Source organism: Candidatus Pelagibacter ubique HTCC8051, from assembly GCF_000472605.1.
Lineage (GTDB): Bacteria > Pseudomonadota > Alphaproteobacteria > Pelagibacterales > Pelagibacteraceae > Pelagibacter > Pelagibacter communis_B.
This window is the reverse complement of the sequence record NZ_KI421440.1, coordinates 631520-746862: the sequence shown is the minus strand read 5'-3', so window position 1 is coordinate 746862 and position 115343 is coordinate 631520. Positions and strand designations below refer to the sequence as shown.

The window sequence follows — 115343 nt, the reverse complement described above, 5'->3', positions numbered from 1 at the left end:
TTAGCCCAAACTTTAGCAAGAATTTTAGATGTCCCTTTTACAATGGCAGATGCTACAACATTAACTGAAGCAGGTTATGTTGGGGAAGATGTTGAAAATATTATTTTAAAACTGCTTCAAGCTTCTGATTATAATGTTGAGAAAGCTCAAAGAGGAATAGTTTATATTGATGAAGTCGACAAGATTAGTAGAAAATCAGAAAATCCATCAATAACTCGAGATGTATCTGGTGAAGGTGTTCAACAGGCTTTATTGAAAATTATGGAAGGAACTGTTGCAAGCGTTCCGCCTCAAGGAGGAAGAAAGCATCCACAACAAGAATTTTTACAGGTAGATACAACTAATATTTTATTTATTTGTGGAGGAGCGTTCGCTGGACTAGATAAAATTATTTCTCAAAGAGATAAAGGAACATCTATAGGTTTTGGGGCTGATGTTAAAAACACACAAGATAAAAAAACTGGTGAATGGATGAAAACACTTGAGCCAGAGGATTTATTAAAGTTTGGTTTAATTCCAGAATTTATTGGAAGACTACCTATGATTGCTACTCTTGAAGATTTAGATGAAAAATCATTAATTAAAATTTTACAAGAACCAAAGAATTCACTTACAAAACAATATCAAGAATTATTTAAACTAGATGGAGCCAAACTAACTTTTAAAGAAAATGCTTTAAAAGAAATTGCTCATAAAGCAATCAGGAAGAAAACAGGTGCTAGAGGTTTAAGATCAATTCTAGAAAATATTTTATTAAAAACTATGTATGATTTACCTAGCCAAGAAAATATAGAAGAAGTTATTGTTGACGCAGGAGCAGCTAAAGGCCAGTCTCAACCTATCATAGTTCATTCTAAAGATGCTGTTAAATCAAAGTCTAATAAGCCATCAGCGGCTTAATATCCTAAATAACTAACAAAAACATATTGCAATATAAAATATAATATCCATATTAAAGCTATGGATGTTAAAATTACTTTACCCTTATTACCTCTAAGAGACATTGTTGTCTTTCCAAGTATGGTAATTCCTCTTTTTGTTGGAAGAGATAAATCTATTTCAGCATTGAACGAGGTAATGAAAAAAGATAAAAAAATAATTCTAGTTACACAAAAAAACTCAGAAATTGATGATCCAAAAAAAACAGACATATTTATGTATGGATGTGAAGGAAGTATTCTTCAACTTTTAAAACTTCCAGATGGAACTGTTAAAGTTTTAGTTGAAGGTGTTAAAAGAGTAAAAATATTAGATTTTAAAGATAATGACAAATTCATAACATGTGATTATGCTCATTATAATGACATTATCACAAAGGATGAAGATTTATATCCACTTGCAGCAACTGCCTTAAGAAGATTAGAAAAATTAACCTCTATCAATAAAAAAGTTTCAACTGAAACTATTAATACTATTAAACAACTTAAAAACCCTTCTCAAATTGCGGATAACATAGCATCTCATATCAACGCAACTATATCAGAGAAACAACAAATCTTTGAAACAATAGATGTAAAGAAAAGATTAAATGCCATTATTAAAATAATGGAAAATGAAACTAGTATCATAGGTGTAGAAAAGAGAATTAGAGGAAGAGTTAAAACTCAAATGGAGAAAACTCAAAGAGAATATTATTTAAATGAACAGTTAAAAGCTATTCAAAAAGAATTAGGTGAAATTGAAGACGGTAAAGATGAGACTGCTAGTCTGAATAAAGCTATTACAAAAGCTAAAATGCCCAAAGAAGTTGAAAAGAAATGTCTTCAAGAGTTAAAAAAATTGAAGAACATGAGTCCAATGTCAGCTGAGGCGACTGTTGTAAGAAACTATCTAGATTGGATGACTGAACTTCCTTGGTATAAAAAAAGTGAAGTTGATATTGATTTAACAAAAGCTCTTAACATTTTAGATAAGGACCACTTTGGTTTAGAAAAAGTTAAAGAAAGAATCATAGAATTTCTTGCTGTCCAAAAAAGAATGGAAAAAATAAAAGGACCAATATTATGTTTAGTTGGACCTCCAGGTGTTGGTAAAACTTCATTAGGTAAGTCTATTGCAAAAGCAACTAACAGAGAGTTTGTTAGAATGTCTGTTGGTGGAATGAGAGATGAAGCGGAGATTAGAGGCCATAGAAGAACTTATATTGGATCTTTACCTGGAAAAATTATTCAAATGATGAAAAAGGCTGGAACTAAAAATCCACTTATTTTATTAGATGAAATAGACAAAATAGGAAATGATTATCGTGGAGATCCATCATCTGCTTTATTAGAAGCTTTGGATCCAGAACAAAATACTACGTTTAATGATCATTATTTAGAGGTTGATTATGATTTATCTGATGTAATGTTTGTAACAACTGCAAATACACTAAATATTCTTCCACCGCTTTTAGATAGAATGGAAGTAATTAGACTTGCTGGTTACACAGAAGATGAAAAAATTAGTATTGCTGATAAATATCTTTTACCTAAACAAATTAAAGATAACGGTGTGAAAGATGCGGAAATGAAATTAGAGAACGATATTATTAAAGAAGTTATTAGAGGATACACCAAAGAGTCTGGCGTAAGAAATTTAGAAAGAGAGATTTCAAAATTAGCTAGAAAAGTAGTAAAAAAAATAGTTGCTGGTGAACAAAAAGAAGTAAATATTAATAATAAAAACTTATCTGATTTTCTTGGTATTCCAAAATTTAAATTCGGTGAATTAGAGTCAGAGAATAGAGTGGGTATTGTAACTGGACTGGCATGGACAGAGTATGGTGGAGAAATTTTAAAAATAGAAACAGTAACAATGCCAGGTAAAGGAAGAATGCAAATTACAGGTAAACTTGGTGATGTAATGCAAGAGTCTGTTAAAGCTGCCAAATCTTTTGTTAGATCAAAATGTTTAGAATATGGAATTATTCCTCCATTGTTTGAAAAAAAAGATTTTCATATCCATGTACCTGAAGGAGCCACTCCTAAAGATGGTCCTTCAGCAGGTATTGGAATGGTAACTTCTATAGTTTCATCAATCACTGGAATTCCAGTTAGAAGAGATGTTGCAATGACTGGCGAGGTTACTTTGACAGGACAAGTATTGCCAATTGGTGGATTAAAAGAAAAACTATTAGCAGCTCATAGAGCAGGAATAAAAGAGGTACTTATACCAAAAGAAAATGAAAAAGATTTAGTTGATATGCCCAAGAAAATTATAGACGATATCAAAATCACACCAGTTGAATATGCAGATCAAGTTTTAAAAGTTGCTTTAACAAAAGAACTTAAGAGAACAGAGTGGGTTGAGGTCGATATCTCTAAAAAAGACGACAAATCTCAAGCTAGTATTCAATAAATTTTAATTTTATAATGGAAATATATCTTGTTTTGATCGTTGTTATATTAAGTTTATTATATTTGTTAAAACCTATAACTAAGTCAGAGGTAGATGATTTTAAAAACAAAAATAATTGGCGTGGTGGTTTTTGATTTAAAGGTTATAAATTAATCATTATTTTCAAATAAAAAATATCAAAAATAGTTATTATGGCTGATTTTTGGAATATTAATAGACCTTGACGTAAGTGTACTAAAAGATATAAAACACTGTACTTTTGGGTAATGGGTGGTTAGCTCAGTTGGTAGAGCATCTCGTTTACACCGAGGGGGTCAAAGGTTCGAGTCCTTTACTACCCACCAAAAGTAAATAAAGTGGGGGTGTAGCTCAGTTGGTTAGAGCGATCGCCTGTCACGCGATAGGTCGAGGGTTCGAGTCCCTTCACTCCCGCCACTTAAGTCTCGATTCGGCTAACATAATACTAAACTACTGATTTTGTTAACTTTTTTAGCTTACTAACTGTAAATAACTGATTTTGTTATCTTTTTTTTTATCAAAAATGTGACGTATCAACGCTTCAACATAAAATAAAAACTGCTATACAAGCATCCATGTTATCTGAATTTTTAAAAGATTACTTACCAATTATAATATTTTTAATCATCGCTCTAGGATTGAGTTGTGCATTTGTGGTAATTAATTTTATTCTCTCGCCAAAAAAACCTGATCCTGAAAAACTATCAGCTTATGAGTGTGGTTTTGAACCCTTTGAGGACTCTAGGATGGAGTTTGATGTAAGATTTTATCTGGTAGCGATACTATTTATAATTTTTGATTTAGAAATTGCATTTTTATTTCCGTGGGCAATCTCCCTTGGAAATATTGGATTATTAGGTTTTTCATCAATGATGATCTTTCTATTCATTCTAACAATTGGTTTTATTTATGAATGGAAAAAAGGCGCTTTAGACTGGGAATAAAATTATTAATTACAATGAATAATCAAATAGATCAAGTTCCAGAAGAGTTTAAACAACTTGCAGACGACTTCAGTAAAAATGGATTTATAACTACATCACTAGATAACTTGATAAACTGGTCAAGATCTGGATCACTGCACTGGATGACTTTTGGACTTGCATGCTGTGCCGTTGAGATGATGCAAACTGCCATGCCTAGATATGATCTTGAAAGATTTGGTGCTGCACCAAGAGGATCACCAAGACAATCTGATGTTATGATTGTAGCTGGTACTCTTACAAACAAAATGGCACCAGCTTTAAGAAAAGTTTACGATCAAATGCCCGAACCAAGATATGTGATATCAATGGGTAGTTGTGCGAATGGAGGTGGCTACTATCATTATTCATACTCAGTTGTTAGAGGATGTGACAGAATTGTTCCTGTTGATGTTTATGTACCAGGATGTCCACCCTCAGCAGAAGCTTTATTGTATGGAATACTTCAATTACAAAAAAAAATTAGAAATAAAGGTTCGTTTATTAGATAGATATGAACAGTTTAGAAGATTTAGAAAAAAAAATTAATTCAGAGTTAACTACTAAAATTAATAACACTGAAGTTAAACATGATCAGTTATATATTGAAATTGATAAAGATGATTTAATTGATGTAACACTTTTTTTAAAAACAAATCAGGAAACTAAATTTAGACAATTAATTGATGTTACTGTTGTAGATTATCCAGATAATCCACAAAGATTCAAAATGGTTTATCTATTTTTAAGTCATGAATTTAATCAAAGAATTATTTTGACTTATTCAATAAATGAAAATGAAGTAATTTCATCGTTAACAAATATATATCCAGCTGCTAATTGGATGGAAAGAGAGGTTTTTGACATGTATGGTGTATCCTTTAAAGATCATCCAGATCTTAGAAGAATATTAACCGATTATGGTTTTGAAGGTCATCCTTTAAGAAAAGACTTTCCTTTAACCGGACATAGCGAGGTCAGATATAGTGAAGATCAGAAGAAAGTTATTAGTGAACCAGTTAAATTAGAACAGAATTATAGAAATTTTGATTATGAAAGTCCTTGGGAAGGAACAAAGTATATCAAAGAAGAAATAGACAATAATGACAAAAAAAATTAAAAATTTAAATTTAAATTTTGGGCCTCAGCATCCAGCTGCTCACGGTGTTTTAAGATTAATTTTAGAACTTGATGGTGAAGTTGTAGAAAAAGCCGATCCACATATAGGTTTACTTCATAGAGGAACTGAAAAGTTGATTGAAAATAAGACTTATATGCAAGCAGTACCTTATTTTGATAGATTAGATTATGTTGCCCCCATGAATCAAGAGCATGCATTTGCATTAGCTATTGAAAAAATATTAGATATAGATGTACCAATCAGAGCTCAATATATAAGAGTAATATTTTGCGAAATAGGAAGAATTTTAAGTCATATTTTAAATGTTACTACCCAAGCACTTGATGTAGGTGCCCTTACACCTTCTTTATGGGGATTTGAAGAAAGAGAAACATTGATGACTTTTTATGAAAGAGCATCCGGATCAAGATTACATGCAAATTATTTTAGAGCTGGAGGTGTTCATCAAGATTTACCTCATGGATTAGAAAATGATATTGGTAAATTTTGCGAGTCATTTCCAAAAATTATTGATGATCTTGAAAGTTTATTAACCGATAATAGAATTTTTAAACAGAGAAATGTTGATATTGGAATTGTAACTAAAGAAGATGCTTTAGATTATTCTTTTTCTGGAGTTATGGTCAGAGGATCTGGAATACCTTGGGATTTGAGAAAATCTCAACCTTATGATTGTTATGATCAGCTAAATTTTAAAATACCTATTGGAAAAAATGGAGATTGTTACGATCGTTATTTATGTAGAATTGAAGAAATGAAGGAAAGTGTCTCTATTATAAAACAATGTTTAGCAAGGATGGAAAAAGGACCAATTAAATCATTAGATGGAAAGATAAGTCCACCATCAAAAAAAGATATCAAACAGTCTATGGAAGCATTAATTCATCATTTTAAACTTTTTACAGAAGGTTATAGAGTTCCTAAAGACGAAATTTATACAGCTGTTGAAGCTCCTAAAGGTGAATTTGGTGTTTATTTGATTTCAGATGGATCAAGCAAACCCTATAAATGTAAAATTAGAGCCCCAGGTTTTTCACATCTACAATCGATGGATTATTTAATTAAAGGTCATATGTTGGCTGATGTCCCGGCAGTTCTGGGTTCTTTGGATATTGTATTTGGGGAGGTGGATAGATGAGTTTGAGAAGACCTGCAAAAGAACAACCGGATACATTCGAGTTTAATTCTTCATCTTTAGAAGCTGCAAATACAATAGTTTCAAAATACCCTAAGGGTAAACAACAGAGCGCTGTTATGGCTTTACTTTATATAGCGCAAAGACAGAACAATAATTGGATACCACTAGCTGCAATGAAATACATAGCTAAATTTTTAGAGATGCCTTACATCAAAGTTTACGAGGTTGCCACTTTTTATACAATGTATAATTTATCTCCTGTTGGAAAATTTTTTGTACAAGTTTGTACAACTACCCCATGCATGATTAGAGGAGCTAATAAGCTTGTTGAAGCTTGTAAAGAAAAAATTTCTGAACATGAGTCAGAGTTATCAACTGACAAGAGCTGTTCTTGGATGGAAGTAGAATGTCTAGGAGCTTGTGTTAATGCTCCAATGATGCAAATTAATGATGATTATTACGAGGATCTTGACAAAGAAAAAACTTTAGAAATTTTAGATAAGATTTTAAGTGGTGAAACGCCAAAACCTGGTTCTTACAGAGGTCGTGTGAATAACGAACCTGAAAATAACAGAAAAACACTCATGGATTTAAAAAATGCTTAAGGATAAAGATAGAATTTTTCAAAACTTATACAACGATTTAGGGTCAGATGTTTCATCATCTCAAAAAAGAGGTGATTGGGTTAATACTAAAGGATTAACAGATAAAGGAAGAGATTGGATAATCAATGAGATGAAAACCTCTCAACTAAGAGGAAGAGGTGGTGCTGGATTTCCAACAGGATTGAAGTGGTCTTTTGCACCCAAAGAAGTTGGATCAAGACCTCATTATTTAGTAATTAATGGTGATGAGTCTGAACCAGGTACCTGCAAAGATAGAGATATCTTAAGATTTGAACCACATAAATTAATAGAAGGTTGTCTTATCGCCTCATATGCTGTTCAAGCTCACGTTTGTTATATTTATATCAGAGGTGAGTATTTTGTTGATGGTCAAAAACTTCAAGAAGCAATAGATGAAGCTTACGAAAAAAAATTAATTGGAAAAAATGCTGCTGGTACTGGGTGGGATTTAGATATTTACATTCATTATGGAGCTGGAGCATATATTTGCGGAGAAGAAACGGCCTTACTTGAAAGTATTGAGGGAAAAAAAGGGCAACCAAGATTAAAACCACCTTTCCCAGCTTTAATTGGCCTTTACGGATGTCCAACGATTATTAATAATGTAGAAACAATAGCAGTAGTACCTACTATTTTAAGACGAGGGGGAGCGTGGTTTGCCTCACTTGGCAGAGAAAAAAATACTGGAACTAAAATTTTTTGTATTTCAGGAAATGTAAATAACCCATGCAATGTTGAAGAAGAAATGAATATTCCTCTAAAAGAATTAATCGAAGTTCATGCGGGAGGTATTATTGGAGGTTGGGATAATTTACAGGCTGTAATACCTGGTGGATCTTCAATGCCACTTATTCCTAAAGAAAAGTGTGAGACATTAACTATGGACTTTGATTCTCTTATGGCTGAAAAAAGTGGACTAGGTACTGCTGGCATAGTTGTAATAAATAAAGACCAAGACATAATTAAATGTATGGCCAGAATTGCTAGATTTTATAAGCATGAAAGCTGTGGTCAATGTACACCATGTAGAGAAGGATCAGGATGGATGTGGAGAATGTTAGAACGTATGGCAAAAGGTGAGGCGACAAAAGATGAAGTTGATATGTTAGGTGATGTCACTAATCAAATCGCAGGTCATACAATATGTGCTTTTGGCGAGGGTTCTTCTTGGCCTGTTCAAGGTCTTTTAAGACATTTTAAAAAAGAAATTGAAGAAAGAAATAACTTAGAACTTGTAGTAGAGAAAAAAAATACAATTCCATACTTGGTAGACCAACACTTACTAGATAAAAAAAATGCTTAAATTAAAAGTAAACAACATTGATGTAGAAGTTGAAGAGGGTTTAACTGTTCTTCAAGCATGTGAAAAAGCAGGAGTTGAAATTCCAAGGTTTTGTTATCATGAAAAACTCTCAATAGCAGGAAACTGTCGAATGTGTTTAGTTGAAATGGAAAAATCTCCTAAACCAGTAGCTTCATGTGCTATGCCTGCTGCAGAGGGTATGAATATTAAAACAAATACAGCCTTTGTTGAAAAAGCAAGGAAAGGTGTAATGGAGTTCTTACTTGCTAACCATCCTTTAGATTGCCCAGTTTGTGATCAAGGTGGAGAATGTGATCTTCAAGACCAATCAATGTTTTATGGTGTAGATAAATCTAGATTTAAAGAAAATAAAAGATCTGTACCTGAAAAAAATATGGGTCCCTTAATTAAAACTCAAATGACAAGATGTATACATTGCACTCGTTGTGTAAGATTTGCAACTGAAGTAGCAGGAGTACCAGAACTCGGTGCAATTGGTAGAGGTGAAGATATGCAAATCACAACATATTTAGAACAATCAATGCAATCAGAGTTATCAGCTAATTTAGTGGATTTATGTCCAGTTGGAGCACTGACATCAAAACCTTATGTATTTGAAGCAAGACCTTGGGAGCTTAAAAAGACAGAAACCATAGATGTTATGGATGCAATTGGATCAAATATAAGAGTTGATACTTATGATTGGGAAGTAAAAAGAGTATTACCAATTATAAATGAGGATATTAATGAAGAGTGGATTTCTGATAAAACAAGATATGCTTGTGACGGTTTACTAAATCAAAGATTAGACACACCTTTGATAAAATATAATGGTAAATTTGAAAAAGCTTCCTGGGAAGAAGTTTACAAAATTATAAAGTCAAAATTTGAAAATACATCCAAAGAAAAAGTATGCGGTTTTGTTGGAGATCTTACCAATATGGAAACTGGTTATATTTTTAAAGAGTTTTTCGATCGAACTTTAGACTCACAAAACTACGAGTCTAGACCAGATAATCGATTTTCTGATTTCAAAAAAAGAGAAAATTATCTATTTAACTCTACCATAAATGGTATCGAAGAATCTGATTTAATTTTTTTAATTGGAGCTAATCCTAGATATGAGGCAACAATTTTAAACGCAAGAATAAGAAAATCTTATTTAAATAATAATACTAAAATTATTTCACTAAATGATTTGGGAGATTTAACTTATCCTTATGAATCCTTTGATGGAAAGACTGAAACATTAAAAGATATTTTTGATGGTAATCATGAAATCTCTAAAAAAATAATTGGTGCAAATAACCCCACGATTATTATTGGTGAGTCATTATTAAATTTAGGCTCATCTAAATATTTCTTTAATAGTATTAAAAATTTTCTTACACAAAATAAAAAAATTAGCGAAGAATGGAATTCTTTTAATATTTTATCATGTGATGCATCAACTGTAGGAAATTATGATCTTGGAATAATAAATGAAAGTAATAATTTATTAGAAGATTTGCAAAATCATAAATTTGATATTGTGTATTTGATGGGTCAAGACAATTTGAATTTTGACAAGAAAGATGAGTTTATTATTTATCAAGGTAGTCATGGAGATAAAGGCGCTGAAATAGCTGATATTATTTTACCCGGTTCTGCTTACACAGAACAAGATGGATATTTCACAAATTTAGAAGGCAAGCTACAAAAGGCGTACAAAGCTTCATATCCACCAGGTGAGGCAAAAGAAGATTGGCAAATCATTAATGAACTTGCTGAATTAATGAATAATAGAAAATTATTTAACGATAAGGAAGAATTAGAAAGTAGCATGCTAAACTTTCTTAAATTACAGAAAGAAAAACAAGATAACAAAATTGACGATTATACTGAAATTGATGAAAATGAATTTAAGAGTGAAATTTTAAAAGTTACTGTTAAAGAATATTATTTTTCTAATGTTGTAGCTAGATCCTCTAAAACTATGATTGAATGCAATAATTCAAAAATAAACTTAAAATCTACAGGTACCGAAGGATAAATGGAATATTTAAACATTGCTTTCCAAGAAGTTTATAAAATACTATTTTTGTTAGTTCCTGTTCTTGTGTCTGTTGCATTAATAGTTTGGCTTGATAGAAGAGTTTGGGCGTTTGTACAAAAAAGACAAGGCCCAAATGTTGTTGGACCATTTGGTTTACTTCAATCACTTGCTGATGCATTAAAATATATTTTTAAAGAAATTATTATTCCATCTAGCTCAAACAAAGTAATTTTCATCTTAGCACCTATTGTTACAATGACCTTAGCTTTAATTGCCTGGGCCGTAATACCATTCAGTGCAACTCAAGTTTTAGCTGATATAAATGTTGGAATTTTATATTTATTTGCAGTTTCTTCATTAGGAGTTTATGGAATTATTATGGGTGGCTGGGCATCAAACTCAAAATATCCATTTCTTGGAGCCATAAGATCTGCTGCCCAAATGGTTTCTTACGAAGTTTCCATTGGTGTTATAATTATTAATGTTTTACTTTGTGTGGGTTCATTGAATTTAAATGATATAGTTAAAGCCCAACAAAGCCTTTGGTTCATTATTCCATTATTTCCAATGTTTGTAATTTTCTTTATTTCTGCATTAGCGGAAACAAACAGACCTCCATTTGATTTACCTGAAGCAGAAGCAGAATTAGTTGCTGGTTATCAAACTGAATATTCTGGAATGATGTATGCAATGTTTTGGTTAGGTGAGTATGCTAATATCTTATTAATGTGTGCAATGGGAGCCATTTTGTTTTTAGGTGGATGGATGTCTCCAATTGAAATCTTTCCATTCACAGTAGTACCAGGTGCGATTTGGCTTATATTGAAAATATTATTTTTGTTTATCTTATTTGCTCTAGTTAAAGCTATCGTTCCTAGATATAGATATGATCAGTTGATGAGACTTGGATGGAAAATCTTTTTACCTCTATCTTTAATTTGGGTAGTGTTAACTGCAAGCTACTTGTTTTATTTCAATCTTTTACCAACTAATTAATTATGAAAATATCAAGATTTTTTAAAACAATATTCATGACAGACTTTATTGGAGGTTTGTTGATTGCAATTAAAGAATTATTTAAACCAAAGAAAACGATCAATTATCCTTTTGAAAAAGGTAAAATAAGCCCACGTTTTAGAGGAGAACATGCTTTAAGAAGATATCCAAACGGAGAAGAAAGATGTATCGCTTGTAAATTATGTGAGGCTGTGTGTCCAGCTCAAGCAATTACAATCGAGTCTACTGCTAGGGAAGATGGTAGCAGAAAAACGACTAGATATGACATTGATATGATGAAATGTATATATTGTGGCTTGTGCGAAGAATCTTGTCCAGTTGACGCAATAGTTCAAGGCCCAAATTTTGAATTTTCTACCGAAACTAGAGAGGAACTTTATTACACTAAAGAAAAACTTTTAGATAATGGAGATAGATGGGAGAATGTTTTAGCAGCAAATATCAAAGCTGATAATCCATATAGATAGATCCATGATAGCTCATTCAATTTTTTTTTATACTTTTTCAATCATAGCTGTGATTTCAGCTATAATGGTTACTGCATCAAAAAATACAGTTCACTCAGTTTTCTTTTTAATCTTAGATTTTATTAGTATTTCTTGCCTATTTATAATGATAGGTGCTGAATTTTTAGGAATGATAATGCTGATTGTTTATGTTGGGGCAGTTGCAGTTCTATTTTTATTCGTAGTTATGATGTTGAATGTAGCTCAACAGAAAAATCAATGGTTTGCCTCAAAAGAAAGTTCTAAACATATACCTGTTGGTTTAATTATTGGCACAATAATTTTTTTTGAATTAATAATAGTTATTGCTGGCTGGAAATATAAACCTGATTTATTTAATATTAATAATTCATTTAAAGCTTTTAGTGTAAGTAATACCCATTCATTAGGACAAGTACTTTATACTGATTATATCCATATTTTTCAAATAAGTGGAATGATATTATTAGTAGCTATGGTTGGTGCCATTGTTTTGACTTTTAGAAAAAGAGAAGGTGTTAAAAAACAAAGTTACATAAAACAGATATCAAGAGAAAGATCAGAGGGTGTTCAAGTGTTAGAAGTTGAAACCAACAAAGGAGTTAAGATTGATGAATGAAATTGGTTTGGGACATTATCTAACTTTGGGAGCAGTTATTTTTTCAATTGGAATTATAGGTATATTTTTAAATAGAAAAAATATCATTGTAATTTTAATGAGTATCGAATTAATTCTCCTTGCGGTTAATATTAATTTGGTAGCTTTTTCAATTTTTTTAGGAGATCTTGCTGGACAAGTATTTACCCTATTTATTTTAACAGTGGCAGCTGCTGAGGCCGCAATTGGGTTGGCAATTATCGTAGTTTATTATCGAAATTCAGGAACTATCCGAGTTGAAGAAATAGATAAGTTGAAAGGGTAATTATGGAAATTTCTATTTTATTTCTTCCACTTATTGCTTCAATTATTTCAGGTTTTTTTGGAAAATATATTGGAGATAGAAACTCAGAAATTGTTACTAGCGCTCTTGTTTCAATATCTGCGCTGTTATCAATTTTTGTATTATATCAAGTAATTATAAATCAATATGAAAAAAATATTGTTATAGCTACTTGGATAAATTCAGGGTCATTGGATGTAAATTGGTCGATGTTAATTGACCCATTGTCAGCTGTGATGTTGGTAGTAGTAACTTCTGTTTCGTCTTTAGTTCACATTTATTCAATCGGTTATATGTCTCATGACCCTCATAAGTCGAGATTTATGGCATATCTGTCGTTATTTACATTTGCAATGTTAATGTTAGTTACTTCAGATAACTTTATTCAACTATTTTTTGGCTGGGAAGGGGTTGGACTTTGTTCATATTTCTTAATTGGTTTTTGGTTTAAAAAAGAAAGTGCAAATGCCGCAGCAATTAAAGCTTTTGTTGTAAATAGAGTAGGTGATTTTGGTTTTGCACTAGGAATTTTTTTAGTTTTTTATTTATTTGGTACTGTTAATTATTCAGAGGTATTCCAACAAATTCCAACAGTTGTAGATAAAAATTTACTCTTTTTAGGTTTTGAAGTTAAAGCTATAGATTTAATTTGCTTATTATTATTTATTGGTGCAATGGGTAAATCGGCCCAAATTTTGTTACATACGTGGCTACCAGATGCAATGGAAGGACCAACACCAGTATCTGCATTAATTCATGCTGCTACAATGGTAACAGCTGGTGTTTTTTTGGTTGTTAGATGTTCACCAATTTATGAATACTCACCTCTAATATTAAATTTGATAACTATTATTGGAATGACGACAGCTTTTTTTGCTGCAACAGTTGCATTAGTTCAAACTGATATAAAAAAAATAATTGCATATTCAACTTGTAGTCAATTAGGCTACATGTTTTTTGCAGCTGGTGTGGGTGCTTATAATGTTGCAATGTTTCACTTATTTACACATGCATTTTTTAAAGCTTTATTATTTTTAGGTTCTGGTTCTGTAATTCACGCATTTAAAGATGAGCAAGATATTAATAATATGGGAGGTGTATGGAAGAAACTTCCTTACACTTATGCTTTGATGATTATAGGAACATTAGCATTAACAGGTTTTCCTTTTCTTTCAGGTTTTTATTCTAAAGATGCAATTATTGAATTTGCATATTTAAAAGGAAACACTACTGGATATTATGCTGCTGGAATTGGGATTTTTACAGCATTTCTAACCTCAATATATTCATGGAGACTAATCTTTAAAACATTTCACGGTAAATATAATAATAAAGAGGTAAAAATTGAGGAGACACACGAGTCCCCATTAGTAATGTTGATACCCTTAATAATATTATCTATTGGAGCTATATTTGCTGGTTTTTTATTTAAAGATTTATTTATTGGTCATGGAAAAGACAATTTATTTTGGGCAGAGTCTATCAAATTTTTAGAACCATTAAGTACTGAACATCCACCAACATGGTTTTTGCTAATGACACCTTGTTTGGTATTACTGTCTATACCAATTGCTTATTACTTATTTGTCAAAAATAAAGAATTACCAAATGATATAGCTAATATGAATAAGCCATTATACAAGTTCCTAGTTAATAAATGGTATTTTGATGAATTGTATGACGTCATTTTTATAAATCCCTCAAAAAAATTAGGATTATTTTTTTGGAAGTTTTGTGATGGAAAATTAATTGATGGTTTTGGACCAGATGGAATTTCATCATTTATAAAAAAATGCTCAATAAAAGCTAATAAATTTCAAAGTGGTTTTATATATCAGTATGCTTTTGTCATGTTATTAGGCTTTTCAGCCTTGTTAACTTTTTTAATAGTCAAATAATGAACTTTCCGATTCTTTCGTCTTTAATTCTACTCCCTTCAGTTGGAGCACTTTTTTTATTTTTTACAAAAGATAGAGAAGGAAATAATTCAACAGCAAAATATGTTGCCTTATTCACATCAGCTGTAAATTTTTTTATTTCTATTTATTTATGGATCTCTTTTGATCAATCAACATCTAATTTTCAATTTATTGAAGAAAGAATATGGATTGAAGGTTTTATTAATTACAAAGTAGGTGTAGACGGAATTTCTATTTTATTTATCATATTAACAACATTTATAACTCCTCTATGTATCATTTCAGTAAATAATTCAGTCAAAACAAGGTTAAGAGATTTTTTAATAGCAATACTAATTATGGAAAGCTTTATGATTGGAGTTTTCTGTGCACTTGACTTAGTTGTTTTCTATTTATTTTTTGAGGCTGGCTTAATTCCAATGTTTTTAATTATAGGTATTTGGGGCGGACCCAAAAGAGTGTATTCAGCTTTTAAATTCTTTTTATATACACTTCTGGGCTCCGTACTGATGTTAGTTGCAATTATTTCAATTTATTGGATCTCAGGCACTACTGATGTGATTAAACTTTATGAACTTGGTATTGATGCAAAGTATCAAAATTTATTATGGTTAGCTTTTTTTAGTTCATTTGCAGTAAAAACACCTATGTGGCCAGTTCATACTTGGTTACCTGACGCTCACGTTGAAGCTCCAACTGCTGGGTCAGTATTACTAGCCGCAATTTTGCTTAAAATGGCTGGATATGGATTTATTCGATTTTCATTAGGACTTTTTCCAATTGCATCAGAAATTTTTACTCCTTTAATTTATACTTTAAGTGTAATAGCAATAATTATCACATCTTTAATTGCGTTAATGCAAGAAGACATGAAAAAGCTTATTGCTTATTCATCAGTAGCTCACATGGGCTTTGTGACATTAGGAATATTTACTCTTCAACAGCAAGGTATTGAAGGAAGTATAATTCAAATGATTAGTCACGGTTTAGTATCAGCTGCATTGTTCTTATGTGTTGGGGTTGTCTATGATAGGATGCACTCAAGAATGATCAGCACTTATGGAGGAATAGTGACAATCATTCCTAAATACTCAATTTTATTTATGTTATTTACTCTTGCAGCACTAGGTTTACCCGGGACAAGTGGTTTTATTGGAGAATTTTTAATTTTAATGGGTGCTTTTAAAGATAATTTTTTAGTCGCTGTCTTAGCTAGCTTAGGTGTAATTCTTGGAGCTGCTTATATGTTATGGCTCTATAAAAGAGTGGTTTTTGGAAAGTTAATCAACGATGATCTTAAGAGAATGATTGATCTAAATAAATCAGAATATTTTATTTTAGCTTGTTTGGCAGTACCAACATTATTTTTTGGTTTCTATCCTGATCCATTAATTAATACAATAGAGGTTTCGGTTAAAGATCTAATTAATATGTATAATTTAAATATTATAATTAAATAAAATGGATAATCTTAATTTAGTATTACCTGAAATATTTATCTCACTATCAATCATGTTTTTATTAGTTTTAGGTGTTTTTAAAAATGATAGTTCAAAAATTATTTTTAACATTTCATTATTGGTTCTTTTAATAACAGCGATAATTACCTTTAACGAAACTTCTAGTATTAATCGAGTAACTTTGTTCAATAATAGTGTTGTAATTGATTATATGTCGTCACTGATGAAAATTATTACATTGTTTGGTGCTTTTTTAGTTTTAGTTATCTCGTCAACTTATCTTAAAACTTTTAAAATTTATAAAATTGAATACCCAGTTTTAATATTAAGTTCGGTCTTAGGTATGATGGTAATGATCAGTTCAAATGATCTAATGGTATTCTATATGGGTTTAGAATTACAGTCTTTAGCCCTTTATGTATTAGCAACTTTTAACAGAGATCAATTAAAATCATCTGAGGCAGGCTTGAAATATTTTGTATTAAGTGCTTTATCGTCAGGATTGTTGTTATACGGCTGCTCATTAATTTATGGTTTTTCAGGATCAACAAACTTTAATGTAATTTCAGATCAACTTAATTCAAATGAATATGTTTTAACTTTTGGTATTGTATTCATACTTGTAGGACTAGCATTTAAAATTTCAGCTGTGCCTTTTCATATGTGGGCTCCAGATGTATATGAAGGATCACCAACATCTGTTACTTTATTTTTCACAATGGTACCTAAAATTGCTGCATTAACAGTATTTATAAGATTTTTATATGTTCCGTTCTTAAGTTTAATCGATCAATGGCAAATGATAATAGTATTCTTATCTTTAGCATCTATGCTTTTTGGTGCAATAGCAGCTATAGGTCAAACTAACATTAAAAGACTTATAGCTTATAGCTCAATTGGACATATCGGTTATACCTTAGCTGGTTTAGCAACAGGTTCTAACGAAGGAATTCAAAGTTCAATAATTTACATATCAATTTATGTTATTATGAACTTGGCTTTATTTTCTTGTTTGTTAATGCTGAAAAGGAATAATAAATATTACGAAGATATAGATGATCTTTCGGGATTATCTAAAAACCACCCTCTACTATCTTTATCTTTATTAGTTATACTATTTTCTTTAGCGGGAATTCCACCATTAGCTGGTTTTTTTGCTAAATTTTACATCTTTAAGGCGGTGATTGAGCAATCAATGTACTTCTTAGCAATCGTAGGCTTGTTATCCACTGTTATTGCAGCATTTTATTATTTAAGAATTATAAAAATAATATACTTCGACAAAGAAAAAGAAAAATATGATGAAGACCACAGTCTTTGGTTAAAATTTTCACTTACATTTTCTACAATATTGATTCTTTTATACTTCATTTTCCCAAGTCAACTAATTGATGTGGTATCAAGAATTAATATTATCTGATGAGACTCAAGAAATTTAGATTTAAAAAAGTTAATAGCACAAATAATACAGCAATTAGAATTATTAAATATTCTAATTTTAAATTTGGTATGGTCACAGCTGACACACAATTAAGTGGTAAAGGTCAATACGGAAAAAAGTGGATTTCTAATAAAGGAAACTTATTTGTAAGTTTTTTTCATGAAATTAAAAATATCAATATATCTCTTTCCACTCTAACAAAAATAAACTGTTTGTTAGTTAAAAAAACTATAGAAAAATATTACAACAAAAAGATAGTATTTAAAAAACCTAACGATTTATTAATTAATAAAAAAAAAATTAGTGGAATTTTACAAGAAATAATTTCTGTTTCAGGAAATGAATTTTTAATAGTGGGAATAGGCGTTAATCTAATCAAAAGTCCTAAAATTAAGAATTATCCAACAACAAATTTATCTGAATTGATTAATAAGCCTATAAATAAGATTAATTTTGAAAATGAATTGAAAGTAATTTTTGTAAAAAATTTATCAAGAATGTATAAAATTAATAATAAAGTTAATAAAAGATAAATGCATATACTGGGTGATATTGGAAACACAGATACTAAACTCTGTTTAGTTTCTTCAAAAAATAAAATAATTAAAAAAATAACTTTTTCATCGAAAAATTTAAGTCAAAAAAAATTAAGTAAATATTTTAGTTTACTCAAACCTAATTACCAAGAAATTAATAAAATTTTATTTTGTAGTGTTGTACCAAAATCTTTTAATTTAATTAAGAAATTTCTTTCTAAAAAAACTAAAATTAATTGTTACGAAGTAAAAAATTTAAATTTAAAATCTTTAATTAAAATAAAAGTTAATTATAAACAAGTTGGTTCAGACAGAATAACCAATGCAATAAGTCTGATTAATAATAAGAATAATTTTATTATTCTTGATTTTGGAACAGCAACAACATTTGATGTATTGATCAAAGACACTTACACTGGAGGAATTATTGCTCCTGGTATTAGCCTTTCTTTAGATACTTTATCTGACAAAGCGACACTAATTCCTAAAATTAATCTTAAAATGATTAAAAATGTCATAGGGAATGACACTGTATCAGCAGTTAGATCTGGTTTTTTTTGGGGTTATGCAGGTTTAATTGACAATATTGTTAAATTAATTAAGAAAGAAACTAGAAAGTCTTTTAAAGTAATAATAACTGGAGGATTTTCTAATTTATTTAAAAAATCAATAAATACGAAAGTTTATCACAATAAAGACATTACAATTAACGGTCTAATCAAAATTTCAAAATTAATTAAATAACATGAAAGATGAATTATTATTTTGTCCACTAGGTGGATCTGGTGAAATAGGTATGAACATGAATTTGTTTGCTTATGGTAAGCCAGGTGAACACAAATGGATAATGGTTGATATAGGTGTTACCTTCGCTGATGATACACTTCCAGGTATTGATTTAATCTATCCTGATCCAGGATTTATAGTTGATAAGAAAGAAGATCTTTTAGGAATTGTTTTAACTCATGCTCATGAAGATCATATTGGGGCTATAGCGCATCTGTGGCCACAACTTGAGTGCAATATATTTGCTACTCCATTCACGGCAGTTCTTATTAAAGAAAAATTTAAAGAAAAACACATAGATATAACCAAACATCTTAAAATAGTACAATTAAATGGAACGATTGATTTAGATCCTTTTAAAATTGAATACATAACATTAACTCACTCAATTCTAGAACCAAATGGCTTAAGAATAGAAACACCAGCTGGGGTAATTTTACATACAGGAGATTGGAAAATTGATCCAGAACCTTTAATTGGTGGAAAAATAAATTCAAATAGACTTAAAGAAATAGGTAAAGAAGGTGTTCTAGCAATGATATGTGACTCAACTAATGTTTTTAGCTTGGGTAAAGCTGGCTCAGAACTAGATGTTAGAAAAAGTATGTTAAATATCATGAGTAGTTTGAAAAAAAGAATTATTATTGCTTCTTTTGCTTCAAATGTCGCTAGACTAGAAACAGCTTTTTATTGTGCTAAAAAAACTAACCGACAAATATCTTTAGTTGGAAGATCAATGCATAGAATATTCAAAGCAGCTAGACAATGTGGTTATTTAAAAGATGTTATTGAGCCCATTGATGCTAGAGAGGCTAAAAATATTGCAAGAGAAAAAATAGTTTATCTTTGTACGGGTAGTCAAGGTGAGCCAATGGCTGCACTAATGAGAATAGCTAAATATACTCATCCAGATGTATTTATAGAAAAAGATGATACTGTTATATTTTCATCTAAAATTATTCCAGGTAATGAAAAAAAATTATACAATTTACAAAATCAATTAGTTAAAGATGGTATTGAAGTAATTTCTGAAGAAAATGAATTTGTTCACGTCTCAGGACATCCAAATAGAGATGATCTTAGAGAAATGTATGAATGGGTAAAACCACAGTGTGCTATCCCTGTTCATGGAGAGCACAGACACATGATAGAACATATGAAGTTTGCAAAAGAAATGAATGTACCCAACCCTGTCCAGGTAGAAAATGGTGATATTGTTAAGTTATATCCTGGAAAACCTGAGGTATATGACAAAGCACCAAGTGGCAGACTTTATGTTGATGGCAACATTAGTGTTGTTGAGGATGCTCCTTCCATTAAAGATAGAAAGAATTTGAGTGCAAATGGATATATTGAAGCCACTATATTAATCACACCAAAAGGCAATATTCACAAAAGACCAGTTTTAACTTTTAGGGGTATTCCAGTTGATGATACTGAAGAATTTGTATACGGTTTAGAGGATGCGATCGAAGAAATTACTAGAACCTTTAAACTAGGAAGCAAACAACAAGAACATAATCTAATTGATGCACTCAAGATAGCTTGTAGAAAATTTTCAAAAGAAAAAACTGGAAAAAAACCTTTTACAAATATTAATTTGATAAGAATTTAATGAGTGTTACCGGTTTAGCTATAATTTATATAATCATATGGTGGATTGTTTTTTTTGCTATTCTTCCAATTGATGTAAATAGATTAAAAACAGTTAAAATAGAAGGTGAAGATCCTGGATCACCAGAAAATCCTAAAATGCTTAAAAAGTTCTTATATTGTACTGGAATTACAACAGTTATTTTTATTATAATTTATCTATTAATTAAATTTGAATATTTAAATTTAAGAAATATTATTAATTAAGATGCTTTTATCAAAATCTTTTATTCCAATATTAAAAAATAACCCCTCAGAGGCTAAAATAAAATCTCATCAGTTAATGCTGAGAGTAGGAATGATTAAACAAGCATCTGCTGGTATTTACTCATGGCTTCCACTTGGTTTTAAAGTTATGAAAAAAATTGAAGCCATTGTAAGACATGAACAAGATAAAATTGGTGCACAAGAAATTTTAATGCCAACAATTCAATCAAGTGAAATTTGGAAAGAAAGTGGTAGATATGATGATTATGGAGAAGAAATGCTCAGAATTAAAGATCGTCAGGATAGAGAAATGCTTTATGGCCCAACTAACGAAGAACAAGTAACTGAAATTTTTAGATCTTCATTTAAATCTTATAAATCATTACCTCAACTTCTTTATCATATTCAATGGAAATTTAGAGATGAGATTAGACCTCGATTTGGAATAATGAGAGGTAGAGAATTTTATATGAAAGATGCATATTCATTCGACATTACAGATGAGGATGCATTTTATTCTTATAACAAATTTTTCTTATCATACTTAAGAACTTTCAAAAGATTATCTTTAACAGCCATTCCAATGGCTGCTGACACAGGTCCCATAGGTGGAAATTTATCACATGAGTTCATAATTTTAGCTGATACAGGTGAAAGTAAAATTTTTACAGATAAACGTATTTTTGACTTAACTAGTGAAGGTACTAATTTAGAAAAATCTTCATTGGAGCAGATGCGTAAAAAATATGAGCAGTTCTATTCAGTGACTGATGAAAAATTTGATAAAGGTGAATTTGAAAAAATGGTCTTAGAAGAAAATAGATTAATTACAAAAGGTATAGAAGTAGGACATATTTTTTATTTTGGCGATAAATACTCAAAAGCTATGGACGCTGCAGTTGATTTACCAGGAGGTAAAAAAGATTTTGTTAAGATGGGTTCCTATGGAATTGGAGTATCAAGATTAGTAGGGGCTATTATTGAAGCTAAATACGATGAAAAAAATGAAATCATGAAATGGCCATTGTCTGTTGCTCCATATGATATTGCGCTTATTCCAATGATAAACAAAAACGATAACTCAGCTCTTGAAAAGGCCAATAATATCAACTCTGAACTAATTAAAAATAATATTGAGGCTATCATTGATGATACAGATGAAAACTATTCATCAAAAATTAAAAAGATGAATTTAATTGGAGCTCCATATCAAATTGTTATTGGAAAGAAATCTGAGGGTGATCTACTAGAATTTAAAGAAACTGGTAGTGAAACTCAGAATTTAAGCTTAGATAAAATTATAGAAATTATAACAAAACAAAAAGTTTTAAATTGATTTCTACGTTAGAAAAAGAAATTACTTTTAGATTTTTAAAAGCTAGAAAAAAAGATGGTTTTTTGAATGTCATATCTATTTTTTCTTTTATAGGAATTAGTCTTGGCGTTGCAGTCCTAATAATTGTTATGTCTGTCATGAATGGATTTAGGACAGAATTAGTAAATAAGATAGTAGGATTTAACTCACATATAACTGTAAAATCTTACGATAATGATGGAATTCAAAGAGATAAATTAGATAATAATAATTTAAAACTTATTAGTAAAAATTTAATTTTTAGCAACTCAGGTGAAGCTATTATTTTAAAAAATAATACTTCAAAAGGAATTGTTTTAAGAGGCTATCAACCTGAAGAATTTTCTAAATTATCAATAATTCAAAATGATAAATTTAAGGGTGAAAGTTCGATATTAGGAAAAAATTCAATTTCTATAGGTAGCGAACTAAGTTTTAGTTTAGATCTTAAATTAGGAGATAAAATTACTCTTATGTCACCATCAGGTGTTGAAACAATTATTGGAAGCATGCCAAAGCAAAAAACTTTTGAAGTAACATCAATCTTTAATAGTGGATTAGCTGATTTTGACAACAATATAGCTCTTATTAATTTAGATACATTAGATGATTTTTTTGGCTTTGAAAAAAAAGATAGAAACTTAGAAATTTATTTAAAAGATCCTAAAAATATACAAGATCAAAAACAAATAGTTCAAAAAATTTTTGATCAAGAATTTATTTACACTTGGGCGGATATGAATAGTTCTTTATTTTCTGCATTAAAAGTAGAGAGAAATGTTATGTTTATAATCTTATCTTTGATAATTATTGTAGCTGCATTTAATATAATTTCTGGATTAACAATTTTAGTAAAAAATAAAACAAAAGACATAGCAATATTGAAATCAATTGGTGTTTTAAATAAATCGATTGTTAAAATATTTTTTTTAGTAGGTGTTATAATTGGAACTTCAGCAACAATATTTGGGATTTTTTTAGGTGTTACATTTTCACTATATATAGAAAATTTTAGACAATTTTTAAGCTCGACTTTTAATATTAGTTTATTCCCTGAGGAAATTTATTTTTTAAGCACGATGCCTTCAGAAATTAATCCATATTCAATCTTGATGATATCAATATGTTCAATATTAATAACGATCATAGTTTCGATATTTCCTGCATTTAAAGCAGCTAATTTAGATCCAATTCAAGCCTTAAAATATGAATAATTTTTTAAAATTAAAAAATATTTCAAAGCACTTTGATACTGAAAATAAAATTAAAGTCTTAAAAAATCTTTCTTATAATTTTAATAAAGGAAAAATATATGCATTGATGGGTCCCTCTGGATCAGGAAAATCAACATTATTGAATTTAATTTCTTTAATAGATAGACCAACACTAGGGTCTATTAGATTTGATAATGAATTAGTCAATTTCTCAAATAATAAAAAAAATGATACTTTTAGAGCTAAAAAAATTGGAATTGTCTATCAACAAAATAATTTGCTATCTGATTTTACAGCATTAGAAAATGTTTATTTAGCAAACCTATCTATAAATAATGATAAAGATTTAGCTAGAACTAGAGCAATTGATTTATTAAAAAAAATTGGATTATCAAATAGATTAAATCATTTTCCTTCTCAATTATCTGGTGGAGAGTGTCAACGAGTAGCAATTGCTAGAGCAATTATTAATGATCCAGAAATAATTCTTGCTGACGAACCTACAGGAAGTTTAGATCTAAATACTGCTAAAGAAATATTTCAACTTTTAAATAATCAAAAAAAAGCTAATAGACTAATAATATTTGCAACCCATAATAGATTTTTTGCTAATAAGGCAGATTGCCTTTTGGAGATGACAGATGGTAGTATAAAAACTATTAATGCATGAGTCTTCTAACCAAAATTTTAATCATCTAAAAATACACTCACAATACTCGATTTGTGAAGGTGCTGTTAAAATTGATAATTTACAAGATTTTTCAAAATCAAATAAAATAAAAGCATTAGGTCTTTGTGATACATCAAATTTATGTGGAGCATTAGAATTTGCTGAAAAAATTTCTAAAGTTGGAACACAACCAATTATTGGTACACAAATTAATTTTAAATATGGTGAATGCTCTGGTTTACTACCTTTATTTGCACTCAATGAAGAGGGCTACAAAAGAATAATTAAATTATCATCAATTTCATTTCTTGAAAATGATGAACTTTCTGATCCACATATTGATTTTAAAGAACTATTAGAAGACAACATTGGTGTTGCGGTTTTTTCTGGATCTATTTTTGGATTGTTTGGTGAATTGTTTAATAAAGGAAAATTTAGTGAAATTCTTGAATTGTATAAAAAACTTAAATCAAATTTTAGTGATCGATTTTATTTAGAGATACAAAGACACGGTGATCAAAATGAATTAGGTTTTGAAAAATTTAACTTAAATAAATCCTTAGAATTAGAAATTCCCTTAATTGCAACAAACGAAGTTTTCTATTTAGATAAAGAAATGCATGAAGCGCATGATGCATTAATATGCATTGGTAATAAAACTTATATTAATGAAAAATCTAGAATTAGACTAAGCAATCAACATTATTTTAAAGATAATTCAGAAATGACTGAATTATTTGCAGATTTACCTGAGGCTTTAGAAAATAATTATAATTTCCCTTTAAGATGTAATTTCAGACCACTATTTTCAAGTCCAATTTTACCTAATATAAGTTCTGAAAAAGGAGGAAATGCAGATGATCTTTTAAAAAAAGATTCATTGCATGGTTTAAGAATTAAATTTGACAAAGTTTTTGGCATCAAAGCCAATGAGCTTGAAAACAATCAAACATACATAGATTATAAAGATAGATTAGAACATGAATTATCAATTATAATTGAAATGAAATACTCAAGTTACTTTCTTATTGTTTCTGATTATATTAAATGGGCAAAAAATAATGATATTCCTGTTGGCCCTGGCAGAGGTTCAGGAGCTGGATCCCTTGTTGCATGGTGCCTTTCAATTACGGATGTTGACCCAATTAAATTTAATTTAATTTTTGAGAGATTTTTAAATCCTGACCGTATTTCAATGCCAGACTTTGACATCGACTTTTGTGAGGAAAAAAGAGATCTTGTGTTTAAATATTTAACAAAAAAATACAAAGATAGTGTAGCTCACATTATTACTTTCGGTAAATTAAAAGCAAGAATGGTTATTAGAGATGTTGGTAGAGTACTAGGCTTACCTTATGGTTTTGTTGATAGTATCTCAAAAATGATACCGTTCGATCCATCAAGGCCTCAAAGTTTATCTCAATGCATCGCTGGAGAACCAAGATTACAAAAACTTGTAAATGAAGATCCTAGAGTTAAAAAATTAACTAATCTTTCTCTAAAACTTGAGGGTTTAAATCGAAACGTAGCAACACATGCAGCCGGCGTTGTTATAGCTGACAAAAAACTTACAGAGATAGTACCTTTATACAAAGATATTTCAGCAAATCTGTTATTACCATCTACGCAATTTGATATGTATTCTGCAGAAAATGCAGGATTGGTAAAATTTGATTTTTTAGGGCTAAAAACACTGACTGTTATTAATAATACTCAAAAATTAGTTAAAAAAATTGATAAAGATTTTGATATTGAAAATATCAGTTATGAAGATCAAAAAGTATTCGATTTATTGTCTAGTGGTAACACAGTTGGATTGTTTCAGGTTGAAAGTGCTGGAATGAGAGAGGCACTTGTTCAAATGAAACCAAATCATATCGAAGACATTATTGCATTAGTTGCACTTTATAGACCAGGACCAATGAGCAATATACCTACCTATAATGATTGTAAACATGGGAGACAAACTCCAGATTATCTTCATCCTTTACTAGAGGATATTCTTAAACCAACCTATGGAGTCATTATATACCAAGAGCAAGTAATGCAAATTGCTCAAAAATTATCTGGTTTTACTGCTGGTCAAGCTGACCTTCTCAGAAGAGCAATGGGAAAAAAGAAAAGGGCAGAATTAGAAAAACAAAAACAGGGTTTTATTGCAGGTGCATTAAAAAATGGCATAGCAAAAGATGTAGCCGCTGGTATTTTTCTAAAGATCGAACCCTTTGCAGAATATGGTTTTAACAAAAGTCATGCTGCTGCTTATGCAATTATATCTTATCAAACGGCTTTCCTAAAAACTTATTACCCTAAAGAGTTTATTGCAGCATCAATGACAATGGATATTTCGAATCAAAACAAATTAAGTGAATTTTATGAAGAATTAAAAAGATTAAACGTTGATGTGGTAAGACCCGATATCAATGATTGTTTTGCAGATTTTAGAACAATTGATAATAAATTTTATTATGCTTTAGGAGGCATAAAGGCTGTTGGGTATGAAGCTATTTCTAATGTTGTTAAGGAAAGAACTGATAATGGTAAGTTTCAATCTATAAATGATTTTTTAAATAGAGTTAATCCAAAAGATATGAATAAATTACAGCTAGAGGGTTTAGTTAAAGCTGGAGCATTTGATAATATAAATAAAAATCGACAATCACTTTTTGACTCTATACCGAATTTTATTCTTAAAACTAAAAATATATTTGAAAATAAATCTGCAAATCAAATAGATCTATTTTCTGAAGATGAAACTTCAGAAAATAATATCATTAATAAAACAGATGATTGGAAGTTTGAAGAACGTTTATCTAAAGAATTTGAAGCTGTTGGTTTTTTTATATCAGATCATCCTCTTAATCAATTTACAGAAATTTTTGATGATTATAAAATTATTGAATATTCTAATTTTAACTCTAATGATGATACAAGAGAAGCTAATATTGCTGCAACTTTGCTAAAAGTCCAAGAAAGAAAAACTGCAAAAGGTAATTCTTATGCAGTACTAAAATTAACTGACTTGAGTAGTGTTTTTGAATTATTTATCTTTTCAGATGTTTTAGAATTAAACCGAGAAATTTTAAAAGAAGGAAGTTCTTTGTTATTAACTTTAGCTAAAAGTATTTCAAATGATGAAAACAGATTTAAAAGAATTAATGTGCAAAAAATGGGGTCATTAATAGAACTTTTTAATAGCCCAATTAAAGAAGTTTCTTTTAATGTTAATTCTGATGAAAATTTAGATTCTATTTCAAAAATTCTTGTTGAGGTTGGTAACACAGAGGTTAATTTTAATTTGTCTCATGATGATAAAACTTTGAAATTTAAACTTAAAAAAACAAGGAATCTTGACCGAAAATCACTTAATCTGTTTAGAAAAAGAGAAATTTCTTGCACTATAAACTAAATAAAACTTGTTAATTTCACTAATTATTAGTAAATAAGGCCTAATTTTAATTAACACGCACACAGTTGTTGGTTTTATACCTCCGGTCCTTAATTGGAAATTACTGTGGTGGCTTAACCGGGAATAAATATGAAAATACCTAACATAACAATACAACAATTATTAGAAGCAGGCGTTCATCTTGGACACAAAACGTTAAGATGGAACCCAAAAATGAAAAAATACATTTTTGGAAAAAGAGACTCAATCCATATAATGGATCTAACTCAAACATTGGAATTAACTAAAGTTGCTTTAGAGAAGATTTATACAACTATAGCAAATAACGGAAAAATTTTATTTGTTTCTACAAAAAAACAAGCTTCAGAAGCTATTGCTGAAGTTGCCAAAGAAACAGATCAGTATTTTGTAAATTACAGGTGGCTTGGAGGTATGCTTACTAACTGGGGAACTATTTCTGGCTCTATAAAAAAAATGAAAAAATATGAAGCTGATCTAGTCGCTGAAAATAGAGGTTTTACAAAAAAAGAACTTTTAAAAATGAATGTCAAAAAAGATAAACTTGAAAGATCATTGGGAGGTATTGCTGAAATGAAAAAAACTCCTGATTTGGTTTTCATAATTGATACAAATTATGAGTCACTAGCGATTGCAGAGTCTGTAAAATTAGGAATTCCTATAGTTGCCATTCTTGATAGTAACTCAAATCCAGATAATATTGATTATCCAATCCCTGGCAATGATGATGCACGTAGATCTATAGATTTATATTGTAATCTAATTAAAGAAACTATCAATAATGCAAAGAACTCAATTCCAGCTCCTGAACCTAAAAAAGAAGTTGTCCAAGATAATAAAGAAATATCTCAAGGAAAAACACTTCAAGAAATTGATAGAGAAAAACTAGAAGAAAAATTTTCTAAAGATAAAAAGGAGACCTTAAATTAATATGAGTGATATTGAAAATGTTAAAAAATTAAGAGAAGCAACTGGTGCAGGATTTAAAGATTGTAATCTTGCAATAAAAGAGTCTGGTGGAGACATAGAAAAAGCTATTGAAATTTTACGAGTAAAGGGAATTTCGAAAGCATCAAAAAAAATGTCTAGAGATGCAAAAGAAGGTGTTGTTGCTGTAAGTGGTGACGAAACTAAAACATCAGTTATTGAGGTTAATTGTGAAACAGACTTTGTTGCAAAAAATGAAGATTTCACAAATTTTGTTAAAGAACTTAGTGAATTAAATAATGAAAAAAACTCTAATTTAGAGGATTTAAAAAATTCTAAAATGAAAAATGGCAATACAGTTGAAGATAATGTTGTATCTTTAATCGCTAAAATTGGAGAAAAAATTACAATAGGTAAAGCAAAAACAATCGAAAATTCTGGAACAGTAAATAATTATTATTTACATACAGTTGTTAAGGATAATATTTCAAAATTAGCAGTGATTGTTTCTTTAGAAACAAAAGATAGCTCTGATACTGTTAAAAATTTTGGAAAGCAATTATCCATGCACATTGCTGCCTCAAATCCAATAGCACTTACTTCTGATTTAATTGACCAATCAGTTATAGATAAAGAGCAAGAATTAGTAACTGAAGAGTTAAAAAATTCTGGAAAACCCGAGGATATTGCAAAAAAAATTAGCTTAGGTAAGATGAATAAGTTTAAAGAAGAAAATTCTCTTTTAACTCAAGCTTGGGTTATGGAGCCCAAAAAGAAGGTACAAGATATAGTTAAAGAGCTTTCAATTGCTGATTTAAAAATAAAAGAATTTTATAGAATAAAGATCGGAGAGTAAATGTTTGACGAAAAGTCATACAACATCAAAATGGATAAAGCCATTGAGGTTTTTTTGAAAGAACTATCATCTCTTAGAACTGGTAGAGCTAATGCTGCAATGTTAGATTTAGTTAAGGTTGACGTCTACGGCCAACAAATGCCTATAAATCAAGTTGGCAGCATAACTACACCTGAACCTAGAATGATAAATATTCAAGTTTGGGATTCAAACAATGTGTCATTAGTTGATGCTGCAATTAAAAAATCAGATTTAGGTTTAAACCCTCAAATAGATGGTCAATTAATTAGATTACCAGTACCTGAACTTAATGAAGAAAGAAGAACTGAATTAAAAAAATTAATAAAATCAATTGGTGAAAAATGTAAAGTTTCAATAAGAAATATTCGAAGAGAAGCAAATGAAGAATTAAAAAAACTATTAAAAGCAAAAGAAATTGGTGAAGATGAAGAAAAATCATCTGAAAAAAATGTTCAAACAATTACGGATGAACATATTAAAGTAGTTGATGAAAAGGTTTCTTTTAAAGAAAAAGAAATAATGACTATATAAAATGAATCCACTTAATCATGTGGCCATTATAATGGATGGCAATGGAAGGTGGGGTTTAAAAAATGCAAAATCGAGGAATGCTGGACATAAAGCGGGATTAAAAACTGTAGAAAAAATAATAAAACAGACAATCAAACAGAATATAAAGTATCTTACCTTATACGCATTCTCTACTGAAAATTGGAAAAGACCAAAAAAAGAAATAAATTATTTATTTAATATATTAAAAAATTTTTTAACTAATAAAATAGGTGATATTTACAATCAAGATATTAAACTTAAGATAATTGGAAAAAAAAATTTTTCTAAAGAATTAAATAAACTTTTAAAATTTTCAGAAAAAAAAACATCAAAAAATAAATCACTTCAAATTAATTTAGCACTAAATTATGGTTCAAGATCAGAAATAATCAACGCCATAAAACTAATAACAAAAAATAAAGAAAAAATTAATAAAAAAAATATATCGAAATATTTGCAAACAAGAAATATTCCAGATCCAGAAATTTTAATTAGAACTGGAAATACAAAAAGATTAAGTAATTTTTTGTTGTGGCAGGTAGCTTACACTGAAATTTTCTTTGAAAAGAAATTATGGCCTGATTTTAATGAAAAAGATTATATCAAGATAATTAAAAAATTTAAAAAAATTAAAAGAAATTTTGGTAAAATTTAATGTCAAAAAATCTATTTAAGAGAATAGCAACTTCATTAGTATTATTTATTATATTATTAATAGTAATCTTTAGTCATAATATAATATTCATTATCTCTTTATTTGCATTATGTGGTTTAGTTTGCTTTGAAGCCTATAGTATTTTTAAAAAGATGATAAACAAAAACAAACCTAAAATTCATAAAAATAATAAAAAGAAGGAATTTAATAATAACCTTTTATTTTTAAATGTTGTGACTTTTTTATATGTTTTTTTAATATTCTTTTATTTATCATATCAAATTTACATAACAGAGGGTCAAATTTTTTTTCTATTAATAATATCTGTATGTTTTTTTTCAGATATAGGAGGGTATGTAGTTGGTAAGTTAATTGGTGGAAAAAAATTAACTAAAATTAGTCCAAATAAAACTATCTCAGGAACTATTGGTTCTTTTATATTTAGCTTAATTCCATTATTTATCATCGTTCAGCTTAAATATTTTGATCTAGAGCCAACATTTAATACAATTGTACTAATTATTTTAATTTCTTTTGTTAGTCAGTTGGGCGACCTATTTATTTCTTATCTTAAACGAAAAGCAAAAATTAAAGATACTGGTAAAATTTTACCTGGTCATGGTGGTGTACTTGATAGAGTCGATGGTATAATATTTGCATTACCATTTTCATATTTCATACTAAAGATAATTTAAATGAAAAAAAAAATAGCTATTCTTGGTTCTACAGGATCAATTGGTGATACTTTGATTAAAATTATTAATCAGAATAAAAAAAATTTTGAAATTAAACTTTTAACTGCAAATACAAACTATAAAAAATTGTTAAAACAGGCTAATCAGTTTAATGTTGAAAATATAATTATTACCAATAAAAAAAATTTTTTACTTTTAAAAAAAATCAACAAAAATAAAAAGATAAAAATTTTTAATAACTTTGACTGTTTAGATAAAATTTTTAATAAAAAAATTGACTATGTAATGAGCTCAATTATTGGTATTCAAGGTTTACTACCCACTTTTAAGATTATCAGATTTACTAAAAATATTGCAATTGCTAATAAAGAGTCAATTATTTGTGGTTGGAAATTGATTGAAAAAGAATTAAAAAAAAATAAAACTTTATTTGTACCAGTGGACTCAGAGCACTTTTCATTATGGTTTGGATTAAATAAAATTAAAGTTGAAAATGTTGAAAAGTTTTTTTTAACAGCTTCTGGTGGACCATTATACAAGACATCGTTAAGTAAATTTAGAAATATAAATAAATCTCTTGTTTTAAATCATCCAAATTGGAGAATGGGAAAAAAAATTACTATTGACTCTGCTACAATGATTAATAAAGTTTTTGAAGTTATAGAAGCAAAGAATATTTTTAATATTTCATATAAACAAATAAAGATATTAATTCATCCAAATTCTTATGTTCATGCATTAATAAAATTCAATAATGGAATTACAAAAATTATTATTCACGACACAACTATGAAGATCCCAATTTTTAATACTCTTTTCCTTTATAATAGTAAAAAATTACCTTCTAAAAATTTAGATATTAAAACTTTAAACAATCTAGCTTTTAACAACGTTGATAAAAAAAAATATCCTATGATTAATATTTTAAATTTATTACCTAAAAATCATTCTTTATTTGAGACCGTTATTGTTTCAGCTAATGATACTTTAGTTGAACTTTTCTTAGCAGATAAAATTAAATTTAAAGATATTTATAAAATGTTAATGAAAATACTTACTTTAAAAGAATTTAATAAATTGAAGAAAAGATCTCCTCAAAGTATTAAAGAAATTCTTGATTTAGATAATTATGTTCGTTTAAAAATTATAAAAAAAAGTATATAAACTTAAAATGACAATTCGTTATATAAAACAATTAATTTTAGTTCTTTTGTTTACTTTTTTTTCTATTTTAAAGGTAAATAGTGAAATTGTAAAAAGCATTGAGATAATTGGAAATGAAAGAGTTTCAAGCGAAACAATAAAATTATTTTCAAAAGTAAATATAAATGAAACTTTAGATAGTAACGATTTAAATGATATTTTAAAAAATTTGTATGATACAAATTTTTTCAAAGATATAACTTTAGAATTAGTTTCCAATATATTGAAAATTAAAGTGGATGAAAACCCTATTATTGAAAATATAAATTTTAATGGAATAAAATCTGACACACTCAAACAAGAGGTGACTAAAAATCTTAAACTTAAGTCTAGATCCTCTTTTAATGAAATTTTATTAAATGCTGATAAAAAAACACTAAAATCTTCAATAAAAGATGCCGGTTATTATTTTTCAAAAATCAATATTGAAACTATTGACTTGGGTGATAAGAAACTTGATTTAACATTCAATATTGAACTTGGTAATAAAGCTAAAATAAAAAGAATTTCTTTTATAGGAGATAAAAAATTTAAAGATGGAAAATTAAAAAGCCTAATCATTAGTGAAGAATATAGGTTTTGGAAATTTATTTCAGGAAAAAAGTTTTTAAATGAAAATGTAATTAAATTTGATGAAAGGTTACTAAAAAACTTTTATTTAAATAAAGGTTATTATGATGTGAAGATTAATTCATCTTTTGCAAAACTTTTAAATGATGATGACGAATTTGAACTTATTTTTAATATAAACGCGAAAAACAAATTTTTCTTTGGTAATTTAAATATTGAATTACCTACGGATTTTGAGACTTCAAATTTTGATACTCTTAAAAGTTTCTTTATAGAACTTAAAGATAAACCATATTCAATTAATAAAGTTGAAAAAATACTTAATAGACTTGATTTAATTTCAATAAATCAACAATACCAATCTGTAAAATCTATTGTATCTGAAAATATTGTTTCAAATGTAATTAATTTGACTTTTAAAATTGAGGAAACTGAAAAATTCTTAGTTGAGAGAATTAACATTTTTGGAAATAATATCACAAGAGAAAATGTTATTAGAAATCAATTACTAATTGATGAAGGTGATTTATATAATGATATTTTAAAAAATAGAAGTCTTAATGAAATCAAATCTCTTAATTTCTTTAAATCTGTAAAAATGGATGTTGTTGAAGGTAAAGATGTAAATTCAAAAATTATAAATATCAATGTGGAAGAAAAGCCTACTGGTGAAATATCTGCTGGTGCTGGTTTTGGTACGTCTGGTGAAGTCATAGAATTTGGTGTAAGAGAAAATAATTATCTTGGAAAAGGTTTAAGTTTAGACTCCTCTCTAACTTTAAGCTCAACTAAAATTAATGGTAATTTTAATGTAATTAATCCAAATTATAACAATAGCGATAAATCTGTAACATTCGGATTGCAGGCTTTAGAAAATGATAGACTTTCTTCTTTTGGATATAAATCAAGTAAATATGGTACTTCACTAGGAACTAATTTTGAATATTTAGAGGATTTTAATCTAGGAGTTTCTACTTCGGCATTTTTAGAAAAAATATCAACCAGTAGTGCTGCTTCTGTTAGACAAAGGTCTCAAGCAGGAAATTATTTTGATAATTATGCAAATTTAAGATTTGATTATGATAAGAGAAATCAAAAATACAAAACTACCGAAGGTTTTAGAAGTGTTTACGATTTAGGATTACCTTTAATTAGTGATAAAAATACAATGACTAATAAATATAATTATAAATATTTTTCTGAATTGTATGAAAATAATGTTTCAACATTTTCTTTTGGATTAAGTTCTGCAACATCTTTAACAAATGATGATATTAAATTATCAGAAAGATTATACGTGCCTCAAAGAAAATTAAGAGGTTTTGAGAATGGTAAAATTGGACCAAAAGATGGAACTGATTTTATTGGAGGAAACTATTATGCTACAATGAATTTTACATCTACTTTGCCTCAAATTTTACCTAATGCCCAAAATATAGAAGTTGTTTCATTTCTAGATGTAGTAAATTTATGGGGTGTTGATAATAATTCTCTTGATGATGGAAGTAAAATTAGAAGTTCAATTGGACTTGGTATTGATTGGTTTACACCAGTTGGACCCTTAAATTTTTCTCTTTCACATCCAATCAGCAAAAGTTCTACAGACCTAACTGAAAGATTTAGATTTAATCTAGGAACTACTTTTTAATGAAATTGAGTAGATATTTTTTTATTTTAATCTTTTATATTTGCTCTACATCTTTATCTATTAGCGCTGAAAAAACTGTTTTTCTCGATATTGATTTTGTATTGAATAATTCAAATTATGGAAAATCTATATATTCTAGACTAGATGAATTAAATAAAAAAAATTTTGATAATTTAGTTAAAATGGAGAAAGAGTTGGAAAAAAAAAAGAAATCTATTGATGTATCTAAAAATATTTCAACAAAAGAAAATCTAGATCAACAAATTAGTTTATTTAATCAAGATGTTAAAAACTTTAGATCTGAAAAAAGTAAAATTCTTAAAAATTTTGAATTAAAAAAAAAAAATGAAATAGATAATTTTTTGCTCAAAGTAAATCCTATTGTTCAAGATTATATGAAAGCTAACTCTATTAGTATTGTTCTGCCAAAAAATCAGATTTTTATGGGAAATGTAGATATGGACATTACAAATGATATAATAAACCTTGTAAATAAAATTGTAAAATGATGGACAAACTTAACAAAAAACAAATAGTAGATTTATTACCTCATAGAGAACCAATGTTACTAATAGATGAACTATACGATATGAAGAAATTATCCTCTGCTACAGCCGTTGTGAATGTGAAAAAAGATAGTTTTTTTGTTCAAGGGCATTTTCCTGACAATCCAGTAATGCCAGGTGTTCTTATTGTAGAGTCATTTGGCCAAGCTGCTGCTGCTCTTACAGCATCTGGTTTAGATAAATCTACATATGAAAATAAACTAGTTTTTTTAATGGGTGTTGAAAAAGCTAGATTTAGAAATCCGGTAATACCAGACTGCAAATTAATTTTAAAAATAGAAGCTATTAGATCTCATGGAAGAGTATGGAAATACAAAGGTGAAGCTTTTGTAGATGAAAAAAAAATGGCTGATGCAATATGGTCTGCAACGATTGTTGACAGGAAATAAATAGCAATAATTATTGATAACTTATTTTGCCTTGCTTTGTTAAAAGCAAATATGGTAAATCCTTTTTTCAAAAATAATGGTCCTTTTAAATTAAGTGAAATATTAACAGACCTTAATCTTAAACATGATGAATTAAATGAAGATTTGAATATTACAGATATACAGGACTTACAAACCTCACAATCTAATGAACTTACTTTCCTACATTCAAAAAAATATAAATTGATCGCAAACAATACTAAAGCATCTTTTTGTATAACAACTGAAAATTTACAAAATGAATTACCAAAAAGTTGCAAAACAATAATTGTAGATAATGTTTTAGTTTCAACTTCTATTATTACTGCAAAATTTTATCCTGACTCAATTAATGATGATTTTGATAAAACGTTAGAAGAAATAAATAGCACTAAATTTAATGATAAAGTTAGATTTGGTAAAAATGTTTTAATTGGTCACAATGTATCAATAGGTCTAAATTGTTTAATTGGTCATAACACTATTATTGAAAAAAATGTTTCAATTGGTAACAATTGTTCCATTGGCTCAAACACTATAATTAGAAATAGTTTGGTTAAAGATAATGTTAAAATTTTAGATAATTGTGTTATTGGAAAACATGGATTTGGTTTTTTCCCAAATGATAATCAAAATTTAAGATATCCACACATGGGAATAGTTATAATTGAAGATGGTTGTGAAATTGGTTGTGGCTCGACTATAGATAGAGGATCAATGTCTAATACTATTATTGGAAAAAATACATATTTAGATAATCAAATTCATATAGCTCATAATGTTAAAATTGGTAAAAATTCAATTATTGCCGGTCAAGTAGGTATTGCTGGAAGTTCTGTAATTGGAAATAATGTTAAAATTGGTGGGCAAGCAGGAATTTCAGGACATTTAAGAATTGGCAATAATGTAGAAATAGCTGGTGGCAGTGGTGTTATTAAAAATATCCCAGATAATTCAAAAGTAATGGGTTACCCGGCTAAAAACATTAGGGTATTTTTGAAAGATAATAGATGATACACAAAACTGCAATTGTAGATCCCAAAGCAAAAATATCCTCTAGTGTCATAATAGGACCTTATTCTGTAGTTGGCCCAAATGTTGAAATAAATGAAAATTCAGAAGTAGGGTCTCATGTTAGTATTATTGGTAAAACTAAAATAGGTAAAAATAATAAAATTTATCCTTTTTCATCAATTGGAAACGATCCGCAAGATTTAAAATTTAATGGAGAAGAAACTAAAATTGAAATTGGAGACAATAATAAAATTAGAGAATACGTTACTATTAATCCAGGCACCAATGGAGGTGGAGGAATAACAAAAATAGGTAATAACTGCTTATTTATGGTTTCTTCACACATTGCACATGATTGTAAAGTTGGAAATAATGTAATTTTGGCAAATAATGTACCCCTAGGAGGTCATGCAGAAATTGAAGATAACGTTATAATTGGAGGAAATTCTGCTGTTCAACAATTTACTAGAATTGGAAGATCAGCAATGATTGGAGGAATGTGTGGGGTTGTAAGAGATATAATTCCCTATGGAATAGCTCATGGTAATAGAAGTGTATTGCAGGGCTTAAATTTAATTGGTCTTAGAAGAAAAAATATCCCTAATAAAGAAATCATGACATTAAGCAGTGCTTATAAGGAAATATTTAAAAATGAAAATTTAACTGAAAATTTAAATAGTTTAAGTGAAGATCTTAAAAAAAGTGATTTAGTATTAGAAGTTTTTAATTTTTTAGAAAAAGATAAAAAAAGACCAATTTGTACTCCTTTTTCAAAGTAGAATGATTGGATTATTTTTAGGTGATACTGATTTTTCAGAAATTATTATTAAAAAAATTATACAATTAAAAAAGAAATATTTTATAATAGATTTTTCAAAAAATAATAAATTTAAAAAAAATCCAAATTCAAATCGAATAAGTATCGGCAAATTTGGAGAAATAATAAATTTAATTAAAGAAAAAAAATCTAACAAAGTTTTATTCGCAGGAAAAATAGCTAAACCGCAATTTTCTACACTTAGACTTGATCTTAAAGGTATATATTATATGCCAAGTGTTATTAAAGCTGCTAAATCAGGGGACGCAGCAATTATAAAGGCAATTATCAAGATACTTGAAAGAGAAAAAATAAAAGTTATTAGTTCTATTTTTTATAATCCTGAACTGTCTTTAAAGGCAAGAAATTATACAAAACTAAAGCCAACTCTAAAAGATATGAAATCTATTAAAAAAGGAGTTATTTATTTTAATAAATTAAATAGCTTAGATCATGTTCAGGCAATAGTTGTAAAAGATGAAAAAGTTTTAGCTATAGAAGATAATAAAGGAACTAAAAAAATGTTGTCAAAATTAAAAAAAAAATCAGAAGGAATTTTGATTAAATTACCTAAAAAAAAACAAGATTTAAGAATGGATTTACCAACAATTGGTTTTAACACATTAAAAGATTGTAAGAAATATGGTTTAAAGGGCATTGTCTTGAAATCAAAGAAAAATATTTTTTTAGATAAAGATAAATGCATAAACTTTGCAAATAAAAATAATATATTTATCAAAATTATATGAAAAAAATTTTTATTTTAACAGGCGAACCTTCGGGAGATAAATTAGCCTCAACAGTTATTTCAAAACTGATGATGCAGAATCCCAATATTCAGTATTTATCTGTAGGAGGATCTCATATTAAAAAACTAGGAATTGAGTCAATTTTTGATCTCAAAGAAATTACTTATCTTGGATTTACGAGCGTATTACTTAATATTTTTAGGATTAGAAATAAGATTAACAAAACAGTTGATGAAATAGTTAAATTTAATCCAGACATATTATTTAGTGTTGATAGCCCAGATTTTACACTAAGAGTTGCTGAGAGAGTTAAAAAAATAAACAATAATATAAAAACAATTCACTATGTTGCTCCTCAAGTTTGGGTTTGGCGAAAAAATAGAGTTAAAAAAATTAAAAAATTTATAGATCATTTGCTTTTATTGTTTAATTTTGAAAAAAAATATTTTGAACAAGAAAATATTAAAACTACATTTGTTGGACATCCTTTAATTGAAAAAAAAGAAAATGTTAAAACAGTTTTAAATGATTTGATATCTAAAGATAAAAAAATAATATCAATATTTCCTGGTAGCCGTAAATCTGAAATAAATGTACTTTTACCAATATTATTAGATTTTATTAAACTGATGAATAATAAAGAGAATACTTATTTTTTCGTTTTTCATGCAACAGAGGATGATAAAGATTTTATTTTAAACCAAGTTAATAATTCTGGTTTAGACAACATAGATGTTATTTCAGATGAAAATATTAAATCACAAATTCTATCTCATTCTGTATTTGCAGTTTCTAAATCAGGCACTGTCTCTTTACAAATTGCAAGTTCAAATGTTCCGTCAATAATAATTTATAAATTGAGTTATATAAATTTTATGATTTTCAAATTATTAGTGAATGTTAAATTTGCCAATATTATTAATATAGTAAATGACAGAGAAGTAATTCCAGAATTATTACAAAATGAATGCAATGCTAAAGAAATTTTTAACACAGTCATTTATTTTTTAAAAAATCCCGATTTAATAGAAAAACAATTAAGTGATTGTAATAAAACTTTAGAGGGTATTAAATCTAAAACTTCATCTGCAAATGAGTCTGCTTTAATTTTAAGCAAGTATCTTACTTTCTAATCTTTTTTTTACTTCTTCTTTACCTAAAGAGATTACAATATCATAAAGTCCTGGACCAAATTTAGAACCAGTTAAGGCTACTCTTAATGGCTGACCAACTCCTTTAAAATTAGTTTCGTATTTTTTTATTAATTCATTCACAATTGGTTCAAGATTTTCTTTATTTAAACTTTCTAAACTTGTTAGAGTATTATTAAATTCCTCTATAATTTTTTTTGCTTTTTCATCTACTAATTTTAAATCCTCAGCTTCAAATTTTACATCATCAGATATTATGTATTTTGCATTATTGTAAATATCTTCTAAAGTTTTTGCTTTATTTTTGAGAAAAGATAATGATGGTTTTATTTTTACTTCTTTTGTTTGTTTTATTTTTTCTTTATATATTTCACAATATTCTACCAAGTGATTGTAAAGTTCATTTTCATCAATATTTTTTATGTAATGCTCATTCATTGATAAAATTCTACTCATATCTAGTTTGGATGGTGATTTCCCAATACCTTCTAGGTTAAAGTGCTTAATACTCTCGTCCAAAGTAAAAATTTCCTTGTCTTCAAATGACCAACCTAATCTTAATAAATAATTCCTCAATGCATTAGGCATTATGCCAATTTTAGAATAATCATCCAACGTTGATGCATTATCTCTTTTTGATAATTTCTTACCCTCTATAGTGTGAATAAGAGGTATATGTGCAAATTTTGGTAAATCCCAATTCATCGCTAAATAAATTTGCATTTGTTTAAAAGTATTAATCTTATGATCATCTCCTCTAATGATATGTGTCATATTCATTTGGTGATCATCGACAGTAGCAGACAAATTATATGTTGGTGTTCCATCATTTCTTAAAATTATAAAATCTTCAATTGTATTATTTTCAATTTCAACATCGCCTTGAACTAAGTCTTTTAATATTGTTGATCCATCTATTTTACTTTTAAACCTTATGACTGGTTTTATATCTTTAGGGGCTTCAGATTCTGGTATGTCTCTCCATTTTCTATTATAAATATAAGGAAGTTTTTTTTGTCTAGCTCTCTTTTTTTGTTCTTCAATTTCTTCTGTTGAACAATAACATTTATAGGCATTACCATTTTTTAAAAGTTTATTTGCAACATTAACGTGGTCTTTAATTTTAGTTGATTGAATATATTCTTTGCCATCATGTTCTATACCAAGCCATTTTAAAGATTTAATAATCTGAATTTTATGTTCATCTTTAGATCTTTCTTTATCAGTATCTTCAATTCTAAGGTGAAATGTCCCTTTTTGGTTTTTGGAAAATAACCAATTAAAGAGTGCAGTTCTTACACCACCAATATGAAGAGCTCCAGTGGGTGAGGGAGCAAATCTAGTTGCTACTTTTGACATCAGTGATTTTTAGACTATTTTTTTAGAAGTTTCTATATAAAGATACCAAAACTCCTTGGACTTTAACTCTATCTGGTCCAAAAATTTTAGTTTCATAATTTCTATTAGCACTTTCAAGTGCAACCACTTTACCTTTTTTACGAATTCTTTTAAGCATAGCCTCATGCTCATCAATTAAAGCTACTACAATTTTTCCATTATCAGCTGTATCTGTTCTTCTTATAATTACAGTATCACCTTCATTGATACCAGCTTCTATCATAGAGTCTCCTTGAACTTTTAATCCAAAATAATCACCATTTTTTTCTAGATTACTTGGTAGAGGAATTCTTGATACTTCATTTTGTATAGCTTCAACTGGAGTTCCAGCAGCTATTTTCCCAAGTACAGGAACTTCCATCTCATCAGAATTAATATTAACTTCATCCAAACCACCTTTAATTACACTAGGTGAGAAACTGTTATAAATATCATTTGCAGATGCCGTTTCAGGCAATTTAATCACCTCCAAAGCTCTTGCTTTATGTGCTAATCTTTTAATAAATCCTCTTTCTTCTAATGCACTAATTAATCTATGAATTCCTGATTTAGATTTTAAATTAAGTGATTGTTTCATTTCCTCATAAGAGGGTGAAACACCAGAACTTCTTAACTTCTTGTTGATAAATAAAAGCAGGTTTTTTTGTTTTTTAGTAAGCATAAGAACAAATATCGTACAAATAATGTTCTATAAAAGTTCTTGTAAATAAACAATAGTAAAAAAACTAAGTAAAATAGGGGTTAATTTAGCTATAAAATAGAGAAAATAGAATTTTCTGATAAATTTTTTAAAAGTGATTCACCAATTAAAAAAGTTTTAATAGAAGTTTTATTCTTTAAACTTAAAAGTTCGTCTTTTGTTTTAATTCCACTTTCAGAAATTAGAGGTCCTTGGTGCTTAATAAGTACATCATGGATATCGTAGGTTGTATTTATATCAGTTTTAAGTGTTTTTAAATTTCTATTATTTATTCCAATTAAAGCTTCTTTAAAGTTTAAAGCTTTTTTCGCTTCTTCAACAGTATGTACTTCAACAATAACCGACATATTAAATCTTAATGACTCTTCATATAATTCATTAGCTAGATCATCAGATACTCCAGCTAAAATAATTAAAATAGCATCTGCGCCATAACTTTTTGCCAAAGGTATTTGAAATTTATCAATAAAAAAATCTTTACATAAAATTGGTAAGTTAAATTTTTGCTTAATTTTACTGATATGAATTAAATTTCCTAAAAAAAAATCTTCCTCTGTAAGCACAGATAAGCAAGTTACATTATTTTCGTTATAAATTTTTGCAATTTCAACAGGATTATAATCTTCTATAATTACGCCTGCTGAAGGACTAGCTTTTTTAATTTCTGCTATAATTGAAATTTTATCTTGAATTATATTATTTTGAATTTTTTCTTTAAAATCAATAAAATTTTTATTTTTATTAATAATTTCATTTAAAGAATCTAAACTTATTGATTTTTTTAGAGCATCAACTCTTTTGATTTTTTTTGTGATAATATTATTTAATATATTTTCAGACATTTTGTATTTTTTCTAAATGTAAGTAAGGCTTACCTGACAAGATAAACTCTCTAGAGAAATTGTAAGCATCTGAAAATTTTGTGAATTTTTCACTAACTATTAATCCAGCAGCTGAATTTAAACAAACAGCTTTTGAAAAATCATTATCTTTACCTTTAAAAATTTCAATCATTTTACCAGCATTGAAGTTAGCATCATCTCCAATCAGATTTTCAAATTTTTCAGCATTAACATTCAGTGATTTTGGATCAATCAGGATTTCAGATATTTTTCCATCCTTTAATTGAATTACATTTGTTTTTGCAAATGGAGAGATTTCATCTAATCCATCTTCACTATTTACGATCCATGCAAATTTAATATCTAAATTTCTAAGTCCTTCAGCAAATATTTTAAGTAATTTTTTATCAAATACTCCCACAACTTGTCTATCAACTAATGCAGGGTTGCTTAATGGACCAATCATATTAAAGATAGTTCTTTTACCAATTTTTTTTCTTACGGGTCCAACAAATCTCATTGCACTATGATAGTTTGGTGCAAACATAAAACCAAAGTTGTTATTATTAATCTCTTTTTCTATATCACTAGGTTCAAGATCTATTTTAATTTTAAGTGCTTCCAAAACATCACCAGATCCACATTTTGATGATACAGCTTTATTACCATGTTTCGCTACTTTTGTGCCCATACTAGCTAAAAGTAAAGCTGAAGCAGTAGAAATATTCAGAGTATTCATGCCATCACCACCAGTTCCACAGGTATCTACACAATCATCAACATTAACTCTTTTTGATTTATCTCTGAGAACATAAACACCACCAGCAATTTCATCTGATACTTCACCTTTTGCAGCAAGTAGGGTTAAAAAATCATAAATCTCCACCTCACTAGCTTTACCAGTCATTAATAATTCGAAAGCCGACTTACTCTCGCTAAATGTTAAATTTTCTTTTTGTCTTAATTTATTTAAAATTTTTTCCATTCATTTATAATTTATAAAATTTTTTAATATTTTAATTCCTATTTTTGTTTTAATACTTTCAGGGTGGAATTGTACACCATGAATATTGTATTCTTTATGCTGAATACCCATTATTAATCCATCGTCAGTTTCAGCAGTAATTTTTAAACTTTTAGATAATGATTTTTTATCAATGATTAAACTATGATACCTTGTAGCCTCAAATGAACTTGGCAGATTTTTTAAAATTCCAATTTTTTTAGATTTAATTTTACTTGTCTTTCCATGCATTAATTTTTTTGCTTGAATAATCTTAGATCCAAAAATTTGACCTATAATTTGATGACCCAGACACACACCTAGAAATGGAATTTCTTGATGAAGAGTTTTTAAAATATTTAAACAATTTCCTGATTGATTTGGATTTCCTGGACCCGGAGAGATTACAATCTTATTATATTTATTTTTTATAATTTCTTGAGAGGTAATTTTATCATTTCTGATTACATCAACTTTTGTTTTTAATGACGATAGATAATGATAAAGATTAAATGTAAAACTATCATAATTATCTATCAACAATATTCTCATCATCTTAAAGCGTTAATTAAAGCTTTAGCCTTATTAACAGTCTCCTCATATTCTTTAATTGGTTTACTGTCTGCTACAATTCCTGCTCCTGCTTGAACATAAAATTTTTTATTTTTTGCAACTGCTGTTCTTAATGCAATACAGGTATCAAATTCTCCATTAGCAGAGAAATATCCAATTCCACCTGCATATACTTTTCTTCTTGTTGTTTCTAGTTCATCAATAATTTCCATGGCTCTAATTTTTGGTGCACCAGAAACGGTACCTGCAGGAAATCCTGCTAATAAAGACTTAAATTTAGAGAATTTTTTATTGTATTCTCCTGTTACGTTAGAAACAATGTGCATAACATGGGAATATCTTTCAATAATAAAACTCTCAGTAACTTTAACAGAATTAATCTTAGAAACTTTACCAGCATCATTTCTGCCTAGATCTAAAAGCATTAAATGTTCCGATAATTCTTTTTTATCTTTTAATAAATCTTTTTCATAATAGAGGTCCTCCTTATAAGTTTTACCTCTTGGTCTAGTACCAGCTATTGGTCTAACTGTTATTTTGTTGTCTCTTAATCTCACTAATATTTCAGGGCTGGCACCAACTATTTGAAAATCATTAAAATTAAAGAAGAACATAAAAGGTGATGGGTTTGTAATTCTCAATTTTTTATAAATTTCTAAAGGATCTTTAGTTAATTTTGCCTCAAACCTTTGACTTAAGACAACTTGAAAAATATCACCTAATTTTATGTATTTTTTGGCCTTATTAACCATGTTGAGAAATTTATTTTTTGGAGTGTTTGATCTTACCTTAATTTTCTTAACTGTCTTGTTCTCAGAATTGTTTAAATTTTTTATAGAGGATTGAATTGATAATTTAATAAGCTCTGACTTTATTTCATCAAACTTTTTTTGATAATTTTTAATTTTTTCATCATTAAAAATATTAATTATGTAAAATATTTCTTTTTTTAGATTATCGTGAATTACAAGTGTTCTAGGTCTTAATAATCTTACATCAGGTAGATCAAGATCATTTTGGCAAGTATTGGGTATTTTTTCAATATATCTAATGGAGTCATATGAAAAAAATCCTGATATTAACGAACATATTTTTGGTAATTTTTTTGGAGTTTCAAATTTAAATTCTTCAATTATTTTTTCTATTAATTGTTCTGGTTTATATTTTAATTTAATCTTTGTTTTATTCTTAATTAAATATGAATTTTTATTATTAAATTCCCAAATTTTATCAGGATTTTTACCAAATATAGTATATCTACCTTTAATTTTACCTTTTTCAACAGACTCAAAGATAAAACTATTTTTTTCAATTAGAAAGTTATCAATAAGATTTATAACCTCATCATCATTTTTAACTTTTTTAGATGTGTAAATTATTTGATTTTTGTTGCTTCTATGTCGAAACTTAAAATCTTTGAAGTTTCGATTAATTATCATTTGAAATAATTTTTAACCCTATCAATAGTTTTTTGATTTAATTGAACTTCATACTTGGAGTTTAACAACTGATCATAAGATTGAAGAATAGACTTTCTAGCATTTCTATTTTGATTATTAACGAAATTTAAGTAACTTTCGTCAGTTTCATTAAATGTATTCTTTTTTGAACTAACTAATTTAACCAAATAGATCTTATTTTCTTTATCATTAACTAACGTGTATGAATTGGTCGGTAATGAGTAGAGTATTTTAACTGAATTTGCCTCAAATTTATTATCGTCTTTTATTGAATTAATAGTTAGGTATTCTTTACTATAACTAGCCATTTCTCTAAATTTGTTATCATCAAACTTTTTATTTTGTATTTCTTCTAAGACACTTCTATTTAGATCAAACTTACCTTTTTGATATACTAATTCTCGAATTTCTTCTTTTGTATCATGATCTATCATATCTGGACCACGATCATACTTATTAGTTATTGAGTATAACAAAAAATTATCACCATTTTCAATTAAATCAGTTTCAGATGATCTTTTTGAGTAAATAAGATCTTCATTTATTTTTTTAGTTGAGCTTGGAGTAAATTCCTTAATCTCTATAATATCAGTTTTTATATTTTGAATAATAGATTGAAAATCATTTCCATTTGAAATTCTATTTTCAATTTTATCTATTTCGTCAAAAAAATCTTGATTGAATTCATCCAAACCTATTAAAATTTTTGGATTCAACTGAGCATATTTAAAATCAATATATTCTCTTTTTAATTGATCTTTATTTTCATCTAAAAATTTATTTATTTCTGAGTCTGTAAAATTTCCTTTTTCTTTGTACAAATTTTCCATTGCAAAATATTCAAGATCTAAAGACTTATTTTCTTCTTCAAATTTCTTTTTAGTAAGAAAATTAGGAGTTATTGTTCCTGCTCCGATAATGTCAAATAGATGGTTTCTTAGCTCACGATTTTTTAATTCTAATTCAAACATCGGAGCAGACATATTATTTGATAATAAGAATTTTTCGTATTTAGTCCTTTGAAAGACGTTATTCTCATCTTGAAAATTTTTATTTTCTTTAATTTTTTTTAAGACAGTTAATTCTGTAATCGAAAGATTAAAATCTTCCACTTCCAAATCAATCAATGTTGCTGAAATTAACCCAGATAAAAGTTCTTCAATTATATTATTATCTAAATTTTCTCTAATAGCTTGTTGTGAAATTCCACTTTGGTTAAGATAGTTCATGAAATCTTGAGTGGTTACATTAGTTTTATTAATTTTTGCAATATTATTTTGGTTGTTAGTGCTAAAACCACCCCCAAATCCACCGAAACCAAATGCAATTATAATTACTACAATTAAGATTAAACCACCTAATTTTTTTCCACCAAATTTTTTCAAAGTTTCTATCATTAGCTATAAATTTATTGATCTGTAAAAAACAAATCTATAGATTAAAATTTCAATTATGACAAATAAATATATGTATTTTATAGCTAATTGGAAAATGTTTGGGGATTTAAGAACATTAAATTTACTTGATAGTGTTATAAAATTTTCAAAAAAGAATAAAAATGCTAAATTTAGAATTGTTTATTGTCCGCCTAATACTCTTATACGAGCAATGTCTAAAAGGTTAAAAAAAACAAATTTAGAAGTTGGAGCACAAAATTGTCATGAAAGCGAAAACTATGGGGCTTACACAGGTCATGTGAATTCGAAAATGTTAAAAAATGTTGGAGCCAAATATGTTATTTTAGGACATTCAGAAAATAGACAATCTGGAGAGACTGACAAATTAATTAATTTGAAAATTAAAAGTGCAATTAAATCGAATTTAAATGTTATTTTTTGTATTGGGGAAACACTAAGTCAAAAAAGAAAAAAAATTACAAAAAAAGTTTTAGCAAAACAAATTGATAATGGATTAAAGTCCATTAAAGATACTTCAAAAATTATAATAGCTTATGAACCTGTTTGGTCTATTGGGACTGGTTTAATTCCAAAATCTAATGATTTATTAGACTCAATTTTATATATCAAAAGTAAATTTAATAAAAAGACTCCAAAAGTTTTATATGGTGGCTCTGTAAACGACAAAAATATTGCACAATTAAAAGATATCAACATTATTGATGGTTTTTTGATTGGTGGAGCTTCTCAAAGTTCAAAAAAATTTATTGATATAATTAAAAAAACCTATATTTAACCCATCATGGAAAACATACTCTTGGTAATTAACATCATCCTAGCTTTAGTTTTGGTATCTCTGATACTTTTACAAAAGTCAGAGGGAGGAGCTTTAGGCATAGGAGTTTCTCAAGAAAATTTCATGCTATCTAGATCTGCAGGTGGTTTTATGACAAAAGCAACAGCAATAGTTGCTACATTATTTATTGTTTGTAGTTTGGCACTAACAATTATTTCAAGAGCTGAATTAACGCCAACAAGTTCTGTTTTAGATACAATTGAAGAAAAGACTGAAGATACACCTTCAATTCCTGAAAATAATTAATTAATTCTTTTCAATTCAATTTTTATTCGCTATAAGATAATTCCATGGCGCGATTTATATTTGTCACCGGCGGCGTGGTTTCTTCCCTTGGTAAAGGTCTATCATCAGCATCGCTAGCTTATTTGTTACAATCTAGAGGTTATAAAGTTAGATTAAGAAAATTAGATCCATACCTCAACGTAGATCCTGGAACCATGAGTCCATTTCAACATGGAGAGGTTTATGTAACTGATGATGGTGCAGAAACTGATTTAGATCTAGGTCATTATGAAAGATTTTCTGGAGTATCAGCAAAAAAATCTGACAATATTACAACTGGAAAAATTTATAGTGATGTTCTTAAAAAAGAAAGAAAAGGCGAGTACTTAGGAAAAACAGTTCAAGTAATTCCACATATTACTGATCGCATAAAACAATTTATTAAAAACGACTCCTCAAAAGAAGATTTTGTAATTTGTGAAATTGGAGGAATAGTAGGTGATATAGAAAGTTTGCCATTTGTTGAAGCGATAAGACAGTTTGCAAATGATGTCGGTAAAAAAAATGCATTATTCATTCATTTAACATTAGTACCTTATTTAAAAGCATCTGATGAAATAAAAACAAAACCAACTCAACATTCTGTTAAAGAACTAAGAAGTATAGGGATTCAGCCAGATATAATAATTTGTAGATCAGAAAGACCAATACCACTTGAACACAGAAAGAAAATTTCACTATTTTGTAATGTTGATATTAAAAATGTAATTGAAACAGTTGATGTTAGAACTATTTATGAGGCTCCGATGAGTTTTTTTAGGGAAAAACTTGATGTTCAAGTTTTAAGTTATTTCAAATTAAAATCAAAAAAATCGGTAAACTTAAATCCTTGGAAAAAAATAACTAAAATTATTCTAAATAACAAGAAGCAAGTAAACATTGCTATCATTGGAAAATATGTGGAACTTAAAGATGCCTATAAGTCTTTAGATGAAGCATTAACTCATGGTGGAATAGACAATAAAGTAAAAGTAAATTTAATTAGAATAGATTCTGAAAAATTGAAATTTTCAGAAATCAAGAGAAAACTCAAAAATATTTCAGGCATATTAATTCCAGGTGGATTTGGAAAAAGAGGAACGGATGGAAAAATAGAGGCAATTAAACATGCTAGATTAAATAAAATACCTTTCCTCGGTATTTGTTATGGAATGCAAATGGCAATTATTGAATTTGCTAGAAATCAATTAAGTTTAAAAAATGCTACATCAAGTGAATTTGATAAAAAAGGATTACCAATAATTGGATTAATTAACGAATGGACTAAAGATGGAAAAATGATTAAAGGCACTGATAAAGATCTAGGTGGAACAATGAGATTAGGTTCATATGATGCTAAATTAAAAGATAACTCATTAATAAGAAAAATTTATAAATCTAAATTAATTAAAGAAAGACATAGACATAGATATGAAGTGAATATTTTTTTTAGAGAAAAATTTGAAAAAAAAGGTATGATATTTTCAGGTTTATCACCTGATAGTAAGCTACCAGAGATTATTGAGTTAAAAAATCATCCTTGGTTTATTGGAGTACAGTTTCATCCTGAATTTAAATCTAGACCTTTAGCTCCTCATCCTTTATTCTCTTCATTTATCAAGGCAGCAAAAAATAAATGAGTAGTATTAAAGTTAATTGTGGAAACATAGAAATTTCAAACGAAACTAAAATTTGTATTATAGCTGGGCCCTGTCAGCTTGAAACAGAGCAACACGCAATGGATATGGCTGGTCAAATTAAAGAGATTACAAAAAAATTTGGCCTTGGATTTATCTACAAAACTTCCTTTGATAAAGCTAATAGAACAAGTCTTAAAGGAGAAAGAGGTGCAGGGTTGGAAGCATCACTTCCAGTGTTTGATAAAATTAAAAAAGAATTAAATGTTCCAATATTAACAGACATTCATAACGCAGATCAATGTTCACTTGTTGCTGATCATGTTGATGTATTACAAATTCCAGCTTTTTTATGCAGACAAACAGATTTATTAATTGCTGCTGCTAAAACTAATAAAATTATTAATATTAAAAAAGGTCAGTTTCTTGCACCGTGGGATATGGTGAACGTAACTAAAAAAATTGCAGACTCAGGAAATAAAAACATACTTGTTACAGAAAGAGGAGCAAGTTTTGGATATAATACTTTAGTATCAGATATGAGATCTTTACCAATCATGGCAAAGAACGGTTATCCAGTAATTTTTGATGCAACACATTCTGTTCAGCAACCAGGTGGACAAGGTGAGTCGTCTGGTGGACAAAGAGAATTTGTTGAATATTTAGCTAGAGCTGCAGTTGCTGTTGGTGTTGCAGGTGTTTTTATTGAAACTCATCAGGATCCAGATAATGCACCTTCTGATGGACCAAATATGGTTCCATTAGAAAAGTTAGAAAATCTATTAAAACAACTAACTGATATTGACCATTTAATTAAAAAATAGTGAGTAAAATTTTAAAAGTTAAAGCACGTCAAGTATTTGATAGTAGGGGAAATCCTACAGTTGAAGCAGAGGTTTATACAAAAAATAATAGTGCTACTGCTATTTGTCCGTCGGGTGCTTCTACAGGAACTTTCGAAGCGTATGAAAAAAGAGATAAAAAAAATAAAAGGTATTTAGGAAAAAGTGTTTTTAATGCTGTAAATTTAGTTAATTCAAAAATTTCAAAAAAATTAAAAGGTCAAAATATTCATAACCAAGAACGTATTGACACTCTTTTAATAAATTTAGATGGAACAAGACAAAAAACCAACCTTGGTGCAAATACAATGTTAGCTGTTTCTATGGCTGTTAAAAAACTTTCAGCTAAAGTTAAAAAATTTCCATTATATAAAACTTTTTTTGTTAAGAAGAATTTTCAACTGCCATATCCTTTAATGAATATAATTAATGGTGGAGCACATGCTAACAATGGACTTAGAATTCAAGAGTTTATGATAAGACCAGATAAAGCAAAAAGTTTCTCTGAAGCAATGAGAGTATGTTTTTTGGTTATTAAAAGTTTGAGCAAACTAATTAAAGACAAGGGTCTATCAACATCTGTTGGTGATGAAGGAGGATTTGCTCCCATGATAAGTAGTAATAATCAGGCCTTAGATTTGATTGTTTCTGCTATTAAAAAAGCAGGTTTTAAAAATGGTAGAGATGTTTCAATATGTCTTGATGTTGCTGCTAATGAGTTATTTAAAAAAAATAAATATTCAATTCATTCTAAAAATTATATTTCTGTAGAAAAATCAATTAAAGAATATCAAAAAATTATTAAGAAATATAAAATCAAATCAATTGAAGATCCATTTGCAGAAAATGACTGGATGGCATGGAATAAATTAATGAAATCAGTCGATAATGTTCAAATAGTCGGTGATGATTTGTATGTAACTAATCTTGAAAGATTAAAAAAAGGTTTTCTTAACATTTCTTCAAATACAATTTTGATAAAATTAAATCAAATTGGTACAGTTTCTGAAACTTTAGATGTCATTAAATTTGCTCAAACTATTGGGTATAAAACAATCATATCCCACAGATCTGGAGAAAGTGAAGATACGTTTATTGCAGATTTAGCAGTTGGAACAAATTCTAATCAAATAAAAACTGGTTCATTAGCTAGATCTGAGAGAGTCGCTAAATATAATCAATTAATTCGTATTGAAGAAGAACTTGGAAAAAAAGCGAGGATGAATAAGATCAATTAATGTTAAGATTAATAAAAAGAAATTATTTTTTATTAATATCAGTATTTTTAATTTTATACTTTGGATTTAATCTTGTAACTGGTGAAAGAGGGCTATTTTCCTACACTGAAAAAAAAGAACTTTTGTCTAACTTGAAAAAAGAAGAATTATCCTTAACTAGCAAAATAATAGATATGGACCAAAAAAATTCATTATTAAGTACAAATTTAGATCTTGATTATGTAGAAACTTTAATTAGAGAAAGATTTTTGTTTGGTAAGAAAGGAGAGACGATTTATATAATTAAACAAAATGACAAATAAAATACGACATCCTGAAAAAGTAAATAAACCGATAAATCCAATTAAGAAGAAACCAGATTGGATAAGGTCTAAACTTTCTAATAGCAAAGAATTTTTTTTAACTAAAACCGTAGTTAACCAAAATAATTTAGTAACTGTTTGCCAGGAAGCTAATTGTCCTAATATCACCGAATGCTGGAGCAAAAGACATGCAACTTTTATGATAATGGGAGATACATGTACTAGAGCCTGTGCTTTCTGTGATGTTAAAACTGGCAAGCCAGAGAACTTAGATCCATTTGAACCTTATAAAATTTCAAATGCTGTTAATAAATTAAATTTAAAACATGTTGTAATTACTTCTGTAGATAGGGATGATCTAGAAGATGGTGGATCTAAACATTTTTACGATGTAATTACCGCAACACGTAAAAAAAACCCAAATACTTCTATTGAAGTTTTAACACCTGATTTTTTAAGAAAAGGGGACGCTTATAAAAAACTTTTAGAGGCAGATCTTGATGTATTTAATCATAACATTGAAACAGTTCCGAGACTTTATTTAAAAGTTAGACCTGGTGCTAGATATTTTGGTTCATTAGAATTATTAAAAAATGTAAAAAAATTTAATAAAAAAGTTTTTACTAAATCTGGTTTAATGGTGGGTCTTGGCGAAGATAAAGATGAACTCATTCAAGTAATGGATGATTTAAGGTCTGCAGAAGTTGATTTTTTAACCATAGGTCAATACTTGCAACCCTCAGCAAAACATCACCCATTGAAGAGATATTACCATCCAGATGAATTTAAAGATTTAGAAGATATTGCAAAATCTAAAGGCTTTCTTTTAGTTTCATCTTCACCTTTAACAAGATCATCTTATCACGCTGATGAAGATTTTGCTAAACTGCAACAAAATAGATTAAAAAATAATTAATGCCCAAAGCATCAGTTAAGAGATTAATTGAATGTAAAAAAGATCAGTTAATTGATTTAGTTTTAGATATTGAAAAATATCCAGAATTTGTTCCTTTCTGTCTAGGATCACATATTTATGAGAGAAATAAAGAGGGCAATCAAATTTTAATTATTGCTGACCTTACAATTGGCAAAGGACCATTTAAAGATACCTATAAAAGTGATGTTAAATTTAACAATGAAGACAGCACTATAAATGTGACTAATATAGGAGGTCCATTAAATTACCTTGAAAATAATTGGAGTTTTACTGAAACAATAGGAGGTACCGAAATTTCTTTTGATATAGATTTTGAAATCGAAAATAAATTTTTAAATGTTTTAATGTCTAAATCTTTTAAATTTGGTCTAAATAAGATAGCAGATGCTTTCCAAAAAAGAGCAGAAGATCTTTATAGACCTATAGATAATTAATTAAATTAGGTTAAATAATATTTTAATCACTTCTTTAACCGTTGATTTCTGAATAGAATTACGATTTTTTGTTTTAAACTTATTTTCTTTAACAAGTAATTTTCTACCTTTTTGAATTCCAATATAAACCAAACCTATTGGTTTAATTTTAGAAGCTCCACCAGGTCCTGCAATTCCAGTAATTGAAACATTTATTTTACTTTTTGAAATTTTAGATAAATTTTGAACCATCGCTTTACAACATTCATTGCTTACAGCTCCATATTTCTTGATTATGTTTTTATTTACTTTTAATATCCTTATTTTTGCTTGATTTGAGTATGTGGTTAAACCCATTTGAAAGTAATTTGATGAATTAGCTAATTTAGTTAAATTATGTGCCAATAATCCTCCAGTACAAGACTCAGCAACAGATATAGTTAATCTTTTTTTAATTAATTTTTTATGAAGCAATTGAATATTCATTAGAATTTAAGACTTATTAGATAGATTAATATCATTGAATATAATCCTGCCATTATATCATCCATGATTATTCCAAAGTAATTTTTGAAATTTTTATCAAAGTAACTAACTGGAAAAGGCTTTAAAATATCAAAAAATCTAAAGAAAATAAAAGATAACAAATAATAAATTTCAATTGATAATCTTAATTGATTGTTTTGGCTTAAGTATAATACAAGAATTAAAGGCATAGCTTGGCCTAAAACTTCATCAATAACTATTTGTCTAGGATCTTTATTTTTAAATTCGCTTTCAGCATCTTTGACTGCATAAAAAGAATAAAAAAATAAAAGAGTAAAAAAAATTAATGAAAATTTAAGATCAGTGTATTCAAGATGTTCGTACGCAATGTATAAAAATACAGTTGTGACTAGAGATGTAACTGTTCCTGGTATTTTAGTTAAATAACCATAACCAAAAAAAGTCGATACTAAGACATTGATCTTTTTCATTGTGATATAGAGCAAATAACTTCACAAGCTATTGCTTTTTCCTTTCCAATTAATCCCAATTTTTCAACTGTTTTACCTTTTAAATTAATTAAATCTTTATCTAAATTTAATAATCTCGATAAAGCATTAATTATTTTAGTTCTATATTTAGAGACTTTAGGTTGCTCACAAATTAAATTAATATCCAAATTATTTATGTAGAAATTATTTTTATATAATATTTTAATTATAGGTTTTAACATTTTTGGGGACCTAATATTTTTAAATTTATTTTTATTATCTGGAAAAAAAGTGCCAATATCTTTTTTTCTCATAGCACCCAATAAAGCATCTATAATTGAATGCAAAATTACATCCCCATCTGAGTGACCTTTTAATCCAGAATGAAAAGGAATTTTTATGCCACCTAAATAAAGTTTTTTATCTTTGATTAATCTATGAACATCAAATCCAATCCCAAAGTAAGTTTTTATATTATTGATATCTTCTTTAAAAGTAATTTTATTATTTAAAGTTTCACCATCAATAAATTTCATTTTTAAATTAGTATTAATAAATAAAGTTGCTTCATCTTGAATTATATTTTTTTGTTTTATAGATAGATCATAAATATCTTTAAATTTAAAAGCTTGTGGTGTTTGTGTTAAGTAAGAATTTTTTTTATCTAGATTAAATAATTCATTCTTAACTCTATATTTAATCGAATCTTTTGATGAAATTACAGGTATGGATGCTTTATTCGTTTTAAGTGATTTAATTAATTTTCTTAAAAGTTTAATTGTAAAATTTGGTCTTGCTGCATCATGAATTAAAACATTAGTTGGCTTAAATCTTTTAATATATTTCAATGCAATTAGTGATGAGTCTGATCTTTCTTTACCACCTTTAATTATTAAAATGTTATTAGAATACTTCTTTTTGATTTGTTTTTTATCGTTAACAACTAGAATAATTTTCTTAAAAAGTTTTGAACTTGTAGCTTTATCTAAAGAGTGCTCAAAAAGAGCTTTATTTTTATATTTTATATATTGTTTAGGTTTATTAGAATTAAATCTTTTGCTTTGTCCAGAGGCAAGTATTATAAAATAGTTATTCATCATTTATATTGATTGTTTATTTAGAATGACCAATTTTATTAAAAAAAACATATATCTAATATTCTTATTTATTATCACACTATCAATAGGTTTTTTAACTTTTTTAACTTTTTTAGGTAAAGGATTTATTGAACTTTCAAATAAAAATTTGCAATTTTTATTAGTTTTAAATATTGCCTTATTATTCTTGCTTTTTATTTTTATTTTTTTTGAAATAAAAAAATCAATTAAAAATGATATTGACAAGGATGGACTTACTTCAAATAAGAAATACATCACTTACTTTGCTTTATTTACTTTTATTCCTTCATTATTAATTTCTGTATTTTCACTTTTCTTATTTTCTTTTGCACTTGAAAAATATTTTGACAAAAAAGTAACAACTGTTGTGAACAATTCATACAATTTAGCTAAAGATTATGTTGAAGAAGTTAGAGATAAAGTTAAGTCTGAAATCATCCTTATTGCTTTTGATATCAATAAAAGTAAAAAATTTTTAAATGATAATAAAGATGAATATATAAGATTTTTAAACACACAAAAAATTATTAGACGCGTTGATGAAATACATATTATAGATACAAACAAGAAGTTACTCTTCTCCTCCCTAAAAGATAAAAAATTATATTTACCACCAGTTGATCAAGCGTTAGCTCTTGTTATAGACGATGATCGACCTTTAAAAATTATTAATGCATTTGAAAATAGGTCTGCAGCTATTATGAGATTACAAAACTTTGATGACAGATTCTTGTATGTGGTTAAGTACCTTGATGAAAATATCTCAAAATATTTAACTCAATCACAAGAAGCTATTAATTTTTATTATACAGTTGAAGAAAAAAGTACGGGAATCAAAATTTCATTTGCTATTATTTACTTAATCATTGTTACCTTACTTTTATTTATATCAATATCTATAGCAATAAGATTTTCTTCAAGATTTTTTAGATCAATAAATAACCTTATTTTAGCATCGTCATCAATTGGTGATGGAAATTTAGATATAAAAGTACCTGAGGTAAAGACAGATAAAGATTTAGAACTTTTGAATAAAAATTTTAACTTGATGATAGATAGATTAAAAGATCAGCAAGAAAAACTAATTATAAATGAAAGACATGAAGCATGGGGTAATTTAGCAAGAAAAATGGCTCATGAAATTAAAAATCCCTTAACTCCAATCCAATTAACTATTGATAGACTTAAGAGTAAATATTCAACATACTTAAAGGATAATGATAAAGAAAAATTTAAAGAAAATCTAAAAATAATTAATAACCAAATTAAACAAATTGAAAAATTAATTAATGATTTTTCTGATTTTGCAAGAATGCCAAAGCCTACACTTCAAAATAATGATTTAATTTTACTTATTAATGATAATATCAAGCTACTTCAAGAATTAGATAACTCAATAAATATTACTTTTAAAACAAATGAAAAAGAAATTTTTTTTAATAGTGACAAAGAACAACTGAGTAGAGTTTTTTTTAATTTAATTAAAAATTCCATAGAAAGCATCCATCAAAAGTTAGAAAAGGTGAGTAATATTAGGAAAAATATAGCTATTAAACTAAGTAATGATAACAATCATATATCGTTTATTATAGATGATACAGGAATTGGTTTTGATAATTTAAACGAAAATATTAAGGATATCTTAAATCCATATTTTACAACCAAAAAAAAAGGAACAGGTTTAGGGCTTTCAATAGTAAATAAAATTATTAATGATCATAATGGTAAAATAGAGTTTTTTTCTAAAGATAATGGGGCTAAAATTAAAATTATATTTTTGAAATTATGAATGCTGAAATATTAATCGTAGACGACAATAACGATATTAGAAACATTATTAACGAGTTGATTATTGATGCTGGTTATAAAACAAGAATTGCGGCAAATTATAACCAGGCATTAACCGAAATAGATAAAAAATTACCAGATGTAGCTATCTTAGATGTTAAACTAGATAAAGGAGATAATGATGGAATTGAACTTTTATCTCATATAAAAAAAAAGAATAAAGATGTACCTGTAATAATAATTTCTGGCCATGCAAATATTGAAATGGCTATAAAGTCTTTACAAAAAGGTGCTTTTGAATTTATTGAGAAGCCATTTGATCAAGAACGGTTAATGAATTTTATAAAACGTGCTGTTGAAAATTACGATTTAAAAAAACAAAATAAAGAATATGAAAATAAATTGTTTTCCTCATATGATCTTATTGGTAACAGTAAAAATATAATTAATGTAATTGATAAAATTAAAAAGATCTCTTTAACAGAAAGTAGGGTCTTAGTAAATGGTCCATCTGGTTCAGGAAAAGAACTTATAGCAAGAAAAATTCACAAAAATTCTATAAGAAACAAAAACCCATTTATAATTTTAAATGGTGCTTTATTAGATATGAATAAATATGAACTAGAGCTCTTTGGCGAAGAAAAAAATAATGGATCAATTTCATATGGTGCTCTTGAAAAAGCTAATAATGGTACTTTACTCATTGATCAAATTTCTGAAATTCCATTAGATATACAATCAAAGATTTTAAGAGTTTTAATAGATCAAAAATTCAAGCGAGTTAATGGTAACAATGATATTACAGTTGATGTAAGGCTTATTTGTTCTTCAAGCAAAGATTTAAAAAAAGAAATTCAGTTTGGTAACTTTAGAGAGGATTTATTTCATAGAATAAATGTTTTTGAAATTAATATAGAACCATTAAGTAAAAGAATTTCAGATATTCCATTATTAATAAATTATTTTTCAAAAAAAATTGCTGAAAATTATAAAATCAAACCTTTAGATATTGATGAAAATAATAGCTATATTTTAAATCATAATTGGAAAGGGAATGTTAGAGAACTCAGAAATTTAATTGAAAGAATTGCAATTTTGCAACCAGATACAAAAGAAAAAATTTCCAATATTATAAAAGAATCTCTAAAAAACGATGATTTTGATGAGCAAATTACTGAAAATAGCTTATCTATTCCATTAAAAGAAGCTAGAGAAAACTTTGAAAAGGAGTATTTAACTATCCAAATTAAAAAATTTAATGGAAATATTTCTAAAACTGCAAAATTTGTTGGCATGGAAAGAAGTGCATTGCATAGGAAACTAAAAGGTTTGAGAATTAAAGAATTTAATTAAAATGAATATAATTATCTGTGGTGCTGGTAGAGTTGGATTCACTATAGCCAAACAATTAAGTGAACAAGGTCATTCCATCACTGTTATTGATCAATCTAGTGAAGATATTCAAAAAATTAATGATTCTTTAGATGTAAAGGCTATTGTTGGAAAGGCAACATACCCATCAATTCTTGAAAAAGCTAATGCATCAGATGCTGACATGATTATTGCAGTTACACGTAATGATGAAATTAATATGGTTATTTGTCAAATAGCTTTTTCCATTTTTAATATACCAAAAAAAATCGCCAGAATTAGATCCCAAGATTATCTAAATCCTAAATTTACAACTGTTTATAATAAAGAAAATTTACCAATTGATGTAATTATTTCTCCTGAGCTAGAAATAGCAAAATCTATTCAAAGAAAATTAGAAGCTCCAGGCGCTTTAGATAGCGTTCCTTTTGCCAATAATAAGATCAGATTATTAGAAATCTTAATTAATGACAACTGTAATTTAATTAATTTTAAACTTAATGAATTAACAAAAAAACATCCAAATTTAGATGCAAATATAATTGGAATAATAAGAGGGGATAAATTCCTAATACCTAAAAAAAATGATGACATCCGAAAAGAGGATAAAATTTATGTCATTATAAACTCTTCACAAATGTCTCAGACGCTGGAAGCGTTTGGCCATAATGAAAAAGTTTCTAAAAAGATACTTATTGTTGGTGGAGGAAATATTGGTTTTAACTTAGCAAAGAATCTTGAAGAAAGTTTAGATGCTACAAGAGTTAAGATTGTAGAAAAAAGTAAAGATCGATCTGAATTTCTAGCTAATGAACTTAATAATACAATTATAATTAATGGAGATGCTCTTGACGAAGAAGTTTTATTAGAAGCAAATTTAGAGGAGGCGGAAACTGTGTTAGCTCTCACTAATGATGATGAAGATAATTTAATGGTAAGTGTACTTGTTGAAAAATTTGCTAAAGATGACAAAAAAATTGACGATAAGAGAACAATGGCTTTAATAAATAAACCAAATTATTCATTGTTGCAAAATTCTTTAAAGATAGATGATTTGATTGATCCGAGAATGAACACTGTTTCAAGTATTTTAAAACATATTCACAAAGGAACCATTGAAACAGCCTATACAATTCTTAACGGAGAATACGAAGTTATAGAAGCTGAAATTATTGAAACATCAGAATTAATTAACAAAGAGTTAAAAAACTCAAACTTGCCAGAAGAAATAAGGATAGGTGCAGTTTTACGTGATGATAAAGTTTTAATTCCTAGATCAAATTTTGTGTTTCAAAAAGATGACAAAGTTGTTTTTTTAGCCAAAAAAGACTCAATTTCAGTGGTAGAAAACATATTTAGAATAAGCTCTATATAAAAATAAATGTCTCTATTTAGGGTAAAATATCTTAGTTTCTTTTTTGTATTAGTCTCAGTCTTTTCTTTTTTAAATATAATTTATTCGTATTATTTTAACTTATATTTAAATCTTAACACATATTATTTTAGCTTATTACCATCGCTAATTATAGGTTTATTTTTTTATAAGCTTAAAGAAATCGATAAAAAACCGACTATATTTGAAAAAATTTTAACCGTTTTTTTAGGATATATTTCACTTCCAATAATATTGTCATTACCATTTTATTTCAGTATTTATAATTTATCTTTTTTAAACTCATTATTTGAGTCTGTTTCTGGATTTACATCTACAGGATTTACAATTTTCGATAATATAAAACATATTGATCAAGGTCTAATTTTATGGAGATCTTCAATTCAATGGATTGGTGGTTTGTATTTTTTGTTTTCAATAATTTTCTTAATTGATATTTATGATGATAGTTTAAAAAAATCATTAACGAATTTTTTATCCTTTAATAGTTCAGAAGTACTAAAACAAACATCCAAGATATTTATTTTATATTTTGGAATAACAATTTCTATTTTTTTTATTCTAAATATTTTTGATATACGATCCTTCAATTCATTAAATTTATCAATGACTATAATCTCATCTGGAGGTTTTTTACCTACTAATGATCTTTCATCAATCCTAACTAATCAGTCTCAAATAATAATTTTTTCATTGTTAATGCTTGTTTCCTTTTTCAGTATTTTCTTTATATATAACTTGATTTTTTTAAGAAACAAAAACCTTAATTTTTTTTATGAGGATATCCATTTACTTTTATACTTTTTATCTATCGTAACAATTTTTTTTACTTTTTTTAGTTTTGATAAAAATTTTACTTTTATTTTTTTATCATTAGTTAGTAGTATATCTAATATTGGAATTTCTCTTCAATTTGATCAATCAAAGTTAAGTTTTATATACCTAATTTTAGTTATAATTGGAGGATCTTTTTTTTCTACTAGCTCTGGAGTGAGATTTTTGAAAATATATTCATTAACAAAATATTCATTAAATCAAATTTTATCATTTAGCAAACCCAAGAATGTTTTTATGAATAAGCTTTTTTTTTCTAAAATAAATTTTGATTTTAGAGAAATAAATAAATATTTTTTAACAATTATAATCTTTATAATTTCATTATTTATTTTAACTTCTTTATTAAGCTTAAGTAATATTAGTTTTGAAAACTCATTCAAATTATCAGTATTGACCTTGATGAATACGGTAAATTCGTCTGCTTATGGTTTAACTAATTTTGAATTTAATGATTTACACTTTTTCACTAAATTCTTTCTAATTTTTTTTATGATTATAGGAAGAGTTGAGCTTTTATCTTTACTTTTAATAGCTAAAAAATTTCTTTTTAAATACTAATTAAGTATTATATATGTATTGATAATAATTTTTTGCGCCCTTAGCTCAGCTGGATAGAGCATCGGTTTTCTAAACCGAGGGTCGCACGTTCGAGTCGTGCAGGGCGCACCATTTTCTATATATATCCACTTTACAATTTCTTATACTACATATAGTTATAGTCTTTCTAAATTTATTCAATTTACTTTGATCAACTTTAGATAATGATAAAACATTTATCTAATTCAAAATTATTTTTGAATTATTTGTTAACAAATAATAATAACTAAAAGGAAGAATAATGTTTAAATACGTAAAACAATTTACTTCTTTAGTAGCAATGGTTGCTGTGTTGTTTACTTTTACAACAGAGACTATGGCTGCTAAAAAATCTAAAACACTTAAAAACACTCAGAAGAAGGGTTTTGTAAGATGTGGAGTATCTCAAGGTCTACCAGGATTTTCTAATGCTGATGCAGCAGGAAATTGGACTGGTGTTGACGTTGATGTATGTAGAGCGGTAGCTGCTGCAGTATTAGGTGATGCAAACAAAGTTAAGTTTACACCACTAAGTGCTAAAGAAAGATTTACAGCTTTAACTTCTGGTGAGATTGATATCTTATCTAGAAACACAACTTGGACTCTTTCTAGAGATGCTGACATTGGACTTACTTTCGTTGGAGTAAACTTCTACGATGGTCAAGGTTTCATGGTTAGAAAAGACTCTGGAATTACTTCAACAAGCCAATTCAAAAATGGAATCTCAGCTTGTACTAATATTGGTACAACAACTGAGTTAAACATGAGAGACTTCTTTAACTCTAAAGGAATTTCTTACACTCCAGTAGCTTTTGAAAAAGCTGATGAAGTTGTAGCTGCTTATGATGCTGGTAGATGTGATACTTACACTACTGATAAATCAGGTCTTGCTGCACAAAGAACTAAAATGACTAACCCTGATGATCATATGGTGTTACCTGAAACTATTTCAAAAGAGCCACTAGGTCCTGTTGTTAGACAAGGTGACTCAGTATGGGAAGATATCGTAAGATGGTCTCTAAATACTATGATCGAAGCTGAGGAGTACGGTGTTACTTCTGCAAATGCTGACATGATGAAAACTTCAGAAAACCCACAAATCAAAAGATTAGTTGGTGCTGAAGGTGAAATGGGTGCTGCATTTGGTTTAGACAACGAGTGGAACTTAAGAATTATTAAACAAGTTGGAAACTATGGTGAAAGTTATAAGAGAAATATAGCTGACACTGGTATTTTACCAGACAGAGGTCCAAATGAGTTATGGACTAAAGGTGGTATTTTATATGTTCCACCATCAAGATAATTTAAAGTTATAAATTAAATAAAAAGGGCTAGATTTATCTAGCCCTTTTTTTATAGTATCAATTCAAATGAAATTTAAAAAAATACTTCCTCAATTCCTAACATTGCTTTTTATAGTTTTGATATTTGGCTTCTTTACCATGAATGCCCAAGAAAACATGGATACTAGAGGTATTGAGTTTGGTTTTGGTTTTTTAACAAAAGAAGCTTCATTTGATATTCAATTTTCTTTAATTGATTACGATGGTTCAATGTCATATGCGCGTGCGTATCTGGTTGGACTTTTAAATACGTTATTAGTTTCTTTTATTGGTATAATTTTAAGTACTTTATTGGGTGCTGTAATTGGAGTTGCAAGATTATCACCAAACTATTTAATCAATAAAACAGCAAGTTTTTATGTGGAATTTTTTAGAAATGTTCCATTGTTATTACAAATATTTTTTTGGTATTTTGCTGCATTAAGAGCTTTACCAATGCCAGAAGATGCACCATTGATTTTTGGATCTTCGTTTATGACTATTAAGGGCCTATATACGCCAGCTCCAGTTTGGAATAATTTTGATATTTTCATGATTTCTTTAGTTGTTGCTTTGTTTGTTATTTATTTTTTCAATAAATTTGCTAAAAAAAAACAGGAAGAAGAGGGTATACAGTATCCTAAATTTATAATTTCTCTTGGAATTTTTATTATCTTACCTTTGCTGACTTTTATAATAGGTGGTGTAGATTTATCTTGGAGTTTTCCTGAATTAAAACAATTGGCTAAAACATCTTTTACTTATGAGGGTGGAATGGGGATACCTCCTGAACTAATAGCACTTACATTGGCGTTAACCCTATATACAGCAACTTTTATTGCTGAGAATGTACGAGCAGGAATTCAAGGAATAGGTAAAGGTCAAAAAGAGGCTGCTGCATCGATTGGATTGACACCTAATCAAGTCTTAAAATTAGTAATATTACCTCAAGCATTAAGAATTATAATTCCTCCTACAACTAACCAATATTTAAATTTAACAAAAAATTCATCATTAGCCGCAGCAATTGCTTATCCAGATTTAGTTTTAGTGTTTGCTGGAACTGCAATGATGCAAACAGGAAGAGCAATAGAAATTGTTGGTATTACCATGGCTACTTATTTGACAATCAGTCTAGCAATCTCTTTGTTCATGAATTGGTATAACAAAAGAATTGCGATACAGGAAAAATAATAATGAATAATGTAAATTTTTTAAAACCTAATAAAGAAAATCTAAATTTATTTTTATTTTTAGGTTTTATATTTTTTTCACTAGGATTAATTGATTTTTGTTTGAATAATTTTTATGAAAAAAATATAACTAACTTTTTACCTAGTTTTATTAGTTTTTTCTCCCCTTTAATTTTTGGGATGATAGGACTTCATTTCATAAGAATAGAGTTCACTGGTATTAAATTTTTGGATGATCTTAATAAAAATATTAATACAAATAATTTTAATGCATCTTTAAGTATATGCATAATTATATTGATAATTTTTAGTGTTGCACCATTACTTAATTGGTTTGTTCTAGATGCAACATTTATTGGTGAAAACAAAGAAGCTTGTACAGGTGGAGGAGCTTGTTGGGTATATATTAAGACTTGGTTTAATAGATTTATGTATGGAATGTATCCAAACGCTGAGCAATGGAGAGTTAATGCAACATTTATTATTGTGTTAGGATTAATAGGAGCAGGATATTTTTTTCCTCTTAAATATAAAAAATATCTGACTTTTTATTATGTTATCATTCTACCGATTGTTTCATTTTTACTGATTTATTATTTGATTTCTGGTGGTGAATTTGGTTTAGAATGGGTGGAAACAGGTGCTTGGGGAGGTCTTTCTTTAACTTTTATTGTTTCATTTTTTTCTCTCATTTTCTGTTTTCCAATAGGTATGATGTTAGCTCTTGGAAGAAGATCTGATTTAGCTGTTGTTAAATATTCATCACTTTCTTTTATTGAATTTTGGAGAGGAGTACCCTTAATTACAGTGTTGTTTATGTCAGCTGTAATGTTCCCAATGTTTTTACCAGATGGAACTTACGTAGATAAATTAATTAGAGTTATTGTGGCAATTACATTATTTGAAGCTGCTTATACAGCAGAGGTTATTAGAGGTGGTTTACAGGCTTTACCTAGAGGACAGTATGATGCCGCAAAATCTTTAGGCATGGGATATTGGAGATTACATTTATTAGTTATTTTACCTCAAGCTTTAAAATTAGTTATACCAGGTATTGCTAATACATTTTTAGCTTTAGTAAAAGATACTCCTTTAATCTTTGTGGTAGGCTTATTGGAGTTAGTTGGAATGTTAAACTTAGCAAAAACAAATCCTAAATGGCTTGGGTTTTCTATGGAAGGGTATGTTTTTGCTGGAATAATATTCTGGATTATTTGCTACAGTATGAGTAAATATAGTCAAAAATTAGAATTAAAATTTAAAACAGATAGATAAATTATGTCAGATTCAATTATTCAAATTAAAGATGTAAACAAGTGGTACGGTGACTTTCAAGTGCTTAAAGATATAAATCTTGATGTTAAAGCTAAAGAAAAAATTGTTGTTTGTGGACCCTCAGGATCTGGTAAATCTACGTTAATTAGATGTATTAATAGATTAGAAGAACATCAAAAAGGAACTATTATTGTTGATGGTACTGAAATTTCAGAAGATACTAAAAATATAGAACAAGTTAGAGCAGAAGTTGGAATGGTTTTTCAACAGTTTAATCTATTTCCACATTTATCTATTGTCGATAATTGCACACTTGCTCCTATTTGGGTAAAAAAAATGCCCAAGAAAGAAGCTGAAGAATTAGCTCTTAAACATTTAGAAAGAGTTCAAATTTTAGATCAAGCTCAGAAATTTCCAGGGCAGCTTTCTGGTGGACAACAGCAAAGGGTAGCTATAGCTCGTGCTCTGTGTATGGAACCTAAAATAATGCTATTTGATGAACCGACTTCAGCATTAGATCCTGAAATGATTAAAGAAGTGCTTGATGTAATGGTTAATCTAGCAAAAGAAGGTATGACAATGATAGTAGTCACTCATGAAATGGGATTTGCTAAAGAAGTTGCAGATAGCATGATATTTATGGACGAAGGAAAGATTGTAGAAAAGGCAGATACTAAGGAATTCTTTGCTAATCCTAAGAGCGATAGAACTAAGCTATTTTTAAGTCAAATTTTGTAAAAAACTTATATATTACACATTATATAATCATTTTTTGCAAACCTATTCTGAGTTTTTATTTTTAACTTAAGCTTGACAGGATTTTTGTTATTTAAATTTTACAATGAAATAAATAAATTTTTTTATTGCAGTAACACCAATTAATTTGTTCAATATGTTTTTAAAATTTAATTAAGAGGGGTCTTAATGGAAGATAATTTCAATAAACACTTGGGTAACAAGCTTAAACTAAGAAGATTGGCTTTAGGTTTAACTCAAACTAAAGTTGCAAAAGCTATAAATGTTACATTTCAACAAATTCAAAAATATGAGAAAGGAACCAATGGTGTAAGTTCAATCAGATTACTCCAATTATCAAATTATTTAAAAGTTCCAATCAACTATTTCTTTGAAGATTTTTCAGAATACTTAATTAATTTAGAAAAATCTCAAGAAGGGCACATGAATGTTAATTATAATTTTTTAACAAAATTATATTCAGAACTCAGTGCTGACCAAAAACTTAAATTCAATAAATCTTTACAAATTTCAGGATTAGGAATTTCAAAAGCAGTATAATTTATTTTTTAAGACCCTAAAGTTCTAATTTTTGCAAGATCCTCTATAAATATTAATTAAAAAACTTCACAAATTTAATTAAGAATAGCTTTTTTGGCTCCTCGGGCAGGACTCGAACCTGCGACCAATTGATTAACAGTCAACTGCTCTACCAACTGAGCTACCGAGGAATGTAAAAAACTCAACTTACTTTTTTTTAGAACTAAAACAAGATTTTTTTTGGAGGCAACGCCCGGAATCGAACCGGGATACAAGGATTTGCAATCCTCTGCGTAACCATTCCGCCACGTTGCCATCTTGTTTTGCTAATAGCTTCAGATGCCTTTTTATATTAAATATTTCTCATTAGTCTATTAAATAACGATCTAAATTGATTATTGTTAATTTAAATTATTAAATTATAAACTTTAAACACCATGAGTAGTGATAAATATATACATTCTGATGTTGAGGATAAGATCTATTCTTATTGGGAAAAAAATGAACTCTTTAAACCACAGGAAAATAAAAAAAAATTTTCAATTGTAATTCCACCTCCTAATGTGACAGGTAGTCTTCATATGGGACATGCTTTAAATAATTCTATTCAAGATTTATTGGTTAGATTTCATCGAATGAACAACTATGAAACTTTATGGCAACCAGGCACTGATCATGCTGGAATAGCAACCCAAGCTTTAGTAGAAAGAAAACTTACTGCAGAAAAAATCGATAAGAATGAAATTGGTAGAGAAAAATTTATAGAAAAAGTATGGGAATGGAAAGATCAGTATGGTGACATTATTATTAATCAGCTTAAAAAACTTGGATGTTCTTGTGATTGGTCTCGTAATGCCTTCACAATGGATGAAAATCTCTCAAAATCTGTAATCAAAGTTTTTGTAGATCTTTATAATAAAGATTTAATCTACAAAGATAAAAAACTAGTCAACTGGGATACAGTTTTAAAAACAGCAATTTCTGATCTTGAAGTGGATCAAAGAGAAGTTAATTCTAAAATTTATTATATTAAATATCCAATTGATGGAACTGATGAATTTATATCAATTGCAACAACAAGACCTGAAACAATGTTTGGGGATACAGCGATTGCTATTAATCCAAAAGATGAAAGGTTTAAATCATTTGTTGGTAAAACTGTTACAATACCAATTGTTGGAAGAAGGATTAAAATTATAGAAGATGATTATGCTGATCCTGAACAGGGAACTGGGGCATTAAAGATTACACCTGCGCATGATTTTAATGACTATGATGTTGGTCAAAGAAATAATCTTGAAATTATTAATATATTTACTGAGGCAGGTAAAGTTAATGAAAATGCCCCTAAAGATTATATCGGTCTTGATAGATTTGAAGCAAGAAAGAGAATATTAAAAGAACTTAAGGAAAAAGAATTTTTTGTTAAAGAAGAAAACATAAAAAATAAAGTTCCCTATGGAGATAGATCTAATTCTATAATTGAACCTTTTTTAACCGAACAATGGTTTGCAAATGCGGAAAAATTATCTGTAAAAGCTAAAGAAGTTGTTAATTCTAAAAAAACAAATTTTTTTCCTGAAAATTGGTCTAAAACATATTTTCAATGGATGAACAATATTGAACCATGGTGTATTTCAAGACAACTTTGGTGGGGACATCAAATACCTGCTTGGTATGGCCCAGATAAAAAAATTTTTGTAGCCTACAATGAAGATGAAGCAAAACAATTAGCTAAAAAACATTATGGCAAACATGAAAATTTAATTCGAGATCCTGATGTATTAGATACATGGTTCTCATCTGGTCTTTGGCCATTTGCAACATTAGGTTGGCCAAACAATAAAGACTATGTTGAAAAATTTTATCCTACTTCTGTTTTAGTAACTGGTTTTGATATTATATTTTTCTGGGTTGCTAGAATGATTATGTTTGGAACAGAATTTTTAAATAAAGAACCATTTAAAGATATTTATGTTCATGCATTGGTTAAAGATGAGAAGGGTCAAAAAATGTCTAAATCAAAAGGGAATGTTATTGATCCTTTAGATTTAATTGAAAAATATAGTGCTGATGCATTAAGATTTACACTTCTTTCAATGGCATCACCTGGTACAGACGTAAAACTTTCTGAAGACAGAGTTAAAGGATATAGAAATTTCCTAAATAAACTTTGGAATGCTAATAACTTTTTAATCACAAATGAGTGTGATTTCTCAAATATTGATAAAGCTCCAAATTTAACGGTTAATATTAATAAATGGATTTATGCAGAATTAATTGAAACAAAATCTAAAATTGAAAAAAATTTAGAAGACTATAGGTTTGATGAAGCTGCAAAAAATGCTTACCAATTTGCTTGGCATTCTTATTGTGATTGGTATTTAGAATTATCAAAAACAATATTATTTTCAGATAATAAAGAAGCAAAATCTGAAGTTAAGAAAGTTTCAAGCTATGTATTCAAGCAAATATTGATATTATTACATCCATTTATACCTTTCGTTACTGAAGAAATTTGGCTTAAGAATAAATTTGATAAGTCTGGCAGGGATTTTTTGATGCTTGCAAATTGGCCAGCCGGCGAAATTGATAAAGACACAAGCACTCAACAGGTTGAAAATATAATAAGTATAATATCTGAAATAAGATCTTTTAAAAATGAATTAAACGTAGGACCAGGTTCATTCATTGATATGTCAATAAATAATATTAATGAAAACCAAAAACAATTTATTAATGAAAATGAAGTTATTCTCAAAAAATTAGGAAGAATAAACAATATTCTTGATAATGATATAGATAAACCTGCTGCAACTATGGTTGTTTCAGGTGATTTGTTTAAGATTTATTTTGATAAAGATGTTGATTTAAAACTTATAAAAGAAAATCTAACTAATAAGCAAAACAGAATTCAAGAAGAAATGAATAAAATATCTCATAGATTGGAAAATAAAAGTTTTATAGATAGAGCACCAAAAGAGATTGTTGAACAGGAAAAAACTAATTATAATAATTTAAAGAACGATATTGATAAAATATTGGTAACTATAAAGGGTATATAATGGCAAAATTTAATAAAAAGAAACTTCCAAGCAGACATACATCATTAGGAGCTGACAGAGCTCCTCACAGATCATTTTATTATGCTATGGGTGAAACTGAGAAAGATGTATCAAAACCTTTTGTAGGAGTTGTCTCTACTTGGAATGAAGCTGCACCATGTAACATTGCCCTTATGAGACAAGCACAATCTGTTAAGAAGGGTGTAAGAGCCAATGGTGGAACGCCTAGAGAATTTTGCACAATTACCGTTACTGATGGTATTGCAATGGGTCATGAAGGAATGAAAGCTTCTTTAATTTCAAGAGAAGTAATTGCAGACTCAGCTGAACTTACGGTCAGAGGACATTGTTATGATGCATTAGTTGGTATTGCAGGATGTGATAAATCTTTACCAGCACTAATGATGTCGATGGTTAGATTAAATGTTCCAAGTGTATTTATTTATGGAGGTTCAATTCTTCCAGGAAGATATAAAGGAAAAGATGTAACTGTTGTTGATGTATTTGAAGCTGTTGGAAAACATTCATCCGGTCAAATGTCTGCTGCAGAACTTAGAAAATTAGAATTAGTTGCTTGCCCAAGCGCAGGTGCTTGTGGGGGTCAATTTACGGCTAATACGATGGCATGTGTATCAGAAGCAATAGGACTTGCTTTACCTTATTCTGCTGGAACTCCTGCTCCTTATGAAGAAAGAGATAGGTATGCAAAAGAAAGTGGCAAAACAGTTATGAATCTTTTAGCAAAAAAAATCAAACCTAGAGATATTGTAACACGGAAAGCTTTAGAAAATGCTTCAACAATAGTTGCTGCAACTGGTGGATCTACTAATGCTGCATTACATTTACCTGCAATTGCTAATGAAGCTGGAATTAAATTTGATTTAATGGATGTTGCTAAAATATTTAAAAAAACTCCTTATCTTGCTGATTTAAAACCAGGTGGAAAATATGTTGCCAAAGATATGTGGTTAGCAGGTGGTGTTCCGATGTTACTTAAAACTTTATACGATGGTGGTTTTATTCATGGAGATTGTTTGACTGTTACTGGAAAAACTATGAAGGAAAATTTAAAAAATATTAAGTTTAATCCTAAACAAAAAGTATTAAGAAAATATGATAATCCTCTATCTCCTGATGGAGGTGTAGTTGGTTTAAAAGGAAATTTAGCTCCAGATGGAGGTATTGTTAAAATCGCAGGACTTAAGAAATTACAATTCACGGGTAAAGCTAGATGCTTTGATAATGAAGAAGCTGCAATGTCAGCTGTACAAAACCGTAAGTATAAAGAAGGGGATGTCATTATTATTCGTTATGAAGGACCTGTTGGAGGTCCAGGTATGAGAGAGATGCTATCAACAACTGGCGCAATTTATGGTCAAGGAATGGGAGAGAAAGTTGCCCTTATAACTGATGGAAGGTTCTCTGGAGCCACTAGAGGCTTCTGTGTGGGTCATGTAGGCCCTGAGGCCGCTCTAGGAGGGCCTATAGCTCTATTACGCAATGGAGATATCATCGATATTGATGCTAAAAAAGGCACCATAAACGTAAGACTTTCTAAAAAAGAATTAGCTACAAGAAAAAGAAAATGGAAACCTAGAAAATCTGATTTTGGTTCAGGTACTTTATGGAAGTATGCCCAAACAGTAGGGCCTGCTTATCTAGGTGCACCAACACATCCTGGTAAGAAAAAAGAAGTTAAGGATTATTCAGAAATTTAATGAAAATTCGTCCAGTTATTTTATGTGGAGGAGCTGGAACAAGACTTTGGCCAAATTCTAAAAACCATCAAGCAAAACAATTTATTAATTTTGGAAATTGGACACTACTTAGTAAAACTTTAGAGAGAACCAAAGCATCTATTTATGACTCACCAATTATAAGTACGAATAAAAAATATCTTAAAGAAGTTAAACAACATCTTAAGAGAAATAAGATCAATAAATATAAACTAGTCTTAGAACCAACAAAAAGAAATACAGCTCCAGCTATTTTAAGTACTGCTTTAATTAAAGATATACCAAACGATCAACCATTGATGTTTTTTACAGCTGATCATTTGATTGAAAAGATGAATATTTTTAATAAAGCAATTAATAAAAATAAATCAAATTTAACAGATCAAAATATCTTTATATTTGGTATCAAACCAACTACTCCATCTAGTGAATATGGGTATTTTCTAACTAAAAAAATTAAAGGAAACATTAATAAAGTTACTAAATTTATTGAAAAACCAAAAGAAACTAAAGCAAAACAAATTATAAAGAAAAAAGGTTATTGGAATTCTGGGATGTTTTTTCTTAGAAAAGACTCAATCATAAATAACTTTAAAAAAAATCAACCAATAATTTACAAAAACTGTGTTGAAGCGGTTAAAAAAGCTAAATTAAAATCTAATATTTATTATTTAAATAAAACATCATTTGAAAAAGCAACTGCAAAATCATTTGATTATGCAATTTTAGAAAAAACAAAACAAATTAATGCTATCAAATTAGATATTCCTTGGTCAGACCTTGGAAGTTGGAAAGAAATCTTAAAGATGTATGACAAAAATAAAAGTAAATATGTTAAGAAAAAAAATGTTTATTACCGACCCTGGGGGAGGTACATCAATTTATTTGAAGGTAAGGAATTCTTAATTAAGGAATTATTTGTAAAACCCAAAGGTATTTTAAGTTTACAAAAACATCATCATAGAGCTGAACATTGGTTGGTTACTCAAGGGAACCCAAAGATTACTCTAAATAAAGATAAATTTATCAAAAAACCTAATGAACATATTTTTATACCATTAGGATCAATACACAGAATTAAAAATCCTGGTAAAAAACCTGTAAAAATTATGGAAGCTCAAGTAGGATCAATTCTTAAAGAAACTGATATTGTTAGATATCAAGATGTATATGGCCGTATTAAATAATTAATACGACCACATAATAAATATTATTAAAACCAATTATTTGGAATAATGATGTAGTGAATTGCTAATACAATTCCAACTGAAACACTTAATCCAAAAATCATTTTAACAAAGTCTTTTCCAATTAATGGGAATACATATTTGAACTTGTATTCTTTATTCATTGTAGATATTGCAAGTTCTCTACCACATAGTAAACCAACAAATACCCAAGTTGTAGACATTGGTAAGTCGTTAAGTTCCTTAAAGTAGTAAAGTACTGCAGCGTAAATAACATTAATTATTGTTGCTGATCTAGCGTATCTAGTTCCAGTTTTATCTAAAACTACTTTTTGAATTGTACCTCCGTTTATGTAGAAGATATAAAAAAGTAGAACTGTAAAGTAAGCCAGAACAATTAATAATAAAGTTATATCTAATTGTCTTGGAAGATATACGGCTATATTAGCTACATCGTGAGATAACCAAACCCACCACAACCAGCCTGAAGTTACCCATACAGAGTTTCTCCAAAATCCAATCCATTTATCTTCAACTTCATCAAATTTCTCATTGATAAATTTAGATACTACTATCCAACAAATGTATGCAGCAACAGCAGCTAAGCCGTATCCAACAACACTTTTCATTAGCATTTTTTCAAGAACTACAGTTGATGCAAATGCAGATAGAACCAAGAATGTAGTTGAAACAGGTATTCCTACTCTTGTTAATATTAAAAGTATTCCAGGAGCCACAGCATGATACCACTGTATTTCTTGAAAAGGTATTCTTGTTAATCTTCCATAAGATATATCACCAGCATTACTGTACCAGCCCCATGTGATTGCAAGTATCATCACAAATGAGGCAGCGCTAGCAAGCGTATACCATTTAAACCATTTTTGTTTTGACGCTATAAAAGTACCAAGCGTTTGAATCGAGTCATTTGCAATAACCGAATATCCAGCTAAAGCAAAACCTATAATCGTATATATTGTCGTCATTTCCATCTTATTTTTCCTATTGTTTATTTATCTTTATTGTTTTCCATTTCGAACGATTCTTATTCTTAAGGTCGATTTAATCTGCGTGTGAGGATTAATCTATAGGTAAATTTATTAATATTTTTTGAGAAGAATTGATTCATCGATTATTATGATAATTAAAGTTTTTGTCTAGATAGAGATTTTAACTAAATATTTTTAAGAAGGGTAGATTCATCCTGAATACATTATTGAAATATTATGTCTACTTTAAAAGTAATTTTTTAATTAATAATACAGCAACTAATGCTCCAATTAATTCTGCAATTATATAAGTAGGTGTATTAAGATAATTGATACCCGTGAAAGACTCTGTAAAAGTCCTTGCTATTGCTACTGCTGGATTTGCAAAAGATGTTGATGAAGTAAACCAGTAACCAGCTGTAATATAAGTTGCAACACAACCTGCAACTGTTGTTTTACCATCTTTTAAGGTTGCAAAAATAATAAATACCAAACCAAAAGTTGCTACAATTTCTGCTATAAATATATTAAAGCCATCTCTACTTTTTGAAGATAATTCAATTATATTATGTTCAAAAAATACATTAGCTAGCATTACACCTAATAAGCATCCCAATATTTGAGCTGGTATATATGTTATTAAAAGTTTTCCTTTAATTTTTTTAGTTAAATACATTGCTACACTTACAAAAGGATTAAAGTGAGCACCCGAAATATCAGTAAATGCAGTTATTAGAACAAATAAGCCTGCACCGGTTGCAAGTGTATTTGCTGTAAGTTTTAAAGCATTATCATTTGTAAGGTTTTCAGCCATTATTCCAGAGCCAACGATAATCATTACTAAAAAACAACTACCTATAAATTCACCAATAAAAATTCTATTCTTCATAATCTAATAATAATTAAATTATAATCTTATAAATTCCAATTAAGAATAATGGTATCTGTAAACCAAAATTAGTTAATATTGCTTTATCTTTTGATATAAAACCAGCTATCGTCCATCCTACAACACCAAGTCCATGGAAGTAGATATTAATAGGGTAGATATTTAAATTAGTTAAAAATATCCCTGTTAAAACAAGGGCTGTACTAATCCATTTTAGATATTTTTTAATAAACATAGTCTCCTTTTAGTTAAGTTTGTTAAGATTTGTTACAATTTGCCAATAATCAGACTTATTAATTTTTACTCTTTTGAAGTTCGTAAATTGAAACATAATGTTTCTTCTTTGGCAGTGGAATTATTGTTGGAACTTTGGTTAATCTTGGTTTTATTGACTTATTTCCTACAATAATATTTTTATCATAATTTTCTAAATCAACTTCTGGATGAGGATTTCCATCATTAATTAATGGCCAAGCATCACATGCCCTGTAACCAAATAAAATTAATGGTCTTGAGCTATTCATTAGATTGTGACCAGAACCATGTACCGATCTACAGTGAAAAAAAACAACTGTTCCAGCAGTTCCAGTTATGGAAACACTATTATTTAATCCAATTTTATTCTTTTTAGTGTCTATTTTTCCTATAAAATAATTTTCTTTATTATGGTGACTGTACAATTTATTTTTATGTGAATTCTTAATTATTTTAAGAGGGCCATTTTTCTCATAGCAATCATCCAAATATATACCAACTGTGATTAAATCATCGTTGGTATGAGGATAAAAAGCCCAATCTTGATGCCATCCTATTTCACTTCCTTTTTTCTTATTTGGAAGTTTAAAATTTAATTTACCTAAATGAAATCTAACTGTTCCTCTTAGTAATTTTTTAGCTATAGATATTATTTTTTTATTTCTAGATAATTCAAAGAAGACTTTATGTCTGTTTTGAGGATTATTTAGTCTTAATATTTCTTTATTTTTTGAAGAATTTGAATTGTAGACAAAATGGTAATTATTGTAGGATTGGGTTCCATTTACATCATTACGTTTGTTTCCCTTTTTTTCTTTTGAAATTACTTCTTTAACAATTTTATTTATTTTATTTATCTCTTTAAGAGTAATTAAACTTTCCCTAACAAGGAAACCGTTTTTTTTAAATAAATTTAAATCTTTCATAAATCTAATTATGAAAAATAAATTAAATCCTCTTTAAAAAAATTACAATGTTTTATTGAAAGATTAAAATATTGATGAAAGTTAGCTATAAATCCGAGAATTTTGGTAAAACTCTCAGATATAGCCTAAACTTATATTAGCAACCTTTAAAAGATGTAGACATATTTCTAATTAATTTGAAATATAAGTCTTTACCTGGATTTAATGTTGCACCTAAAGGATCAATAACACCAGTTTTAATATTCATATCCTTAGCAACTGCTTTTATGATATCAGGATTAAATTGAGGCTCTGAAAATACACAACTTACTTTATCATGCTCAATTATTTCTCTAATTTCAGCTAATTGTTCTGCACCAGGCATAACATCTGTATTAACTGTAAAAGCACCTAATATATTCACGTTAAATCTCTTTTCAAAATACTGATAAGCATCATGAAAAACAATAGATGCTACACTTTGATCTAACTCAGCTGTTACATCTTTAGTAAGATTATCGATTTCATTGTAAGCTTTACTTAAATTATCCTTATAAACAGATTCATTCTTAGCATCTAACTCAATTAAATGTTTAGACATTTCAAATAAAATTACTTTAGCATTAATAGGATCTAGCCAAATGTGAGCATCGTATTCACCGTGGTTATGTCCTTCATGATCGTCATGCTCTTCTTTTTTTCCGTGATCATCATGGTCGTGATCATCGTGATCATCTTCTTTTTTAGCGTGATCATCATGGTCGTCATGATCATGTTCATCAAAAATATTTCTTTCTCTGAATTTTAAAACTTGCAATCCTTTTATTTCCATTAATTCAATCTTTTCAGCTTTTTTAGCTATTGAGTTTAATGGTTTTTCTAAAAAATTTTCCATACCTTCACCAACCCAAAAAATAAGGTCTGCATTCTGCAACATCTTTGCATGAGAAGGTTTCATTGAAAATCCATGTGGAGAAGCATATCCATCTACTATTAGATCTGGTTTTCCAACACCATCCATTAAATAACTAGCTAATGAATGCAATGGTTTAATTGATGTAACTACTTTTACATCAGCATTTACTGGTGTAATAAAAGATACAAGTGATAAAATTATTAAAATTAATGGTAATTTTTTGATTTTTTTCATAATAAGTATTTTAATTAGTTGTTATAATATAACAGTGTGTAATAATATAACATTTACAAGTCAAGTGATAAAATGAATTCGAATAATATTTTAGTAAAATTAAATAACGTAGGTTTTTGTCAAAATGGAAAGTGGCTAGTTGAAGGTGTTTCTTTAAACGTTGAAAAAGGAAAAATTGTAACACTTATTGGCCCAAATGGATCAGGCAAAAGCACAACTGCTAAAATTGCATTAGGTATTTATAAAAATATTCAAGGTAGTGTTGAAAAATATACTAGTAAAGTTGGTTATGTTCCTCAAAAGATTTCAATAGATTGGACTTTACCACTAAGGGTTCATGATTTTATGACCTTAACAGAAAATATTAAAGATAATGAAATAAATGAAGCTTTAACATTGACTGGTGTATTGAGTCTTAAAAATAAAAATTTAGGTAATTTATCTGGTGGTGAATTTCAAAGAGTTTTACTTGCTAGGGCTATTTCAAAAAAACCAGAATTACTAGTGTTAGATGAGCCAGTCCAAGGTGTTGATTACACCGGAGAAATTGCATTATATGAATTAATTAAAAAAATTTCAGATACACTAAATTGTGGAATTTTATTAATATCTCACGATCTTCATACGGTAATGACGGCAACAGACCATGTTGTTTGTTTAAATGGACATGTTTGCTGTTCAGGTACACCACATGATGTTGCAAAAAATAATGAATATAAGACATTATTTGGTGAACAAGCGTCACAAATTCTTTCTGTTTATGAGCATAAACACGACCATGTTCACTCTGATGAAGGGAATATAAAAAAGAATTAAATGTTTGATGATTTTTTTATAAGAGCGTTGGTTGCTGGAATTGGAATTGCATTAGTTACAGGACCACTCGGGTGTTTTGTAGTTTGGAGAAGATTATCCTATTTTGGTGATACACTTGCCCACTCTGCATTACTAGGTGTAACAATGGCATATAGTTTTGATTTAAATATTGCTCTTTCTGTATTTATAATTTCATCAGTAATTGCTTTAATATTAATTCAACTTCAAAAAAAAACTAATTTACCAGGTGATGCTTTACTTGGTCTACTAGCGCACTCATCACTTGCTGTTGGTTTGGTAGTAATTGGCTTTTTAACATTTATTAGATTTGATATTATGGGATTATTGTTTGGTGATATACTAGCTGTAAATACTAATGATATCTTTACAATATGGATTGGTGGAGCGATCATATTAATAGTGCTTAAATTAATTTGGAAACCTTTATTTGCCTCAACTGTAAATTATGAATTAGCAGAAGCTGAAGGATTAAATCCTGATAGAGCAAAAGCTATATTTACTATTTTAATGGCAGCAGTTATTGCAATATCAATTAAAATGGTAGGATTGTTACTGATAACTGGAATGTTAATCATACCAGCCGCTATGGCTCGAAATATATCAGATAGTCCACAGAAGATGGTTTTATTCTCAGTAATTGGTGGTCTTTTATCAGTTATATTAGGTTTATTTTCTTCATTAGAATTTAACACCTCATCTGGACCTTCAATAATTGTAGCCGCTTTAGTTTTATTTATATTATCTTTACTTAATATTAAACAATCGATTAAATTGAAAAACTAATAACAAATTGATAAGAATTTACAGATGGAAAAAGAACACAATCTTTCTAAAAACCAAAAAATTATTTTTGATATAATTGATAAATCTGGTGGGCCGATGAAGGCTTACTCAATTTTGTTTGATGTTCAAAAAAAAGGAATAAAAGCACCATTACAAGTTTATAGAGCTTTAGATAAATTGGTTGCAATTGGAAAAATACATAAAATAGAAAGTAGAAATGCCTTTATAGCTTGTCAAAATTCTAGTTGCCAAATTTCAAAAGCAACTGCATTTTCTATTTGTGAAAGTTGTGAACAAGTTTCTGAAATAAGTAACAATAAACTCTCAAAATATTTATCAAATTTTGTTGATGAGACTGGAATGAAATTCACTAAATATAATTTAGAATTTTTTGGTTTATGCAAAAAATGTAAATCAAAATAATGAGTACTGTTTCTTTAACATTAGATGAAATTTTTGATTTAGCCAAAAAAACTTTATTAGCAAATGGATGTGATGATGAAACAGCATCTTTATTATCAAATTTAATTAGAAATGCTGAAAGAGACGGTTCTGTTTCTCATGGTTTATTTAGATTACCTGCTTATGTTTCAGGTTTAAAAAGTGGAAAAATTAATGGAAAAGGTAAACCTGAAGTTAAAAAAATTTCAGCATCAGTAATTAAAGTTAAAGGTAATAATTGTTTAGCTCCAGTAGTATTGAGTAAAAGTTTGCCAGAATTATCTAAAACTGCAAAAGAAAATGGTGTTGCAGTTTTGGCTATTAATAACTCTCACCATATGGCTGCAATGTGGCCTGAAACAGAAAAATTAGCTGAAGATGGTTTAGTTGCTTTTGCTTGCACCTCTTATAAGCCAGCTGTAGCTCCCGCAGGTGCAATCAAACCTTTATTTGGAACAAATCCAATTTCATTTGCTTGGCCTAGACCAGGAAAAAATCCTGTAGTTTATGATATGGCAACAGCTTCCATGGCAATGGGTGAAGTCCAAGTTGCTAAGAGAGAAGGGCATAAAGTTCCACTTGGAACAGGACTTACAAAAGATGGTAAAGAAACAACAGATCCAGCAGAGATTGCTGACGGTGGTGTTCTATTACCTTTTGGTGGATACAAAGGCTCTGCTATAGCGATGATGGTTGAATTATTAGCAGGTGCTTTAGTTGGCGATAATTTTAGTTACGAAACAGCTGCAAAAGATAACAACGATGGCGGCCCTCCAAGTGGTGGAGAATTTATTCTTGCTATATGTCCTGATAAAACTGCAGGAACTAGTTGGCAAAAACATGCTGAAGAATTTTTTGATAAAATGAAATCAATGGGTGAAGTAAGATTACCTGGCGAAAGAAGACATAAAAACAGACTAGATACAGGCCCTAGAAACATTAATGACGAACTGGTTAATAAAATTAAGTCTTTAAGCTAATTTAATTTCAATAGGTGTGTGATCTGAAGGTTTTTCTCTTCCTCGAGGATCTTTATTAATATTTATATCTTTCACTAAATCTATTAAGGAATTTGAAACTAAAAAATGATCTATACGCATACCATTATTTTTTTGCCAAGCACCTCTCATGTAGTCCCAGAATGTATAACCTTCTTTATCTTCATTAAAATGCCTGTAAACGTCACTAAAGCCCAGATTCAAAATCTCTCTAAATTTTTTTCTAATTTCAAGACGATATAAGGCATCATCTTCAAAACTTTTGACATTGTATACATCTTCAGCTGCTGGAATAACATTGAAGTCACCTGCAAGTATTATATTAGAATTTTTCTTAGTTAATGATTTTAGTTGTTTAATTAATTGATCCATCCAATCTTTTTTATAAGCATATTTTTCTGTATCGACAGGGTTTCCATTTGGAGTATAGATATTTATTAATTGAATATTCTTTTTATTATAATCAACTTCTGCAGAAATTATTCTAGATTGTTTAAGTTTGTCTTTAATTAAGTCTGTTCTAATATTTTTTAATTTTTTTTTTGAAATAATTGCAACACCATTATAACTTTTTTGACCAAAAACATGACTTTTATAATCCATTGCTGAGAAATCATCATAAGGAAAATTAACATCTTCAGTTTTAATTTCTTGCATCATTAAAATATCAGGCTTGTATTTTAGTAAATAGCTTTTGATATTTTCAATTCTAGCTCTTACAGAATTTACATTCCATGAAGATACAATCATCAAAGCGAAAAAGAAACACCACAACCACATGAAGATTTAGTCTGTGGGTTGGATATTTTAAAAGACTCTCCCATTAGTTCTGAAACGTAGTCAACTTCTGAATCTTTTAATAAATCAGCTGAAGTTTTATCAATTAAAATATTTTTAAATGTTAAATCATCTTCATTTTTTGATTGTTCAAATGTAAATTCATATTGAAAACCAGAGCATCCACCACCTTTAATTGCGATTCTAAAAAAAGAACCTTCGTCTTTTTTAGACAACAAATTTTGTATTTGTTTTAGAGCATTATCGGTAAATTTAATTTCTTTAATCATGTCTGAACACTGGTATTACTAATATAGTACTTAATTATTTAAATTAAAGGATGAAAAAACACTCACAATTAGGGGTATTTAAAAGCAAGGGAAGGCTTAACAAAGAACCTACTTCAAAATACAGATCACCTTTTCAAAGAGATAGAGATAGAATAATTCATAGCGCATCATTTAGAAGGCTAAAACATAAAACCCAAGTTTTTGTAAACACCGAAGGAGATCATTTTAGAACAAGAATTACTCATTCAATTGAAGTTGCTCAAATAGCAAGATCTATAGCTAAATATCTTAATTTAAATGAGGACTTAACAGAAACGTTAAGTCTAGCTCATGATTTAGGACACACTCCATTTGGTCATGCTGGTGAAGATGCTCTAGATGAATGTATGGAAAGTTATGGTGGTTTTGATCATAATTTACAAACATTAAGAATTATTATGTTTTTAGAAAATAAATATTTCAAATTCAAAGGTCTGAATTTATCAATTGAAACTTTAGAAGGACTTTTAAAACATAATGGACCTGTTGAAGATACAGATTTAGTAAATAAATTAATTGGACTAAAAATATTTAAAAGAAAGATTAATTTTAAAACATATCCTTCATTGGAAGCTCAAATTTCAGCAATATCAGATGATATTGCTTATAATAATCATGATATTCAGGATGGAATTAACGCTAATTTGTTTAAGCTAGAAGAGCTTATGGAGATAGATTTTTTTAAATCAATTTATCTTAAATATAAAAAAAAGATTAATATAAAAAATTATAAGATTGCAACATATCAAATTATTAGAGACTCGATTGATCTAATGATTAGAGATCTATTGGCAAATACTCAAAAGAACTTAAAAAATCTTAAAATAAAATCAATTAAAGACATAGCAAATTCTGATCAATTAATAGTTTGTTTTTCAGATAAAATTGAAAATTCTGAAAAAGAAATTAGATTATTTTTACGAAACAAAATGTACGACAACAAACTAGTATTAAGAAAGAATCAAAGAGGAAAAATTATTATTAAGAAGTTATTTAATGCAATTAAATTAAATCCAAGAAAATTTCTAACAAAAGATCAATTGACTAAAGATAAATTTAGAGCTATTTCAGATTTTATTTCAGGTATGACAGATCGTTATGCTATTAACCTATATAATAATGTTAAATGAATATTTTTGAACTATATTTAGATAAGATTAAATCAGCTATAGTTGAGTTAAGTAAGAAGGGTGAGATTATTATTCCGGAGACATTTAATGGAATTAACGCAGAAATACCTCCTTCTAAATTCGATTGTGATATTTCAACTAATGTCGGGATGGTTCTTTCAAAATTGAATAAAAAATCTCCATTAGACCTTGCTGAAAAAATATCTTCTTTTCTAAAAGATAGCGACCCGCTTATTCAAACAATAGATATTGTTAAACCAGGTTTCATCAATATTAAATTTAAACCAATTTTCTGGTCAAATTTTATAGAAAGTATTATTACTAATTCAGAATCATTTGGTATTAATGATAAAGAACAAAAACTTAACTATTTAGTTGAGTTTGTTTCGGCTAACCCAACTGGTCCTTTACATGTCGGTCATTGTCGTGGAGCAATATTAGGTGATGTAATTTCAAATATATTAATCTTTAACGATCATAAAGTTACTAAAGAATATTATGTTAACGATTATGGAAATCAGATTAATAACTTTACTAAATCTGTTTTTGCTAGAATACGTGAGGTAAAATTTAATGAAAAATTTCCTACTGATAATCTTGATCTTTACCCTGGAGATTATTTAATAGATTTTGCAAATAATATTATTTCATCAAACACTGCATTGGATTTTGACAATTATGATGATGTCTGCGAAAAATTAACTGCGCTATCAATTGAACAAGCCTTACTATTGATAAAAAAAAATCTTAAAAGTCTTGGTATCAAACATGATAATTTTATTAGTGAGAAAAGCATTGTTACAAATAAAGAAGTTAAAAATGTAATCCAATTTTTGGAAAACAATAATTTTGTTTATAAGGGTAAAATTAAAGCACCAGCAGGTGAAGACACAAAAAATTGGGTAGAAAGAGAGCAATTGTTGTTTAGATCAACAGATTTCGGTGATGATAAGGATAGAGCCTTACAAAAATCTGATGGCACTTGGACTTATTTTGCAAGTGATGTTGCATACCATAAAAATAAAATAGATCGTAAATTTGATTATTTAATTAATATACTTGGTGCAGACCATGCTGGTTATATAAAAAGAATTTCTTCTTCAGTTGAAGCGTTATCAGGAACAAAAAATAAATTAATCTGTAAAATTAGTCAGCTTGTAAAATTAATTAAAGATAAGAAACCATTTAAAATGTCTAAAAGAAAAGGGGATTATATTACAGTCGATGATTTAATTGAGGAAGTTGGCAAAGATGCAACTAGATTTATTATGTTAAACAGAAGTAGCGATGTTGAGTTAGATTTTGATTTTGATGCAGTTAAAGAAAAATCAAAAGATAATCCACTTTATTATGTTCAATATTGTTATGCTAGAATTTCATCTGTATTTAGACATTTGGATAAAGACTTAGATAAAGATGTTGTTATAGATAATTATAATTTTGAATATTCATCAGATGAAATCAAAATCTTAAAGAAGATCTCGGAATGGCCTAAATGTATCGACTCAGCAAGTACAAAGCTTGAGCCTCATCGTATACCAATTTATTTATATGAGCTTGCAGCAGAATTTCACTCTTATTGGAATCTAGGTAAACAATTTCCTGAAAAAAGATTTATAAATGATCAGAAAAGTATTTCTCAAGATAAATTAATTTTTTTAAAAGCGATTGCTAACGTTGTCAAATCAGGAATGGATATAGTTGGCGTTGATTCTCCAACTAAGATGTAATGCTGAAAGAAATTAAATATTTTATATTTATAGTTATCATTTCTTTATTTCTCTTTTTTACAGGTAAATATTATTTTTCAGATGAAAACATAAAAAATTCATACAGATCTCATAAAAATATTAATGAAAAGGTTAAAATTTATTCCAAAAAATTACCATTATTGAAAAATGACACAGAAAATATAATTGAATATGTGAAACAGACTGACAAAAAAAAGAAGAAAAAATTTAACTTTTGGAAACTTTTAGATAATGATTAAAAATAGAAGAGCTTTTATAGTTGGTATTAAATCACTTCAATTGTCTAAAAATGAAATAGATTTTTTAAGAAAATATAAACCGTGGGGTTTAATATTATTTTTAAGAAATATAAAGTCGATTAAACAAACAAAAAATTTAACAGATAATATAAGAAAAATTTTCAAAGATAAAAATTATCCAATATTAATTGATCAAGAGGGTGGTAGAGTAAACAGATTAAGTAACATTATTTCCTTTGATAACTTTACGTCAGAATATTTTGGCAATCTTTATAAAAAAGACATAATGAAATTTAATATAATTTATAAATTGTTTATTGATAACACTTCTCATTTACTAAAATTAATTGGTGCAAATATTAATACTTTACCAGTTTTAGATCTAAGAGTTAAAGGAGCTAGCAATATTATTGGTGATCGATCTTTTTCTAAAAATGCCAACACCGTTTCAAAAATTGGTGATTTATGTATAAAATTATTTAAGGATAATTCGATTGGAACCATAATAAAACATATTCCAGGCCATGGATTAGCTAAGGTCGATAGTCATAATTTTACTCCTATAGTTAATCAGTCTATTAAACATCTTAAAAAAAACGATTTTTCTGCCTTTAAAAAGAAAAATTGTTTTTTTGCAATGACGGGACACATTATTTATAAAAATTTAGATCAGTTGAATACGGCAACTCACTCAAAAAAAGTAATTAAGTACATTAGAAACAGTATAGGTTTTAAAAATATTTTAATTTCAGATGATCTTTCGATGAAAAGTTTAAAGGATAATATGAAAGACAATACAATTAAAGCGTTTGAGGCAGGATGCAATATAGCCCTTCATTGTAACGGTAAACTCAATGAAATGAAGATCGTCGGAGATAATTCACCCTTGATAAGTAGCTTTATATCCAAAAAAACATCACAATTTTATAAAATTTTAAGATAATATTTTAATATGTCCGAGACTGATTCTGTTTTGTTTAATGTTGATATAAATAACTACAATGGTCCATTAGATGTATTACTTGATTTAGCCAAAGCTCAAAAAGTTGATCTAGAGGAAATATCAATAACTAAACTAGCTGATCAATTTCATGAATATATTAGCAATGAAAAGAATTTAAATTTAGAAATAGCTTCTGAATATTTGTTAATGGCTACATGGTTAGCTTATTTAAAATCTAAATTATTATTACCAGGTACACCTGAGGAAGAATTTAAAGTTCAAGAAGTTGCAGAAAAACTAAAATTACAACTTAAAAAATTAGAACTTATTAGATTGCTTTCAGAACAAATGTTAAAAAGAAAACGATTAGGTAGAGAAATCAGAACACGTGGAATAAAAGGAAATATTAGATCTATTTATAGTTCAGAATACAACGTAAGCTTATTTGAACTTTTAAAGGCATACTCTTCAGTTGTAATGACCAAAGACTTTCAAACTATGAGCATTCCTAAATTGCCTGTATTTACTACAGAGGATGGAATTAAAACTATAAAACAGTTCCTAGGAAAATTAATGGATTGGAAAAACATAAATGATTTAATACCAAAAAATTTTAAAAATGGTTCTAAATATAAAAGAACAGGTAAAGCAGGAATTTTTGCTGGATCATTAGAATTAGTTAAAGAAGGTAATCTCTCAATGAAACAAGATAATTTATTTGATGATATCTATGTAAGGGAAATTAATGATTAAAAAAGAAAAATTATCAAAGGATAATATAGTTAAGTTCCCATTAAAACTTACTGATCTTGAAAAAGAAATTGAAGCTGTAATTTTTGCAGCTGCCGAACCTTTGGATGTTGATACAATAGAGAGTAAAATTTCCAAAAAATCGAATATTGCTAAATCATTAGAAAAATTACAATTAGAATATTCAAGCCGTGGTATTAATTTAGTCTGTATAAAAGATAAATGGTCTTTTAGAACTTCGCCAAAACTTTCTGGTTTAATGACTCAGGAAAAAACTGTTGAAAAAAAATTATCTAGAGCTGCCATAGAAACTTTAGCAATAATTGTTTATCATCAACCAGTTACTAGAGCAGAAATTGAGGAAATACGTGGTGTTGCATTTGGAACAAATACATTAGAAATCTTAATGGAATTAGATTGGGTCAAGCCAGGTGGGCGTAAAGATGTTCCGGGTAAGCCAATACAATACTTAACTACAGATGGTTTTTTAAGTCATTTTAATTTACAGAAATTGTCTGATCTTCCAACAGTGGATGAATTAGGTGCAGCTGGTTTGATTGATAGTACTAGTGTTGATAATGCAATTTTTGGTTCGAGTAAATTTTTTAAAGAAAAACAAGATGAAAAAAAAGAAGATATTTATTCTAATATAGATGAAATGCTTAACAGCACTCTTGATGAAGAGGAAAAAGATACATAAAAAAGTGACTTTAAAATCTCTCATAAAAGGGTTATAAGTTTCCATGAGCATAGGAATTTGGCAAATAGCAATTGTTGTAATATTAGTTGTTCTATTATTTGGACGAGGAAAAATATCTAGTTTAATGGGCGATGTTGCTAAAGGTATTAAAAGTTTTAAAAAAGGAATGGCATCAGATGTTACTGATGACAATGAGCCAAAAAACATTTCCGACGATAATAAAGACTCAAATAATAAAGATTAAGTTACATGCCTACTATTGGTTGGTTTGAAATTTTAATTGTTGTAGCTATAGCTATTGTGGTCCTTGGCCCCAAAGATTTTCCTTTAATGTTAAAAAAAGCTGGTTCTTGGATTGGAACAGCAAAAAGATATATCAATGATATTCAAAATGAAGTTTCAAATATTGATATCGATGATGAAAAAATAAATGAAATAAAAAAAGATAACAAAAAAGATGAATAATGAGGAAAAAGAAGGTGGCTTTATAAGTCATCTAACTGAATTAAGAAAAAGACTTATTCATAGTTTTTTATTTCTGTTTGTATTTTTTATTGGATGCTATTTTTTTGCTGAAAACATATATGGATTTTTAGTAGATCCTTTTGCAAAAGCAGTAAAGGATGATGGATCTGAACGAAGATTAATTTTTACCGCATTACAAGAAACCTTTTTAACATATTTAAAGGTCTCTTTTTTCACTGCTTTTTTTGTGACATGTCCATTTATTCTTATGCAAATATGGAAATTCATAGCACCTGGCTTATACAAGCATGAAAAATTAGCTATTATGCCTTATTTAATATTAACTCCAATTTTATTTCTTTTAGGAGGCATGCTTGTCTATTACCTCATAATGCCACTCGCAATTAAATTTTTCTTATCATTTGAAAGCACTGGTATTTCAACAAGCCTACCAATTCAACTTGAAGCTAAGGTAAACGAATATTTATCCCTTGTTATGAAACTTATCTTTGCATTTGGTTTAAGTTTTCAGTTACCTGTTGTTTTAAGTTTGTTAGCTAGAGTAGGTATTGTTGATAGTCAGTTTTTAAAAGATAGACGTAAATATGTTGTAGTGATAATTTTTGCTACAGCGGCATTACTTACTCCTCCTGATCCTATAACTCAAATTGGTTTAGCTATTCCATTATTAATTTTATATGAATTATCAATATTTTCTGTAAAATTTATAGAAAACAAAAATTTAGAAAAAACGGATGCATAATATTAAAGAAATCAGAAAAGACTTTTCCGTATTTGCACAATCTCTTTCAAAAAGATCAGTTAACATTGATTTTGAAAATTTACAAAAATTAGATGAGCAAAATAGAGAGTTAATTCAACAAAAAGAGACTTTGGAAAAAGAAAAAAAAGATATTTCTAAATCTAAAGACGAAGCAATGTTTAAAAGATCAAAAGAAATTTCTTCTGATTTAGTAAAAATTTCAGATAATCAAAAGAAAGTTAAAATAGAACTAGATAATATATTATCTAATATTCCTAATATTCCACATCCAGATGTTCCAAATGGCAAAGACGAAAATGATAATATTGAAATTTCTAAGTCAGGTAAAATTCCTAATTTTGATTTTAAGCCTAAATCTCATTATGAATTAGGTGAAAAACTACAAATGCTTGATTTTGATCTTGCTACAAAAACTACAGGCTCACGATTTGTTTTTGTAAAAAGTAAATTAGCTTTACTAGAAAGAGCTTTGTCGAATTTTATGCTTGATACTCACGTAAATCAAAATCAATATCAAGAAATATCACCGCCATTAATTGCATCTGACAATACAATGTTTGGTACAGGCCAGTTGCCAAAATTTGAAAATGATCAATTTGAAATTAAATTTGATGAAGGAGTGGATAGGAAATTTTTAATACCTACAGCTGAAGTAATACTAACTAATATTGTTAAAGATAAGATTGTTGATCTTAAAGATTTGCCTATACGATTTGTTGCATCCACACCTTGTTTTAGAAAAGAAGCTGGAAGTTATGGAAAAGATACTAAAGGTATGATTAGGCAACATCAATTCTATAAAGTCGAAATGGTTAGTATCGTTGAAAAAGAAAAGTGTTTAGAAGAGTTGGAAAGAATGACTAACTGTGCAACAGATATATTAGACAAATTAGAATTACCTTATAGAAAAATTATTTTATGTTCAGGGGACATGGGTTTTAGTGCTGAAAAAACTTATGATATAGAGGTATGGTTACCTTCAGAAAATAAATATCGCGAAATATCATCTTGTTCATCTTGCTCAACATTCCAGGCTCAAAGAATGAAAACAAGATATAAAAATGAAAATAAAGAAACACATTTTGTTGGCACTCTAAATGGAAGTGGACTTGCTGTTGGTAGAACATTAATAGCTGTTTTGGAAAATTATCAGCAAAAAGATGGATCAATTATTGTTCCAAAAGTATTAAGACCTTATATGAACAATTTAGAAATTATTTCATTCAATTAAAGTTGTTTTCATTATTAAGATAGTATAATAATTCAGCTTATTTATAAGGAGATTTATGGAAGGTTCAGGAATAGGACAATTTATACCACTAATTTTAATTTTTGTTATTTTTTATTTTTTCTTAATAAGACCTCAGCAAAAAAAAGTTAAAGAACATAAGGCAATGGTTGAAGGTTTAAAAAGAGGTGACAAAGTTATCACTTCTGGAGGTATTACTGGTACTGTTGAAAGATTAATTGATAACGATAAAGTTGAAGTTGAAATAGCTGAAAATGTCAAAGTTGAAATTGTTAAAGCAACTGGTATTCAAGGTCTTTTAAATAGTCAAGAAGTTAAAAAATAATCAATTAAACTAAAGTGCTTTATTTCTCGAAGTTTAGAATTGTATTTATAACTCTTTTTTCACTGTTATTTATTGTAATTGCTTCATCAAATTTATTTAAAATTGATGATGATTTCTTTGATAAGAAAATAAATCTAGGATTAGATTTACAAGGTGGTTCTTATCTTCTATTAGAAATCGATAACGCTCCAGTCATAGAGCAAAAACTTCAAAATTTAACCACAACTATTAGAAATTATTTTAAAGATCAAAATATAAAAATAAATAACATTAAGATAGAAGGTGAAAGTATTTTTTTTAATGTTGATGATCAAAACAAACAATCAATCATTGATACTTTTACGGATGAAAACAGTGATATAAATCCCTATTATCCAAGATTTAAGTCACACCAATTAAATATAGAAGACACAGGACTTAATTTAAAAATAAATTTTTCAAAACAAGGATTAATTACTCTTAAAACATCATCTCAAGATCAAGCAATTGAAATTGTTAGAAGAAGAATTGATGAAGTTGGAACGAACGAACCAAATATATTAAAAAGAGGAAATAATCGAATTTTAGTTGAGCTTCCTGGTTTAGATGATCCTATGAGAGTAAAATCTCTTTTAGGTAAAACAGCAAATTTAACTTTCAGATTTGTTACTAATAATGAAAATGATAGTTTTGGTGTTGAAAAGTTAAAGTATGAAGATGGTATTGAAGAAGCAATAGTTAGCAAACGTATTATTATAAGTGGTGATAATCTCTTAGATGCTCAACCTCAAATGGATACTCAGGCTAATCAAACAATTGTTACTTTTTCATTAGATAGAGTAGGTGCAAAAAGATTTGGGAAAGCAACATCCACTGGAATTGGCAAACAACTTGCTATTGTATTAGATGGTAAAATAATAAGTGCCCCTGTAATAAGAGACACTATTGCAAGTGGTTCTGGTCAAATTAGTGGAGGGTTTACATTTCAATCAGCGACAGATTTAGCACTACTACTTAGATCTGGTGCATTGCCAGCACCATTAGAAATTATTGAAGAAAGAACAGTTGGTCCCGATCTAGGTCAGGACTCGATTAATGCTGGAATGATCGCTTTAGCAATTGGATTTCTTTTGGTTATAATTTTCATGTTTGTTAAATACAAAGTTTTTGGATTAATCACTAATGCAACATTAATTATTAATTTATTTATTTTGTTGGGAATTTTAACATTATTTGAAGCTACATTAACATTACCAGGAATAGCAGGGATAATTTTGACTGTTGGTATGGCAGTCGATGCAAATGTTTTAATATTTGAAAGAATTAAAGAGGAATTAAAAGATGAAAAAAATAATATATTAGCTTTTGATAGTGGCTATATAAAATCTAGAACAGCTATTATAGATGCTAACATCACTACATTATTAGCAGCAATTATACTTTTTTTCATGGGCTCTGGTCCAATAAAAGGGTTTTCTGTTACATTAGGCATTGGAATTTTTACAACATTGTTTTCAGTATATTTTATAGCAAGGCTTTTCACTAGCCTCTATGTATCTAAAAATAGAAATAAGGAAAATTTAATTTAATGATAGCTTTTAATAAATATTATAATCACTTTAATTTAATATCAACAATATTAATTGTTTGCTCACTGTTTTTACTAGTTTTTAAGGGGCTTAATTTTGGGATTGATTTTAAAGGGGGAACTTTAATTGAACTAAGGTCTTCTGATAGCAAAGTGAATGTTAGCTCTTTAAGAGATAAATTTAGTCAAATGAATCTTGGTGATGTATCTGTTAAAAAATTTGGTAATGATAAAGATTACTTGATTAAATTTGAAAATAAAGACAATAAGAAAAATGTAATTGAAGAAATAAAGATCAATCTTGATAAATCTTTTGGAAATAATTTCAATTTTAGAAGGGTTGAAAATGTTGGACCAAAAGTAAGTGAAGAATTATTAAAATCTGGAGTAATTGCAATCTCCTTATCTTTAGCAATAATGCTATTTTATATATGGATAAGATTTGAATGGCAATTTAGTCTTGGGGCTATCTTAGCTTTATTTCATGATGTTATAGTCACGCTTGGAGTGTTTTCTCTATTTAGCTTAGAAATTAATTTATCCATTATAGCAGCTGTGCTAACTATAGTTGGGTACTCAATGAATGATACTGTTGTAATTTTTGACCGTGTTAGAGAAAATTTAAGAAAATATTCTGATATAAAAATTTTTGAACTCACTAATATTTCTATTAATGAAACTTTATCTAGAACAATAATTACATCTGTTACAACTTTGTTGGCTTTACTAGCCATTTATTTCTTTGGAGGCGAAATATTAAAAGGGTTTTCTTTAGCTATGATTTTAGGTGTTATCTTTGGAACATATTCCTCAATATACATAGCTAATACAATTCTAGTTAGATTAAGAGTATCTCAAAAAACAGTTTTAAGAGAAGACGAAAATAAGCAAGTTTAATAAAGATTTTGTGATGCAACCATTGATAATAACATCGGAAGAGAAAGTAATGTGTTTGTTCTTGAAAACAACATTGCTGTCTTAGCTGATTTAGCTTTTAATTCAGGCTCACAATCTACAATACCAAGAGCTCTTTTTTGATTGGGCCATATAACAAACCAAACGTTAAAAGCCATGATAACACCAAGCCACATTCCTATACCTATAGCTGTATGCTTTGGAATACCAGATCCAATACTTAATGTCATTGCATCATGCAAATATCCATTTAAATGAGCAAGAATTAAACCAGATAAAATAGTAAAAGCAGCTGCCCATCTAAAATAAAATAATGCAGCTGGTGCAATTACTTTACCGATAGCAGGTTTTTGATCATCTGGAATTTTTCCCATATTTGGGATTTGAACAAAATTGAAATACCAAAGTAACCCAATCCACATAATAGCAACAATCACATGTATAAATCTAAACAACCAGCTCCAGAATAGTGCATCAAAAGCAAATCCACCATTTAAATAATATAACCCAAAAAATAGTAATACTGCTAAACCAAGTGATGCATGTATGGTTTTAGATAAAGATGTTAATAAATTAGTCATGATTCTAATTATTTATACACTAATTTATCAAAAATTTTAATAATCTTTTAATGTTTATTTTAAAAGAGGTTTTAAAAATTGACCTGTGTAACTGCTAGAAATTTTACATATCTCCTCGGGTTTACCCTCTGCTATTATATTTCCACCTTTCACACCGCCCTCAGGGCCCATATCAACTATATAATCCGCTGTTTTTATAACATCTAGATTGTGCTCTATTACCACAACCGTATTGCCAAGCTTAACAAATGTATGAAGTATTTCTAATAACTTTTTAATATCGTGTTGATGTAGGCCTGTCGTTGGCTCATCCAATATGTACATGGTTCGTCCAGTTGATCTTTTAGAGAGTTCTTTTGCTAGTTTTATTCTTTGAGCTTCACCACCAGAAAGTGTTGTAGCTTGTTGGCCGATTTTAATGTAACCCAAACCTACTTTTTTAAGTGTTAAAAGTTTTGTTTTAATATTTGATATATTTTCAAAATACTCACAACCTTCATCCACGGACATATCTAAAACATCAGCAATACTTTTGTCTTTAAACTTAATTTCTAATGTTTCTCTATTATATCTAGTACCTTTACATTCATCACATTGAATATAAACATCAGGTAAAAAATGCATCTCATATGTTATTACACCATCACCTTCACATGCCTCACACCTTCCACCTTTAACATTAAAAGAAAATCTTCCAGGTTTATATCCTCTAGTTTTAGAGTCAGGTAAACTGGTAAACCAATCTCTTATTGGACCAAATGCTCCTGTGTAAGTTGCGGGATTTGATCTAGGCGTTCTTCCTATAGGTGATTGGTCTATATCAATAATTTTATCTATCAACTCAACACCTTTATAACTTTTAAATGCTTTAGGTGTTTTTCTTGCTTTATTATTAAGTGTTAAATTTAAAGCGTGATAAAGAGTTTGTAATATTAAAGTTGATTTACCACTTCCAGAAACTCCAGTTATACAAGTGAAACTTCCTGTTGGTATTTTAAGATTGACATTATTTAGATTATTTCCTGAAGCACCATTAATCTCCACAAATCTTCCATTTTTTGCTAATCTTCGTGTTTTAGGAATTTCGATTATCTTTTTATTTGATAAATATTGACCAGTAATACTATTTTTGTCTTTTTTAATTTCCTCAAATGTTCCTTGAGCAGATATTTCACCACCGTTAGATCCAGCTTCAGGTCCCATATCAATAATATGGTCAGCATTCTCCATAGTTTCTGTATCATGTTCAACAACAATAACAGTGTTACCTAAATCTCTTAATCTTTTAAGAGCATTAATAAGTTTAACGTTATCTTTTTGGTGCAAACCTATTGAAGGCTCATCAAGTACATATAAAACACCTGTTAATCCTGATCCTATTTGTGATGCTAATCTTATCCTTTGGGCTTCGCCACCTGATAATGTTCCAGATTCTCTTGATAAAGTTAGATAATCAAGACCAACATTAAGCAAAAAATTTAATCTTTCATTTATTTCTTTTAAAACATGTTCCGCAATCTTAAATTGTCTTTTATCCAAGTTTTTTTCTAATTCTTTAAACCATTGTGATGCATCAAGAATTGATTTTCTCGTAACCTCACTAATGTTATGGTTATCAATTTTTACACATAGAGCTTCTTCTTTAAGTCTGTCTCCATTACAACTTTCACAAGCAGAGTCAGACTGATATTCTGCTATAGCTTCTCGTTTCCATTCACTATCAGACTCTAAAAATCTTCTCTCTAAATTGTTTATTACACCTTCAAAAGTTTTTTTATGTGAATATTTTTCGTACCCATCATCGTAATTAAATTTAATTTCTTCATCATCAGATCCATATAAAATTACATCTTTAATTTTTTTTGGTAACTTCTTCCATCTATCATCAAGTGAAAAACCATAATGTTTTGCAATAGATGCTAAAGTTTGAGCATAATACAATGTTGTAGATTTTGCCCAAGGCTCAATAGCTCCATCTGCAATACTTTTTCTTTCATCTGGAATTACTAAATTAGGATCAACATTTAACTTTATTCCAATACCCTCACATTCTTCACATGCTCCATAAGGACTATTGAAAGAAAAAAGTCTTGGTTCTATTTCTTCAATAGTGAAACCACTTTCAGGGCAAGCAAATTTAGTTGAATAAATTAGTTTTTCAACTTTCCTAAATTTTTGTGGTAATGTTTCATCTTCATATTCAACAAAAACTAAACCATTAGATAAATTAACCGCTGCCTCTATGCTTTCAGCTAATCTGTTTCCTAATTTTGAATTTAGTACAATTCTATCGACTAGAACTGAAATATCATGTTTAAGTTTTTTATCTAAATTTGGAGATTTTTCGATGTCGTATAAAATATTATCAATCTTGATTTTTCTAAATCCTCTTCTTTTGTAACTTAAAATATCTTTCCTGTATTCACCTTTACGCCCTCTTACTACTGGAGCATAAATATATATCGTACTTTTTTTTGGCAATTTTTTTACCAAATCTACAATTTGAGTTATTGTTTGAGAAGTAATTGGTTTTCCGGTAAATGGTGAATATGGGATACCTGCTCTTGCAAATAAAACTCTCATATAATCATAAATCTCTGTAACTGTTGCAACTGTAGATCTCGGGTTTTTAGATGTATTTTTTTGCTCGATAGCTATAGCAGGACTTAAACCTTCAATAAGATCAACATTAGGTTTTTTCATTTTATCCAAAAACTGTCTAGCATAAGCAGATAAACTTTCGACGTATCGTCTTTGACCTTCTGCATAGATAGTATCAAAAGCTAATGAGGATTTTCCTGACCCAGATAGACCAGTTATTACAACAAATTGATCTTTAGGGATTTCAACAGAAACATTCTTCAAATTATGTTCTTTGGCACCCTTAATAACTATCTTTTTGATCATATTTTTTGTTGCTTTGAGTTAATAAAATTAATAATGAGAAGAATTGTGATATAGTTCTTATTAATTAATTTAACAAATATTAAATATTATGGCTGGAAGTTTAAATAAAGTATTATTAATTGGTCGTTTGGGCGCAGACCCTGAGATCAAACAAATGGTTAATGGTAAAAGTGTTGCAAGACTTAGCTTAGCTACAAGTCAGTCTTGGAAAGATAAAAATACTGGTGAAAAAAAAGAGAAAACTGAATGGCACCGTATAGTTGTATTTAATGAAGGTCTTGTAAATGTTATCCAACAATACTTAAAAAAAGGTGCACAAATCTATGTTGAAGGTCAACTTACAACTAGAAAATGGAAAGATGAACAATCTGGCCAAGATAAATATTCTACTGAAATTGTCCTTCAGGGATACAACACTACCTTAACAATGCTTGGCGGTGGAAACACTGGTGGAGGAATTCAAAATGACACAACTCAACAAAATAATATTGAGGACTCATCACAAGTGTCAAATGATATGGATGACGAAATTCCATTTTAGTACCTATGCAAAAAACTGAAGCTCCAAAAGATAATAATATTAAATTAATCTCAATGCATGACGAGATGAGCTCGTCTTATTTATCTTATGCAATGAGTGTAATTGTTAGTAGAGCTTTACCGGACATAAGAGATGGATTGAAACCTGTTCATAGAAGAATTTTATATGCAATGTACAAAGGTGGATACGACTGGTCAAAACAATTCAGAAAATCTGCGAGAATAGTAGGAGATGTAATTGGTAAATATCACCCTCATGGAGATCAATCAGTTTATGATGCACTGGTTAGAATGGTTCAAGATTTTTCAATGAGCTTACCTCTTGTTCAAGGTCAAGGTAACTTTGGATCAATTGATGGAGATCCTGCTGCTGCAATGAGGTACACTGAAACAAGACTTTCAAAAGTTTCACAGTTTTTAATTGATGATATTGAAAAAAATACTGTTTCATACAAAAGTAACTATGATGAAACTGAAAAAGAACCAACTGTTTTACCAGCACAATATCCAAATCTTTTAGTTAATGGAGCTGGTGGTATAGCTGTAGGTATGGCAACCAGTATTCCTCCACATAATTTAGGCGAAATAATAGATGGAACTTTAGCATTAATTGATAATAAAGATATTAAGGTTAAAGAATTGATGAAACACATTCCTGGACCTGATTTCCCAACTGGTGGTGTTATAATTGGAAAAGATATCATTAAACAAGGATACAATAATGGAAGAGGGTCATTTAAGATTAGAGGTGAAATAGCGTCAGAAACTTTAAAAAATGGAAGAGATAGATTGGTTATTACATCAATTCCATATCAGGTTAACAAATCAGTACTAAATGAGAGAATCGCACAACTTGTTAGAGAGAAAAAAATTGAAGGCATTAAAGATATTAGAGATGAGTCTAATAGAGAGGGAATAAGGGTTGCAATTGATTTAAGAAACGGTGTCGAGCATGAGACGATTAAAAGACAACTTTATAAAAACACTCAAATTGAAAGTTCATTTGGTTTTAATACTTTAGCGATTGTTGAAGGAAAACCAAAAACATGTAATTTAAAAGATTTTTTAACAAGTTTTTTATCTTTTAGAGAAGATGTTGTTATAAAAAAAACTAAATTTGATCTCCAAAAGGCAGAAGAAAGAGCGCATATTTTATTGGGATTATCTGTGTCAGTAGAAAACTTAGATAAGATTATTAAGATTATACGTTCATCTAAAACTCCTGATGACGCTAAACAATCTATATTAAAAATAAAATGGAAAATTAATAAAACTCAAAAACTAATTTCCTTAGTCGAAGGCAAAAAAAGTAAAAATGTTTATTTATTATCAGAGTCTCAAGTTATATCTATTTTAGAATTAAGATTACAAAAATTAACAGCTCTAGGAATTAATGAAATTGAAATTGAAATTAAGAAATTAGCTGAGTTAATAAACAATTACAAAAAAATTATATCTTCAAAAAAAGAACTTTTGAAAGTAATTAGCGAAGAACTTAGAAATATTAAAGAAAAATTTGCTGTCCCAAGAAGAACTAAAATCATTGACGCTGTATTAAATTACGATATTGAGGAAACTATTCAAAAGCAATCTGTAATTATAACTGTCACTTTACAAGGTTATATTAAAAGAGGGTCTTTAGATGGCGTTAAACAACAAAAAAGGGGTGGTAAAGGTAAATCAGGTATCACAACTAGGGACCAAGATTCCGTTGTTCAAACTCTGTCAGTTAACACACACACATCAGTTCTTTTCTTTTCTACAGAAGGATTAGTTTATAAGGTTAAAGCATGGAGGATACCTGAAGGCTCAACAACATCAAAAGGTAAATCATTGTTTAATATTTTGCCACTTAAAAATCATCAATCTATTAGTTCTATAATGCCAATGCCTGAAAATGAAACTGAGTCTAAAAATTATCAAATAATTTTTGCTACAGCCCAAGGTAAAGTTAGAAAAAATAGTTTGGAAGATTTTTCATCAATTAATGCCTCTGGTAAAATAGCAATGAAATTAGACAATAATGATAAAATTGTTGGTGTTAAAATATGTCAAGATGATCAAGATGTTATTTTAAGTACTAAATTTGGTAAATGTATAAGATTTGAAGCAAAAAAATTAAGAGTATTTAAAGGAAGATCGTCAAAAGGAATTAAAGGAATAGAACTAGCTTCAAATGATCAAATTGTATCTTTATCTGTAATAGATAATGATAAAATAAAAAAGAATGGTAAAAAATCTAAAGATGAAAAATCTGAGATTAAAGCTAAGGAAAAGTTCGTTTTATCGATAAGTGAAAATGGGTATGGAAAGAAAACTTCTCACACAGATTATAGAGTTACTAATAGAGGTGGAAAAGGTATAATTGGTATAGTTAACTCACCAAGAAATGGAAACATAACTTCATCATTCCCAGTTTTTGAAGGTGATGAAATACTTATTTCAACAAATAAAGGAAGAGTAATTCGAGTTGCTGTTAAAGAAATAAGAACCGCTGGTAGAAATACTCAAGGAGTAAGAATTATAAAATTATCAGGTGAAGAAAAAGTTGTATCTGCAATTAAAATTGACGATAATCTAATCTAATGAATAAGGTGGCTATTTATCCAGGTACATTCGACCCTATAACTCATGGTCATATTGATGTAATAAAAAAAGCCTTAAAGTTATTTGATAAAATTGTTGTTGGAGTATCAGATGTAAGTAATAAAAATTACTTATTTAGCTCTGAGGAACGCATCAATATTGTTAATAAAGCTTTATTTAAAGATTTAAAATTAAATAAAAAAAAAATATCTGTTATTTCGTTTAGCTCTCTTACAACTGATCTTTGTAAAAAATATAAATCTAATATAATTTTAAGAGGATTAAGAGCTGTTTCTGACTTTGAGTATGAGTTTCAACTTGCTGGTATGAATAGAAAGCTTAACAATAACATTGAAACAATTTTTTTAATGTCTGATGTAGAAAACCAAATAATATCTTCACGATTTGTAAAAGAAATTGTTAAATTAAATGGTGATATAAGAAAATTTACTACCAAAAGTACAATTAAATCTTTAAAAGATAAATATGAGTAGAATTTTAACAAATTTATTTATTTTATTTTTTTTATTTACTAATCAATTAATAGCACAGGAGAATATAATGATTTTAAAATTAAAAGATGGAGATGTCAAAATTGAGTTATTTGAAGATGTAGCTCCAAATCATGTAAAAAGAATTAAAGAACTAGCTGATAGTGGTCAATACGATAATGTTGTATTTCATAGAGTTATCGATGGATTTATGGCTCAAACTGGGGATGTAGAGTTTGGCAATTCATCAAATGACAATTTTGATGTAAGAAGAGCGGGTACAGGAAATTCAAATTTACCAGATTTAAAACAAGAATTTAGTAGTGTTCCTCACGAAAGAGGCACTCTCTCAATGGCAAGAACATCTGATCCAAACAGTGCAAATAGTCAATTTTTCATTTGTTTTGTTCCCACACCTTTTCTAGATAGACAATATACTGTTTTTGGAAAAGTTTTAGAGGGTATGGAGTTTGTTGATAAAATCAAAAGAGGTGAGCCAGCTTCTGACCCAGACAAAATTATCAGTTTTAAGTCACAATAAATTCTTTGAATGGCATTAAAAGATTTTGCCTTTAAAGTTTTAAAAAAAGATAAATTTGCAAGGTCTGGTTTAATTGAAACTCATAGAGGTAATATTAATACGCCTGCTTTTATGCCCGTTGGTACTCAAGCAACTGTAAAAGCTTGTACCATTGATGATATTAAAAAAACTGGATCAGAAATAATATTGTCTAATACTTATCATTTAATGATAAGACCAGGTGTAGATAGAGTTCAGTCAGCTGGTGGACTTCATAATTTTATGAATTGTGATTTACCAATACTTACAGACTCTGGTGGGTTCCAAGTTATGTCTTTATCTAAACTTAATAAAATTGATAGAGAAAAGGGTGCTATTTTTAATTCACACGTTGATGGTAAAAAATTTTATTTAAGTCCTGAAGAAAGTATTAGAATTCAATTAGGACTTAACTCAGATATTATTATGATCATGGATGAGTGTCCCAGAAAATCTGATGATTATGAATTGATAAAAAAATCAATGAACTTATCTTTATATTGGGCAGAAAGATCAAAAAAAGCTTTTGGTCAAAACCCACATAAGGCTCTCTTTGGAATTATTCAAGGTGGGTTATTTAAAGATCTTAGAATTCAATCACTAACTGAATTGACCAAAATTGGCTTTGATGGTTATGCAATGGGTGGACTAGCAGTAGGTGAGTCACAAAATGAAATGTTTAGAGTGTTAGACGATATTAAAAAACATCTTCCAGAAGAAAAACCGCATTATTTAATGGGTGTAGGAACGCCATCAGATATAATTGGTGCTGTAAAAAGAGGTATTGATATGTTTGATTGTGTATTACCTACAAGGTCAGGAAGAACAGGGTTAGCTTTTACATGGGATGGAAGGATAAATATAAAAAATAATAAATACCAAACTGATAATACTCCACTTGATACTAATTGTAGTAATTTAAACCTTAATAAATACTCAAAAAACTATTTAAACCATTTATTTAATACTAATGAAATTCTTGCATCTATGCTTTTAACTCTTCATAACATTAATTTTTATCAAGAATTAATGTCAGCAATCAGAAAAAATATATCTGAAGGTACTTTTGATCAATTTCATGACAAATACATTGATAAGTTGTAGCAGATATTCAAGTTTTAGTTCAATTTGACGTTTGAAAAATTAGAATAATTCTGTATATAACAATTATTCAATTTGAATATATGTGGGCCCTTAGCTCAGTTGGTAGAGCAATTCCCTTTTAAGGAATGGGTCGATGGTTCGAGTCCATCAGGGCTCACCATTTTCTTGAATGTTTAAATTTTAATTGGTGGATAGTCTAAAATTACTTCATTCATCTTTTCATTTAAATCTCTAATTCTATTATCAGACGAAGGATGTGTACTCATAAATTCTGGAGGTTCTTTTCCTTTATTAAGTTCTTTCATACGCTCCCAAATTTTAACTGTCTCTCTAATATCATAACCTGATAATGAGGAAAATATCATTCCAAGATAATCTGCCTCACTTTCTTGTTTTCTATTAAAAGGGTTTAAAATTCCAAGTTGTGCCAATAAGCCAACGGTATTTTGTCCTGTCGTTCTATTAATATCCGATAAAATTCCGCCACTGGCTATGTCAATAATTCTAGTACCAACATTTAATAAAGTTCCTCTACTAGCTCTTTCAACTGAGTGCTTTGCAACAGCATGAGCAATTTCATGACCCATTACAGCAGCAAGACCATTAGTATTTTTGGTTGCATCTAAAATACCTGTATAAACAGCTATTTTACCACCTGGCATGCACCAAGCATTATGCACTTTCTTTTTATCTATTAAAATATATTCCCAATCAAAATTTTTTGTTGGATCATCTAAATTTTCTCTATCAAAATATTTTGAAATTGAATTTTCCATTTTTTTTCCAATTTCTTTAATTTCATTGAGTGTTTTTGTATCATCACTCATTTTTTCTTTATCTTTGATTTTTTCAAAAATCATAGCAGCCTGTGCGTTAAGTTTAGACTCGGAAACAATTTTTAATTGTTTTCTTTCAGTTATTGGCGCAGTAGTACAAGATGGAAGCATAAAACTACCACAGCTACAACCAACATAAGATAAAAATTTTCTTCTATTCATTTTCATATATAATTGATAATATCATTCAATTATGAATCTTAATAATAAAATTTTATTAATATTATTTATTATAGCAATAGTTTTTGTAATTTACTCAAGTTTTAATTGATCATATGTCTAAAAATACAAATAAAAAATCTTTATCTTTAACTCTTAGAAACTATTTTATTACAGGTGTTGTTGTTCTAATACCTATTGGATTTACACTATACCTGACCAAAATTTTAATTGGTATATCTTCAAATATATTACCTAAAAATATTAATCCTAATAGCTATCTTCCTTTTAATATCCCTGGTGTAGAAATTCTAATTTCAATTATTTTTATAACTTTTGTAGGTGGAATTTCCCTATCTTTTTTTGGCAGAAGAATTTTAAAATTAATCGATGATCTGTTTAAAAGAATTCCTTTTTTAAGAACAGTTTATTCAGCAATTGTTCAAATGACAGAAACATTTTCTAAAAAAGATGATAATCAAAAAAGTGTTGTTTTAATTGAGTACCCAAGAAAAGGTGTTTGGGCAGTTGGATTTGCTACTAAAGAAAATAATGGTGAAATGGCAGAAAAAACTAATAAAAAACTCATTAATGTTTTTGTTCCAACCACACCAAATCCTACAAGTGGATTTTTATTAATGTTTCCAATTGAAGATGTTTTATATTTAAACATGACTTTTGAAGAAGCGTCTAAGTTTATAGTTTCTGCAGGAACATCAAATAACAAGTCCTAGGCAATATCATTGATAATATCTGCTCTATCATACAATTTTATAAGTGGTTTAAATTTACTTATATCTTCATTATTCATTTCAATTCTTCTGATTTCTTTTTCAGCAAGAAGGAAAAGATCACTATTTTGAACTGGGTCGGCTAACTTAAAATTTTTAATTCCGCTTTGTTTAAATCCTAAAATGTCACCAAATCCTCTTATTTTCATATCCTCTTCTGAAATGTAAAAACCATCATTAGAATCTTTTAATATATTAATTCTTTTTTTGGCATTTTCGCTTAAATTTGATCTGAACATAAGTATACAAGATGAGTCTTTTTCGCCTCTTCCAACACGACCTCTTAGTTGATGTAATTGTGATAATCCAAATTTATTTGCATTTTCAATTATTATTACGTTAGCATTAGGAAAATCTATACCAACCTCAATAATCGTTGTAGATACTAAAATCTGAAATTCTTTCTTTAAAAATTTATCTAATATAATTTCTTTATCCTCTAAATCAGTTTTGCCATGTAAAAGAGATACTTGATTTGGAAACAATTTATTTAAGTACTCAAATTTCTTAACAGCAGATGAATGGTCTAATTTTTTACTTTCCTCAATTAACGGACACACCCAAAAAATTTGATTTCCAAATTTTATCTCTTTTTTTATAAATTTAATAACGTCATCAATTTTATTTTCTAATTTACTATAAGTTTTAATAGGTTTTCTAGATTTAGGTTTTTCTTTTATAATTGAAAGATCCATATCTCCATAAAAAGTCATAGTTAAAGTTCTTGGAATAGGAGTTGCTGTCATTAATAATACATCGCAATTATTTCCACCTTTATCAGATAATCGTTTTCTTTGATTAACACCAAATTTATGTTGCTCATCAATTATAATAAGTCCTAAATTTTTAAAATTTACTTTTTTTTGAAAAATAGCATGTGTTCCAAAAATTATATGTATTTCGTTATTTGCTAATTTTTTTAAAATTTCTTTTTTAGCTTTATATTCAGATTTACCAGATATTAATTCTATATTAATTTGTTTTGAAAAAAGTTTTTTTGCAAAATTAAAATGTTGTCTTGCTAATATTTCTGTTGGAGCCATTATAGCCACTTGAAATCCAGAATTAACAGTATTGTAGGCAGCAAGCAAAGATACTATAGTTTTTCCACTTCCAACATCACCTTGAAGCAACCTAAACATTTTGTTTGTTGATGAAAGATCATTATTGATTTCTTCAAGTGTCTTTTTTTGATCATAAGTTAATGAAAATTCTAAATTTTTAATTATTTTATTTTGTTTTGTTTTATCTAAAAACTTACTTTCTTTTTTAATTTTTTTAATTTTTTTTCTAATTTCAGAATTTACAAGAAAGGTTGAAAAAATCTCATCAAATGCCAGTCTTTGATAAAAATTTTTTTTATAGTTTTCAATATTCTCTGGTTTATGTAGTTCAATAATAGCTTCATTCCATTTTATATTTTTAAATTTATTTTGAATATTCTTTGAATGCCACTCATCTAGAATGGGGAGATTTGTTATTATTTGAGTAATAATTTTATTGTAGATTTTTTCTGAAATACCCTCTGTTAATGAATAAGTGTTATGTTTTTGTTTTATAAGTGATGAGTCTTCAGAAATATATTTGGGATTAGTGAGTTGATATTTGTTTCTAAAAAATCCAATTTTTCCACTTACAGTAATTTCTTTTCCAAGTGGAAGAACTTTTCTTACATATCCATCATAACTATTAAAAAAAATACAATCAATTTCACCTGTCTCATCCTTGCAACTTACTTTATTTGGTAGATTTCTTATTCTAGGAAAAGAATATTTTAGAGGGACAATAGTAATCGTTTGGTTTTCACCTATTTTCAAATCTTTAATTTTTGTAGATTTGCTTCTGTCTGTATAGGATTTAGGTAATTTCCATATTAAGTCAAAAATATTATTAATTTTCTTTTTTTTTAATAAGTTTGTTGTTTTGATCCCAACACCTTTAAGTTTACTTAAATCTGATAATAAATATTCATAATTACTTTTATTAGTCATAAAGAGATAATATATTATATTTATGACTCTCAATATAGATCTATTAAAAAAAAAGATTATCTATCGATCTAATTATCGTGGTACAAAAGAAATGGATAAACTATTGGGATCTTTTACAAAAAAATATATTGAAATATTAAGCCTTAAAGATCTTACTGATTTAGAAAAATTATTAGATATAGATGATACAAATTTGTATAATTACTATAATGGCTTGAATTGTGATTTAAAATTCAAGGAAAACTACATTAATTCTTTATTTAAAAATTTTAAATACAATGAAGATTAAAATTTGTGGCGGAAGGACTGAGATTCGAACTCAGGAAAGAGTTGCCCCTTTGCCGGTTTTCAAGACCGGTGCATTCAACCACTCTGCCATCCTTCCGTGAGGAGTGTTTTATTATTATAATTATTTAATTCAACCATAAAATAGTCTAATAAAAGCTATAACTAATTAATCAGTTTAATTCCTATGAATAAAGAGTTTAATAAAGGACTATTCTTAGCTGGATTTGGTTCTTTTTGGTGGGGTTTTTTTGGAGTTTTTTATTTTAAATATATTGCATTTATAGGTCATGTAGAATTAGTTGTTCATAGATGTTTGTGGACTACATTTACTTTAATTATAACAACTTTTTTTTTTTCTAAGTGGGATATTTTTTTTACTATAATTAAAAGTAAAAAAAATTTATTTTATTTATTCTTGTCTGGTTTTCTTATTTTTATCAATTGGGCTGTTTGGATATATGCTATAGCAACGAATAGAATAATTGATGCAAGCTTTGGATATTTTATGATGCCGATCTTAAGTGTAATGCTTGGTTATATTTTTTTTAAAGAAAAACTTAATAAGAAAAGAATATTATCTATAGTATTAGTGATTATATCGATTTTATACTTGGTATTGATTAGCTATAAGTCTTTACCGTGGGTAGGAATAATAGTTGCCTTAAGTTGGGGTTTTTATAATCTAATAAGAAAAAAAATTGATATAGACACTGATATAGGTCTTTTAATAGAAAGTTTATATATTTTACCATTTGCAATAGTTACTTTTTACTTAATTTCTATAAATGGGCTTAATGATTTTAAGTTATCTGATCCACCAATGATGTTGTTTATTTTTTTGGCAGGTCCAATGACAGTAATTCCATTATTTTTATATGTTAGAGGTGTTGAGTTGTGTGGACTAGGTCCAACAGGTATGATTTTTTATATTACTCCAACATTGCAATTTTTATTGGGTTATTTTTATTATGATGAACCATTTTCATTGGCAAAATTAGTTAGTTTTATTTTTATTTGGATTGCTGTAATTATATATTTAAAGGATCTTTATGAAACTGGTTAACTATTTATTAATATTTATATTTTTAATTTTTACTCCATCACTTTCAGAAAGTCCATCTGACTTTCTTAAATGGAAAGATAATTTTAAAAAGATTGCTTTAGAAAATGATATTTCTGAAAAAACGTTTGATACAGTTATGGCTAACATAAAATTTCTACCAAATGTAATTAAGTACGACAGATATCAACCAGAATTTTATGAAGATACAAAAACATATATATCAAAAAGAACATCATCTAAAAAAGTTGTTAAAGGACAAGATTTTTACGAAAAAAATAAAAATTTAATTGATAATGTAGAAAATCTCTACAATATTGAAAAAGAACTTCTTTTAGCGTTAATGGGTATTGAGACTAACTTTGGTACTTATGTTGGTAAAATGGATATAATATCATCATTGGCGACTTTAAGTTTTGATAAACGAAGATCAGAATTTTTTTCAAAAGAATTAATAATATTATTAAAGTTAATAGAAAATAATCAAATTGATTACAAAACATTATATGGTTCGTGGGCAGGAGCATTTGGTTATTTTCAATTTATGCCATCAACGATGAAAAACTTTGCTATAGATTTTGATAAAAATAGTTACATTGATTTAAAAAATAATGATGATGCCTATGCATCTGCAGCAAATTATTTAAATAAAATAGGATGGAAAAATAATGAGCCATGTTTTTATAAGGTAGAATTATCAAACGAAATTCCAAATAAATATTTAAATGTTTCAGCAAAAAAAATACATAATAAAAAAAATTTAAAATATTTTAGAAAATATATAATAAATCAAGATATATTAGATAAAAAATTTGACGATTTAACTTCATCGATTGTAACACCTGATAAAGATATTATACCAGACGCTAAAAATTTAAGTCCAGCTTATATCGTTTTTGATAATTATGAAATTATATTACAATGGAACAGATCTTTAAGATTTTCATTAGCCGTATGTACGCTTAAGGAGAAAATAAAAAATGAATTATAAGATTTTATTTATATTATTCCTTACACTCTTAGCAAGTTGTGAGCAGAAAAATCTGAAAAAAAATATTATTAATCAAGAATTAGTAACAAAATATACAAATACAGGTTTTGCTTTAGTTTATAGCGATGTTTTAAAAAAAGAAAAAAAAATCTCAAAAAAAATAAACAATGGATCTTTATTAATTTTTCACAAAAGTTTAAAAAAAAATTCTTTTGTCAAGATAACAAATCCTATTAATCAAAAAACAGTAATCGCTGAAGTTGTTTCAAATAAAGCAAGATTTTCTGATTTTTATAATAGTGTAATAACATTAAGAGTAGCAGAAGAATTATTTTTAGATTTAAATGAACCTTATATTGATATTGTTTTAATCTCACAAAATTCAGTATTTATAGCAAAAAAAGCCAAAACTTTTACTGAAGAGAAAAAAGTTGCAGAAAAAGCTCCTGTTGATGGTATTAAAATTGACAACTTGGGTAATTCAAGTTTACCAAAAAAAGAAATTACAAAAGATCAAATATTTAAATACTCAATAAAGATTGCTGATTTTTATTATAAAGACTCTGCTAAGATCATGCTAGATAGAATTATTAATGAAACAAATATTAAGAATCCTATTATTAGAACAATAACTGATACGAAATATAGGGTATTATTAGGACCGTTTAATGATATAAAAAAATTAGAACACACATTTAATGAAATAAAGTTATTAAATTTTGAAAATATAGAGATTTTAAAAGATGTTTAAAAAATTATTTTTAATACTATTTCTTAGTTTTTTTCATACACAATTAGTTAATGCTAATCTCGATGTTAAAGCTAAGACTGCAATTTTACAAGATTATTATTCAGGTGAAATCTTATTCGAAAAAGAACCTGATATTTCTATATATCCAGCTTCAATGACCAAAATTATGACATCAATAATTGCATTTGATTTGATTAAATCGGGGGATTTAAAATTAAATGAAAAATTTATAATTTCTGAAAGAGCTTGGCGGTTATCTACTTCAGGATATTCTTCAATGTTTATTATGGTGGGTGACGAGGTATCAGTGGAAAATTTACTAAGAGGTATAATAGTTGCTTCTGGAAATGACGCTTGCGTAGCATTAGCAGAAGGTATCGCTGGTACTGAAGACGAGTTTGCAATTTTAATGACCTCAAAAGCAAAAGAAATAGGGATGGAAAATACTAACTTTTCTAACTCATCAGGTATAAGTGATCCGGATAATTACTCAACTGTTAGAGATATTTTAAAAATGTCAAAATATTTAATTGAAAAACATCCAAAATTTTATGAGATGTTTTCAGAAAAAAAATTTACTTGGAATAGAACAGGAGGAGATCCGATAACACAAGGTAATAGAAATCCTCTATTATATAAAAAATTAGGTGCTGACGGAATTAAAACTGGATATTTAGCTGCTGAAAAATACTCATTAGCTTCATCAATTATTAGAAATGGTAGAAGATTGATTGCTGTTGGAAGTGGATTTAATTCAAAAAATTCTAGATCAAGAGAAAGTTCAAAATTACTCACTTACGGTTTAACTAATTTTGATCTCGTCAATATTTCTAAGGCTAATGAACCATTTGAAAAAGTAGATGTATGGCTGGGAAAAGTTGACAAAGTTGACGTTTATACAAATCAAGATATCTACAAAACTATTAAAAAAGCTAAAAAAAAACTTCTAAAAGTTTCTATTAAATATGAAGGCCCTGTTGAAGCTCCGATTAAAAAGGATGAAAAAATTGCTATTTTAAAAGTTGTTTATAATGATGAGTTAGTTGGTGAATACGATTTACATGCTTCACAAGAAGTTAAAAAAGTAAATTTTGTATCTAGATTATTAAAATCACTTAATTATCTCATTTGGGGCGATGTCTAATAAACCAATTATAGTTTTTGAAGGAATAGAGGGAAGTGGAAAAAGTCACCACATTTCTGTTGTTTCTAAATATCTTAAAAAAAAAAGAATTAATCATATAAAGATAAGAGAGCCAGGTGGAAATTCTAATTCAGAAAAAATTAGAAAATTGATTTTAAACAACAAATCTAATTTCAATAAAAATACTGATTTATTATTATATATGGCTGCAAGAAGTGAAAATATAGATGTTATAAAAAAATCATTTAATAAAAAAATAATACTTATTGATAGATTTACAGATTCTACAATAGCATATCAGTATTATGGTATGGGTGTAGATTTAAATTTAATTGAAACTTTAAATAAATCTTTGCTTAAAAATATTAAGGTAGGTTTTACTTTTTTAAATATAGTTAATCAAAAAAATCTTCAAAAAAGATTAAAACAAAGAAAAGCATTAAATAGATATGATAAATTTAAAATGTCTTTTTATAATAAAGTTCAAAATGGATTTATCAAATTATCAAAAAAACAAAAAAATAAATATCAGTTAATAAACTCAAATTTAGAAATTGATAAAAATGAAAAATTGATTTTAAAAAAAATTGATAAATTGATAAAATGAATCTAAATCCGGTTAGTCAATTATTCTTATACGGTCATCACTCTGAATTTAATAATTTTATTAATCTTTATAAAAAAAAAAAACTCCCCAATAAGATATTATTATCTGGTGAAAAAGGAATTGGTAAATCTACATTAGGATATCACATTATTAATTACATCCTATCCATTGATGAGGACCATTCATATGATGTTAAAAATTTTATTATTAATCATAATAATAAATCATTTAAGTTAATTCTGAACAAATCTAATCCAAACTTTATTTTAATTGATATAGAAGACGATAAAAAAAATATTGATATTAATCAAATTAGAAATTTGATTTTAACATTAAATAAATCATCTTTTAACACAAAACCAAGAATTGTACTTATAGATAATATTGAACTTTTAAATATTAATTCGGTCAATGCTTTATTAAAAATACTCGAGGAACCAAACGATAATATATATTTTATATTAATTAATAATAACAAGAAAATACTACCAACACTTAAATCCAGATGTCTTAATTACAATATTCACCTTACCTCAAATCAATCATTTGATATTACAAATAAAATTTTAGGTGAAAATTTTATTGATTCAATTCATGATCAAATGATAAATAATTATGGAACACCAGGATCAATATTGAGTTTATTAGATTTTGCTAATAAAAATGATTTTGATTTAAGAGAAATTAATTTAAAAGATTTAATAAAAAAAATTATAAAAGAAAAAAAATATAAAAAAGATCAATATATTAAGTATTTATTATATTCATTAATAGAAGTCTATTTTAGGAAGAATGTGTCAGTTAAAAATATTAAACTTTTAAAAATACAAAATTATTTTTTAAAAAAAATTTCAAATACAAAAATTTTTAACCTAGATGATGAAAATCTATTAATGGAATTTGAAGATATGGTGTTAAATGGATAAAACGTTTTATATAACTACACCGATTTATTATCCTTCAGCCAAACCACATATGGGGCATGCTTACTCAAGCATTATAGCTGACTTTTTTGCAAGATTTAAAAGAATTGATGGATTTGATGTTCAATTTTTAACTGGTACAGACGAACATGGGTTAAAAATACAACGTTCTGCAGAAAAACAAAATATTGACCCTTTAGAATTTTGCAATCAAATCAGTCAAACATTTAGAGATCTTTCACAAACACTAAATTTAACTAATACAGATTTTATTAGGACTACTGAAGAGAGACATAAAAAAACTGTTCAACATTTATGGAATGAGCTTGAAAAAAATGATGATATTTATTTATCAAAATATTCTGGCTGGTATTCAGTATCTGATGAAGCATTTTATAATGAAGATGAAATAGAAGAATTTAATGGCGTTAAAAGATCTATTTCTTCAAAATCACCTGTTGAATGGATAGAGGAGGAGTCTTACTTTTTTCGATTATCTAAATGGGAAAAACCTTTACTTGATTATTATGAATCACATCCTAATTTTATTGCACCAGAGTCTAGAAAAAATGAAGTTATTAGTTTTGTAAAAAGTGGTTTAAAAGATTTATCTGTAAGTAGAAAAAGTTTTTCTTGGGGAATAAAAGTACCTAATAATAAAGATCATGTAATTTATGTTTGGCTTGACGCTTTAACAAATTATTTAAGTGCATTAAATTATCCTAACACAAATGATAAATTATTTAAAAATTTTTGGCCTGCATCAATACATTTAATTGGTAAAGATATTTTGAGATTTCACGCTGTGTATTGGCCAGCTTTTCTATTAGCAACTAAAATAGAATTACCGTTACGAGTTTTTGGTCATGGTTGGATTCTTTCTGGAGACGAAAAAATGTCTAAATCTAAAGGAAATATTTTAGATCCAATCGAAATAATTAATGAATACGGGTTAGATCCTTTGCGATATTATTTAATCAAAGAAGTATCTTTTGGTAATGATGGAAATATTTCACAAGAGAGACTTGAAAATTGTATAAATAGCGATCTTGCAAATAATTTTGGAAATTTGTGTCAACGTGTTACAACATTTGCTATTAAAAATTGTAATGGAAAAATTCCTTCTGAGATTGAATTTCAAAAAGACGATTTAATTATATTGAATAAATATAAAGTTAATTTAGATAAAATAAGATCAAAAATTGATGAACAAAATATCAATTTTTATATTGATTATATTGTTAATTCACTCTTTGAAGCTAACAAATATTTCAATGATCAAGAACCATGGAATAAAAAAGATAATCTAGTCCGATTAAATACTATCGTTTATACAACTTTAGAAATTGTCAGAAAAATAAGTTTTTTATTAAACCCAATAATCCCTGAGTCTTCTTTAAAAGCTTTAAAAATATTTAATTTAACTCAATCGGATATAGAACTAGAAACTATATCAGATAATGAATTTTTAACTAAAGGTAAAGATATCAACAAGATAGATATACTTTTTAAAAAGATAGAAAAAAAAAATGATTGATTCTCACTGTCATTTAGATCATGAACCATTATTTAGTGATTTAAAAAATGTTATTCAAAGATCAAAAGATGTTGGTATAGAAAAGTTATTAACAATATCAACTTCATTAGAAAGTTTTTCAAGAATTAAAGAACTAATTAAAATTGATGAAATGATATATGGTACAATTGGTATTCACCCACATGAAAGTTCAAAGGATATAATTACATCTAAAGAAATAATTAAAGATTTAAGAGAACACTCTAAGATAATTGGAATAGGAGAGACAGGGTTAGATTTTTATTACAATAATAGTGAAAAAGAAAAACAAATTTCTAGTTTTAAACAACATATAGAAGCTTCTATAGAAACTAATAAGCCACTAATTGTTCATTCTAGAGACGCAGAAAAAGAAACTTTTGAAATACTAAATCAATATAAAAATCAAAATATTAAAATCTTAATGCATTGTTTTACTGGTTCTAAACAATTTTCTGAAAAACTATTAACTCTAAATTCATATTTTTCAGCTAGTGGTATCATTACTTTCAAAAAATCAAATGATTTGCAAGAAACCTTTAAATCATTACCATTAGATAAAGTCTTAATAGAGACAGATAGTCCTTTTTTAGCACCAGTACCAAATAGAGGAAAAAAAAATGAACCCTCTTTTATTGATTTTACTGCAGCAAAACTTGCTGAAATCAAAAATATATCTAAATCAGAACTAATTAGAATTACTACAAATAATTTTAACAGACTTTTTTTTAACTAAGATACTTATGAAATTTATTATACTTGGTTGTGGGAGTTCAATGGGCGTACCAAGACCAGATGGTTTTTTTGGAAATTGTGATCCTAAAAATAAAAAAAATTATAGAACTAGATGTTCTGCTTTAATCAAAACAAGTGAAGAAAATATATTAATTGATACTTCTCCAGATTTACGTCAACAACTTTTAAGACATAACGTTAAAAAAATTGATAGAGTTCTTTATTCTCATATGCATGGGGATCAAACACATGGTATAAATGATTTAAGATCTTTTTATATAAATAGCAAAAAACAAATTAACGTTTATGCTGACATAAATACATCTAAATATTTAAAACATTCCTTTTCGTATATTTTTAATAGTTATTCAAAAGAGTACCCAGCTACTTTAAAATTAAAAAAATTACAAAAAAAAATGATTACAAAAAATAATAACAAAAAAATTAAGATAAAGTCTATAATTGTTGAGCATGGAAAGGTTAAGTCTAATTGCTTTATTATTGACAAAAAATTAGCTTATATAAGTGATGTAAGCAGAATATATAATAAGGACTATAAAGATTTTAAAAATCTTAATTATCTAATAATTGATTGTCTATGGTATGATTATCATCCATCACATTTTAATTTAGAGACATCATTAAATCTAATAAAAAAGTTTAAACCAAAAAATGCTATTTTGACAAATTTATCACCTGTTCTAGATTATAGAATAATAAAAAAACTTTTACCTAAAAATGTTATTCCTGCTCATGATGGACTGACTATTAAATTATAAAAGTTTCTCTATCTTATTTATTATCTTTTTAGACATTGGCTTAGTAAATGATGCAAAGGTATCATTAATTTTTCCATTTTTATCGATTAACAATTTATGAAAATTCCACTTCGGAACTGCTGATTTACCATGGTTATCTTTTGCCCATAGAAATATCTCATGTGCATCTGATCCCTTGACTTCTGTTATGCTTGTTAAAGGAAAATTAATATTAAAATTCATCTCACAAAATTTTTTAACATCAGTATTATTTTTTTCTTCCTGATTAAATGAATTTGATGGGACTCCAAGTACAATTAATCCCTTAGTTTTATATAAATCCCACAATTCTTGTAACTCGTCGTATTGTTTAGTAAATCCGCAGTAACTTGCTGTATTAACTAGTAAAACAACTTTATTTTTGTAATCTTTAAAATCAATTACTTCACCAGAAATACTTTCAATTTTAAAATCATAAAAAATTTTTTCATAATTAGCACTTAAAGAATTTTTAAAAAAAAACATAATTATAATTAATCCTATTAGTTTTAGTTTATTCATTTTAACTTATTTATTTGGAGTAAGGAGTATAAGGAAATAACCAAATAAAGTAGATAGTAAAGATCCTGTTAACACACCAATTTTGACTCCATCCATATACTGCATATTTTCCACAAAAGCTAAATTACCAACAAAAAGGCTCATAGTAAAACCAATACCAGTTAATACTCCAACACCATAAAAATTAAACCAGTTTGAGTCATTTGGCATTTGAGCTATTTTTAATTTTATAGAGATATAAGAAAATATAAAAACACCTAACTGTTTTCCCACAAAAAGACCCAATAAAATTCCTAACGGTACTTTGTTTAATAATGAACTTAAAGTTAATCCCTCTAAGGAAACACCTGCATTAGCAAATGCAAATAATGGCATGATTCCAAAAGCTACATAAGGACTTATTGCATGTTCAATTTTAATTAATAAAGAAAAATCTTTTTCTTTTTTTCTATGAGGTATTGTCATTGCTAATAAAACACCGGCAATAGTTGCATGGATACCCGAGTTGTGAGTAAAATCCCAAAGAAACAATCCAATAACTAAATAAGGTAAGAATTTTTTGACATTAAATTTATTAATTACTAATAGTGCAATAAAAGCAAGCAACATAAGACTTAAGTATTTAATACTTAAATCTCCAGAATAAAAAAGTGCTATAATTACAATAGCCCCTAAGTCATCTATTATTGCTAGTGCTGTCAAAAATACTTTTAAGGACAAAGGAACTCTTTTACCAAGTAAAGATAAAACACCTAAAGAAAATGCTATATCTGTTGCAGAGGGTATGGCCCAACCGTTTAAAGTTTCAGAATCTCCTAGATTTATGTATACATAAATTAAAGCTGGCACCAACATTCCACCTACAGCCGCTATAATTGGAAGTAAAGCTTGTTTAGTATTTGAAAGTTCCCCTTGTAAAAATTCTCTTTTAATTTCTAAGGTTACAAAGAAAAAAAATATAGCCATCAAGGCGTCATTTATCCAATGTAAAACAGATAATTTTAATCCAAAATTATTTACACCAATAAATAAATATTCATTTAATGTTGAAAAATATATCTCAGATAATTCAGAGTTACTAATAACCAAAGCAATAATAGCTGCAAATAATAAAACTAAACCACTTGCAGCTTCTAGTTTAAAAAACCATTTAAAAGGTTTTGATATATAATTAATCATAATAAAATTAATATAAGTCTATAATAAAAAGTTTTATATCTTTCAATATCTCAAATAGGTTAAATAAAATAATCTCTAAGCCTGGAAAAATACTAGCTAAAGGTGTTTTCAAAGTATCTAATAAGATAATTAGCGCTACAAAAGATATTATAAATACAACTAAATATGAAAAAAATTTCCCAACCAAATTTCCTTTTTTGTTATTGTTTGGGTAAATTTTTGTTTTATTGATTTTTTTATCATTTTTATCTCCAATTTTATTTTGAGATAGAGGTTCTTTTTTATCAATTATTTGCTCTATATTTTCATCAACAATAACTGATTTATCCTGATTATTTATATTATCTTCTTTTAAAGATAATGTACCTCCATTATTTTTATCTTTATTATAAAACCAAACGTGACCACAAGAACCACATTTTAAATCTCTTCCCTCTAAAGGTATTAAAGAGGGATCAATTTTAAATTGTTTATTACAATTAGGGCAGGTAATAATCATGCTCATTTATATATCAGATTTATATGAAATTTCTTTTATTTTTGATCTATTTATACTTTGAAATAATCTATATCTACTGTATTAGTAATCGGATCGGA

The 115343-nt window shown here is 27.9% G+C and carries 114 protein-coding genes and 8 tRNA genes (2 of these 122 running past the window's edge); 95 read left to right on the top strand and 27 right to left on the bottom strand.

What is annotated here, in order from left to right; translation table 11 throughout:
- From clpX to lpxB, 39 genes are all read left to right on the top strand, one after another.
- Positions 1 to 900: the 3' portion of an ATP-dependent Clp protease ATP-binding subunit ClpX gene (clpX, locus tag F754_RS0104060; protein WP_023648637.1), read on the top strand. 369 nt of this gene lie to the left of the window's left edge; the window shows 900 of its 1269 coding nt (coding positions 370–1269); the start codon falls outside the window, past its left edge; the stop codon is at positions 898 to 900.
- A gap of 60 nt (positions 901 to 960) precedes the next feature.
- On the top strand, positions 961 to 3339 hold the full coding sequence (gene lon / locus F754_RS0104055; protein ID WP_023648636.1) for an endopeptidase La: 2379 nt from the start codon (positions 961 to 963) through the stop codon (positions 3337 to 3339).
- Between the two features lie 268 nt (positions 3340 to 3607).
- Positions 3608 to 3683, top strand: a tRNA-Val gene (locus F754_RS0104050).
- Positions 3684 to 3697: 14 nt separating this feature from the next.
- A tRNA-Asp gene (locus F754_RS0104045) sits at positions 3698 to 3774 on the top strand.
- Positions 3775 to 3932: 158 nt separating this feature from the next.
- Positions 3933 to 4301: an NADH-quinone oxidoreductase subunit A gene (locus F754_RS0104040; protein ID WP_023648635.1), complete on the top strand. Its 369-nt coding sequence runs from the start codon at positions 3933 to 3935 to the stop codon at positions 4299 to 4301.
- 8 nt (positions 4302 to 4309) lie between these two features.
- Complete coding sequence (locus F754_RS0104035) at positions 4310 to 4831, top strand: NADH-quinone oxidoreductase subunit B (protein WP_023648634.1); 522 nt, start codon at positions 4310 to 4312, stop codon at positions 4829 to 4831.
- A 2-nt stretch (positions 4832 to 4833) separates the two neighbouring features.
- Positions 4834 to 5439, top strand: a complete 606-nt coding sequence (locus F754_RS0104030; RefSeq protein WP_023648633.1) for an NADH-quinone oxidoreductase subunit C — start codon at positions 4834 to 4836, stop codon at positions 5437 to 5439.
- Positions 5423 to 6598, top strand: coding sequence for an NADH-quinone oxidoreductase subunit D (locus F754_RS0104025; protein ID WP_023648632.1), 1176 nt, complete (start codon positions 5423 to 5425; stop codon positions 6596 to 6598). The genes F754_RS0104030 and F754_RS0104025 overlap by 17 nt, the downstream gene beginning before the upstream one ends.
- Positions 6595 to 7203 carry an NADH-quinone oxidoreductase subunit NuoE gene (gene nuoE / locus F754_RS0104020; RefSeq protein ID WP_023648631.1) on the top strand — a complete coding sequence of 203 codons (609 nt, stop codon included), beginning with the start codon at positions 6595 to 6597 and terminating at the stop codon, positions 7201 to 7203. The genes F754_RS0104025 and nuoE overlap by 4 nt, the downstream gene beginning before the upstream one ends.
- Positions 7196 to 8527, top strand: coding sequence for an NADH-quinone oxidoreductase subunit NuoF (gene nuoF, locus F754_RS0104015; RefSeq protein ID WP_023648630.1), 1332 nt, complete (start codon positions 7196 to 7198; stop codon positions 8525 to 8527). Before nuoE ends, nuoF begins: the two co-directional genes overlap by 8 nt.
- Positions 8520 to 10559, top strand: a complete 2040-nt coding sequence (locus tag F754_RS0104010; RefSeq protein ID WP_023648629.1) for an NADH-quinone oxidoreductase subunit NuoG — start codon at positions 8520 to 8522, stop codon at positions 10557 to 10559. Before nuoF ends, F754_RS0104010 begins: the two co-directional genes overlap by 8 nt.
- Positions 10560 to 11558, top strand: a complete 999-nt coding sequence (nuoH, locus tag F754_RS0104005; protein WP_023648628.1) for an NADH-quinone oxidoreductase subunit NuoH — start codon at positions 10560 to 10562, stop codon at positions 11556 to 11558.
- Positions 11559 to 11560: 2 nt separating this feature from the next.
- Positions 11561 to 12046 carry an NADH-quinone oxidoreductase subunit NuoI gene (gene nuoI / locus F754_RS0104000; protein WP_023648627.1) on the top strand — a complete coding sequence of 162 codons (486 nt, stop codon included), beginning with the start codon at positions 11561 to 11563 and terminating at the stop codon, positions 12044 to 12046.
- 4 nt (positions 12047 to 12050) lie between these two features.
- Positions 12051 to 12683, top strand: a complete 633-nt coding sequence (locus F754_RS0103995) for an NADH-quinone oxidoreductase subunit J (protein WP_023648626.1) — start codon at positions 12051 to 12053, stop codon at positions 12681 to 12683.
- On the top strand, positions 12676 to 12987 hold the full coding sequence (gene nuoK / locus F754_RS0103990; RefSeq protein ID WP_023648625.1) for an NADH-quinone oxidoreductase subunit NuoK: 312 nt from the start codon (positions 12676 to 12678) through the stop codon (positions 12985 to 12987). Before F754_RS0103995 ends, nuoK begins: the two co-directional genes overlap by 8 nt.
- 2 nt (positions 12988 to 12989) lie before the next feature.
- Entirely contained in the window at positions 12990 to 14903 is a 1914-nt protein-coding gene (gene nuoL / locus F754_RS0103985) for an NADH-quinone oxidoreductase subunit L (RefSeq protein WP_023648624.1), read from the top strand.
- Complete coding sequence (locus tag F754_RS0103980; RefSeq protein WP_023648623.1) at positions 14903 to 16384, top strand: NADH-quinone oxidoreductase subunit M; 1482 nt, start codon at positions 14903 to 14905, stop codon at positions 16382 to 16384. The genes nuoL and F754_RS0103980 overlap by 1 nt, the downstream gene beginning before the upstream one ends.
- A gap of 1 nt (position 16385) precedes the next feature.
- Complete coding sequence (gene nuoN / locus F754_RS0103975) at positions 16386 to 17804, top strand: NADH-quinone oxidoreductase subunit NuoN (RefSeq protein ID WP_023648622.1); 1419 nt, start codon at positions 16386 to 16388, stop codon at positions 17802 to 17804.
- Positions 17804 to 18358, top strand: a complete 555-nt coding sequence (locus F754_RS0103970; protein ID WP_023648621.1) for a biotin--[acetyl-CoA-carboxylase] ligase — start codon at positions 17804 to 17806, stop codon at positions 18356 to 18358. The genes nuoN and F754_RS0103970 overlap by 1 nt, the downstream gene beginning before the upstream one ends.
- The gene (locus tag F754_RS0103965) at positions 18359 to 19105 is read left to right on the top strand and encodes a type III pantothenate kinase (protein ID WP_023648620.1); all 747 of its coding nucleotides are present in this window, start codon (positions 18359 to 18361) and stop codon (positions 19103 to 19105) included.
- Between the two features lies 1 nt (position 19106).
- A complete protein-coding gene (locus tag F754_RS0103960) occupies positions 19107 to 20762 on the top strand; it encodes a ribonuclease J (protein ID WP_023648619.1) in 1656 nt (551 codons plus the stop codon).
- Positions 20762 to 21007 carry a DUF1467 family protein gene (locus F754_RS0103955; protein ID WP_023648618.1) on the top strand — a complete coding sequence of 82 codons (246 nt, stop codon included), beginning with the start codon at positions 20762 to 20764 and terminating at the stop codon, positions 21005 to 21007. Before F754_RS0103960 ends, F754_RS0103955 begins: the two co-directional genes overlap by 1 nt.
- A gap of 1 nt (position 21008) precedes the next feature.
- Complete coding sequence (locus F754_RS0103950; RefSeq protein WP_023648617.1) at positions 21009 to 22343, top strand: proline--tRNA ligase; 1335 nt, start codon at positions 21009 to 21011, stop codon at positions 22341 to 22343.
- Entirely contained in the window at positions 22340 to 23575 is a 1236-nt protein-coding gene (locus F754_RS0103945; protein ID WP_023648616.1) for a lipoprotein-releasing ABC transporter permease subunit, read from the top strand. The genes F754_RS0103950 and F754_RS0103945 overlap by 4 nt, the downstream gene beginning before the upstream one ends.
- Positions 23568 to 24245, top strand: coding sequence for an ABC transporter ATP-binding protein (locus F754_RS0103940; RefSeq protein WP_023648615.1), 678 nt, complete (start codon positions 23568 to 23570; stop codon positions 24243 to 24245). Before F754_RS0103945 ends, F754_RS0103940 begins: the two co-directional genes overlap by 8 nt.
- Positions 24238 to 27654 carry a DNA polymerase III subunit alpha gene (gene dnaE, locus F754_RS0103935; protein WP_023648614.1) on the top strand — a complete coding sequence of 1139 codons (3417 nt, stop codon included), beginning with the start codon at positions 24238 to 24240 and terminating at the stop codon, positions 27652 to 27654. The genes F754_RS0103940 and dnaE overlap by 8 nt, the downstream gene beginning before the upstream one ends.
- A gap of 129 nt (positions 27655 to 27783) precedes the next feature.
- Positions 27784 to 28602 (top strand): 30S ribosomal protein S2, encoded by an 819-nt coding sequence (gene rpsB, locus F754_RS0103930; protein WP_023648613.1) that lies wholly within the window; start codon positions 27784 to 27786, stop codon positions 28600 to 28602.
- A 1-nt stretch (position 28603) separates the two neighbouring features.
- Positions 28604 to 29455: a translation elongation factor Ts gene (tsf, locus tag F754_RS0103925; RefSeq protein WP_023648612.1), complete on the top strand. Its 852-nt coding sequence runs from the start codon at positions 28604 to 28606 to the stop codon at positions 29453 to 29455.
- Complete coding sequence (frr, locus tag F754_RS0103920) at positions 29456 to 30007, top strand: ribosome recycling factor (protein WP_023648611.1); 552 nt, start codon at positions 29456 to 29458, stop codon at positions 30005 to 30007.
- Between the two features lies 1 nt (position 30008).
- Positions 30009 to 30683: a di-trans,poly-cis-decaprenylcistransferase gene (gene uppS / locus F754_RS0103915; RefSeq protein ID WP_023648610.1), complete on the top strand. Its 675-nt coding sequence runs from the start codon at positions 30009 to 30011 to the stop codon at positions 30681 to 30683.
- Positions 30683 to 31378 (top strand): phosphatidate cytidylyltransferase, encoded by a 696-nt coding sequence (locus F754_RS0103910; protein WP_023648609.1) that lies wholly within the window; start codon positions 30683 to 30685, stop codon positions 31376 to 31378. Before uppS ends, F754_RS0103910 begins: the two co-directional genes overlap by 1 nt.
- The gene (locus F754_RS0103905) at positions 31379 to 32542 is read left to right on the top strand and encodes a 1-deoxy-D-xylulose-5-phosphate reductoisomerase (protein ID WP_023648608.1); all 1164 of its coding nucleotides are present in this window, start codon (positions 31379 to 31381) and stop codon (positions 32540 to 32542) included.
- A 7-nt stretch (positions 32543 to 32549) separates the two neighbouring features.
- Positions 32550 to 34799 (top strand): outer membrane protein assembly factor BamA, encoded by a 2250-nt coding sequence (gene bamA / locus F754_RS0103900; RefSeq protein WP_023648607.1) that lies wholly within the window; start codon positions 32550 to 32552, stop codon positions 34797 to 34799.
- Positions 34799 to 35308, top strand: coding sequence for an OmpH family outer membrane protein (locus F754_RS0103895; RefSeq protein ID WP_023648606.1), 510 nt, complete (start codon positions 34799 to 34801; stop codon positions 35306 to 35308). Before bamA ends, F754_RS0103895 begins: the two co-directional genes overlap by 1 nt.
- Entirely contained in the window at positions 35308 to 35754 is a 447-nt protein-coding gene (gene fabZ / locus F754_RS0103890; RefSeq protein ID WP_023648605.1) for a 3-hydroxyacyl-ACP dehydratase FabZ, read from the top strand. The genes F754_RS0103895 and fabZ overlap by 1 nt, the downstream gene beginning before the upstream one ends.
- 51 nt (positions 35755 to 35805) lie before the next feature.
- The gene (gene lpxD, locus F754_RS0103885) at positions 35806 to 36786 is read left to right on the top strand and encodes a UDP-3-O-(3-hydroxymyristoyl)glucosamine N-acyltransferase (protein ID WP_023648604.1); all 981 of its coding nucleotides are present in this window, start codon (positions 35806 to 35808) and stop codon (positions 36784 to 36786) included.
- Positions 36783 to 37565 (top strand): acyl-ACP--UDP-N-acetylglucosamine O-acyltransferase, encoded by a 783-nt coding sequence (gene lpxA / locus F754_RS0103880; RefSeq protein ID WP_023648603.1) that lies wholly within the window; start codon positions 36783 to 36785, stop codon positions 37563 to 37565. Before lpxD ends, lpxA begins: the two co-directional genes overlap by 4 nt.
- A 1-nt stretch (position 37566) precedes the next feature.
- Positions 37567 to 38352, top strand: a complete 786-nt coding sequence (gene lpxI, locus F754_RS0103875) for a UDP-2,3-diacylglucosamine diphosphatase LpxI (RefSeq protein ID WP_023648602.1) — start codon at positions 37567 to 37569, stop codon at positions 38350 to 38352.
- Positions 38349 to 39485 (top strand): lipid-A-disaccharide synthase, encoded by a 1137-nt coding sequence (gene lpxB / locus F754_RS0103870; protein ID WP_023648601.1) that lies wholly within the window; start codon positions 38349 to 38351, stop codon positions 39483 to 39485. The genes lpxI and lpxB overlap by 4 nt, the downstream gene beginning before the upstream one ends.
- Here lpxB and F754_RS0103865 read toward each other — a convergent pair.
- The 7 genes from F754_RS0103865 to F754_RS0103835 form a co-directional block, all read right to left on the bottom strand.
- The gene (locus F754_RS0103865) at positions 39462 to 40862 is read right to left on the bottom strand and encodes a glutamate--tRNA ligase (protein ID WP_023648600.1); all 1401 of its coding nucleotides are present in this window, start codon (positions 40860 to 40862) and stop codon (positions 39462 to 39464) included. The genes lpxB and F754_RS0103865 overlap by 24 nt on opposite strands.
- A 22-nt stretch (positions 40863 to 40884) precedes the next feature.
- Positions 40885 to 41562, bottom strand: coding sequence for a transcriptional repressor LexA (gene lexA / locus F754_RS0103860; RefSeq protein ID WP_023648599.1), 678 nt, complete (start codon positions 41560 to 41562; stop codon positions 40885 to 40887).
- Between the two features lie 89 nt (positions 41563 to 41651).
- On the bottom strand, positions 41652 to 42443 hold the full coding sequence (locus F754_RS0103855; protein ID WP_023648598.1) for an indole-3-glycerol phosphate synthase TrpC: 792 nt from the start codon (positions 42441 to 42443) through the stop codon (positions 41652 to 41654).
- Positions 42436 to 43428, bottom strand: a complete 993-nt coding sequence (gene trpD, locus F754_RS0103850; RefSeq protein ID WP_023648597.1) for an anthranilate phosphoribosyltransferase — start codon at positions 43426 to 43428, stop codon at positions 42436 to 42438. Before trpD ends, F754_RS0103855 begins: the two co-directional genes overlap by 8 nt.
- Positions 43429 to 43998, bottom strand: a complete 570-nt coding sequence (locus tag F754_RS0103845) for an aminodeoxychorismate/anthranilate synthase component II (protein ID WP_023648596.1) — start codon at positions 43996 to 43998, stop codon at positions 43429 to 43431. It abuts the gene before it with no gap.
- Positions 43998 to 45458 (bottom strand): anthranilate synthase component I, encoded by a 1461-nt coding sequence (trpE, locus tag F754_RS0103840; protein WP_023648595.1) that lies wholly within the window; start codon positions 45456 to 45458, stop codon positions 43998 to 44000. Before trpE ends, F754_RS0103845 begins: the two co-directional genes overlap by 1 nt.
- Positions 45455 to 46876: a SurA N-terminal domain-containing protein gene (locus F754_RS0103835; RefSeq protein ID WP_023648594.1), complete on the bottom strand. Its 1422-nt coding sequence runs from the start codon at positions 46874 to 46876 to the stop codon at positions 45455 to 45457. The genes trpE and F754_RS0103835 overlap by 4 nt, the downstream gene beginning before the upstream one ends.
- A gap of 70 nt (positions 46877 to 46946) precedes the next feature.
- Here F754_RS0103835 and F754_RS0103830 point away from each other — a divergent pair, with 70 nt between their 5' ends.
- The 8 genes from F754_RS0103830 to F754_RS0103795 are packed head-to-tail and all read left to right on the top strand — an operon-like array spanning position 46947 to position 53386.
- On the top strand, positions 46947 to 47672 hold the full coding sequence (locus F754_RS0103830; RefSeq protein ID WP_196228288.1) for a triose-phosphate isomerase: 726 nt from the start codon (positions 46947 to 46949) through the stop codon (positions 47670 to 47672).
- Positions 47673 to 47678: 6 nt separating this feature from the next.
- Positions 47679 to 47978, top strand: coding sequence for a preprotein translocase subunit SecG (secG, locus tag F754_RS0103825; RefSeq protein WP_023648592.1), 300 nt, complete (start codon positions 47679 to 47681; stop codon positions 47976 to 47978).
- A gap of 44 nt (positions 47979 to 48022) precedes the next feature.
- The gene (locus F754_RS0103820; RefSeq protein ID WP_023648591.1) at positions 48023 to 49636 is read left to right on the top strand and encodes a CTP synthase; all 1614 of its coding nucleotides are present in this window, start codon (positions 48023 to 48025) and stop codon (positions 49634 to 49636) included.
- On the top strand, positions 49633 to 50457 hold the full coding sequence (gene kdsA, locus F754_RS0103815; protein ID WP_023648590.1) for a 3-deoxy-8-phosphooctulonate synthase: 825 nt from the start codon (positions 49633 to 49635) through the stop codon (positions 50455 to 50457). Before F754_RS0103820 ends, kdsA begins: the two co-directional genes overlap by 4 nt.
- Positions 50457 to 51713, top strand: coding sequence for a phosphopyruvate hydratase (gene eno, locus F754_RS0103810; protein ID WP_023648589.1), 1257 nt, complete (start codon positions 50457 to 50459; stop codon positions 51711 to 51713). The genes kdsA and eno overlap by 1 nt, the downstream gene beginning before the upstream one ends.
- A complete protein-coding gene (locus tag F754_RS0103805) occupies positions 51713 to 52015 on the top strand; it encodes a septum formation initiator family protein (RefSeq protein ID WP_023648588.1) in 303 nt (100 codons plus the stop codon). The genes eno and F754_RS0103805 overlap by 1 nt, the downstream gene beginning before the upstream one ends.
- Entirely contained in the window at positions 52005 to 52931 is a 927-nt protein-coding gene (gene lipA, locus F754_RS0103800; protein ID WP_023648587.1) for a lipoyl synthase, read from the top strand. Before F754_RS0103805 ends, lipA begins: the two co-directional genes overlap by 11 nt.
- Complete coding sequence (locus F754_RS0103795) at positions 52931 to 53386, top strand: type II toxin-antitoxin system RatA family toxin (RefSeq protein WP_023648586.1); 456 nt, start codon at positions 52931 to 52933, stop codon at positions 53384 to 53386. Before lipA ends, F754_RS0103795 begins: the two co-directional genes overlap by 1 nt.
- Here F754_RS0103795 and F754_RS0103790 read toward each other — a convergent pair whose 3' ends face one another.
- Genes F754_RS0103790 through ispF form a run of 3 tightly spaced genes read right to left on the bottom strand, consistent with a single transcriptional unit; the run spans position 53387 to position 55439 of the window.
- Positions 53387 to 53851: a CinA family protein gene (locus F754_RS0103790; protein ID WP_023648585.1), complete on the bottom strand. Its 465-nt coding sequence runs from the start codon at positions 53849 to 53851 to the stop codon at positions 53387 to 53389. It abuts the gene before it with no gap.
- The gene (locus F754_RS0103785; protein ID WP_023648584.1) at positions 53851 to 54342 is read right to left on the bottom strand and encodes a phosphatidylglycerophosphatase A; all 492 of its coding nucleotides are present in this window, start codon (positions 54340 to 54342) and stop codon (positions 53851 to 53853) included. Before F754_RS0103785 ends, F754_RS0103790 begins: the two co-directional genes overlap by 1 nt.
- On the bottom strand, positions 54339 to 55439 hold the full coding sequence (gene ispF, locus F754_RS0103780; protein WP_023648583.1) for a 2-C-methyl-D-erythritol 2,4-cyclodiphosphate synthase: 1101 nt from the start codon (positions 55437 to 55439) through the stop codon (positions 54339 to 54341). The genes F754_RS0103785 and ispF overlap by 4 nt, the downstream gene beginning before the upstream one ends.
- A gap of 25 nt (positions 55440 to 55464) precedes the next feature.
- Here ispF and F754_RS0103775 point away from each other — a divergent pair, with 25 nt between their 5' ends.
- The 10 genes from F754_RS0103775 (at position 55465) to F754_RS0103730 (ending at position 66511) form a co-directional block, all read left to right on the top strand.
- A complete protein-coding gene (locus F754_RS0103775) occupies positions 55465 to 57249 on the top strand; it encodes a GHKL domain-containing protein (RefSeq protein WP_023648582.1) in 1785 nt (594 codons plus the stop codon).
- Positions 57246 to 58601, top strand: coding sequence for a sigma-54 dependent transcriptional regulator (locus tag F754_RS0103770; protein WP_023648581.1), 1356 nt, complete (start codon positions 57246 to 57248; stop codon positions 58599 to 58601). Before F754_RS0103775 ends, F754_RS0103770 begins: the two co-directional genes overlap by 4 nt.
- 1 nt (position 58602) lies before the next feature.
- Positions 58603 to 59994, top strand: a complete 1392-nt coding sequence (trkA, locus tag F754_RS0103765; protein ID WP_023648580.1) for a Trk system potassium transporter TrkA — start codon at positions 58603 to 58605, stop codon at positions 59992 to 59994.
- A 6-nt stretch (positions 59995 to 60000) separates the two neighbouring features.
- On the top strand, positions 60001 to 61407 hold the full coding sequence (locus tag F754_RS0103760) for a potassium transporter Trk (RefSeq protein WP_023648579.1): 1407 nt from the start codon (positions 60001 to 60003) through the stop codon (positions 61405 to 61407).
- Positions 61408 to 61441: 34 nt separating this feature from the next.
- Positions 61442 to 61518 (top strand) — tRNA-Arg (locus F754_RS0103755).
- A gap of 169 nt (positions 61519 to 61687) precedes the next feature.
- Positions 61688 to 62728, top strand: coding sequence for an amino acid ABC transporter substrate-binding protein (locus F754_RS0103750; RefSeq protein ID WP_023648578.1), 1041 nt, complete (start codon positions 61688 to 61690; stop codon positions 62726 to 62728).
- 67 nt (positions 62729 to 62795) lie between these two features.
- Positions 62796 to 63941: an ABC transporter permease subunit gene (locus F754_RS0103745; RefSeq protein ID WP_023648577.1), complete on the top strand. Its 1146-nt coding sequence runs from the start codon at positions 62796 to 62798 to the stop codon at positions 63939 to 63941.
- A gap of 2 nt (positions 63942 to 63943) precedes the next feature.
- On the top strand, positions 63944 to 65215 hold the full coding sequence (locus F754_RS0103740; RefSeq protein ID WP_023648576.1) for an amino acid ABC transporter permease: 1272 nt from the start codon (positions 63944 to 63946) through the stop codon (positions 65213 to 65215).
- A 3-nt stretch (positions 65216 to 65218) separates the two neighbouring features.
- A complete protein-coding gene (locus F754_RS0103735) occupies positions 65219 to 65953 on the top strand; it encodes an amino acid ABC transporter ATP-binding protein (protein WP_023648575.1) in 735 nt (244 codons plus the stop codon).
- A 186-nt stretch (positions 65954 to 66139) separates the two neighbouring features.
- Positions 66140 to 66511 (top strand): helix-turn-helix domain-containing protein, encoded by a 372-nt coding sequence (locus F754_RS0103730; protein ID WP_023648574.1) that lies wholly within the window; start codon positions 66140 to 66142, stop codon positions 66509 to 66511.
- Positions 66512 to 66605: 94 nt separating this feature from the next.
- Here the strand turns inward: F754_RS0103730 and F754_RS0103725 are convergent.
- Positions 66606 to 66681: transfer RNA gene (locus F754_RS0103725), tRNA-Asn, on the bottom strand.
- A 50-nt stretch (positions 66682 to 66731) separates the two neighbouring features.
- Positions 66732 to 66805, bottom strand: a tRNA-Cys gene (locus F754_RS0103720).
- 122 nt (positions 66806 to 66927) lie between these two features.
- Here F754_RS0103720 and F754_RS0103715 point away from each other — a divergent pair.
- The 3 genes from F754_RS0103715 to F754_RS0103705 are packed head-to-tail and all read left to right on the top strand — an operon-like array spanning position 66928 to position 72478.
- The gene (locus tag F754_RS0103715) at positions 66928 to 69555 is read left to right on the top strand and encodes a valine--tRNA ligase (RefSeq protein ID WP_023648572.1); all 2628 of its coding nucleotides are present in this window, start codon (positions 66928 to 66930) and stop codon (positions 69553 to 69555) included.
- On the top strand, positions 69555 to 71273 hold the full coding sequence (gene ilvD / locus F754_RS0103710; protein ID WP_023648571.1) for a dihydroxy-acid dehydratase: 1719 nt from the start codon (positions 69555 to 69557) through the stop codon (positions 71271 to 71273). The genes F754_RS0103715 and ilvD overlap by 1 nt, the downstream gene beginning before the upstream one ends.
- Positions 71273 to 72478, top strand: a complete 1206-nt coding sequence (locus tag F754_RS0103705) for a cupin domain-containing protein (protein WP_023648570.1) — start codon at positions 71273 to 71275, stop codon at positions 72476 to 72478. The genes ilvD and F754_RS0103705 overlap by 1 nt, the downstream gene beginning before the upstream one ends.
- A gap of 26 nt (positions 72479 to 72504) precedes the next feature.
- Here F754_RS0103705 and F754_RS0103700 read toward each other — a convergent pair whose 3' ends face one another.
- The 5 genes from F754_RS0103700 to znuA all read right to left on the bottom strand — a co-directional run bounded on the left by F754_RS0103700 (position 72505) and on the right by znuA (position 76666).
- Positions 72505 to 73470: a hypothetical protein gene (locus F754_RS0103700; RefSeq protein WP_023648569.1), complete on the bottom strand. Its 966-nt coding sequence runs from the start codon at positions 73468 to 73470 to the stop codon at positions 72505 to 72507.
- Positions 73471 to 73708: 238 nt separating this feature from the next.
- Positions 73709 to 74356, bottom strand: a complete 648-nt coding sequence (locus F754_RS0103695; RefSeq protein WP_023648568.1) for an aquaporin family protein — start codon at positions 74354 to 74356, stop codon at positions 73709 to 73711.
- A 13-nt stretch (positions 74357 to 74369) separates the two neighbouring features.
- Positions 74370 to 74591 (bottom strand): hypothetical protein, encoded by a 222-nt coding sequence (locus tag F754_RS0103690; protein WP_023648567.1) that lies wholly within the window; start codon positions 74589 to 74591, stop codon positions 74370 to 74372.
- 58 nt (positions 74592 to 74649) lie between these two features.
- Complete coding sequence (locus tag F754_RS0103685) at positions 74650 to 75537, bottom strand: phytanoyl-CoA dioxygenase family protein (protein ID WP_023648566.1); 888 nt, start codon at positions 75535 to 75537, stop codon at positions 74650 to 74652.
- Between the two features lie 136 nt (positions 75538 to 75673).
- Complete coding sequence (gene znuA, locus F754_RS0103680) at positions 75674 to 76666, bottom strand: zinc ABC transporter substrate-binding protein ZnuA (protein ID WP_023648565.1); 993 nt, start codon at positions 76664 to 76666, stop codon at positions 75674 to 75676.
- Between the two features lie 72 nt (positions 76667 to 76738).
- Here znuA and F754_RS0103675 point away from each other — a divergent pair, with 72 nt between their 5' ends.
- From F754_RS0103675 to F754_RS0103660, 4 genes are read left to right on the top strand one after another with little or no spacing between them, the layout of a single operon-like run.
- Positions 76739 to 77482 carry a metal ABC transporter ATP-binding protein gene (locus tag F754_RS0103675; RefSeq protein WP_023648564.1) on the top strand — a complete coding sequence of 248 codons (744 nt, stop codon included), beginning with the start codon at positions 76739 to 76741 and terminating at the stop codon, positions 77480 to 77482.
- The gene (locus F754_RS0103670) at positions 77483 to 78286 is read left to right on the top strand and encodes a metal ABC transporter permease (protein ID WP_023648563.1); all 804 of its coding nucleotides are present in this window, start codon (positions 77483 to 77485) and stop codon (positions 78284 to 78286) included. It begins immediately after the preceding gene.
- Between the two features lie 24 nt (positions 78287 to 78310).
- Positions 78311 to 78709 carry a transcriptional repressor gene (locus tag F754_RS0103665; protein WP_023648562.1) on the top strand — a complete coding sequence of 133 codons (399 nt, stop codon included), beginning with the start codon at positions 78311 to 78313 and terminating at the stop codon, positions 78707 to 78709.
- Positions 78709 to 79707, top strand: coding sequence for an Ldh family oxidoreductase (locus F754_RS0103660; protein ID WP_023648561.1), 999 nt, complete (start codon positions 78709 to 78711; stop codon positions 79705 to 79707). Before F754_RS0103665 ends, F754_RS0103660 begins: the two co-directional genes overlap by 1 nt.
- Here the strand turns inward: F754_RS0103660 and xth are convergent.
- Together xth and F754_RS0103650 are read right to left on the bottom strand one after the other, a co-directional pair.
- Positions 79699 to 80475 (bottom strand): exodeoxyribonuclease III, encoded by a 777-nt coding sequence (gene xth / locus F754_RS0103655; RefSeq protein ID WP_023648560.1) that lies wholly within the window; start codon positions 80473 to 80475, stop codon positions 79699 to 79701. The genes F754_RS0103660 and xth overlap by 9 nt on opposite strands.
- The gene (locus tag F754_RS0103650; RefSeq protein WP_023648559.1) at positions 80475 to 80792 is read right to left on the bottom strand and encodes an iron-sulfur cluster assembly accessory protein; all 318 of its coding nucleotides are present in this window, start codon (positions 80790 to 80792) and stop codon (positions 80475 to 80477) included. Before F754_RS0103650 ends, xth begins: the two co-directional genes overlap by 1 nt.
- A gap of 50 nt (positions 80793 to 80842) precedes the next feature.
- Here F754_RS0103650 and F754_RS0103645 point away from each other — a divergent pair, with 50 nt between their 5' ends.
- Genes F754_RS0103645 through secF form a run of 13 tightly spaced genes read left to right on the top strand, consistent with a single transcriptional unit; the run spans position 80843 to position 91631 of the window.
- Positions 80843 to 81961 carry a deoxyguanosinetriphosphate triphosphohydrolase gene (locus tag F754_RS0103645; RefSeq protein ID WP_023648558.1) on the top strand — a complete coding sequence of 373 codons (1119 nt, stop codon included), beginning with the start codon at positions 80843 to 80845 and terminating at the stop codon, positions 81959 to 81961.
- Entirely contained in the window at positions 81958 to 83691 is a 1734-nt protein-coding gene (locus F754_RS0103640) for an arginine--tRNA ligase (protein WP_023648557.1), read from the top strand. Before F754_RS0103645 ends, F754_RS0103640 begins: the two co-directional genes overlap by 4 nt.
- A complete protein-coding gene (locus F754_RS0103635; RefSeq protein WP_023648556.1) occupies positions 83691 to 83951 on the top strand; it encodes a hypothetical protein in 261 nt (86 codons plus the stop codon). The genes F754_RS0103640 and F754_RS0103635 overlap by 1 nt, the downstream gene beginning before the upstream one ends.
- The gene (locus tag F754_RS0103630) at positions 83944 to 84894 is read left to right on the top strand and encodes a glycoside hydrolase family 3 protein (RefSeq protein WP_023648555.1); all 951 of its coding nucleotides are present in this window, start codon (positions 83944 to 83946) and stop codon (positions 84892 to 84894) included. Before F754_RS0103635 ends, F754_RS0103630 begins: the two co-directional genes overlap by 8 nt.
- 9 nt (positions 84895 to 84903) lie before the next feature.
- Entirely contained in the window at positions 84904 to 85647 is a 744-nt protein-coding gene (locus F754_RS0103625) for a segregation/condensation protein A (RefSeq protein ID WP_023648554.1), read from the top strand.
- On the top strand, positions 85640 to 86344 hold the full coding sequence (gene scpB / locus F754_RS0103620) for an SMC-Scp complex subunit ScpB (protein WP_023648553.1): 705 nt from the start codon (positions 85640 to 85642) through the stop codon (positions 86342 to 86344). Before F754_RS0103625 ends, scpB begins: the two co-directional genes overlap by 8 nt.
- Positions 86345 to 86387: 43 nt before the next feature.
- On the top strand, positions 86388 to 86588 hold the full coding sequence (gene tatA / locus F754_RS0103615; RefSeq protein WP_023648552.1) for a twin-arginine translocase TatA/TatE family subunit: 201 nt from the start codon (positions 86388 to 86390) through the stop codon (positions 86586 to 86588).
- A 5-nt stretch (positions 86589 to 86593) separates the two neighbouring features.
- Positions 86594 to 86809, top strand: coding sequence for a Sec-independent protein translocase protein TatB (gene tatB, locus F754_RS0103610; RefSeq protein ID WP_023648551.1), 216 nt, complete (start codon positions 86594 to 86596; stop codon positions 86807 to 86809).
- Positions 86802 to 87572 (top strand): twin-arginine translocase subunit TatC, encoded by a 771-nt coding sequence (gene tatC, locus F754_RS0103605; RefSeq protein WP_023648550.1) that lies wholly within the window; start codon positions 86802 to 86804, stop codon positions 87570 to 87572. Before tatB ends, tatC begins: the two co-directional genes overlap by 8 nt.
- Positions 87565 to 88824 (top strand): serine--tRNA ligase, encoded by a 1260-nt coding sequence (gene serS / locus F754_RS0103600; RefSeq protein ID WP_023648549.1) that lies wholly within the window; start codon positions 87565 to 87567, stop codon positions 88822 to 88824. Before tatC ends, serS begins: the two co-directional genes overlap by 8 nt.
- A 55-nt stretch (positions 88825 to 88879) precedes the next feature.
- Positions 88880 to 89167: a preprotein translocase subunit YajC gene (gene yajC, locus F754_RS0103595; RefSeq protein WP_023648548.1), complete on the top strand. Its 288-nt coding sequence runs from the start codon at positions 88880 to 88882 to the stop codon at positions 89165 to 89167.
- 14 nt (positions 89168 to 89181) lie between these two features.
- Entirely contained in the window at positions 89182 to 90735 is a 1554-nt protein-coding gene (gene secD, locus F754_RS0103590) for a protein translocase subunit SecD (protein ID WP_023648547.1), read from the top strand.
- The gene (gene secF, locus F754_RS0103585; protein ID WP_023648546.1) at positions 90735 to 91631 is read left to right on the top strand and encodes a protein translocase subunit SecF; all 897 of its coding nucleotides are present in this window, start codon (positions 90735 to 90737) and stop codon (positions 91629 to 91631) included. Before secD ends, secF begins: the two co-directional genes overlap by 1 nt.
- On the opposite strand, the gene F754_RS0103580 is transcribed toward secF, so the two are convergent.
- On the bottom strand, positions 91628 to 92230 hold the full coding sequence (locus tag F754_RS0103580) for a urate hydroxylase PuuD (protein ID WP_023648545.1): 603 nt from the start codon (positions 92228 to 92230) through the stop codon (positions 91628 to 91630). The two genes, secF and F754_RS0103580, sit on opposite strands and share 4 nt — an antisense overlap.
- Before the next feature lie 54 nt (positions 92231 to 92284).
- Positions 92285 to 95137, bottom strand: a complete 2853-nt coding sequence (uvrA, locus tag F754_RS0103575) for an excinuclease ABC subunit UvrA (protein ID WP_023648544.1) — start codon at positions 95135 to 95137, stop codon at positions 92285 to 92287.
- An 88-nt stretch (positions 95138 to 95225) separates the two neighbouring features.
- Between uvrA and ssb the strand changes: the two genes are divergently transcribed.
- From ssb to F754_RS0103545, 6 genes are all read left to right on the top strand, one after another.
- Positions 95226 to 95678 carry a single-stranded DNA-binding protein gene (gene ssb, locus F754_RS0103570; protein WP_023648543.1) on the top strand — a complete coding sequence of 151 codons (453 nt, stop codon included), beginning with the start codon at positions 95226 to 95228 and terminating at the stop codon, positions 95676 to 95678.
- A gap of 5 nt (positions 95679 to 95683) precedes the next feature.
- Complete coding sequence (gene gyrA / locus F754_RS0103565; protein ID WP_023648542.1) at positions 95684 to 98263, top strand: DNA gyrase subunit A; 2580 nt, start codon at positions 95684 to 95686, stop codon at positions 98261 to 98263.
- Complete coding sequence (gene coaD, locus F754_RS0103560) at positions 98263 to 98757, top strand: pantetheine-phosphate adenylyltransferase (protein ID WP_023648541.1); 495 nt, start codon at positions 98263 to 98265, stop codon at positions 98755 to 98757. The genes gyrA and coaD overlap by 1 nt, the downstream gene beginning before the upstream one ends.
- Positions 98750 to 99295, top strand: coding sequence for a peptidylprolyl isomerase (locus F754_RS0103555; RefSeq protein WP_023648540.1), 546 nt, complete (start codon positions 98750 to 98752; stop codon positions 99293 to 99295). Before coaD ends, F754_RS0103555 begins: the two co-directional genes overlap by 8 nt.
- Before the next feature lie 9 nt (positions 99296 to 99304).
- Positions 99305 to 100417, top strand: coding sequence for a tRNA guanosine(34) transglycosylase Tgt (gene tgt / locus F754_RS0103550; protein WP_023648539.1), 1113 nt, complete (start codon positions 99305 to 99307; stop codon positions 100415 to 100417).
- 84 nt (positions 100418 to 100501) lie between these two features.
- A tRNA-Lys gene (locus F754_RS0103545) sits at positions 100502 to 100577 on the top strand.
- 13 nt (positions 100578 to 100590) lie between these two features.
- Here the strand turns inward: F754_RS0103545 and F754_RS0103540 are convergent.
- Positions 100591 to 101415, bottom strand: coding sequence for a M48 family metalloprotease (locus F754_RS0103540; protein WP_023648538.1), 825 nt, complete (start codon positions 101413 to 101415; stop codon positions 100591 to 100593).
- Between the two features lie 113 nt (positions 101416 to 101528).
- Here F754_RS0103540 and F754_RS0103535 point away from each other — a divergent pair, with 113 nt between their 5' ends.
- On the top strand, positions 101529 to 102146 hold the full coding sequence (locus tag F754_RS0103535) for a DUF502 domain-containing protein (RefSeq protein ID WP_023648537.1): 618 nt from the start codon (positions 101529 to 101531) through the stop codon (positions 102144 to 102146).
- Here the strand turns inward: F754_RS0103535 and recG are convergent.
- Positions 102143 to 104194, bottom strand: coding sequence for an ATP-dependent DNA helicase RecG (gene recG, locus F754_RS0103530; RefSeq protein ID WP_023648536.1), 2052 nt, complete (start codon positions 104192 to 104194; stop codon positions 102143 to 102145). The two genes, F754_RS0103535 and recG, sit on opposite strands and share 4 nt — an antisense overlap.
- Before the next feature lie 22 nt (positions 104195 to 104216).
- Here recG and F754_RS0103525 point away from each other — a divergent pair, with 22 nt between their 5' ends.
- On the top strand, positions 104217 to 104483 hold the full coding sequence (locus F754_RS0103525; RefSeq protein ID WP_023648535.1) for a succinate dehydrogenase assembly factor 2: 267 nt from the start codon (positions 104217 to 104219) through the stop codon (positions 104481 to 104483).
- A gap of 6 nt (positions 104484 to 104489) precedes the next feature.
- Here the strand turns inward: F754_RS0103525 and F754_RS0103520 are convergent.
- Positions 104490 to 104579: transfer RNA gene (locus F754_RS0103520), tRNA-Ser, on the bottom strand.
- 87 nt (positions 104580 to 104666) lie between these two features.
- Here F754_RS0103520 and rarD point away from each other — a divergent pair.
- The 9 genes from rarD to F754_RS0103475 are packed head-to-tail and all read left to right on the top strand — an operon-like array spanning position 104667 to position 113027.
- On the top strand, positions 104667 to 105545 hold the full coding sequence (gene rarD / locus F754_RS0103515; protein WP_023648534.1) for an EamA family transporter RarD: 879 nt from the start codon (positions 104667 to 104669) through the stop codon (positions 105543 to 105545).
- Positions 105532 to 106533, top strand: a complete 1002-nt coding sequence (locus F754_RS0103510) for a lytic murein transglycosylase (protein WP_023648533.1) — start codon at positions 105532 to 105534, stop codon at positions 106531 to 106533. Before rarD ends, F754_RS0103510 begins: the two co-directional genes overlap by 14 nt.
- Positions 106523 to 107284, top strand: a complete 762-nt coding sequence (locus F754_RS0103505) for a hypothetical protein (protein ID WP_023648532.1) — start codon at positions 106523 to 106525, stop codon at positions 107282 to 107284. Before F754_RS0103510 ends, F754_RS0103505 begins: the two co-directional genes overlap by 11 nt.
- Complete coding sequence (locus F754_RS0103500; protein WP_023648531.1) at positions 107277 to 108428, top strand: D-alanyl-D-alanine carboxypeptidase; 1152 nt, start codon at positions 107277 to 107279, stop codon at positions 108426 to 108428. Before F754_RS0103505 ends, F754_RS0103500 begins: the two co-directional genes overlap by 8 nt.
- Positions 108421 to 109035 (top strand): dTMP kinase, encoded by a 615-nt coding sequence (tmk, locus tag F754_RS0103495; protein WP_023648530.1) that lies wholly within the window; start codon positions 108421 to 108423, stop codon positions 109033 to 109035. The genes F754_RS0103500 and tmk overlap by 8 nt, the downstream gene beginning before the upstream one ends.
- On the top strand, positions 109032 to 109961 hold the full coding sequence (locus tag F754_RS0103490) for an AAA family ATPase (RefSeq protein WP_023648529.1): 930 nt from the start codon (positions 109032 to 109034) through the stop codon (positions 109959 to 109961). Before tmk ends, F754_RS0103490 begins: the two co-directional genes overlap by 4 nt.
- Positions 109954 to 111495 carry a methionine--tRNA ligase gene (locus F754_RS0103485; RefSeq protein ID WP_023648528.1) on the top strand — a complete coding sequence of 514 codons (1542 nt, stop codon included), beginning with the start codon at positions 109954 to 109956 and terminating at the stop codon, positions 111493 to 111495. The genes F754_RS0103490 and F754_RS0103485 overlap by 8 nt, the downstream gene beginning before the upstream one ends.
- On the top strand, positions 111488 to 112249 hold the full coding sequence (locus F754_RS0103480; protein WP_023648527.1) for a TatD family hydrolase: 762 nt from the start codon (positions 111488 to 111490) through the stop codon (positions 112247 to 112249). The genes F754_RS0103485 and F754_RS0103480 overlap by 8 nt, the downstream gene beginning before the upstream one ends.
- Positions 112250 to 112256: 7 nt before the next feature.
- A complete protein-coding gene (locus F754_RS0103475; RefSeq protein ID WP_023648526.1) occupies positions 112257 to 113027 on the top strand; it encodes an MBL fold metallo-hydrolase in 771 nt (256 codons plus the stop codon).
- Here the strand turns inward: F754_RS0103475 and F754_RS0103470 are convergent.
- Genes F754_RS0103470 through F754_RS0103460 form a run of 3 tightly spaced genes read right to left on the bottom strand, consistent with a single transcriptional unit; the run spans position 113022 to position 115251 of the window.
- Positions 113022 to 113531, bottom strand: a complete 510-nt coding sequence (locus F754_RS0103470) for a glutathione peroxidase (RefSeq protein ID WP_034391205.1) — start codon at positions 113529 to 113531, stop codon at positions 113022 to 113024. The two genes, F754_RS0103475 and F754_RS0103470, sit on opposite strands and share 6 nt — an antisense overlap.
- Before the next feature lie 42 nt (positions 113532 to 113573).
- Complete coding sequence (gene nhaA, locus F754_RS0103465) at positions 113574 to 114746, bottom strand: Na+/H+ antiporter NhaA (protein ID WP_023648524.1); 1173 nt, start codon at positions 114744 to 114746, stop codon at positions 113574 to 113576.
- A gap of 7 nt (positions 114747 to 114753) precedes the next feature.
- Entirely contained in the window at positions 114754 to 115251 is a 498-nt protein-coding gene (locus tag F754_RS0103460) for a zinc-ribbon domain-containing protein (RefSeq protein WP_082254666.1), read from the bottom strand.
- 88 nt (positions 115252 to 115339) lie between these two features.
- Between F754_RS0103460 and F754_RS0103455 the strand changes: the two genes are divergently transcribed.
- Positions 115340 to 115343: transfer RNA gene (locus tag F754_RS0103455), tRNA-Pro, on the top strand; it runs 73 nt beyond the window's last position.

Bases quoted from the DNA above. Each gene is read 5' to 3' on its own strand.
- tsf (WP_023648612.1), top strand. From the start codon at position 28,604: ATGAGTGATATTGAAAATGTTAAAAAATTAAGAGAAGCAACTGGTGCA.
- F754_RS0103650 (WP_023648559.1), bottom strand. From the start codon at position 80,792: ATGATTAAAGAAATTAAATTTACCGATAATGCTCTAAAACAAATACAA.
- F754_RS0103705 (WP_023648570.1), top strand. From the start codon at position 71,273: ATGAAAATTCGTCCAGTTATTTTATGTGGAGGAGCTGGAACAAGACTT.
- F754_RS0103865 (WP_023648600.1), bottom strand. From the start codon at position 40,862: ATGTCAAAAGTAGCAACTAGATTTGCTCCCTCACCCACTGGAGCTCTT.
- secG (WP_023648592.1), top strand. From the start codon at position 47,679: ATGGAAAACATACTCTTGGTAATTAACATCATCCTAGCTTTAGTTTTG.
- rarD (WP_023648534.1), top strand. From the start codon at position 104,667: ATGAATAAAGAGTTTAATAAAGGACTATTCTTAGCTGGATTTGGTTCT.
- F754_RS0103770 (WP_023648581.1), top strand. From the start codon at position 57,246: ATGAATGCTGAAATATTAATCGTAGACGACAATAACGATATTAGAAAC.
- F754_RS0103670 (WP_023648563.1), top strand. From the start codon at position 77,483: ATGTTTGATGATTTTTTTATAAGAGCGTTGGTTGCTGGAATTGGAATT.
- tatA (WP_023648552.1), top strand. From the start codon at position 86,388: ATGAGCATAGGAATTTGGCAAATAGCAATTGTTGTAATATTAGTTGTT.
- F754_RS0103460 (WP_082254666.1), bottom strand. From the start codon at position 115,251: ATGAGCATGATTATTACCTGCCCTAATTGTAATAAACAATTTAAAATT.
- ispF (WP_023648583.1), bottom strand. From the start codon at position 55,439: ATGAATAACTATTTTATAATACTTGCCTCTGGACAAAGCAAAAGATTT.
- F754_RS0103645 (WP_023648558.1), top strand. From the start codon at position 80,843: ATGAAAAAACACTCACAATTAGGGGTATTTAAAAGCAAGGGAAGGCTT.
- F754_RS0103735 (WP_023648575.1), top strand. From the start codon at position 65,219: ATGTCAGATTCAATTATTCAAATTAAAGATGTAAACAAGTGGTACGGT.
- uppS (WP_023648610.1), top strand. From the start codon at position 30,009: ATGAATCCACTTAATCATGTGGCCATTATAATGGATGGCAATGGAAGG.
- F754_RS0103950 (WP_023648617.1), top strand. From the start codon at position 21,009: ATGCTTTTATCAAAATCTTTTATTCCAATATTAAAAAATAACCCCTCA.
- ilvD (WP_023648571.1), top strand. From the start codon at position 69,555: ATGGCAAAATTTAATAAAAAGAAACTTCCAAGCAGACATACATCATTA.
- rpsB (WP_023648613.1), top strand. From the start codon at position 27,784: ATGAAAATACCTAACATAACAATACAACAATTATTAGAAGCAGGCGTT.
- gyrA (WP_023648542.1), top strand. From the start codon at position 95,684: ATGCAAAAAACTGAAGCTCCAAAAGATAATAATATTAAATTAATCTCA.
- lpxI (WP_023648602.1), top strand. From the start codon at position 37,567: ATGATTGGATTATTTTTAGGTGATACTGATTTTTCAGAAATTATTATT.
- F754_RS0103500 (WP_023648531.1), top strand. From the start codon at position 107,277: ATGTTTAAAAAATTATTTTTAATACTATTTCTTAGTTTTTTTCATACA.
- F754_RS0104030 (WP_023648633.1), top strand. From the start codon at position 4,834: ATGAACAGTTTAGAAGATTTAGAAAAAAAAATTAATTCAGAGTTAACT.
- nhaA (WP_023648524.1), bottom strand. From the start codon at position 114,746: ATGATTAATTATATATCAAAACCTTTTAAATGGTTTTTTAAACTAGAA.
- F754_RS0103795 (WP_023648586.1), top strand. From the start codon at position 52,931: ATGCCCAAAGCATCAGTTAAGAGATTAATTGAATGTAAAAAAGATCAG.
- F754_RS0103730 (WP_023648574.1), top strand. From the start codon at position 66,140: ATGGAAGATAATTTCAATAAACACTTGGGTAACAAGCTTAAACTAAGA.
- F754_RS0103785 (WP_023648584.1), bottom strand. From the start codon at position 54,342: ATGAAAAAGATCAATGTCTTAGTATCGACTTTTTTTGGTTATGGTTAT.
- F754_RS0103470 (WP_034391205.1), bottom strand. From the start codon at position 113,531: ATGTTTTTTTTTAAAAATTCTTTAAGTGCTAATTATGAAAAAATTTTT.
- F754_RS0103905 (WP_023648608.1), top strand. From the start codon at position 31,379: ATGAAAAAAAAAATAGCTATTCTTGGTTCTACAGGATCAATTGGTGAT.
- lpxD (WP_023648604.1), top strand. From the start codon at position 35,806: ATGGTAAATCCTTTTTTCAAAAATAATGGTCCTTTTAAATTAAGTGAA.
- F754_RS0103745 (WP_023648577.1), top strand. From the start codon at position 62,796: ATGAAATTTAAAAAAATACTTCCTCAATTCCTAACATTGCTTTTTATA.
- trpE (WP_023648595.1), bottom strand. From the start codon at position 45,458: ATGATAATTAATCGAAACTTCAAAGATTTTAAGTTTCGACATAGAAGC.
- F754_RS0103555 (WP_023648540.1), top strand. From the start codon at position 98,750: ATGAGTAGAATTTTAACAAATTTATTTATTTTATTTTTTTTATTTACT.
- nuoI (WP_023648627.1), top strand. From the start codon at position 11,561: ATGAAAATATCAAGATTTTTTAAAACAATATTCATGACAGACTTTATT.
- frr (WP_023648611.1), top strand. From the start codon at position 29,456: ATGTTTGACGAAAAGTCATACAACATCAAAATGGATAAAGCCATTGAG.
- F754_RS0103980 (WP_023648623.1), top strand. From the start codon at position 14,903: ATGAACTTTCCGATTCTTTCGTCTTTAATTCTACTCCCTTCAGTTGGA.
- F754_RS0103635 (WP_023648556.1), top strand. From the start codon at position 83,691: ATGCTGAAAGAAATTAAATATTTTATATTTATAGTTATCATTTCTTTA.
- F754_RS0103540 (WP_023648538.1), bottom strand. From the start codon at position 101,415: ATGAATAGAAGAAAATTTTTATCTTATGTTGGTTGTAGCTGTGGTAGT.
- F754_RS0103960 (WP_023648619.1), top strand. From the start codon at position 19,107: ATGAAAGATGAATTATTATTTTGTCCACTAGGTGGATCTGGTGAAATA.
- F754_RS0103535 (WP_023648537.1), top strand. From the start codon at position 101,529: ATGTCTAAAAATACAAATAAAAAATCTTTATCTTTAACTCTTAGAAAC.
- fabZ (WP_023648605.1), top strand. From the start codon at position 35,308: ATGGACAAACTTAACAAAAAACAAATAGTAGATTTATTACCTCATAGA.
- bamA (WP_023648607.1), top strand. From the start codon at position 32,550: ATGACAATTCGTTATATAAAACAATTAATTTTAGTTCTTTTGTTTACT.
- nuoK (WP_023648625.1), top strand. From the start codon at position 12,676: ATGAATGAAATTGGTTTGGGACATTATCTAACTTTGGGAGCAGTTATT.
- F754_RS0103910 (WP_023648609.1), top strand. From the start codon at position 30,683: ATGTCAAAAAATCTATTTAAGAGAATAGCAACTTCATTAGTATTATTT.
- F754_RS0103965 (WP_023648620.1), top strand. From the start codon at position 18,359: ATGCATATACTGGGTGATATTGGAAACACAGATACTAAACTCTGTTTA.
- F754_RS0104025 (WP_023648632.1), top strand. From the start codon at position 5,423: ATGACAAAAAAAATTAAAAATTTAAATTTAAATTTTGGGCCTCAGCAT.
- trkA (WP_023648580.1), top strand. From the start codon at position 58,603: ATGAATATAATTATCTGTGGTGCTGGTAGAGTTGGATTCACTATAGCC.
- F754_RS0103480 (WP_023648527.1), top strand. From the start codon at position 111,488: ATGATTGATTCTCACTGTCATTTAGATCATGAACCATTATTTAGTGAT.
- trpD (WP_023648597.1), bottom strand. From the start codon at position 43,428: ATGGAAAAAATTTTAAATAAATTAAGACAAAAAGAAAATTTAACATTT.
- F754_RS0103715 (WP_023648572.1), top strand. From the start codon at position 66,928: ATGAGTAGTGATAAATATATACATTCTGATGTTGAGGATAAGATCTAT.
- F754_RS0103475 (WP_023648526.1), top strand. From the start codon at position 112,257: ATGAAATTTATTATACTTGGTTGTGGGAGTTCAATGGGCGTACCAAGA.
- dnaE (WP_023648614.1), top strand. From the start codon at position 24,238: ATGCATGAGTCTTCTAACCAAAATTTTAATCATCTAAAAATACACTCA.
- F754_RS0103750 (WP_023648578.1), top strand. From the start codon at position 61,688: ATGTTTAAATACGTAAAACAATTTACTTCTTTAGTAGCAATGGTTGCT.
- F754_RS0103695 (WP_023648568.1), bottom strand. From the start codon at position 74,356: ATGAAGAATAGAATTTTTATTGGTGAATTTATAGGTAGTTGTTTTTTA.
- kdsA (WP_023648590.1), top strand. From the start codon at position 49,633: ATGAGTAGTATTAAAGTTAATTGTGGAAACATAGAAATTTCAAACGAA.
- F754_RS0103630 (WP_023648555.1), top strand. From the start codon at position 83,944: ATGATTAAAAATAGAAGAGCTTTTATAGTTGGTATTAAATCACTTCAA.
- F754_RS0103580 (WP_023648545.1), bottom strand. From the start codon at position 92,230: ATGACTAATTTATTAACATCTTTATCTAAAACCATACATGCATCACTT.
- F754_RS0103995 (WP_023648626.1), top strand. From the start codon at position 12,051: ATGATAGCTCATTCAATTTTTTTTTATACTTTTTCAATCATAGCTGTG.
- nuoH (WP_023648628.1), top strand. From the start codon at position 10,560: ATGGAATATTTAAACATTGCTTTCCAAGAAGTTTATAAAATACTATTT.
- F754_RS0103510 (WP_023648533.1), top strand. From the start codon at position 105,532: ATGAAACTGGTTAACTATTTATTAATATTTATATTTTTAATTTTTACT.
- F754_RS0103690 (WP_023648567.1), bottom strand. From the start codon at position 74,591: ATGTTTATTAAAAAATATCTAAAATGGATTAGTACAGCCCTTGTTTTA.
- coaD (WP_023648541.1), top strand. From the start codon at position 98,263: ATGAATAAGGTGGCTATTTATCCAGGTACATTCGACCCTATAACTCAT.
- ssb (WP_023648543.1), top strand. From the start codon at position 95,226: ATGGCTGGAAGTTTAAATAAAGTATTATTAATTGGTCGTTTGGGCGCA.
- lpxB (WP_023648601.1), top strand. From the start codon at position 38,349: ATGAAAAAAATTTTTATTTTAACAGGCGAACCTTCGGGAGATAAATTA.
- nuoE (WP_023648631.1), top strand. From the start codon at position 6,595: ATGAGTTTGAGAAGACCTGCAAAAGAACAACCGGATACATTCGAGTTT.
- F754_RS0103845 (WP_023648596.1), bottom strand. From the start codon at position 43,998: ATGAGAATATTGTTGATAGATAATTATGATAGTTTTACATTTAATCTT.
- F754_RS0103625 (WP_023648554.1), top strand. From the start codon at position 84,904: ATGTCCGAGACTGATTCTGTTTTGTTTAATGTTGATATAAATAACTAC.
- yajC (WP_023648548.1), top strand. From the start codon at position 88,880: ATGGAAGGTTCAGGAATAGGACAATTTATACCACTAATTTTAATTTTT.
- F754_RS0103685 (WP_023648566.1), bottom strand. From the start codon at position 75,537: ATGAAAGATTTAAATTTATTTAAAAAAAACGGTTTCCTTGTTAGGGAA.
- lipA (WP_023648587.1), top strand. From the start codon at position 52,005: ATGACAAATAAAATACGACATCCTGAAAAAGTAAATAAACCGATAAAT.
- tatB (WP_023648551.1), top strand. From the start codon at position 86,594: ATGCCTACTATTGGTTGGTTTGAAATTTTAATTGTTGTAGCTATAGCT.
- lon (WP_023648636.1), top strand. From the start codon at position 961: ATGGATGTTAAAATTACTTTACCCTTATTACCTCTAAGAGACATTGTT.
- znuA (WP_023648565.1), bottom strand. From the start codon at position 76,666: ATGAAAAAAATCAAAAAATTACCATTAATTTTAATAATTTTATCACTT.
- nuoN (WP_023648622.1), top strand. From the start codon at position 16,386: ATGGATAATCTTAATTTAGTATTACCTGAAATATTTATCTCACTATCA.
- F754_RS0104010 (WP_023648629.1), top strand. From the start codon at position 8,520: ATGCTTAAATTAAAAGTAAACAACATTGATGTAGAAGTTGAAGAGGGT.
- F754_RS0103505 (WP_023648532.1), top strand. From the start codon at position 106,523: ATGAATTATAAGATTTTATTTATATTATTCCTTACACTCTTAGCAAGT.
- F754_RS0103895 (WP_023648606.1), top strand. From the start codon at position 34,799: ATGAAATTGAGTAGATATTTTTTTATTTTAATCTTTTATATTTGCTCT.
- F754_RS0103740 (WP_023648576.1), top strand. From the start codon at position 63,944: ATGAATAATGTAAATTTTTTAAAACCTAATAAAGAAAATCTAAATTTA.
- F754_RS0103760 (WP_023648579.1), top strand. From the start codon at position 60,001: ATGTCTCTATTTAGGGTAAAATATCTTAGTTTCTTTTTTGTATTAGTC.
- secF (WP_023648546.1), top strand. From the start codon at position 90,735: ATGATAGCTTTTAATAAATATTATAATCACTTTAATTTAATATCAACA.
- F754_RS0103775 (WP_023648582.1), top strand. From the start codon at position 55,465: ATGACCAATTTTATTAAAAAAAACATATATCTAATATTCTTATTTATT.
- F754_RS0103490 (WP_023648529.1), top strand. From the start codon at position 109,032: ATGAATCTAAATCCGGTTAGTCAATTATTCTTATACGGTCATCACTCT.
- nuoF (WP_023648630.1), top strand. From the start codon at position 7,196: ATGCTTAAGGATAAAGATAGAATTTTTCAAAACTTATACAACGATTTA.
- F754_RS0103525 (WP_023648535.1), top strand. From the start codon at position 104,217: ATGACTCTCAATATAGATCTATTAAAAAAAAAGATTATCTATCGATCT.
- F754_RS0103700 (WP_023648569.1), bottom strand. From the start codon at position 73,470: ATGGAAATGACGACAATATATACGATTATAGGTTTTGCTTTAGCTGGA.
- F754_RS0103970 (WP_023648621.1), top strand. From the start codon at position 17,804: ATGAGACTCAAGAAATTTAGATTTAAAAAAGTTAATAGCACAAATAAT.
- F754_RS0103665 (WP_023648562.1), top strand. From the start codon at position 78,311: ATGGAAAAAGAACACAATCTTTCTAAAAACCAAAAAATTATTTTTGAT.
- F754_RS0103805 (WP_023648588.1), top strand. From the start codon at position 51,713: ATGTTAAGATTAATAAAAAGAAATTATTTTTTATTAATATCAGTATTT.
- F754_RS0103835 (WP_023648594.1), bottom strand. From the start codon at position 46,876: ATGATAGAAACTTTGAAAAAATTTGGTGGAAAAAAATTAGGTGGTTTA.
- lexA (WP_023648599.1), bottom strand. From the start codon at position 41,562: ATGCTTACTAAAAAACAAAAAAACCTGCTTTTATTTATCAACAAGAAG.
- F754_RS0103820 (WP_023648591.1), top strand. From the start codon at position 48,023: ATGGCGCGATTTATATTTGTCACCGGCGGCGTGGTTTCTTCCCTTGGT.
- F754_RS0103485 (WP_023648528.1), top strand. From the start codon at position 109,954: ATGGATAAAACGTTTTATATAACTACACCGATTTATTATCCTTCAGCC.
- F754_RS0103640 (WP_023648557.1), top strand. From the start codon at position 81,958: ATGAATATTTTTGAACTATATTTAGATAAGATTAAATCAGCTATAGTT.
- F754_RS0104040 (WP_023648635.1), top strand. From the start codon at position 3,933: ATGTTATCTGAATTTTTAAAAGATTACTTACCAATTATAATATTTTTA.
- nuoL (WP_023648624.1), top strand. From the start codon at position 12,990: ATGGAAATTTCTATTTTATTTCTTCCACTTATTGCTTCAATTATTTCA.
- F754_RS0103790 (WP_023648585.1), bottom strand. From the start codon at position 53,851: ATGAATATTCAATTGCTTCATAAAAAATTAATTAAAAAAAGATTAACT.
- xth (WP_023648560.1), bottom strand. From the start codon at position 80,475: ATGATTGTATCTTCATGGAATGTAAATTCTGTAAGAGCTAGAATTGAA.
- recG (WP_023648536.1), bottom strand. From the start codon at position 104,194: ATGACTAATAAAAGTAATTATGAATATTTATTATCAGATTTAAGTAAA.
- tmk (WP_023648530.1), top strand. From the start codon at position 108,421: ATGTCTAATAAACCAATTATAGTTTTTGAAGGAATAGAGGGAAGTGGA.
- lpxA (WP_023648603.1), top strand. From the start codon at position 36,783: ATGATACACAAAACTGCAATTGTAGATCCCAAAGCAAAAATATCCTCT.
- serS (WP_023648549.1), top strand. From the start codon at position 87,565: ATGCATAATATTAAAGAAATCAGAAAAGACTTTTCCGTATTTGCACAA.
- F754_RS0103855 (WP_023648598.1), bottom strand. From the start codon at position 42,443: ATGTCTGAAAATATATTAAATAATATTATCACAAAAAAAATCAAAAGA.
- F754_RS0103675 (WP_023648564.1), top strand. From the start codon at position 76,739: ATGAATTCGAATAATATTTTAGTAAAATTAAATAACGTAGGTTTTTGT.
- tgt (WP_023648539.1), top strand. From the start codon at position 99,305: ATGGCATTAAAAGATTTTGCCTTTAAAGTTTTAAAAAAAGATAAATTT.
- F754_RS0103955 (WP_023648618.1), top strand. From the start codon at position 20,762: ATGAGTGTTACCGGTTTAGCTATAATTTATATAATCATATGGTGGATT.
- scpB (WP_023648553.1), top strand. From the start codon at position 85,640: ATGATTAAAAAAGAAAAATTATCAAAGGATAATATAGTTAAGTTCCCA.
- uvrA (WP_023648544.1), bottom strand. From the start codon at position 95,137: ATGATCAAAAAGATAGTTATTAAGGGTGCCAAAGAACATAATTTGAAG.
- F754_RS0103660 (WP_023648561.1), top strand. From the start codon at position 78,709: ATGAGTACTGTTTCTTTAACATTAGATGAAATTTTTGATTTAGCCAAA.
- F754_RS0103940 (WP_023648615.1), top strand. From the start codon at position 23,568: ATGAATAATTTTTTAAAATTAAAAAATATTTCAAAGCACTTTGATACT.
- F754_RS0103830 (WP_196228288.1), top strand. From the start codon at position 46,947: ATGTATTTTATAGCTAATTGGAAAATGTTTGGGGATTTAAGAACATTA.
- tatC (WP_023648550.1), top strand. From the start codon at position 86,802: ATGAATAATGAGGAAAAAGAAGGTGGCTTTATAAGTCATCTAACTGAA.